Raw genomic sequence first — 110,634 nt, 5'->3', positions numbered from 1 at the left:
ACGTTGTGGTGGTCACGACCTTGGACTGCCTGAGTGCGCAAGAGGTCTTGGCCCTTTATCGGCACCGCTGGCAGGTGGAGTTGGCGTTCAAGCGGATGAAGTCATTGCTAGGGTTATCGCGCTTGAGAAAGAAAAACCCGGAAGGCGCGAAAGCCTGGCTGCAAGGGAAATTATTAGTGGCTTGCCTTATTGAGCGGTTGATCGCCACAGGCGAGCATTTTTCCCCTGTCGAGAGCGAGGGGCATTCAAGAAAACGTGGCTCAGAGGCGTTGTCGCTGGCGTGAAATGGCCTTTATCCATTGGTTGCTTTGTAGCGTGATCAGTCCCCGCTTGTCGTTGTTTACGTGTCTTGAGAAATGGGATTACTTCAGTCGTGCACTGCGCGAATCCCCGCGAAAAAAGCGGGGATACCAGCAAGATGAGCTATGGAGCGAGAGATTTGGTTAGCGCCTATGGGGGCAAGCCCCCTCGCCACAGGGGTGTGCACCTTCCCAAGTCGGGGTCTTTAGTTTTCTGAACCCGCCCTCATCCCGCGTTGTCGACTAGGCTCTAAGCACTGCTTGATTGGCCTTGTGACGTCTTGTCTATTTTTTTGCCCGCGGGGGCGGGTGCTGCATCCTTCCGGTCACTCGTCGACTATTCAAACAGAACCCTGGAGCCTGACCATAAATAGAGAGGTGCCCCATGAGTCTGCTGCTTGAACCCTACACCATTCGTCAATTGACGCTGCTCAACCGCATCGCGGTCTCGCCGATGTGCCAATACTCCAGCGCCGATGGGCTGGCCAATGACTGGCATCTTGTTCATCTTGGCAGCCGTGCCGTAGGCGGTGCCGGGCTGGTCTTTACCGAGGCCACGGCGGTCACCGCCGAGGGGCGGATCACCGCTCAGGATCTCGGCCTGTGGAACGATGAACAGATCGAGCCGCTGCAACGCATTACCCGCTTCATTACCGCCCAGGGCGCCGTCGCCGGGATCCAACTGGCCCACGCCGGACGCAAGGCCAGCACCCATCGCCCCTGGCTGGGCAAACACGGTAGCGTCAAACCGGCCGACGGTGGCTGGACTCCGGTTGGCCCATCGCCGATTGCCTACGACCCTGAACATACCGCTCCTACACAGCTGGATGAAGGGCAGATCGCCGGCGTCATTCAAGCCTTTGTCGAGGCCGCCAAACGCGCGTTGGTCGCCGGTTTCAAAGTGGTCGAAGTGCATGCCGCCCATGGTTACCTTCTCCATCAATTTCTTTCGCCGTTGAGCAATCAACGACGCGATCAATACGGAGGCTCTTTCGAGAATCGCATTCGTCTGGTGCTGCAAGTGACGGAAGCGGTGCGCGCGGTATGGCCTGAAGAATTACCGCTGTTCGTCCGGGTATCGGCGACCGATTGGGTCGAGGACGGCTGGAACCCGGATGAAACCGTCGAGCTGGCGCGACGTCTGCATGCCTTGGGGGTAGACCTGATCGATGTGTCCTCGGGCGGTACCGCCGCGAATGCGGAGATCCCTACGGGGCCGGGTTACCAGACGCGCTTTGCCGAGCGTGTGCGCAAGGAGGCGGGCATTTCCACCGGTACCGTCGGGTTGATCACCGAGCCGGCGCAGGCGGAGCACATCTTGCGTACCTGTCAGGCCGACATCATCCTGCTGGCTCGCGAACTGCTGCGCGATCCGTATTGGCCGCTGCATGCCGATGACGATCTGGGCGGGCACAAAGCCATCTGGCCGGCGCAGTACCAACGGGCAACACACCGTGATCAGCCGATCCATGAGTCGGATTTGCGCGACTAGGTATTGGTTGGGATCTTTGCCGGCCGTACGGTCGTCATCGCGAGCAGGCTCGCTCCCACATTACTGGATCTGTGTCATTTCACCATGATGTGATCGACGCAGAACTGGTGTGGGAGCGAGCCTGCTCGCGATGGGGCCGGTTCAGACCCCGACTATAAGCCTGATCCCATCAAGGGTATTTACGCTTGTCCGGCGCCGGCGGGAAGTACTGATACAACCAGGTCTCGCTCAACGTCCGGTCATGGGTACGGATGAACAGCCGCAACTCCACGGGAGCCACGCTATCGTCGGTGGGGTACCAGTCGAAGATCACGCGGTAACCCTTGATGTCTTCAAGCGGCAGCACGGTGAAGTCCTTTACCTGACCGTTCGACGCCGTGAGGATCGGCTCGATGCTCGTGCCCTCGGCTAGGCGCTCCAGACCGCCGCCGGTAAAGTCCACGGCAAAACGCCGCGCCCAGACCTCGGGGTAATGCTCGCCCGGCGCCCAGCCTTCGATAAAACCGCCCATGCCCGAGCGTGTCGCGTTGACCCGCGCCAGCGGTGTGCTGACCGGTGGCAGGGGGCTCCAGTAGAGTTTGTAGGCGTAGTTCAGGGATTCGCCTGCCGTGACGGGTTTTTTCGGTGTCCAGAAAGCCACGATATTATCGAGGGTTTCGCCCGTGGTCGAGAGTTCCAGCAGGTTGATAGAGCCTTCGCCCCAGGCGGTGGTTGGCTCGACCCAAAGACTCGGGCGGCGGTGGTACCAGTCCACGGTGTCCTGATAAGTGTCGAACTCGTGATCGGTCTGGACCAGGCCAAAGCCTTTTGGATCGGTATCGGCAAAGGCATTGAACTGCAGCGTTGCCGGGTTATTCAGCGGCCGGCAGATCCACTCGCCGTTGCCGCGCCACATGGCCAGACGGTCGGAGTCGTGAATTTCTGGATGAATGGTGTCGCACATGCGCCGTTCGTGGGTGCCGCAGCTGAACATGCTGGTCATCGGCGCGATGCCCAGTTGCTCGATGGCGGTGCGCGCATTGATGTGCGCGTCAATCGCCATCACCACCTGATTGGCCTGGCAGTCGATATCAAAGCGATAGGCTCCGGTGGCGCTGGGCGAGTCGAGCAGGGCGTACACCACAAAGCGCGTGCTGTCCTTGTCCGGCGTTACGAACCAGAACTTGGTGAAGTCGGGAAACTCCTCTTGGCGCTTGGCGTAAGTGTCGATCGCCAGCCCGCGGGCGGACAAACCGTACTGGCCGTCGGGACCCATCGCGCGGAAATAGCTGGCGCCGAGGAAGGACACCTCATCGTGCTTGTCCAGCTCCGGGGCTTTGAACAGCTGGAACCCGGCGAAACCCAGGTCACCCTTGAGCTGGTTAGTGTCGACCGTGGTTTTCGAATAGTTGAACAACGATGGCCGAAAGTGCACTTCACTCGACTGGCGGGTCTTGGGATCGACGCTGAACATGCGCACCGGTTGCTTGAAGCCCATACCGACATGGAAAAACCGCACGTCCAGTTGACCGTTCAGCTTGTTCCACAGCGAATGATTACCATCGTACTTGATCGCGTTGAATTGCAGCGGAGCCATATTGGCGAGGGTGGGCGGCAATACCTGCTTGGTATCCACGTAACGGCTGCCTGCCAGTTCTTTGGCTTGAGCCTTCAAAGCCTCGAAGTCGAATGTCTTTGCCTCGCCATCGGCGGTGTCGGTGCCGGCCCAGGCGTGGGCGGCCAGCAGCCCGCTGGCCGAGAGACCGGTATAGGCGGCAATGGCCATGGAGGCTTTGAGCAGATTCCTGCGGTGCATAAGTACAACCTGTCTTGGATGATCCCGCGCCGTTCCTTGCTGCGTGATGGATCGAAATTGAGGTTCGGACATGCCTTCGGCCAAACGCAACGGACTCTTAAACAGATGCCAAATAGCTTAAACCGTTCGGTTGTAGAGAAAAAATGATTGATGGCACAGCGATTGCGCGGTAACAAAACAAGGCATATCGGTAAAATTTTCCGACAGTACTTTCTGTTTTACAGGGCATTTCTGCTTTTTTTGACTAATTACTCTAAAAACCCCTGTTCACCGCGCAGATACTTCCTATTCTAGTACTCATATCCGGTTTTGGCCCTTCAGGCCGGTGGGTTTCAGCAGAGGGTTGGCGTTACGCCGCTACTGAAAAAAAACGTTAGGGCGATGAGGTGTCTGGAGTTTTCTTTGACGTGCAGGGGACATCGTCCATGTCGAAAATACAGGGTATTGCCGGTTTTTTTGCTCTTGTTTGTGGTTTGAACATCTCGCGAAAGTCGCGTCGACTCAGTTTGGAGGAGGTGAAGCTGGTCGAGCAATATCGCGCATTGTCGGAGAGCGATCGCATTGCCATGCGGTATCTGGTGGATGCGATGAGGAGTGTTTCGCGGTTTTAGGGAGGGGATGGCCTTAAAGGCTGAGGGGGCTGGATCATGCCCCCTGATTTAGGTGATTTTTCCGAATGGCTGAGGTGAAGCGTCTGACGATGAGCGGCGGTTGCGCGCTCGTCAGCTCGGTATTACTTTTGTTTTTGTAGTAATACCCAAGTAGAGATTTATGTCGACCACTATGACCAGTAAGGGCCAGGTAACCATTCCCAAGCCCATTCGTGATGCGTTGCATCTGACTCCCGGCTCGGCGATTGAATTCAGCGTCAATGCCCAGGGAGAAGTGGTTTTGCACCGTGGCGAGCTCAAACCGGGGAAGCCGGCACAGCAGGATAGATTTGAGGCCGTGCGTGGCAAAGCGGATATCAAGTGGCGAACCGACGAGTTGATGGCGTTGTTGCGTGGTGAAGACTGATGCTGTTGGTCGACACAAACGTATTGATCGATGTCCTGGCGGATGACCCGACTTGGGCCGACTGGTCGATTCAACAGCTTCGCGCCCAATCCCAGGTTCATGAGTTGGTCATTAATCCGATTATCTATGCCGAGCTGTCGCAAACGTTTTCTACGTTGGAAGCGTTGGATGCAGTCGTCGCGAAGCTGGGACTGTTGATACACGAGGTACCACGACCTGCCTTGTTTTTGGCGGGCAAAGCCTTCGTTCGCTATCGGAAGGTGGGTGGCAGTAAAAACAATGTGCTGGCTGACTTTTTTATTGGCGCTCATGCAGCGACAGAGGAGCTGACGTTGCTGACCCGTGATGCCAAACGCTATCGCAGCTACTTTCCGAGCGTTGAGTTGATCGTTCCGGCATGAAGAGTTCGCAAGTTCAGTGTGGATCTACCAGTACTCGGCGCGCTCCGTTCGCTGATGCAAGATCCGCAATACCTGTATCTGACCGTGCATCAGACGATAGGGCGCGATAAACGGATAGTGGCTCAGAACGAGTTCACGCACATCCGGCACCACTGAAGGTCGGCCACATCCCGGGAACAGTTCCAGCTGGCGGAACAATTCAAGAATGTCTGCCATGACATCGTTGGCTGCACCAAAGCCAATCAAGCCACAGTAGTACTCATGGATAGCTTCAAGATCGCTTTCAGCTTTCTCGGTCAGTGCGACTCTCGGCACGTTTTGCCCACTTAGCCTTTACGGCGTCCAGATCGGTCAGTTTGCCAGCGTCGGCATCGGCTATGCCTTCGCTGATGGCTTGCAGATGCCAGGACTCGGCTTCCACATAACGAACCAGTGCACGTTTGAGATGGTACTGGCGGTCGCGATCGGTCGCGGCTGCAAGCTGATCCAGTTGCTGGGCAAGGACCTCTTCAACGCGAAAGGACAAAACGGGCGAGGCCATATGGGCGCTCCTGAAAGGGTGTATACGTTGTAGACGATGTAAACACCCTAAGCCTTGCCGAGACACCAGTCAACCGCCGCTGAATGCACTGTCGTCAGTAAACCTTAGCGGGGCGGGAGGGAAGGCGGGGTGGTTGATATGTTGCCAAATGCTTGCCTTCTTGAGTTGTCGAGTCGGGGAACCTGGTGGTGTCGGTTTGCCGGTATCGACCTTGAACCGTGGTGCCGCTATCGCGAGCAAGTCGGATCGCGCCGCTCCCACAGGTTCACCGCAGTCCCTGTGGGCTTGCCCGCGAAGCTTTTAGTGCTTGAACATCACATGCCGCACAGTGGTGTAGTCCTCCAGCCCGTACATGGACATGTCCTTGCCATAACCGGAGAGTTTCTGCCCGCCGTGGGGCATTTCGCTGACCAGCATGAAGTGCGTATTGACCCAGGTGCAGCCGTACTGCAACCGCGCCGCGAGGCGGTGGGCGCGACCGACATCGGCGGTCCAGACCGACGACGCCAGGCCGTAGACCGAATCGTTGGCCCAGGCCAGGACCTGTGCTTCGTCAGCGAATTTGGTCACTGACACTACCGGCCCGAACACTTCGCGACGGACGATCTCGTCGTCCTGTTGCGCGTCTGCCAGCACCGTCGGTTCGAAGAAGAAACCGTCGCCTTCCACCGCCTTGCCGCCGGTGATCAGGCGAATGTGCGGTTGCGCCAAGGCCCGTTCGACAAACCCGGCGACGCGGTCGCGATGCTCAGCGGTGATCAGCGGGCCGAGTTCGGTGGCCGGATCATCCTGCACGCCGTACTTGATGCTGCTGACCGCCGCACCGAGTTTCTCGACGAACTTGTCGTAGATGCCTGCCTGGGCATAGATGCGGCAGGCGGCGGTGCAATCCTGCCCGGCGTTGTAGAACCCAAAGGTGCGAATGCCTTCCACGGCGGCATCGATGTCGGCGTCGTCGAAGATGATCACCGGGGCTTTGCCGCCCAGTTCCATGTGCATGCGTTTGACGCTGTCGGCGGTGCTGGAGATGATGTTCGAACCGGTGGCGATCGAGCCGGTCAAGGACACCATGCGCACTTTCGGGTGAGTCACCAGCGGGTTGCCGACGCTGGGGCCACGGCCGAACACCAGGTTGAGCACCCCGGCCGGGAAGATCTCCGACGCCAGTTCGGCCAGGCGCAACGCGGTCAGCGGGGTCTGTTCCGACGGTTTGAGCACCACGGTATTGCCGGCGGCCAGGGCTGGGGCGATTTTCCAGGCGACCATCATCAGCGGGTAGTTCCACGGTGCGATGGAGGCCACCACGCCCACGGGATCGCGGCGGATCATCGAGGTGTGGCCCGCCAGGTATTCGCCGCTGGCCGTGCCGCTCATGCAGCGGCTGGCGCCGGCGAAGAAGCGGAACACATCGGCAATCGCCGGGATCTCGTCATTGAGCGCCGCGCTGTAGGGTTTGCCGCAGTTATCCGATTCCAGTTTGGCCAGCTCTTCGCCATGGGCCTGGATCGCATCGGCGAGTTTGAGCAGCAGCAACGAGCGCTCTCTGGCCGGGGTCTGCGACCAGCCCTCGAAGGCGGCATCGGCGGCGCAGACGGCGGCGTCGACCTGGGCTTCGCTGGCTTCGTTGATTTCCACCAGCACGCGGCCCAGCGCCGGATTGAACACAGGCTGGCTGGTGCCTTCACCGTCGACTAACTGACCGTTGATCAAGAGTTTGGTTTGCATTTCGATGCCCTCTTCAATGCGGTTCGGGGGTTGGTTATTTACCGCCGCTGCCGGCCACGCTTTCACCTCCACGAGTCAGGTAGTAGGCGCCGAGGATCGGGAACATGGTGACCAGCATGACCAACATCGCGACGACGTTGGTCACCGGTACATCCCGCGGTCGGCTGAGCTGGTTGAGCAGCCATAGCGGCAGGGTGCGTTCATGGCCGGCAGTGAAGGTGGTGACGATGATTTCGTCGAACGACAGGGCAAACGCCAGCATGCCGCCGGCCAACAATGCCGAGCCGAGGTTCGGCAGGATGATGTAGCGGAAGGTCTGCCAGCCATCGGCGCCAAGGTCCATCGAGGCCTCGATCAGGCTGTGGGAGGTGCGACGCAAGCGGGCGATGACGTTGTTGTAGACGATCACCACGCAGAAAGTCGCGTGGCCGACGATGATGGTGAACATCCCCGGTTCGATGCCCAGGGTCTTGAAGGTCGCCAGCAGGGCAATGCCGGTGATGATCCCCGGCAAGGCAATCGGCAGGATCAGCATCAGCGAGATGCCTTGTTTACCGAAAAAATCCCGCCGGTACAGCGCGGCCGACGCCAGGGTGCCGAGGACCATGGCGATCAGCGTCGCAATGGCGGCGATCTGCAGCGACAGCTTGATCGCTTCCAGCACGTCCGGCCGGGAGAAGGCCACGCTCAGCCACTTCAGGGTGAAGCCCTTGGGAGGAAAGCTGAACGCCGCGTCTTCGGTGTTGAAGGCGTAGAGGAAGATGATCAGGATCGGGAAGTGCAAGAACACCAACCCGCCCCAGGCGGCCAGGCGCAGGCCCGGGGAAGCTCGTTCCCCATGCTTTTTTGAATCAGAGCGCATCGAAGGCCCCCAGACGTTTGACAATGGACAGGTAAATGGCGATCAGCACAATCGGCACCAGGGTGAAGGCCGCGGCCATCGGCATATTGCCGATCGCACCTTGCTGGGCGTACACCATGCTGCCGACGAAATAGCCCGGCGGGCCGACCAGTTGCGGCACGATGAAGTCGCCGAGGGTCAGCGAGAAGGTAAAAATCGACCCGGCAGCAATGCCTGGGATCGACAGCGGCAGCGTGACTTGCATGAACGTCTGGCGCGGCTTGGCGCCGAGGTCGGCGGAGGCTTGCAGCAGCGACGGTGGCAGGCGCTCCAGAGCGGCCTGGATCGGCAGGATCATGAAGGGCAGCCAGATGTAGACGAACACCAGGAAACGCCCCAGATGGGAGGTGGACAAGGTACTGCCTCCAACACCCGGAATGCCGAGCACGAACTGCAACACCGGTTCCAGCCCAAGGTGCTGAACGAACCACTGCGCGACGCCGCCCTTGGCCAGCAGCAAGGTCCAGGCATACGCCTTGACGATGTAGCTGGCCCACATCGGCATCATGACCGCGATGTAGAAGAATGCCTTGGTCTTGCCGGTGGTGTAGCGCGCCATGTAGTAGGCAATGGGGAAGGCGATGATGGCGCTGGCAATCGATACCGCGACCGCCATGCCCAGGGTGCGCAGGATGATGTCGAAGTTCGACGGCTGAAACAGCGCCGCGAAGTTCGCCAGGGTCAGGTCGGGAGTGACCGCCATGGTGAAATCGTCGAAGGTGTAGAAACCCTGCCAGAGCAAGATCAGCAACGAGCCGAGATAGATCGCGCCGAACCAGAGCAGCGGCGGCACCAGCAGCATTGACAGATACAGATTGGGCCGGCGGTACAGCAGATTGGAAAACCGTCGCAACGGCGAGCTGCCGGGCGTGGTGTGGGTGATGGCCAGGCTCATGTCAGACCTCGCTCACAACGGTGTCGGTCAGGTGAATCATGGCTTCGCGGGCCCAGCGTGCGCTGATCCGTTGCCCGGGCTGATGCTGGATGCTGCTGTCCAGCCATTGATTGTTCGCCTGGCTGATGTTCAGGGTCTGGCCGTTTTCCAGTTTCAGCTCGTAACGGGTGGCGCTGCCTTGGTATTGAATGTCGTGCAGCAGGCCGCTGACTTCGATTTCGTAGCTGGCCAGCGGACCTTCGGCGAAACGCACGTGCTCCGGGCGAATCGAGAACGGCTGGTCACTGCCGCTCAACTGTCTGGCCAGGTCGCCGCGAATCACGTTGGAGGTGCCGACGAATTCGGCGACGAAAGTGGTGGCCGGTTTCATGTACAGGTGGCGCGGCGAGTCGACTTGTTCGATGCGACCCTTGTTGAATACCGCCACACGATCGGACATCGACAGTGCTTCAGTCTGGTCGTGGGTGACGAAGATAAAGGTGATGCCGAGCTGGCGCTGCAGCTTCTTCAGCTCGCCCTGCATTTGCTCGCGCAGTTTCAGGTCGAGCGCGCCCAGCGGTTCGTCGAGCAGCAACACCCGCGGGCGATTGACCAGCGCGCGAGCCAGGGCCACACGCTGGCGCTGACCACCGGAGAGTTGTGCCGGTTTGCGCTCGCCGTAACCGCCGAGGGCGACCATGCCCAAGGCTTCTTCGGCGCGGTTCAGGCGTTCGGTCTTGCCGACACCCTTGACCTTCAAACCATAGGCCACGTTGTCTTGCACATTCATGTGCGGGAACAGCGCGTAATCCTGGAATACGGTGTTCACGTCGCGTTGATAGGGTGGCAAGCCTGCGGCTTCTTTGCCGTGAATGCGGATCGAGCCGGCGCTCGGTTGTTCGAAACCGGCGATCAGGCGCAAGCAGGTGGTTTTGCCCGAGCCGGAAGGCCCGAGCATGGAAAAGAACTCGCCGTCCTGGATATCGATGGAAACCCGGTCAACGGCTTTCACCTCGCCGAACTGCCGGGAAACGTTAGTGAACTGGACTGCAAGCGTCATGGTGCGGTGCTCCAGAAAGGCGCGGCGGTGTCATCAAAAAGATCGCAGCCTGCGGCAGCTCCTACGGGATTTGCAGAAGACGCCACATTTGCGATGCCTGCGATCGGCGTAGGAGCTGCCGCAGGCTGCGATCTTTTGATCTTAAGAGAGCTTATCTACCTCCCATGATCGCGATGTAGTCCTGGGTCCAGCGGCTGTACGGCACGAATTTGCCGCCCTCGGCCTGCGGGGTTTTCCAGAAGGCCAGGTTGTCGAACTGGTCGTAACCATTGCTCGCACAACCTTCGGCGCCGAGCAGTTCACTGGCTTTGCAGCCTTCGGGCACTGCCGGCAGGGCGCCGAACCAGGCGGCGACATCACCCTGAACCTTGGGCTGCAGTGACCAATCCATCCATTTGTAAGCGCAATTCGGATGCTTGGCTTCAGCGTGCATCATGGTGGTATCTACCCACCCCGTTGCACCTTCCTTGGGAATGACCGAGGCAACGGGCTGCTTGTCGGCTACCAGACCATTGACCATGTAGCCCCATGTACTGGACGCCACCACGCCTTCGTTCTTGACGTCGCTCATCTGCACGGTTGCGTCATGCCAGTAGCGGTGAATCAGTGGTTGTTGTTTACGCAGCAGTTCGAGAGTGGCCTTGTATTGTTCTTCGTTGAGTTCGTACGGGTTCTTGATCCCCAGCTCCGGACGAGTCGACTTCAGATAGAGCGCAGCGTCGGCGATGTAAATCGGGCCGTCATAGGCCTGAACCCTGCCCTTGTTGGATTTTCCGTCTGGCAGGGTCTGCTCTTCAAAGATCACGGCCCAGCTATCAGGTGCCTGTTTGAACACATTGGTGTTGTACATCAAGAGGTTCGGCCCCCATTGATAGGGAGTGCCGTAGACCTGTTTGTTGACGACGTACCAGGGGCCGTCCTTGAGACGAGGATCGATGTTCTTCCAGTTCGGGATCAGCGCCGTATTGATCGGCTGCACACGCTTGCCGACGATCAAGCGCAAGGAAGCGTCGCCGGAAGCGGTGACCAGGTCGTAACCGCCCTTGCTCATCAGGCTGACCATCTCATCGGAGGTGGCCGCAGTTTTGACATTGATCTTGCAGCCGGTCTCTTTTTCGAAACCGGTTACCCAGTCGTAATTCTTGTCACTCTCGCCACGTTCGATATAGCCCGGCCAGGCGACGATATCCAGCTGGCCTTCGCCGGCGCCAACGGCTTTCAGCGGTTCGGCGGCCTGGACCATGAAGCCGCTGGCCAGCAGTAAAGGAGTGATTGCACTGAGCAGTGCGTTCTTATGCACGAACATGGGGTTTCCCTCTTCTTTAATTATGGTCGGGGCAGTTGTGAACGTGGTGAAGCCATGCCTGTACGGCTTGCTATTAGCGTAGTGCTGTTTTTCTACAGATGCTGGTCCTGGCGGGTCATGCGGGTTGCAGCTCTTTTTAATCAATGACCTGGCGTAGAACCACGGGTCTGCACAAGGGCCAGGCAACATCTGGAAGCACTCTTGAAAACCGGGGCAGGGCACTTCGCACTAGGCTGGTGGCCTAAATGGTCCGGTTAACCCCTGTTTCGGAGGTGGCAAATGAACACACGCGGATTGCTCGATCAGTTACTCAAGTCCGGTCAGGACTTATTGCAGAACAAGGCCGGTGGCACTCAGAACAGAACTTCGGGTTCGGACAAGGGCGCACTGGGCGGTTTGCTGGGTGGCGGTGGGTCGGGCGGCTTGGGCGGCTTGCTTTCCGGGGCTGGCGGCGGTGCGCTTGCGGCGGGTGCCATGGGCTTGTTGCTGGGCAACAAGAAAACCCGCAACCTAGGTGGCAAGGCACTGACTTATGGCGGTCTCGCCGCGCTGGGGGTCCTGGCCTACAAGGCTTACGGCAACTGGCAGGCACAGCAGGCCGGAGCGCCACAGGCCGAGCCGCAAACCCTCGATCGCCTGCCACCAGCGCAAGTTGAATTGCACAGCCAGGCGATCCTCAAGGCGCTGGTTGCCGCCGCCAAGGCCGATGGGCATGTCGATGAGCGTGAGCGAGCGTTGATCGAGGGCGAGTTCACCAAGCTGGACAACGATCAGGAACTGCAACACTGGCTGCATGCCGAACTCAACAAACCGCTGGACCCGGCCGACGTTGCCCGCGCTGCCAGCACCCCGGAAATGGCCGCCGAGATGTACATCGCCAGCGTGATGCTGGTGGATGAAGAGAGCTTCATGGAAAAGTCCTACCTGGATGAACTGGCCCGTCAGCTCAAGCTGGAACCAGGCTTGAAGGCCGAACTGGAGAAGCAGGTTCGCCAGGCTTCGCTGTAATCAGAGAAAGCGGGTGAATCGAAAAGATCGCAGCCTGCGTAGGAGCTGCCGCAGGCTGCGATCTATTTGGAACCTGCGCCACTTTCAACCCCTTCAGTAACCAATCCACGGTCCATTTCTACCGAGTCATCACTGGCGGCGTTCCCCGCGTCTGCCCCAAAGTAGCCATCCAGAGCGGCTGCCGACTTTTTCCACTCCAAGTGCGACGTGGTGCGCATCCCGCTGATAGATCAAGGCACTGCCTCGGCTATACTCCCCCGAATTTGAATGGCCCCCCGAGGACTGACTGTGAAGAACTGGACATTGCGCCACCGCATTTTGGCGAGCTTTGCGGTGATTATCGGCATCATGTTGCTGATGGTCGTGGCCTCGTATTCCCGGTTGCTGAAGATCGAGTCCTCGGAGGAGAACATACGGAACGATGCCATGCCTGGTTTGTACTTCAGCGCGATGATTCGCGGTATCTGGGTCGATAATTACATGGAGGTCGAGGAACTGTTTGGACTGCAACATGGAGCGGAGGAGGGGGCAGCGCACATTACGGACTTCAAATCCCTGGAGCAGCAAATCGAGCAGCAACTGGCGAACTATCAGCAGACCATCCATGGTCAAGCGGATCAGGCCGAGTTCGATGCCTTCAAGGCGCTGCATCAGGCTTACACCAAGACACTGGCCACTGTGCTTGAGCTGCACCATCGCGAGCAAAATACTGAAGCCGTGCGGGTTTTCAATGAAGAGTTGACCCCGATCTGGGCCGACGGTCGCAAGAAGCTCAACGAGATCATTTCCCAGAACAAGAGCGTGGCAGATCAGTCCATGGATGCCATTGATGACGCAGTGATTGAAGCCAAAATCAGCATGGGCATCTCTTTACTGATCGCGATACTGGCTGCCGGTCTGTGCGGTCTGCTGCTGATGCGCGCGATCATGGCGCCGATGAACCGCATCGTCGAAATCCTCGATATCATGCGTACCGGCGACTTGAGCGGGCGTTTGAATCTGGAGCGCAAGGACGAGTTCGGCGCGGTCGAAACCGGCTTCAACGACATGATGACCGAGCTCACGTCGCTGGTGTCCCAGGCCCAGCGCTCATCAGTGCAGGTCACCACGTCGGTCACGGAAATCGCCGCCACCTCCAAGCAACAGCAGGCTACAGCGACTGAAACCGCGGCGACCACCACTGAAATCGGCGCCACTTCGCGGGAAATCGCTGCCACCTCCCGGGATCTGGTGCGCACCATGACCGAAGTCTCCACCGCCGCCGATCAGGCCTCGGTGCTGGCCGGTTCCGGCCAGCAAGGCTTGGCACGCATGGAAGACACCATGCACTCGGTGATGGGCGCGGCCGATCTGGTCAATGCCAAGCTGGCGATCCTCAACGAGAAAGCCGGCAACATCAATCAGGTGGTGGTCACCATCGTCAAGGTCGCCGATCAGACCAACCTGCTGTCGCTCAACGCCGCCATCGAAGCCGAGAAGGCCGGTGAGTACGGCCGCGGTTTTGCGGTGGTCGCCACCGAAGTACGACGCCTGGCGGATCAGACCGCCGTGGCCACCTACGACATCGAGCAAATGGTCCGTGAGATCCAGTCGGCGGTGTCGGCCGGGGTCATGGGCATGGACAAGTTCTCCGAAGAAGTGCGCCGTGGCATGTCCGAAGTGCAGCAGGTCGGCGAGCAGCTGTCGCAGATCATTCACCAGGTGCAGGCGTTGGCTCCGCGAGTGCTGATGGTCAATGAAGGCATGCAGGCCCAGGCCACCGGCGCGGAACAGATCAACCATGCGCTGGTGCAGCTGGGTGATGCCAGCGGCCAGACTGTGGAGTCGCTGCGTCAGGCCAGTTTCGCCATCGACGAGCTGAGCCAGGTGGCGGTGGGGCTGCGTAGCGGCGTTTCGCGCTTCAAAGTCTGATGAGTGAACTCGCGGCGAAACGCGGCGTAGCATTGGCGCCTAAACATTCGTTATTTTTGCTGTTCCGCATCGGTAACGACCGCTACGCCCTGCAGGCCATCGAGGTGGCGGAAGTGCTGCCACGCCTGCCACTCAAGCCGATCGCCAAAGCCCCCTCGTGGGTCGCCGGGGTCTTCGCCTATCGGGGTGCGGTGGTGCCGGTGATCGATCTCAGCGCGCTGACTTTCGGCCAGCCGGCCCGGGCGCGCACCAGCACGCGCCTGGTGCTGGTGCACTATCGTGTGGACGCTTCGCTGCCCGGGCAATTGCTCGGGCTGATTCTTGAACAGGCCACCGATACCCTGCGCTGCGACCCGGCGGACTTTCAGCCCTATGGCCTGGACAATCGCCAGGCGCCCTATCTGGGGCCGGTGCGCGAAGATCAGCAGGGCTTGCTGCAATGGATTCGGGTCGCTGATTTGCTCGACGCCGAGGTCCGTGCGCTGCTGTTCCCGTCGCCACCTCTGGATCTCGCTCGGCTTGAGGAGCGCTCATGAGCAGCGACCAGCGCTTTTTCGATTTCCTCAAGGAGCGCATCGGCCTGGACGTGGCGTCCGTGGGGCCGGCGATCATCGAGCGTGCGGTGCGCCAGCGAACCAGTGCCCAACAGGCGCTGACTGCTGATGAGTACTGGCACGCACTGCAAGGTTCAGGTGATGAGCAGCTGGCGCTGATCGAAGCAGTGATTGTCCCGGAAACCTGGTTTTTCCGTTACCCGGAATCTTTCGCGACCCTGGCCAGACTGGCGGTGGCGCGTCTGGCCGAAATCAACAACATGAGGGCCTTGCGGATCCTCAGCCTGCCGTGTTCCACCGGCGAAGAACCCTATTCGATTGCCATGGCCCTGCTCGATGCCGGTCTGGCGCCTCATCAGTTCAAGGTCGAAGGGCTGGATGTCAGCCCTTTGTCGGTGGAGCGGGCCAAACGCGCGATCTACGGCAAGAATTCATTTCGCGGGCTGGACAGCGATTTTCGTGAACGTCACTTCAGCAATGAGGCTGACGGTTATCACCTCAGTCAGCGGGTGCGCGAGCAGGTTCGTCTGCAGGTGGGCAATCTGCTGGATCCGGCCCTGCTGGCCAATGAGCCGGCCTATGACTTTGTGTTCTGCCGCAATCTGCTGATTTACTTTGATCAGCCGACTCAGCGGCAGGTGTTTGAAGTGCTCAAGCGCCTGACCCATGTCGACGGCGTGCTCTTTATCGGCCCGGCCGAGGGCAGTCTGCTGGGACGTCTGGGCATGCGCTCGATCGGTATTGCCCAATCCTTTGCCTTCAGTCGGCACACCGAGCCTGAACCCGAACCGCTGCCGGTCTTTGTTCCGTCGCCGTTACCGGTGCGCCAGCCAATACACAGTGTGGTGCCGCCCCCGCGTCGCCGACCCTTCGCCAGCGTTGCGCCAACGACCAGGCCTGGCCTGACGGGTGCTGCGCCGATTGATGCCGCTACCTTGCTTGCCAACATCGCCGCGCTGGCCAATGCAGGCAAAAGCGCTGAGGCCCGCGCCGCTTGCGAGCAGTACCTGCGCAGCCATGAGCCGGTGGCTCAAGTATTTTACTGGCTGGGTTTGCTCAGCGATGTCGCCGGCAGTGTGCTGGAGGCTCAAGGTTTCTATCGCAAAGCCCTGTATCTGCAGCCGCAACACCCGGAAGCCTTGATGCACCTGGCGATATTGCTGGCGTCCCAGGGGGACGCGGCGGGTGCCCGTCGATTGCAGGAACGCGCTGCTCGTAGCGAGCGCGCCGCTGACAGTGAGCGTAAACGATGAGCCGTTCTGTTTCGTTGCACGTGACCCGGGAGGATGCGCAGGCCATCGATGACTGCTGGAGCCGCATCGGTATCCGCGGTGACAGATCCTGCCCGTTGTTGGCCGAACATATTCACTGTCGCAATTGCGCGGTGTATTCAGCTGCCGCAACCCGCCTGCTCGATCGTTATGCCTTGCAACAGGAAGACCATCAGCAGTCGATCGCTGTCGAGAACGATGTCGTCACTCGCTCGCTGTTGGTATTTCGCCTGGGCGAAGAGTGGCTGGCACTGGTGACTCGCTGCCTGGTCGAGGTGGCGCCGTTGCAGCCGATACACTCCTTGCCGCATCAGCGTTCACGGGCGCTGTTGGGCGTGGCGAATGTGCGCGGAGCCCTGGTCGCCTGCCTGTCACTGGTGGAATTGCTGGGGCTGGAGGCTACCGGCGCGGTTGCCTCCGGGACGCGGGTCATGCCGCGTATGCTGATCATTGCCGCCCAGGGTGGCCCGGTGGTGGTGCCCGTGGATGAAGTTGACGCAATTCACGCTATTGATGAACGCACCTTGAACGCAGCCTCCAGCTCCGGCTCGCAAGCCAGCGGCAAATACACCCGGGGTGTCTTGCAATTCAAAGGGCGCAGCTTGCGCTGGCTGGATGAAGAACAGTTGTTGTCCGCCGTGACCCGGAGCCTCGCATGACCCCCGATCAAATGCGCGACGCCTCGTTGCTGGAGCTGTTCAGCCTGGAAGCCGAAGCGCAAACCCAGGTGCTCAGCGCTGGCCTGCTGGCACTGGAACGCAACCCGACCCAGGCCGATCAACTGGAAGCCTGCATGCGTGCGGCGCATTCGCTGAAGGGCGCCGCACGGATTGTCGGGGTCGACGCCGGGGTCAGCGTGGCGCATGTGATGGAGGATTGCCTGGTCAGCGCCCAGGAAGGTCGCCTGCACCTGCAGCCCGAACATATCGACGCCTTGCTGCAAGGCACCGACTTTTTGCTGCGTATCGCGACGCCGGGCAGCGATAACGTGGGGCCGAGCGATATCGAGCGCTATGTCGCCTTGATGGGCCGGCTGCTCGATCCGGCTGCGATGCATGCCAGAGGGGCCGCGCCCAGCATTGAACCGGTCACGCTGGCGATGGCCGAGCTGCAACTCGAGCTACCCCGTGCCGAGTTGGAGTTGTTGTTGGAACCAGGACCCATGCTTGCCGCGCCCGGCGAAGCGCCGCGCAACAGCCGGCGCGTCACCGAGGGTGGCGAACGAGTGCTGCGGGTGACCGCCGAACGCTTGAACAGTCTGCTCGATCTGTCGAGCAAGTCCCTGGTGGAAACCCAGCGTCTCAAGCCCTGGCTGGCAACCCTGCAACGCCTCAAGCGCATGCAGGGCAACAGCCTGCGCGCCCTGGAAAGCCTCAACGTCCACCTCAAAGAGCACGAACTGAGCCTCGAAGCCCAGGAACATCTGGCCGATGCCCGCCGCCTGCTCGCCGAGTCCCAGCAACTGCTGGCGGAGAAAACCGCGGAACTGGATGAGTTCGGCTGGCACGCCAGCCAGCGCGCTCAAGTCTTGTATGACACGGCGCTGGCCTGCCGCATGCGGCCGTTCGCCGATGTGCTGGCCGGGCAGGAACGAATGGTCCGCGATCTGGGGCGCAGTCTGGGCAAGCAGGTGCGGTTGGAGATCGAGGGTGACAAGACCCAGGTTGACCGCGATGTGCTGGAAAAACTCGAAGCGCCGCTGACCCATTTGTTGCGCAATGCCGTGGATCACGGCATCGAGTCCCCCGAACAACGGCTGCTGGCCGGTAAACCTGCCGAAGGTCTGATTCGTCTGCGCGCGTCTCATCAGGCCGGGCTGCTGGTGCTGGAGCTGAGCGACGACGGCAACGGCGTCGACCTGGAGCAGGTCCGCCACAGCGTTGTGCAGCGCCAATTATCACCGGCCGAGACCGCCGCCCGGTTGAGCGAAGAAGAACTGCTGACCTTCCTGTTCCTGCCGGGCTTCAGTCTGCGTGACAAGGTCACCGAAGTCTCCGGCCGCGGCGTCGGTCTGGATGCGGTGCAGCACATGGTCCGGCAATTACGCGGCGCCGTGGTGCTGGAGCAAACGGCGGGCGAGGGCAGCCGCTTTCATCTTGAAGTGCCACTGACCCTGTCGGTGGTGCGCAGTCTGGTGGTGGAAGTCGCCGACGAGGCCTATGCCTTCCCGCTGGCGCACATCGAACGCATGTGCGACCTGGAGCCGGAGGCGATCGTGCAAGTCGAAGGCCGTCAGCACTTCTGGCACGAAGGCCGGCATGTCGGCCTGGTCGCGGCCAGCCAGTTGTTGCAGCGCCCGGCGGCCCAGGGCAGCGAGCAAACCCTCAAGGTGGTGGTGATTCGCGAGCGCGACGCGGTGTATGGCGTGGCCGTCGAGCGGTTTATCGGCGAGCGCACACTGGTGGTGCTGCCCCTCGATGATCGCCTGGGCAAGATTCAGGACATTTCCGCCGGGGCGCTGCTGGACGATGGCTCCGTGGTGCTGATTATCGACGTCGAAGACATGCTGCGCTCAGTGGATAAACTGCTGAACACCGGCCGACTGGAGCGGATCGCCCGGCACCCGCATCAGGTGGTGGAGATCGCCCGCAAACGCATTCTGGTGGTCGACGACTCGCTGACCGTGCGCGAGTTGCAGCGCAAACTGTTGCTCAACCGCGGCTATGACGTGGCGGTGGCGGTAGACGGCATGGACGGTTGGAACGCCTTGCGCGGCGAAGACTTCGATCTGCTGATCACCGATATCGATATGCCGCGCATGGATGGCATTGAATTGGTCGCCCTGTTGCGTCGCGATACTCGCTTGCAGTCGCTGCCGGTGATGGTGGTTTCCTACAAGGATCGCGAAGAAGACCGCCGTCGTGGGCTGGACGCCGGGGCCGACTATTATCTAGCCAAAGCCAGTTTTCATGACGACGCTTTGCTGGATGCGGTAGTGGAACTCATTGGAGGAGCTCGGGCATGAAGATCGCTATCGTCAACGATATGCCCATGGCCGTGGAAGCCTTGCGCAGAGCCCTGGCGTTCGAGCCGGCGCACGAAGTGGTCTGGGTCGCGAGTAATGGTGCCGAGGCAGTGAAACAGTGCGCCGAACTGACCCCTGACCTGATCCTGATGGATTTGATCATGCCGGTGATGGATGGCGTGGAGGCGACCCGGCGGATCATGGCCGAGAGCCCGTGCGCCATCGTGATCGTGACCGTCGACCGCCAGCAGAACGTCCATCGAGTGTTCGAGGCCATGGGCTTTGGCGCGCTGGATGTGGTCGACACGCCGGTCGTCGGCGCCGGTAATGCGAAAGAAGCCGCGGCGCTACTGCTGCGCAAGATCCTCAATATCGGCTGGCTGATCGGCCAGAGCGACCGCCAGGTACGTTCGGCACCGACACCGTTGTGCAGCATGGTGCAGCGAAAGAGCCTGGTGGCCATCGGCTCTTCCGCTGGCGGGCCGGCGGCGCTGGAAATCCTCCTCAAAGGCCTGCCTCGGGATTTTTCAGCGGCCATTGTGCTGGTTCAGCATGTTGACCAGGTGTTCGCCGCGGGCATGGCCGAATGGTTAAGCAGTGCCTCGGGTTTGACGGTGCGCCTGGCGCAACAGGGGGAACAGCCGCAGGGTGGCACCGTGCTGCTGGCTGGCACCAACCACCATATTCGCTTGTTGAAGAACGGTACGCTGGCTTATACCGCTGAACCGGTCAACGAGATCTATCGACCCTCGATCGACGTGTTCTTCGAGAGCGTGGCCAGTTACTGGAACGGCGATGCGGTTGGCGTATTACTGACCGGCATGGGCCGTGATGGTGCTCAGGGCCTCAAGTTGATGCGCCAGCAGGGTTTCCTGACCATCGCCCAGGACCAGCGCAGCAGTGCGGTGTATGGGATGCCCAAAGCCGCGGCGGCGATCGACGCCGCCGTGGAAATTCGTCCGCTGGACAAGATTGCGCCCCGACTGCTGGAAATATTTGCCAAATGACTGACCACACAGCAGTCCTGGCAAGCCTAGAAACTCAGGTGACCACTGATGAATGATTTACAGCTCGACGATTTCAAAACCGATGAAAATGCCGCGATGGTGCTGTTGGTCGATGACCAGGCAATGATCGGTGAAGCAGTGCGGCGCGGGCTGGCCAGCGAAGAGAACATCGACTTCCACTTTTGCTCCGATCCGCATCAGGCGATCGCCCAGGCTGTGCGCATCAAGCCGACGGTGATCCTCCAGGACCTGGTCATGCCCGGGCTGGACGGCCTGACGCTGGTGCGTGAATACCGCAACCACCCGGCGACCAGGAATATTCCGATCATCGTGCTGTCGACCAAGGAAGACCCCTTGATCAAAAGCGCCGCATTTGCCGCTGGCGCCAACGATTATCTGGTCAAACTGCCGGACAACATCGAACTGGTGGCGCGGATCCGCTATCACTCGCGCTCCTACATGACCCTGTTGCAACGCGATGCCGCCTATCGCGCCTTGCGGGTCAGCCAGCAGCAGTTGCTCGACACCAACCTGGTGTTGCAGCGCCTGATGAACTCCGACGGCCTGACCGGGTTGTCCAATCGCCGGCACTTCGATGAGTACCTCGAGCTGGAATGGCGGCGATGCCTGCGCGATCAGACGCAACTGTCGCTACTGATGATCGATGTCGACTACTTCAAGTTGTACAACGACAGTTTCGGTCATCTGGAGGGCGATGAAGCCCTGCGCAAGGTTGCCACCGCCATTCGTGACGTCAGCGGCCGACCGTCGGACCTGCCGGCCCGTTACGGCGGCGAGGAGTTCGTCCTGGTGCTGCCCAACACTTCACCGGGCGGCGCGCGGATGGTCGCCGAAAAATTGCGCCAGACCGTGGCTGCACTGAAGATTCCACATATCTTCCCGGCTGAAGACGCGAACCTGACCATCAGCATCGGCCTGTCGACCATAACCCCGCAGCAGGGCAGCAATTGTCGGCAACTGATCTCGGCCGCCGACAAAGGTTTGTACCTGGCGAAGAACAATGGGCGCAATCAGGTGGGGATTGAATGAAATAGGGGGGGCATCGGCCAAGCGGGCTGCCGTGGCGGCCTGACTACGGTATACTCGTCGGCTTTCAAAAGTTCGCCAACGAGTGCTGCCCGCCATGGAAATCAACCCGATCCTTAACAGTATCAAGGACCTGTCCGAGCGCTCCGAAACTATTCGGGGGTTTCTTTGACTACGATCAAAAGCATGAGCGTCTGACCGAAGTCAATCGCGAGCTTGAAGATCCGAGTGTCTGGAACAACCCTGAATACGCCCAGAATCTAGGCCGCGAGCGTTCCTTGCTGGCCCAGATCGTCGATACCCTCGATGAAATGTCCAGCGGTCTGGTCGATGCCAAAGACCTGCTGTTGATGTCTGCCGAGGAAGAAGACCAGGCCGCTGTAGACGACGTTGCCGCCGAAGTCGAGCGTCTGCGCGAATCCCTCGAGAAGCTCGAGTTCCGCCGGATGTTCAGCGGCGAGATGGATCCCAACAACGCTTATCTGGACATTCAGTCCGGTTCTGGCGGCACCGAAGCCCAGGACTGGGCCAACATCCTGCTGCGCATGTACCTGCGCTGGGCGGATAAACGCGGTTTCGAAGCGACCATCATGGAGCTGTCCGCCGGTGAAGTCGCCGGGATCAAGGGCGCGACCGTGCATATCAAGGGTGAATACGCCTTTGGCTGGCTGCGCACCGAAATCGGCGTGCACCGTCTGGTACGCAAAAGCCCGTACGACTCCGGCAACCGTCGTCACACCTCGTTCTCGGCGGTTTTCGTTTCGCCGGAAATCGATGACAACATCGAAATCGACATCAACCCGTCCGACCTGCGGATCGATACCTATCGCTCCTCCGGTGCCGGTGGTCAGCACGTAAACACCACCGACTCGGCGGTCCGTATCACCCACGTACCGTCCAACACCGTGGTCTGCTGCCAGAACGAGCGCTCCCAGCACGCGAACAAAGACACCGCGATGAAAATGTTGCGGGCGCGCTTGTACGAACAGGAAGTGCAGAAGCGCAACGCTGCTTCGCAAGCCCTGGAAGACACCAAGTCGGATATCGGCTGGGGCCATCAGATCCGTTCGTACGTGCTCGACCAGTCGCGGATCAAGGATCTGCGCACTAACATCGAGCGCAGCGACTGCGACAAAGTGCTCGACGGCGATATCGACGAATACCTGATCGCCAGCCTCAAGCAAGGGCTGTAATCGGGTAACACCGGAAATCTGCGGAGCCACCGCGCTCCTGCAGGAGCGCGGCGAAGCCCGCGAACCCTCGAAGTCGAGGGCAATGAACCTGTGATGGAATATTTAAAGACATGAGCGACCTACAACTCGATCCGCAAGCCCTGCAACAGGAAGAAAACTCCCTGATCGCCCTGCGCAAGGAAAAGCTTGCTGCCGAGCGCGCCAAGGGCCAGGCCTTCCCCAACGACTTCCGTCGCGATGCCTACTGCGAAGACTTGCAGAAGAAGTACGCGGACAAGACCAAGGAAGAGCTGGCAGAGGCTGCGATCCCGGTCAAGGTTGCCGGTCGTCTCATGCTCAACCGTGGTTCCTTCATGGTGATCCAGGACATGTCCGGGCGCATCCAGGTTTACGTCAACCGTAAAACCCTGTCCGAAGAAACCCTGGCCGCGGTGAAAACCTGGGACCTGGGCGACATCATTGCCGCCGAAGGCACCCTGGCGCGTTCCGGCAAAGGCGACCTGTACGTTGAAATGACCAACGTGCGCCTGCTGACCAAGTCCCTGCGCCCGCTGCCGGACAAGCACCACGGTCTGACCGATACCGAAACCCGCTATCGCCAGCGTTATGTCGACCTGATCGTCAACGAAGAAGTCCGTCAGACGTTCCGCATCCGTTCGCAAGTGATCGCGCACATCCGCAGCTTCCTGATGCAGCGCGACTTCCTTGAAGTCGAAACGCCGATGCTGCAAACCATTCCTGGTGGTGCCGCGGCCAAGCCATTCGAGACTCACCACAACGCCCTGGACCTGGACATGTTCCTGCGCATCGCGCCGGAGCTGTACCTCAAGCGTCTGGTGGTCGGTGGTTTCGAGCGCGTGTTCGAGATCAACCGTAACTTCCGTAACGAAGGCGTTTCGACCCGGCACAACCCCGAGTTCACCATGCTCGAGTTCTACCAGGCCTACGCTGACTACGAAGACAACATGGACCTGACCGAAGAACTGTTCCGCGAACTCGCGCAGCTGGTTCTGGGTTCCACCGATGTGCCGTATCAGGGCAAGGTGTTCCACTTCGGCCAGCCGTTCCAGCGCATCTCGGTATTCGCTTCGATTCTCAAGTACAACCCCGAGATCACCGAAGCCGATCTGCAAGACATCGACAAGGCTCGCGTTATCGCCAAGAAAGCCGGTGCCGACGTCAAAGGCTTCGAAGGTCTGGGCAAGCTGCAAACCATGATTTTCGAAGAGCTGGTCGAGCACAAACTGGAACAGCCGACCTTCATCACCGAATACCCGTTCGAAGTGTCGCCACTGGCACGTCGCAACAACACCAACCCGAATGTCACCGACCGCTTCGAGCTGTTCATTGGTGGCCGTGAAATCGCCAACGCCTACTCCGAGTTGAACGACGCGGAAGACCAGGCCGAGCGCTTCCAGGCCCAGGTGCGTGACAAGGATTCCGGTGACGACGAAGCCATGCATTACGATGCCGACTTTGTCCGCGCCCTGGAGTACGGCATGCCGCCAACCGCGGGTGAAGGGATCGGTATCGACCGTCTGGTGATGCTACTCACCGACGCTCCGTCGATCCGCGACGTGATCCTGTTCCCGCACATGCGGCCGCAAGCGTAAGTGTTTTGAATAAAAAGCCGCCGCTTAGAGGCGGCTTTTTATTGTCTGTGTGGGACTGACGTACTTCTAATTCATTGAGATTCGAGAGGAAAGCCTGTCGTGAACCGTGCAATTGCTCAAGAAGGTGCAGCGGGCATCGCCGCTGCGGTCGCTGAAAGCGTTCAGTACCAGGGCCGCAAGGCCAGCCGACAGGGCAGCGAGCAGCGCCGACAGGTCATTCTCGATGCCGCCATGCGCATCGTCGTCCGCGACGGGGTGCGGGCGGTGCGTCACCGCGCAGTGGCCGCCGAGGCCGGTGTGCCACTGTCGGCGACCACTTATTATTTCAAGGATATCGATGATTTGCTCACCGATACCTTTGCTCAATACGTGGAACGCAGCGCGGCCTTCATGGCCAAATTCTGGGCGAATAGCGAAGGCGTGTTGCGCGAGATGGTTGCCTACGGTGACGGCAGTCCGCAGTCCCGCTCGCAGCTGGCGGATGATATTGCCCGATTGACCGCCGACTACGTTCAGCGCCAATTGCACAACCGTCGCGAGCACCTGATGGCCGAGCAGGCGTTCCGCCAGGAGGCGCTGCTTAATCCGCGTCTGGCGCTGTTGGTGCGCTCGCACCAGCAAATTCTGCTACAGGGCACATGCCTGTTTTTCCAGGTTTTGGGGTCCCGTGAGCCACAACAAGATGCCAAAGTGTTGACGGCGATTATCGGACGGATGGAATATCAAGGCCTGCTCAATGATCCGGAGCCTCAGGCGGAGGAAGAAATGCTCGGTATTCTCAAGCGTTACATGCATTTGGTGCTGGCTTCCGTCTGAGGACCCCGGCACTCCTCGGTGCCGGTATTGGCGTGAGCCACGCGGTCCCTTGTGTAGGAGCTGCCGCAGGCTGCGATCTTTTGATCTTCGATCTGCCACGCAGATCTCACCAGGCTGAAACAGATCGCAGCTTGCGCCAGCGCCTACAGAAGCCGGTCATATGTTCATAGGGAGTGTTGAATGAAGTCCTGGCGTGTCGTGATCGCCTTGTCGTTCCTGCTGCTCAGCGGCTGCCTGGTGTCCTTCAAGGAGCCATTGCCGGCGAGTGAGCCGGCGCCTGCGGGGTTGCTCGGCAAATGGACCAGCAAGAATGCCTGGGGCGAAGCGCTCAACCTTGAGCTGACCCGTGTTGGCACCAACCGCTACCAGGCCGTCAGCTACGCCAAAGCCAAACCCCGGGAGCGTGATGCCTATGGGTTTACGGTCTCCCGTCATGGCAGCCGCTGGTATGTGTCGGCAAAAGTACCGGCCAGCTTGGGCGGTAACTTCACTATCGCCGGTTTCGAGCTGACCGATGACCACGAACTGGTGGTCTACAACCTCGACCTCGAGCAGATCCATCAGGCACTGGGGCAAGAAGCCCTGAGTGGCGAACCGTTTGAAACCGAAGAAGGCGAGGGCGTACTGGTCGGCAATCCGCTGGAGCAGGTGTTCGCCTACCTGGATGATCCGGCCAACTCTGATGTGTTCGTCGAAGCGGCGCGCTTCCAGCGTTCGGGTAAGTAAACGCAGCATAGAACGTTATCAATAGGAGCTTCGGGTGGACGATTACCAGCAGACGATACGCCTTTTGTCCGATCGCATAGTGCTGGCGCAAACGCCGATCCGCGTACTGGATGCGGTCAAGTGGGACGACAGCATCCGCAACGGTTTCCTCAAGGCCAATGGCAAGAAAATGCCTGCGGTAGATCGCGACTACTACCTCAACCGCCCGCTGGCGTTCGATCCCAGTTCGGTGAAACTGGAATTCCAGAACATCGAACGCGACATCACCCGGCAACTCGGCCAGTTCAACCCGGTCGGGCAGATCATGCGCCGCATGTGCAAGGAATACCGCATGGTGGTGCGCATGCTCGAAGCGCGCGGCACCGAGGACTTCGGCCTGATCTCCCAGGAGCTTTACGGCGCCGCTTCCGACGCCTTCCATGCCGGTGACCCGACCCTGGCCGACCTGGGCCTGATGCTCTCCGACTACCTGAACAACATCGACGGCCGCGGCGACCTCAAGGACGAACCGAAGATCCTGACCTCCAAGGAGGCCGTTCATCTGCTGCAAACCCGTCTGAACAAGGTGTTCGGCGAGGCCGAGGAAACCATTCGGGTGTTCGAGTCCGACGGGATCGTTGCCGATGCGGCGGCCGGTGCCGACTACATCAAGATCCGCACCGACGCGATGTTCAACCACCGTGACGTGCGCGCCCTCGAAGTCCATGAAGGGCTGGTGCATGTGGGTACTACCCTCAACGGCCTGAACCAGCCGATCTGCACCTTCCTGTCCAAGGGCCCGCCGTCCTCGACCGTGACCCAGGAAGGCCTGGCGATCCTGATGGAAATCATCACCTTTGCCTCCTATCCAAGCCGCCTGCGCAAACTGACTAACCGCACCCGCGCCATCCATATGGTGGAAGAAGGTGCGGACTTCATGCAGATCTTCGAGTTCTTCCGTGAGCATGGCTTCGATATGGCGCAAAGCTATGGTAACGCCAGCCGGGTGTTCCGCGGCTCGGTGCCTGACGGTTTGCCATTTACCAAAGACTTGTCCTACCTCAAGGGCTTTATCATGGTTTACAACTACATTCAGTTGGCCGTGCGTAAGGGCAAGCTTGAGCAGATTCCCTTGCTGTTCTGTGGCAAGACCACCCTGGAGGACATGCGTACGCTGCGCCAGCTGGTGGACGAAGGACTGGTGGTGCCGCCCAAGTATTTGCCCGAACAAATCCGTGACTTGAACGCCTTGTCGGCCTGGATGTGCTTCTCCAACTTCCTCAATCACCTGAGCCTGGACCGGATCGAAGCGGATTATTCGAATATCTTGTAGCAATGAGGTCTGTCGGCGGACGGGCTTTTTTGTGGCGAGGGGGCTTGCCCCCGCTGGGGCGCGAAGCGGCCCTAAAACCTGCAAGTCGGTTCTGCCAGACAGACCGCATGTGCAGGTTTTACGACTGCTTCGCAGCCGAACGGGGCGATGCGGCGTTCCGACAAGCCCCCTCGCCACAAATGATCACTAACCTGATGCATCACCTTATATGCGAGGTTTCAATCGGATGAGAATCCTCGGCATCATCAGCCTGTTAATCGCACTGAGCGGCTGCAGCGCCTTGTTGTTCTATCCCGAGCCCGGTCAGCCATTCACTCCGGAAAAAGCCAAGCTGCAATTTCGCGACGTCACCCTGATCACCGCCGACGGGCTCAAACTGCACGGTTGGTGGCTGCCAGCCAAGGCCGGTGTAGCGGTCAAGGGCACGGTGCTGCATCTGCACGGCAATGGCGGCAATCTGGCCTGGCACCTGGGCGGTAGCTGGTGGCTGCCCGAGCAGGGCTATCAGGTGTTGCTGGTGGACTATCGCGGTTATGGCCTGTCCGAGGGGGAGCCGCGGTTGCCCGAGATTTACCAGGACATCGATGCGGCGTTCCAGTGGCTGGACCAGGCCCCCGAGGCTCAAGGCAAACCGCTGGTGGTCCTCGGTCAGAGCCTGGGGGGCGCGTTGGCGGTGCATTACCTGGTCGAGCATCCCGAGCGTCAGCGCCAGCTCAAGGCCATTGTGCTCGACGGCGTGCCGGCCAGTTACCGTGATGTCGGGCGTTTTGCCTTGAGTAGCTCCTGGATGACCTGGGCGTTCCAGGTGCCGCTTTCCTGGCTGGTGCCGGATGACGACAGTGCGATCAACGCCATGGCGCAACTCAATGCAGTGCCGAAATTGATTTACCACAGCATCGATGATCCGCTGGTACCTCTTTCCAACGGCGTCCGTCTGTATCAAGCTGCGCCGCCGCCCAGAGTGCTGCAACTGACCCGTGGTGGTCATGTGCAGACCTTTGCCGATCCGGTCTGGCGAAAAGTCATGCTGCGTTACCTTGATGACCCGCAGCATTTCAACGGCCTGCGCCGGCTGGGCGAGATCCCGAATTACCCACTACCCCAGAATTCAGAAGTTGAACCTCCAGAGAGTCCGCAATGAGTGAAGAACGTAACGCCATTCCCCTGATCATCACCGGTATCTGCAGCATCCTCGGCACTGTCGCGGTCCTGTGGTACTACGGCTACCTGCATTTCGCAAAACCTGAGGACGCACTGCTGCTGAGCGAATTCACTATGGTCAAAACCCTGCCGGGTGAGGACTACAAGGTGTCCCTGGAGCCCGCTACCCAGGTCGCTCAGTGCATTGATGGCGTGCTGGTGCTGTTCGACACCGAGCAGAAAGGCTTGACCGGCGTGCTAGTCAACAGCAAGAAGAAGGCTGTGCGCTGCATGGGCGAGGAAACGCCGCAAAAACTGGAGCAATAACCCAATCTCTCGCACCCAATTAACGTAGTGCACAAATACTGTGGGAGCGAGCTTGCTCGCGATGGCGTCATCTGGCGCGACATTGACTGCGCGTCTTACACCGCTATCGCGAGCACGCTCGCTCCCACAGGTTCGGCGTATGGCCTTTAAGCGGTTTTCCAGGTGATCTCTTCTTCACCATCGGCGCTGATCCGCATCCAGCGATCCGCCGACTCCTCACCTTCTTCTTCGACCCAGGAACCCGGCGCGCAACGCACTTCCACGTTCAGCGCGGCAAAAGCGGCGCGGGCGCAGGCAATGTCGTCGTCCCATGGAGTCTGATCGCTGTCCAGGTGCAGGCTGTTCCATTTGCCCACGGCCTTCGGCAGCCAGGTTACTGGGACGTCTCCGGCCTTGCATTTATAGGTCTGGCCCCTCTGAACCCAGTCGGTGCAAGGGCCCAGGGCCGTGCCGAGCCAGGCCGCGATGGCCTTGTAATCGACGTCGGCGTCTTTCAGGTAAATCTCGATATCGGGCTGGCGCATGGATGTCCTCGTTGCGGGTCTGAAAAATCCATTCGCGGATTTAGTCGGCCTCAAGCGACGCTCAAGGCCATGAATTAAGGGTTACTGAAGAACGAAGTAATCGTAGCGCATCGATACGCTGACCTCGAACGGCTCTACCTGTTCGATGACCTTTGCCCGCCGTTCGGCACTGGCGCGCCAGCCGTGGGGTGTCATGGCCAACAGGTTGGCGCGGTCCTGACCTCGGTCCAGAGTCAACTTGAAGTCCAGGGTCTCGCTGTGTTGCAACTGCATGCCTTCGGGCACCAGCGCCAGGTGTTTGTCGTCGGTGTACTCGCGCACCTCATCGTACAGGCGCTCACGCAATTCCATCAGATGGCCGCTGGTCGGCCCGACCTTCATCAAACCGCCGCCGGGGCTGAGCAGGCGCTTGGCCTCAAGCCAGTCGAGGGGGCTGAACACGCTGGCGAGGAACTGGCAGCTGGCATCGGCCAAGGGCACGCGGGCCATGCTGGCGATCAACCAGGTCAGCTGCGGATTGCGCCGGCAGGCGCGTTTCACGGCTTCGCGAGAGATATCCAGGGCGTAACCCTCGGCATTGGGCAGGGCTTGCGCGATTTGCGCGGTGTAGTAACCCTCGCCACAACCGATGTCCAGCCAGCGCTGCGGCGCTACTTGCGCGGCTAGTTCGGCCAGGCGTTTGGCCACCGGCGCGTAATGGCCGGCGTTGAGGAAATCGCGACGGGCTTCGACCATCGCCTGGTTATCCCCAGGGTCACGGCTGTTCTTGTGCTGCACCGGCAACAGGTTCAGGTAACCCTGCCGCGCGCGGTCGAAACGATGCCCGGCGGGGCAGGCCACGCCGTTGTCCACCGCGTTCAGCGGTTCGCTGCAGATCGGGCAGGCGAGCATCAGGCGAGCAACTTGATCAGGGTCTGGTAGTAAATCTCGGTCAGCACGTCGAGGTCGCTGGCCAGCACGCGTTCGTTGACCTGGTGGATCGTCGCGTTGACCGGGCCGAGTTCGACCACTTGGGTGCCCATGGTTGCAATGAAGCGTCCGTCGGAGGTGCCGCCACTGGTGGAAGCCTGGGTTTCACGGCCGGTGATGGCCTTGATGCTCGCCGACACCGAGTCGAGCAACGCGCCCGGTTCAGTGAGAAACGGCAGGCCGGACAGCGCCCACTCCACATGCCAGTCCAGGCCATGCTTGTCGAGGATATCGGCGACGCGCTTTTGCAGGCCTTCGACAGTCGACTCGGTGGAGAAGCGGAAGTTGAATACCGCGACCAGATCACCCGGGATCACGTTGGTCGCGCCAGTGCCGGAATTCAGGTTGGAAATCTGGAAGCTGGTCGGCGGGAAGAAGCTGTTGCCGTGGTCCCAGTGCTCGGCGGCCAGTTCGGCCAGGGCCGGGGCGGCGAGGTGGATCGGGTTTTTCGCCAGGTGCGGGTAGGCCACGTGGCCCTGTACACCGCGTACGGTAAGCCTGGCGCCGAGGGAGCCGCGACGACCATTCTTGACCACGTCACCGACCAGCGTGGTGCTCGACGGCTCGCCGACGATGCACCAGTCCAGACGCTCTTTACGGGCGACCAGACGCTCGATTACCGCTTTGGTGCCGTGATGGGCCGGGCCTTCTTCGTCACTGGTGATCAGGAAGGCCACCGAGCCCTTGTGGTCCGGGTAGTCGGCGACAAAGCGCTCGGCCGCCACCAACAGGGCCGCGAGGCTGCCTTTCATGTCCGCCGCGCCACGGCCGCAGAGCATGCCGTGTTCGTCGATCAGCGCATCGAACGGGTCGGTCTGCCAGGCTTGCACCGGGCCGGTCGGGACCACGTCGGTGTGGCCGGCGAAGCACAGCACCGGGCCATCGTGTTTACCGTGGGTCGCCCAGAAGTTATCCACCTCTTCAATGCGCATTGGCTCCAGCTTGAAGCCGGCATCGCCCAGGCGCTGCATCATCAGCTTCTGGCAATCGGCGTCGATCGGCGTCACCGAGGGACGGCGGATCAGGTCACAGGCGAGTTGGAGGGTCGGCGAAAGGTCGGCGTGGGCCGTCATGAAGAACTCCGGAAACTTGGAATATAGGTGCAGGCTTTTGTGGGAGCGGGCTTGCCCGCGAAGGGGCCATCACCGCCGCTAAAAGCTTCGCGGGCAAACCCGCTCCCACAGTTAGTGTGGTCAGGCCTTAAATCTCGTGGTGCAAGGCGCGTAAAATGGCGGATATCTTAAAGCAAAACGGCGGCCGTTGGCCGCCGTTTAGTGCTTCTGTATTGATTTAGACGGCCGGTGCGTGCTCAGCTTCGGTCGAAGGTTTTGGCAGCGAAGACAGGAAAGCCATGATCAGCGCCGCCAGATACGGCAGCGACTGTACCAGCAGCATGGCGACCCAGAAGCGCATGTCGTAGCTTGGCAGGCCCTGCACCAGGCAGATGCCCAGCGCCGCGCCCCACAACATCAGCATGATGAACATCTCTTCCCGGGCTTCCGAAATCGCTACCCAAAAACCGTGATTGTCGGCATTTTTCGGCGTACGGAAGAACGGAATGCTGCTGGTGAAGAACCCGTACAACACCGCTTTGGCGATGGTGTGAGACAACGCCAGGCCGGCCAGTGCCGCTGCGAAGGCATCTTTCAGGTTGACCCCGACCGCACGACGGTAGAGGAAGATGATCTTGCCGACCTTGAACACGAACAACGCCAGGGGCGGGATCGCGAAGATCAGCAACGGCGGATCGACCCGTTGCGGCACGATGATCATCGCCGCCGACCACAACAGGGCACCGACGGTGAAGAAGATGTTCATGCCGTCGGCGACCCACGGCAACCAGCCCGCGAGGAAGTGATAGCGCTGGCCACGGGTCAGTTCGGTGTCTTTACCGCGAATCAGGCTGGCGGTGTGCCGCTTGATGATCTGAATCGCCCCATAGGCCCAGCGGAAACGCTGTTTCTTGAAGTCGATAAACGTATCGGGCATCAGCCCCTTGCCATAGCTGGTGTGGTAATACGCAGCCGACAAACCTTTTTCGAAGATCCGCAGACCCAGTTCGGCGTCTTCACAGATGCACCAATCGGCCCAGCCCAGTTCTTCGAGCACCGAACGGCGGGTCATGGTCATGGTGCCGTGCTGGATGATCGCGTCACGGTCGTTGCGGGTGACCATGCCGATATGGAAGAAACCCTTGTATTCGGAGTAGCAGAGCTTCTTGAAGGTGCTTTCGTTCTGGTCGCGATAATCCTGCGGTGATTGCACCACGGCGATTTTCGGGTCGGCGAAGTGCGGCACCATGTGCTTGAGCCAGTTCGGATCGACACAGTAGTCGGAGTCGATCACCGCGATGACTTCGGCGTCTGGAGCGGTGTGCGGAATCAGGTAATTCAGCGCACCGCCCTTGAAACCGGCCAGTGGCGCTACGTGGAAGAACTTGAAGCGTGGGCCGAGGGTTTCGCAGTAGGCCTGCACCGGTTCCCAGACCGCCGGGTCTTTGGTGTTGTTATCGATGATCAGGACTTCGAAATCCGGATAATCGAGGTTGGCCAACGCGTTGAGGGTCTGTTTGACCATCTCCGGCGGCTCGTTGTAGCAGGGCACATGGATCGAGACTTTCGGTCGGTAGTCCGAATCACCCACAACGGGCAGAAATTCACGCCGACGTTTGTGGGTCCAGACCGCCTCGGCCAGTTCGTGGGCTTCGGTCAGCAACACGATAAACACCCCGAGCGCACCGAGGGCGAGCAGGAAGCCCACCGTCAGGCTGAACCAGGTGCTGTATTGCTGGCTGTAGTCGTAACCGATCCACACCAGCACCGAACCGCAGAGGAACGCGATAAAGGTCAGGAAGGTCCGGCCACGCTGACGCAGGGCCGAGCCGTCGATCAACAGCAAGGCCAGCGAAAGCATTGCCAGCACCACTGAGCCAACAGCCAGCACCCGCCACTGCGGGATCGCGACCACAGGTCCTTCAAAGTTGAATTTCTGCTGGCGTGCGGCGTTGTACACGCCCCAGTAGGCGCCCACCGAGCCTTCATCGCTGGCCTTCCACGGCTGGTCGAAGGCTTCGATCACGAAGTAGTTGTAGCCCTGGCGGTTGAGCTTGTTCACCAGGGTGCGCAAGTAGATCGCCTGATCGGCCGGGGTCGCGTCGGCACCGCCACGCATGCGGCCATTGCTCGGCCAGCCGACCTCGGACAGCAGCAGGGGTTTTTTCGGGAACATTTTTTTCAGGTCGCGGGCACGATCGAGGACGAACTGGCCGGCCTCTTCCACCGGCACGAACTCCCAGTAGGGCAGGACGTGCGCAGCGATCAGGTCGACGTGCTTGGCCAGGCTCGGGTTCTCTTCCCAGACGTGCCACTGCTCGGAAGTGGTCACGGGCACTTTGACTGCCGCGCGCACGCGATCAAGCATCACGCTCAATTGCTCGGCGGTGATTTCCTTGCGGTAGATCGCCTCGTTACCGACCACCACTCGCACCACACTGCGGGAACTGTTGGCGATCTCGATGGCGCGCTGGATTTCGCGCTCGTTGCGCTCCAGATCCGGACTGATCCAGATCCCCAGGGTCACCCGCAGGCCAAATTCTTCGGCCAGCTTGGGAATATCACCCAGGGTGCCGTCCACCGAATAGGTGCGGATATTGTCCGTCTGCTTGCTCATGATCTCCAGGTCGCGACGCATTTCATCGTCGGACGGGTACTGGTTTCTCTGTGGGTACTGGCCTTGCTGGAAGGGCGAGTAAGAAAAACCGGAGATCTGTTCAGGCCAGTTGGGTGTTGTGACCGGGCGGTTGACCAGCGCCCAGAAACCGGTGAACAGCGCGGCGATTGCCAACACCACCACCAGGTTGAGTCCAAATTTACGCGATGACATAGCTATTTCGGGTTCCAAAGGGTGTGGAACGAAGAACTGCCGGCAGGTGCCAAACGGCGCGCATCCTACACTGGCCCTCGATTGACCGTACAGCGGACAGGAAAAGGTCCGATATTGGGCAATCCAAGTCGATTAAAGTTCTTTGCTTGCGGTGCTGTAGCTTAAATCGCAGTGATGCGTAGTCCATTAGAACAGGCTTGGCTGCCGTTCATAGCGCAAAGATGCTCTTGGCGAGCATCGGGCCTATAATGCGCGCCGGTTTTTGGGGTAATGGTCATGAGTGCAGAAGATCCGCGGTTTGCTGGCGTCGCCCGTTTGTATGGCATCGAAGGCCTTGCGCGTTTGCGCGCGGCCCATGTGGCAATCATCGGGGTGGGTGGAGTCGGCTCCTGGGCGGCGGAAGCCATCGCTCGCTGCGGGGTGGGCGAGATCTCGTTGTTCGATCTGGACGATGTTTGCGTGAGCAACAGCAATCGCCAGTTGCACGCATTAGACAGTACCGTCGGCCGGGCCAAGGTCGAGGTGATGGCTGAACGCCTGCGTGGGATCAACCCGGACTGCAAGGTGCATGCGGTGGCCGACTTCGTCACTCGCGAGACCATGGCCGAGTACATCACCCCGGACATCGATTGCGTGATCGACTGCATCGACAGCGTCAACGCCAAGGCGGCGCTGATCGCCTGGTGCAAGCGTCGCAAGATTCAGATCATCACCACCGGCGGCGCCGGCGGGCAGATCGACCCGACGCTGATTCAGGTCTGTGACCTGAACCGGACCTTTAATGACCCGCTGGCTTCCAAGGTCCGCTCCACCTTGCGCCGCGACTACGGCTTCTCACGCACCGTAACCCGTCATTACAGCGTGCCCTGCGTGTTTTCCACCGAACAACTGCGCTATCCGAAACCGGACGGCAGCATTTGCCTGCAGAAGAGTTTTGTCGGCGACGGGGTGAAGCTCGACTGCGCCGGTGGTTTTGGCGCGGTGATGATGGTGACGGCGACCTTCGGCATGGTCGCGGCGACCAAGGCGGTGGACAAGATTGTTGCCGGTGTGCGGCGGCCGGCGGAACGGGTCAAGCCTCAGGTTTAAATATTGCTGCTGATGGCCTCATCGCGAGCAAGCTCGCTCCCACAGGGTCTGAGTTATTCCACTATTTTTGTGTTCAACATGGATCTAATAATGTGGGAGCGAGCTTGCTCGCGATGAGGCCCTGACCGACACCGCAGATTCAGCGGTCAGCCAGCTCTCGCATCCGCTGCAACACCGCATTCAATCCATTGCTGCGCGATGGCGACAGCTGTCTGGATAATCCCAGCTGGTTGAACCACTCCGGCAAATCCACCTGCTGTAACTCTTGCGCCGACAACCCGTTGACCCGCACCAGCAGTAACGCCACCAATCCACGAATCAATCGCGCATCGCTGCTCGCCGCAAACTGCCAGTGACTGTCCTGCAAGTCACCGATCAACCAGACCTGGCTTTCACAGCCTAGCACCCGGTTGGCGTCGATTTTGTACGCCTCGTTCAAGGCCGGCAGCCGATCGCCCCACTGCATCAGCAGACGTGCCCGCTGTTCCCAGCCGGTGGCGGCCTGGAAGGTTTGCAGTGCGCTCAGCGCTTCGGCTGGGAGGTTCATCGCAGCAGCTCCAGGGCTTGATCCAGAGCGGTAAAGAAGCGCTCCAGGTCGTCGGAATCGTTGTACAGCGCCAAGGAAACCCGAATCGCCCCCGGCAGGCCCAGGCTTTTCAGTAATGGCATCGCACAATGATGGCCGGCACGCACGGCAATGCCCTGCTCGGTCAGCAAGTGCGCCACGTCAGAGTTATGCACACCCTCGACGACAAAACTGGCCAGCGCCACCTGCGGTTTGCCCAGCAGGCGGAGGCCTTTGCGCGCGAGCAGGCCTTGCAGCAAATAGGCATGCAAGGCGGCCTCATGGGCGTTCACCGCGTCCTGATCGAGCCCGCTCAGGTAATCGAGGGTCGCGCCAAGGCCGATAACGCTGGCAATCGGCGGGGTTCCGGCTTCGAAACCGAGCGGGGCGGGGCGGAAGGAGGCGTGCTGATAGTCGGCGTTTTGCACCATTTCACCGCCAAATTGCCAATGACGCAGCTGGCGCAACGCCTCGTTACGGCCAAACAGCACGCCAAGCCCGTCCGGCCCGTAGAGCTTGTGACTGGAACATACATAGAAGTCGCAACCCAGCGCCTGCACATCGTGGCGGCCATGGACCACGCCCTGAGCGCCATCGACCACGGTCAACGCGTCATGGGCCTTGGCCATCGCCAGCAGTGCCGGCAACGGCTGCCAGGCACCCAGTACGTTGGACAACTGGCTGACCGCCAGCAGGCGAGTGCGCGGGCCGATCAGGCTGGCCGCGGCGTCAAGATCGATCAGGCCATCGGCGTCCAATGGCAGGACAATCAGCTCAAGGTCGCGACGCAGGGCCAGCTGTTGCCACGGCAGCAGGTTGGCGTGGTGTTCCAGGGCGCTGATGACGATTTCATCGCCCGGATTGAATTGGTGTTCCAGGCCATAGGCCAGGAGGTTCAGCGCGGAGGTCGCGCCATGGGTAAAAATGATCTGCCCGTCAGCGCCGGCATTCAGCCACTGGGCAACCTTGCCACGACTGTCTTCGAACGCCTGGGTGGCGTGGGCGCCCGGCAGGTGTTGAGCCCGATGTACATTGGCCGCGCCGTTGGCGTAGTAGTGCGTCAGGGCGTCCAGCAGGGCTTGGGGTTTCTGAGTGGTGGCGGCGTTGTCCAGATAGGTCTGGTCTTGCCGTTGCAGAGCGGCGATGGCCGGAAAATCGGCGCGCCAGGGAGAGGAAATCATCATGCTATTGAGCCCTGGTGAACATGGGCGGGTGTACGCCTGACCCTGTAGGAGCGACGCTCCTACAGGTGATCGTTTGACGCTCTGCTTAGTTGTGAGCGTGCAGCGCTTCGTTCAGTTCGATGGCCGATTTGTGGGTTTTGCATTCCACGGCACCGGTCACTGAATTGCGGCGGAACAGCAGGTCAGGTTGACCAGCCAGTTCGCGAGCCTTGACCACTTTGACCAGTTGATTGTTCTCGTCGAGCAGCGCCACTTTGGTCCCGGCAGTCACGTACAGGCCGGATTCGACGGTGTTGCGGTCGCCCAACGGAATGCCGATCCCGGCGTTGGCGCCGATCAGGCAGCCTTCGCCGACCTTGATGATGATGTTGCCACCACCGGACAGGGTGCCCATGGTCGAGCAACCGCCACCCAGGTCCGAACCCTTGCCGACGAATACGCCGGCCGAGACGCGGCCTTCGATCATGCCCGGGCCTTCGGTGCCGGCGTTGAAGTTGACGAAGCCTTCGTGCATCACGGTGGTGCCTTCGCCGACGTAGGCGCCCAGGCGAATCCGTGCAGCGTCAGCGATACGCACGCCAGCCGGTACCACGTAGTCGGTCATTTTCGGAAACTTGTCGACCGAGAATACTTCCAGTAACTCGCCGCGCAGACGGGCTTCGAGTTGGTGCTCGGCCAGTTCGGCAAGGTCGATCGCGCCCTGGCTGGTCCAGGCCACGTTCGGCAGCAGCGGGAAGATCCCGGCGAGGTTCAGGCCATGGGGCTTGACCAGTCGATGGGACAGCAAGTGCAGCTTGAGGTAGGCCTCGGGGGTGGAACTCAGTTGGGCGTCTTCTGCCAGCAAGGTGGCGACCAACGGCTTGTGGCTTTCGGCCAGACGGGTCAGCAACGCGGCTTGAGCGGCATCGACGCTTTTCAGGGCTTCGGCCAGTTGCGCGGCTTGAGCGGTGGTGAAGGCGATGGCCTGATTGCCTTCGGTGTAACCCAGGATCGGAGCAATGGCGGCAACCAGCTCGGCCGATGGATTGAGCAATGGCTGGGCGTAAAACACTTCCAGCCACGCGCCTTGACGATTCTGGGTACCGACACCAAATGCCAGGCTGAACAGGGTAGTGGACATGCAGTTACCTCTTACAATAATGAACGGGCAGGCTTATGCAAAAGCTGCCGCGTAGATATCTGGCTTGAAGCCAATCAGGGTTCTGTCACCGAGATCGAGCACCGGGCGCTTGATCATCGAGGGTTGTGCGAGCATCAGTTCGATGGCTTTCGCTTGATCGAGATCGGCTTTGCGTTCGTCGTCGAGTTTGCGAAAGGTCGTGCCTGCACGGTTCAATACCACTTGCCAGCCGTGCTCGTTGCACCACTGGCTCAGGTGTTCACGGTCGATTCCGGCCGTTTTGTAATCATGGAAGTCATAGTTGACAGCGTTTTCATCGAGCCAGGTGCGCGCCTTTTTCATGGTGTCGCAGGCTTTGATGCCGAAAAGGTGCAACGTTTTGCTTGAGACGGTCAAGGAATTGCCCCCTTTGCAGGTGCTGGAAACGAAAGGTGACGGATTATGCCATGACCGGGCGGTTTCGGCGTCGGCGGCGGCCGACCTTTGTCGCATTGTGTTACTGGAATGGGCCGCAGGTGAAATTGCGGCTACACGCGATTCCGTGGGGGCTGGCGCGGGCGTGCGATCTTTTAGCGTCATTAAGGGCGCTGAAAATCAAAAGATCGCAGCCTGCGCCAGCTCCTACAGAAGGTGTTGTTATCGCCGACGCTGAATGAAGTCGCGAATCCGCGTTGCCGCTTCGACACATTCCGCCAGCGGCGCTACCAGCGCCATCCGCACGCGCCCGGCGCCCGGATTAAAGCCGTCGACTTCACGGGACAGGTACGAGCCTGGCACCACCGTCACATGTTCTTGCGCGAACAGTTCGCGGCAGAATTCGGCGTCATCCCCTTCAACATTCGGCCACAGATAGAAACCACCATCCGGGCGCTGCACGTCCAGTACCGGACTGAGAATCTCCAGTACCGCATCGAACTTTTCCCGATACAGCGTGCGGTTGGCGCGTACATGTTCTTCGTCGTTCCACGCCGCAATGCTGGCGAGCTGGGTCTGAACCGGCATGGCGCAGCCATGGTAAGTGCGGTACAGCAGAAACGCCTTGAGCACCTCGGCATCGCCGGCGACGAAACCGGAACGCAGGCCCGGCAAGTTGGAGCGTTTGGACAGGCTGTGGAACACCACGCAGCGCTTGAAGTCCTTGCGGCCCAATTCGACGCAGGCGCTGAGCAGGCCCGGCGGCGGTGTTTGTTCGTCGAAGTACAGCTCGCTGTAGCACTCGTCGGCAGCGATCACGAAGTCGAATTCATCGGCCAGGGCGATCAGCTTTTTCAAGGTGTCCAGTGGGATCAGCGCGCCGGTGGGGTTACCCGGCGAGCACAGGAACAGGATCTGGCAGCGTTGCCAGATCTCTGCCGGCACCGCGTCGAAGTCCGGATTGAAGCCGTTTTCGTCGAGGCATGGCAGGTAATGTGGCTTGGCCCCGGCGAGGAAGGCTGCACCTTCGTAGATCTGATAGAACGGGTTTGGGCTGATCACCAGCGCTTCATCGCTGCGATTGACCACGGTCTGGGTGAAAGCGAACAGCGCCTCCCGGGTACCGTTGACCGGCAGTACGTTGCGCGCCGGGTCGAGCCAGCCGTCTGGAACGCTGAAACGGCGCTCGCACCAGTGAGCAATCGCTTCGCGCAGGGCCGGTATGCCCAGCGTGGTCGGGTATACCGCCATCTGGTCCAGGTTGCTGGCCAGCGCTTCGGCGACAAAGCCCGGCGAGCGGTGTTTCGGCTCGCCGATGGACAGGGCGATCGGGCGTTTGTCTGCTGTGGGTTGCACGGTGCCGAGCAGGGCGCGGAGTTTCTCGAACGGGTAGGGCTGCAACTGGTTCAGAGCGTTGTTCATTGCTGGCGGATCTCACTCAGGTCATGGCGCGCGGCTAAATGCTGATGCGCGACAGTTCGATATTCGGTTCATGGCTGACGCTCAGCTGTTTGACGATTGCGTCCTGCAAACGGCTGCACAGTTGCGGGTCTGAAAGCGGCTGATTATTCGCGTCGGTGATGAAAAACACGTCTTCCACGCGCTCGCCGAGGGTGGCGATCTTGGCGTTCTGCAGTGACAGGTCGAACTCGAGGAAGATGTTACCGATCCGCGCCAGCAGGCCAGGCCGATCCGGGGCGCTTAGCTCGAGGACCGTCACCGGACGCTGGGCATCGTTGTGGATGGTGACCTGTGGCGGGAATGCAAAGTGCTTGAGCTGGCGCGGCACCCGACGCTGGATAATGGTCGGGTAGTCATCCGGGTTGTGCAGGGCTTCGGTCAGGCCGTCGCGAATCTGCTTGACCCGTGCCGGATTGTCGCCGATCGAGTCGCCGTCGGTGTCGAGCACGATATAGGTGTCGAGGGTGAACTGGCTGCTGGAGGTGATGACCCGAGCGTCATGAATGTTCAGGTTGAGCTGGTCCATCGCGGCCACCGTCACGGCGAAGAAATCGTGCTGATCCGGCGCGTAGATGAAGATCTGGGTGCCACCCTCGAATTCCCGCTGAGTGGTTTCCTTAATCAGCACCAGCGGGCCGCCATCGGCCGGTTGCTGCAGGATCGCATCGCTGTGCCAGGCCACGTCGCCGGCGGTATGACGCAGGAAGTAGTCATCGCCCAATTGCGCCCAGAGCTGTTCGACGTCGTCCGGGTCGGTGCCGCCGCGCACCAGGATGTCCAAGGCGGCACTCTGGGTCTGGCGGATCTGTTCTTCGCGATCCACCGGGTTTTCCAGGCCGCGGCGCAAGGCGCGCTTGGTCTCGGTGTAGAGCTGACGCAACAGGCTGGCCCGCCAGGAATTCCACAGGGTCGGGTTGGTCGCGTTGATGTCGGCGACGGTCAGTACGTACAGGTAGTCGAGGTGGGTTTCATCGCTGACGATCTGTGCGAAGTCGTGGATTACCTGTGGATCGGAAAGATCCTTGCGCTGGGCGGTGGTCGACATCACCAGATGGTTCTGCACCAGCCAGACAATCAGCCGGGTGTCCCACTGCGGCAGTTGATGGCGCGCGCAGAACGCCTCGGCATCCACCGCGCCAATGTCCGAATGATCGCCATGCCGACCCTTGCCGATGTCGTGATACAGGCCGGCCAGGTAGATCAGCTCGGGCTTGGGCAGCTTGCCCATGAGTTTGCTGGCCAGCGGGAATTTCTCGGAAACCTGGGTGTACTGCAGTTTGCGCAGGTGTTTGATCAGATTCAGGGTATGGGCATCGACCGTATAGATGTGGAACAGGTCGTGCTGCATCTGGCCGACAATGAAGCCGAACTCCGGCAAATAGCGCCCGAGGATGCCGTACCTGTTCATCCGTCGAAGATTGCGATGGATGCCGATCTCGCACTTGAACAATTCGATGAACAGGCTGGTATTGCGGATGTCGTTGCGGAAATCATCGTCGATCAAGTGACGGTTTTCCCGTAGCAAGCGTACGGTATCGGCGCGAACCCCTTTGATCTCCGGGTGCTGGGCCATAAGCAGGAACATTTCCAGCATGGCGAATGGCGTGCGCTTGAACACATTGACCCGGGTGACTTCGATGTAGCCGTCGTGCAGCTGGAAGCGCGAATTGAGCGGTTGCGGTGGCGTTTCATCTTCCGGCGCGAGAATGATTTCCTCGAAGTGCTGGATGATCAGGTCACTGAGCTGGGCAATGCTCATGACCACTCGGTAGTACTGCTGCATGAAGCTTTCGATGGTGTGCTTGGCGTCCTCACCCTCGAAGCCCAGCAAGCCGGCGATCGAACGTTGGTGGTCGAACAGCAGGCGGTCTTCGGAGCGGCCGGCCAGCATGTGCAGGGCGTAGCGGACTTTCCAGAGGAATTCCTGGGACGACGCCAGCAGGGCGTTCTCGCTCTCCACCAGAAAACCTTCGCCAGCCAGCGCGCGCAGATTCAGCGTACCGTATTGGCGCCGGGCGACCCACAGCAGGGTCTGGATGTCCCGCAGGCCACCGGGGGAACCTTTGACGTTGGGTTCCAGGTTGTATTCGGTATCGTTGTACTTGTGGTGGCGAGCCTTTTGTTCGGCGCGCTTGGCCAGGAAAAACTCCTTGCTCGGCCACATATGAGCGGTACTGGTGACTTCCAGCATGCGCTGACGCAACCGCTCGGGGCCAGTAATGGTGCGGCTCTCCATGAGGTTGGTGACGACTGTCAGGTCGGCTCGGGCTTCCTCTGCGCATTCGTCCACCGAGCGCACGCTTTGCCCGACTTCCAGGCCGATATCCCACAGCAGCGTCAGAAAACGCTCGATGGAGTCACGGAAGATTTCATGATCGGCGCTGTCCAGCAGGATCAGCAGGTCGATGTCAGAGTAGGGATGCAACTCACCGCGGCCATAGCCGCCGACCGCGACCAGGGCGATGTCGGCGTCTTCGCTCCAGTCGAACTGGTCCCAGGCCTTTTGCAGGATGTTATCGACGAACCAGGCGCGATCCTCGATCAGTCGGCGGATATCCCGGCCGCAGCGAAAGCGTTCATCAAGCACCTCGCGGGCCTGACGAATAGCTTTCTTGAAGGCCGCAATCGGGCTGGCCTTCAAGGCCAGTTCAGCCTGGAACTGACCGCGGTCGAAGAGTTCTGGATCCACCTGCGGCATCGATTGGCTTTCCTTTCTTTCTATAGGGAGCAGCGGGGCAGATCAGGCCGAGACGCGCGCGATAGTGTCATCGCTGCGCAGGGTGAAGATCTCGTACCCGGTAGCGGTGACCAGCAGGGTGTGTTCCCACTGGGCCGACAGCTTGCGGTCCTTGGTGATTGCGGTCCAGCCATCGCCCAGGACCTTGGTGTCGGCCTTGCCCTGGTTGATCATCGGCTCGATGGTGAAGGTCATGCCTTCCTTGAGTTCCATACCGGTGCCGGCGCGCCCGTAGTGCAGGATCTGCGGTTCTTCGTGGAACACCTTGCCGATGCCGTGGCCGCAGAACTCGCGAACCACGGAGAAACCGTTTTTCTCGGCATGCTTCTGGATGACTTCGCCGATATCGCCGAGGCGGCAGCCAGGCTTGACCAGTTCAATGGCCTTGTACATGCATTCCTGGGTCACTTGGGACAGGCGCTCGGCCCACACAGGCACAGTGCCGACGTGAAACATCCGGCTGGTGTCACCGTGATAGCCATCTTTGATGACAGTCACGTCGATGTTCAGGGTGTCGCCATCTTTGAGTGGTTTCTCGTTCGGGATGCCGTGGCAGACCACATGGTTGATCGAGGTGCAGATCGACTTCGGGAAGCCCTTGTAGTTGAGCGGAGCAGGGATGGCTTTCTGCTCGTTGACGATATAGTCGTGGCAGATGCGGTCCAGCTCTTCGGTGGTGACGCCGGGTTTGACGTGTTGGGCGATCATTTCCAGCACATCGGCAGCCAGTTTGCCGGCGACACGCATTTTCGCGATGTCCTCGGGGGTTTTGAGGGTGACGGTCATACAGGCTCTCTAGCGCTCAATGGCGCAAATAAACACGGAAGATGGATTGCGTGACTCAATGTTGCGTCTGCGCAGCCCCAAAAACGCGATTCTAACAGACGGTCGAGGCAAATCATGAACGCCCGACCTTCGCTTCACTCTATAATAGATGGTGCATTCTGACCCGATTCCAAGGTCAGGGCAAAAGCGGACACAGGGAGGTGTGAATCCTGGTTTCGTTTTCGCCTTTCTTATGGTATAAAATGCGCCGCTTTCCGGGGATGCCCCGAAAGGCTTAAACCCACACACGTGTCGACACGATGACCTGGGTGCCTTCAGCTTGACGCTGCTGGTTGGTCATTGGGATACGTGGAGGCCTAACCCGACTTATCAAGGAACTATCATGTCCCAAGTCAACATGCGCGATATGCTGAAGGCTGGTGTCCACTTCGGTCACCAAACCCGTTACTGGAACCCGAAAATGGGTAAGTACATTTTCGGCGCGCGTAACAAGATTCACATCATCAACCTTGAAAAAACCCTGCCAATGTTCAACGAAGCTCTGACTTTCGTAGAGCGTCTGGCCCAGGGCAAAAACAAGATCCTGTTCGTCGGCACCAAGCGTTCCGCTGGCAAGATCGTTGCTGAAGAAGCAGCACGTTGCGGTTCGCCGTACGTCGATCACCGCTGGTTGGGCGGCATGCTGACCAACTTCAAAACCATTCGTGCTTCCATCAAGCGTCTGCGTGACCTTGAAATCCAGGCCGAAGACGGTACTTTCGCCAAGCTGACCAAGAAAGAAGCGCTGATGCGCACTCGTGATCTTGAGAAGCTGGATCGTAGCCTGGGTGGTATCAAGGACATGGGCGGTCTGCCTGACGCACTGTTCGTTATCGACGTTGATCACGAGCGCATCGCGATCACCGAAGCCAACAAGCTGGGCATCCCGGTTATTGGCGTTGTCGATACCAACAGCAGCCCGGACGGCGTTGACTACAGCATCCCAGGCAACGATGACGCAATCCGCGCTATCCAGCTGTACATGGGTTCGATGGCTGACGCGGTAATCCGTGGTCGCAACCACGTTGCTGGCGGCACCGAAGTGTTCGTCGAAGACGCTCCGGCAGCGGTAGTTGAAGGCTGAGTAACTAGCGCTTAGCGTTTACTCAGTACGCAAAAAGGGGGCTTGGCCCCCTTTTTGCCACCTCGAAAATCATCTGTAGGAAATGCCCGTGGCGGTTTTTGTCATGCGGCGGTTGCCAGGTGTTCTCGGGGCAAGAATTTGAACGCCCGTTCGCTCGGGTGGAATGGTTGAAAACCTATCCAAGAGGATTTTGAAAATGGCAGAGATTACTGCAGCGTTGGTCAAAGAACTGCGTGAGCGTACTGGCGAAGGCATGATGGATTGCAAAAAAGCCTTGACCAAGGCTGACGGCGACATCGAAAAAGCCATCGATGACATGCGTGCATCGGGCGCCATCAAGGCTGCCAAGAAAGCAGGCAATATTGCTGCTGAAGGCGCAATCAGCATCAAGGAAGACGGCAAGGCTGCCGTGATCATCGAAGTCAACTCGCAAACCGACTTCCTGGCTCTGCAAGACGACTTCAAGAACTTCGTCGCTGCCAGCGTTGAAAAAGCGTTCGCTGACAAACTGACCGACGCAGCTCCGCTGATCGCCGCTCAAGAGCCGGCTCGTGAAGCACTGGTTGGCAAAGTAGGCGAGAACGTCAACATCCGTCGTCTGGCGCGTATCGAAGCTGACGTTGTAGGTTCTTACCTGCACGGCAACAAGATTGGCGTAGTCGTGGCACTGAAAGGCGGCAACGTTGAGCTGGCCAAAGACATCGCTATGCACGTAGCGGCCAGCAACCCTGAGTTCCTGCTGCCATCGCAGGTTTCCGCTGAAGCCATCGAACGCGAAAAAGGCGTTTTCATGAGCCTCAACGAAGACAAGATCAAAGGCAAGCCTGCTGAAATCGTCGAGAAAATGGTTGCTGGTCGTATCAGCAAGTTCCTCGCCGAAGCCAGCCTGGTCAACCAGGCGTTCGTCAAGAACCCTGAAGTGACCGTTGGCGATCTGGCCAAGAAAGGCGGCGCTGAAATCGTTTCCTTCACCCGCTTCCAGGTAGGCGAAGGCATCGAGAAGCCGGTCGACAACTTCGCTGAAGAAGTTGCTGCCCAGCTGGCTGCCAGCAAGAAGTAAGACGGTTTTCAACTGTCGCCCAGAAGAGGCTGCCCGCTCACGCGCGCAGCCTCTTTTCAAATGGGGTGATCAATTTGATTGGTTTCCCTTCGGAACTGGCTTACAACGCCGTGTTCCGATTGCGCTGTGATAGCGTCAAGCTAGAGTGAACGCTGGCTGAAAACAGCTGGCAAAGAATTTTTAAAAATACGCCGCAGGAGAGATTCGCAATGGCTCAGCAGGGCAGTGGTTATCAGGCTCGCTATAAACGCATTCTACTCAAGCTTAGCGGCGAGGCCCTGATGGGCTCGGAAGAATTCGGGATTGATCCGAAGGTGCTGGACCGCATGGCGCTGGAAGTCGGCCAGTTGGTCGGTATCGGCGTTCAAGTCGGTCTGGTGATCGGTGGTGGCAACCTGTTCCGTGGCGCCGCGCTGAGTGCCGCCGGGATGGATCGGGTGACAGGCGACCACATGGGCATGCTGGCCACTGTGATGAACGCTCTGGCCATGCGTGACGCGCTGGAACGTGCGAATATCTCGGCCATTGTGATGTCGGCTATTTCCATGGTGGGTGTGACCGATCACTATGATCGTCGAAAAGCCATGCGTCACCTGAACGCCAAGGACGTGGTGATCTTCGCGGCCGGTACCGGCAACCCGTTTTTCACCACCGATTCGGCAGCCTGCCTGCGGGGCATCGAGATCAATGCCGACGTGGTGTTGAAGGCAACCAAGGTTGATGGCGTCTATACCGCTGACCCATTCAAAGACCCGCATGCCGAGAAGTTCGATCATCTGACTTACGATGAAGTGCTGGATCGCAAGCTGGGCGTGATGGATCTGACGGCCATTTGCCTGTGCCGTGACCACAAGATGCCGTTGCGCGTATTTAACATGAACAAGCCCGGCGCCCTGCTGAATATCGTGCATGGCGGCGCAGAAGGGACCCTGATCGAGGAAGGCGAAAAATGATCAACGAAATCAAGAAAGACGCGCAAGAGCGCATGCAAAAATCCCTGGAATCGCTGCATCACGCATTCAGCCGGATTCGTACCGGCCAGGCTCACCCAAGCATCCTGGGTGGCGTGATGGTGCCTTACTACGGTTCCGATACCCCGCTGAACCAGGTGGCCAACGTCACCGTCAAGGATTCGCGGACCCTGCAAGTCGTGGCATTCGAGCGCAACATGCTGCAAGCGGTCGACAAGGCGATCCAGAGCGCTGGCCTGGGCTTCAACCCGACCAACCTGGGTGAGTTACTGCTGATCTCGATGCCTGCCCTGACCGAAGAAACCCGCAAGGGCTTCACCAAGCAGGCGCGTGAAGCGGCGGAAGACGGCCGTGTAGCGGTGCGCAACATTCGTCGCGATGCCTTGAGCCAGTTGAAAGACCTGGTCAAGGAGAAAGAAATCAGCGAAGACGAAGAGCGCCGTGCGGCAGACGACATCCAGAAACTGACTGACAAGTTTGTGGCGGAGATCGAGGCGGCCGTGAAGCAAAAAGAAGCGGACCTGATGGCCGTATAAGGGTCGCGTTTACATGGAAAAGACCAAGCAGGCTGTACTGTCTTCGGTGCCACGTCATGTGGCGATCATCATGGATGGTAATAATCGCTGGGCGAAAAAGCGCTTTATGCCGGGTGTTGCCGGGCATAAAGCGGGCGTTGATGCTGTTCGTGCGGTCATTGAAGTGTGTGCCGAGGCCAAGGTCGAAGTATTGACCCTGTTTGCCTTTTCCAGTGAGAACTGGCAACGCCCGGCCGACGAAGTCAGTGCCTTGATGGATCTGTTTTTCAAGGCGTTGCGTCGCGAGGCCAAGCGCCTCAACGACAACAACATCAGTCTGCGCATTATCGGTGACCGCTCGCGCTTCCATCCGGAGTTGCAGGCGGCCATGCGTGAGGCTGAGGCGCTGACGGCGGGCAGCAATCGTTTTGTCCTGCAGATCGCTGCCAACTATGGCGGCCAGTGGGATATTGCCCAGGCTGCCCAACGCCTGGCGCGCGAGGTTCAGGCCGGGCATCTGCGCCCCGAAGACATCACGCCCGAATTATTGCAAACCTGTCTGGCGACGGGCGATCTGCCCCTGCCGGACTTGTGCATCCGTACGGGCGGTGAACACCGCATCAGTAATTTCCTGTTGTGGCAGTTGGCGTACGCCGAACTGTATTTCTCCGACCTGTTCTGGCCGGACTTCAAACACGATGCCATGCGTACTGCGCTGGCCGATTACGCTTCTCGCCAGCGCCGCTTCGGTAAAACGAGCGAACAGGTCGAAGCGGGAGCCCGGGCTTAATGCTTAAACAACGAATCATTACCGCGCTAATCCTGTTGCCGATCGCCTTATGCGGGTTTTTCCTGCTGGAAGGCACCGGTTTTGCGTTGTTTATTGGATTGGTGGTGACCCTGGCTGCCTGGGAATGGGCTCGGCTGGCAGGTTTTACTGCCCAGCCGGTCCGGGTTGCCTACGCGGCCATGGTCGCGCTGCTGCTGTTTTTCATGCATGTGCTGCCCGGGCTCGCGCCGTGGGTGCTGGCTGCAGCGGTGATCTGGTGGTCGCTGGCAACCTTCCTGGTGCTGACTTATCCGCGCACCAGTGAGCGATGGGCCAGTGCGGCGAGCAAGTTGGTGATTGGTCTGTTGATCCTGTTGCCGGCCTGGCAAGGGCTGGTCCTGATCAAGCAGCAGCCCTTGGGCAACTGGCTGATCATGGCGGTGATGGTGCTGGTCTGGGGCGCGGACATCGGTGCCTATTTTTCCGGTAGGGCCTTCGGCAAGCGCAAGCTGGCGCCGAGGGTCAGTCCGGGCAAGAGCTGGGAAGGGGTGTACGGTGGGTTGGCGGCGAGCTTACTGATCACTGCCGTCGTCGGCCTTGCCCGTGACTGGAGCGCTGCGCAGATGCTGATGGGCTTGATCGGCGCGGCGATTGTCGTGCTGATTTCGGTGGTCGGTGACCTGACCGAAAGCATGTTCAAGCGTCAGTCAGGGATCAAGGACAGCAGCAACCTGCTGCCGGGCCATGGCGGTGTGCTGGATCGCATCGATAGCCTGACCGCGGCCATTCCGGTATTTGCCGTCCTGTTGTGGATGGCTGCGCCGTGAATCGCCCACAGCAGATTACCGTGCTGGGCGCGACCGGCTCGATCGGCCTGAGCACCCTCGATGTCATTGCCCGGCATCCCGAGCGTTATCAGGTTTTCGCCTTGAGCGGTTTCAGTCGGCTGATCGAGTTGCTCGCCTTGTGCGTGCGCCATACGCCGCGCTTCGCGGTCGTTCCTGAGGTCGGCGTTGCACGCAGGCTGCAGGACGATCTGCGGGCGGCGGGTCTGCAAACCCGGGTTCTGGTGGGGGAGGAGGGGTTGTGCCAGGTCGCGGCCGATCCTCAAGTCGATGCGGTGATGGCGGCAATCGTCGGGGCGGCGGGTTTGCGTCCGACCCTGGCGGCGGTCGAAGCCGGCAAGAAGATTCTGCTGGCCAACAAGGAGGCGCTGGTGATGTCCGGCGCCTTGTTCATGCAGGCGGTGCGCAAGAGTGGTTCGGTGCTGTTGCCGATCGATAGCGAGCACAACGCGATTTTTCAGTGCATGCCCAACGATTTTGCTCGCGGGCTTGGGGCTGTCGGGGTCCGTCGGATCCTGCTGACCGCCTCGGGTGGCCCGTTTCGGCAAACGCCGCTGGCCGAGCTTGAGCATGTGACTCCCGAGCAGGCCTGCGCCCATCCCAACTGGTCGATGGGTCGCAAGATCTCGGTGGATTCGGCGAGCATGATGAACAAAGGCCTCGAGTTGATCGAGGCTTGCTGGCTGTTCGATGCCAGGCCGGATCAGGTCGAAGTGGTGATTCATCCGCAGAGCGTGATTCATTCGCTGGTGGACTACGTCGACGGTTCGGTACTGGCGCAATTGGGCAATCCGGATATGCGCACGCCGATCGCCAACGCCCTGGCCTGGCCCGAGCGAATCGATTCCGGTGTGGCGCCTCTTGATCTGTTCTCGATCGCGCGCCTGGACTTTCAGGCCCCGGATGAGCAGCGTTTTCCTTGTCTGCGGCTCGCCCGCCAGGCGGCGGAGGCAGGTAACAGCGCGCCGGCCATGTTGAATGCAGCAAATGAAGTGGCGGTCGCAGCCTTTCTCGAACGGCGCATCCGCTACCCGGAGATCGCGAGTATCATCGAGGAAGTATTGAACATCGAGCCTGTGGTCGCCGTCGAAGAACTCGACGCGGTGTTCTCGGCGGACGCCAAAGCCCGCGCCCTGACCGAGCAATGGTTGAGTCGCCACGGGCGATAGACGTTGCAGCGGGTCCGAGCGTATCGGCACTGGATAGGAATGCGGAGTAAGTAGATGAGCGCGCTCTATATGATTGTCGGCACCCTGGTTGCTCTGGGCGTGCTGGTCACCTTCCACGAATTCGGCCACTTTTGGGTGGCGCGCCGTTGCGGCGTCAAGGTTCTGCGCTTCTCTGTGGGTTTTGGTATGCCACTGCTGCGCTGGCATGATCGTCGCGGCACGGAGTTCGTGATTGCTGCCATTCCCTTGGGTGGCTACGTGAAAATGCTCGACGAGCGCGAAGGCGATGTGCCGGTCGATCAACTCGATCAATCCTTCAATCGCAAATCGGTTCGCCAGCGTATCGCTATAGTCGCGGCCGGTCCGATAGCCAACTTCTTGCTGGCCCTGGTGTTTTTCTGGGTCTTGGCCATGCTCGGCAGCGAGCAGGTGCGGCCGGTCATTGGTAACGTTGAAATCGGCAGTATTGCCGCCAAGGCCGGATTGAGTCCGGGCCAGGAAATCGTCGCGATCGATGGTGAACCAACTACGGGTTGGGCCGCGGTGAATCTGCAACTGGTACGCCGGTTGGGCGAAAGTGGTTCCCTGCAGGTGTTGGTGCGTGAAGAAGGTTCGACCGCCGACTCAGCACGCGAGCTGGTGTTGGACAAGTGGCTCAAAGGTGCTGACGAGCCCGATCCGATTCACTCCCTGGGGATTCGTCCGTGGCGTCCGGCCTTGCCGCCGGTGCTGGCTGAGCTGGATCCGAACGGGCCGGCCCAGGCTGCCGGGCTGAAAACCGGTGACCGTCTGTTGGCACTCGATGGCCAGGCGTTGAGCGATTGGCAGCAAGTGGTTGATCAGGTCCGTATACGTCCTGAAACCAAAATTGTGCTGCGGGTCGAGCGTGGCGGTGCTCAAATCGACGTCCCTGTTACTTTGGCTGCCAAGGGCAAGGCGAAAGTCGCCACCGGATATCTCGGCGCAGGGGTAAAAGCTGTCGATTGGCCACCGTCCATGATCCGCGAGGTCAGTTACGGTCCTCTGGAGGCGATTGGCGAGGGGGCTCGACGCACCTGGACCATGAGTGTCCTGACTCTTGATTCACTAAAGAAAATGTTGTTCGGTGAGCTCTCGGTAAAAAACTTGAGTGGACCGATAACCATTGCTAAAGTGGCGGGCGCTTCTGCCCAGTCGGGCGTCGCTGATTTCCTGAATTTCCTGGCTTATCTGAGTATTAGCCTGGGCGTTCTGAATTTGTTGCCCATTCCTGTACTGGATGGGGGGCATTTGTTGTTTTATCTGATTGAGTGGGCGCGTGGTCGTCCCTTGTCGGATCGGGTGCAGGGTTGGGGGATACAGATCGGTATCAGTTTGGTGGTCGGGGTGATGTTGCTTGCTCTGGTCAACGATCTGGGTCGACTGTAACGCTTTCGCTGAATTGCGAATCTGCCGCATTTTGCGGCAGTTTGTTTATTGCCAGTTGGAATAAGAAAGGACTTCATGAAACGTCTGCTGCTAACTGCGGTTCTCTCCGTATTGATGATCGCCGAAGTTCACGCTGAGTCCTTCACTATCTCCGATATTCGGGTCAATGGCCTCCAGCGGGTCTCCGCGGGTAGCGTCTTTGGTGCCTTGCCGCTAAACGTCGGCGAGCAGGCGGACGATCGTCGCCTGGTGGAATCCACTCGTGCGTTGTTCAAAACCGGTTTCTTTCAAGATATCCAGCTGGGCCGCGAAGGCAATGTCCTGGTCATCACAGTAGTCGAGCGACCCTCTGTCGCCAGTATCGAGATCGATGGTAACAAGGCGATCTCCACTGAAGACCTGATGAAGGGCCTCAAACAATCCGGTCTGTCCGAAGGCGAAATCTTCCAGCGTGCGACCCTTGAAGGGGTGCGTAACGAGCTGCAGCGTCAATATGTCGCTCAAGGTCGCTACTCGGCGACGGTCGACACTGAAGTGATACCGCAGCCGCGCAACCGTGTTGGCTTGAAGGTCAACATCAACGAAGGCACGGTCGCTGCCATCCAGCACATCAACGTGGTGGGTAACACGGTCTTCCCCGATGAAGACCTGATCGACCTGTTCGAGCTCAAGACCAGCAACTGGCTGTCGTTCTTCAAGAATGATGACAAATATGCCCGTGAAAAACTCTCCGGTGACCTGGAGCGCTTGCGTTCCTATTACCTGGATCGCGGCTATATCAACATGGATATCGCTTCGACCCAGGTCTCGATCACCCCGGACAAGAAGCACGTCTACATCACGGTCAACGTCAACGAAGGCGACAAGTACAGCGTTCGTGACGTCAAGCTGAGCGGTGACTTGAAAGTGCCTGAAGACCAGGTCAAGTCGTTGCTGCTGGTGCAGAAGGGCCAGGTGTTCTCGCGCAAGCTGATGACCACTACCTCTGAGCTGATCACCCGTCGTCTGGGTAACGAAGGCTACACCTTCGCCAACGTCAACGGCGTGCCGCAGCCCCATGAGGAAGACCACACGGTCGATATCACTTTCGTGGTTGACCCGGGCAAGCGTGCCTACGTGAACCGTATCAACTTCCGTGGCAACACCAAGTCGGAAGACGAAGTGCTGCGTCGGGAAATGCGTCAGATGGAAGGCGGTTGGGCTTCGACCTACCTGATCGACCAGTCGAAAACCCGTCTGGAACGTCTGGGCTTCTTCAAGGAAGTCAACGTCGAGACACCGGCAGTGCCAGGCACCGACGACCAGGTCGACGTCAACTACAGCGTCGAAGAACAGGCTTCCGGTTCGATTACCGCCAGCGTCGGTTTCGCCCAGAGCGCCGGCTTGATCCTCGGTGGTTCGATCACCCAGAACAACTTCCTGGGTACCGGTAACAAGGTCAGCGTCGGCTTGACTCGCAGCGAATACCAGACCCGCTATAACTTCGGTTATGTCGACCCGTACTGGACGGCGGATGGTGTCAGCCTGGGTTACAACGCCTTCTATCGCACCACTGACTACGAGGAACTCGATGTCGATGTTGCTACCTATGCGGTAGACAGCCTGGGTGCGGGCGTCAGCGTCGGTTACCCGATCAGCGAGACCTCGCGCCTGACCTTCGGCCTGTCGGCGCAACAAGATGAGATCAAGACCGGTCGCTACACCGTTGACGAAATTTTCGACTTCGTCAGCCAGGAAGGCGACAAGTATTTGAACTTCAAGGCTTCGGCCGGTTGGTCCGAGTCGACCCTGAACAAGGGCGTGCTGCCCACCCGTGGTCACTCGCAGAGCCTGGTGCTGGAAAGCACGACGCCTGGCAGCGATCTGTCGTTCTTCAAGCTCGACTACCGCGGTCAGGTATTCCAGCCGTTGACTGACAACTACACCATGCGCCTGCACACACAGCTGGGTTATGGTGATGGTTATGGTTCGACCGATGGTCTGCCGTTCTACGAGAACTATTACGCCGGTGGTTTCAACTCGGTTCGTGGCTTCAAGGACAACACCCTGGGTCCGCGTAGTACGCCTAGTCTGGGTACGAACCCAGGTACCCTCAGAGACCCGGATCAGGACCCGCTGCCGTTCGGTGGTAACGTATTGATTCAAGGTGGCGTTGAACTCCTGTTCCCTCTGCCATTCGTGAAAGATCAACGCTCATTGCGGACCTCCCTGTTCTGGGACGTGGGTAACGTGTTCGACAGCAATTGCAGTTCGAGCAAGGTATCTGCTTCCGGTAAGAAGGTTGAATGCAATGACATCGGTCTTGACGGTCTGGCCAGCTCCGTCGGTGTCGGGGTGACCTGGATTACCGCGCTGGGCCCGTTAAGCTTTGCTTTGGCGATGCCGATCAAGGAACCGGATGACGCTGAGACCCAAGTGTTCCAATTTTCCCTCGGCCAGACTTTCTAATAGTCTGACCCAAGATAACGACAATGGATTTTGTAGGAGTGCATCGTGCGTAAGTTGACTCAATTGGTTCTCCTGGCGACTGTCCTGGTAGCGACCCCGGTATTTGCCGACATGAAAATCGCAGTGCTGAACTATCAAATGGCACTGCTGGAATCCAATGCGGCGAAAAAATACGCCGTGGATGCCGAGAAGAAATTCGGCCCGCAGCTGAGCAAGCTGAAAAGCCTGGAAAGCAGCGCCAAAGGCATCCAGGATCGTCTGGTCAGTGGTGGCGACAAGATGGCTCAGGGCGAGCGTGAGCGCCTTGAGCTTGAGTTCAAGCAAAAGGCTCGTGACTTCCAGTTCCAGTCCAAGGAACTGAACGAAGCCAAAGCTGTTGCCGACCGTGAAATGCTGAAGCAGCTCAAGCCGAAACTGGACAGCGCTGTGGAAGAAGTCATCAAGAAAGGTGCATTTGACCTGGTCTTCGAGCGTGGCGCAGTGATTGATGTCAAGCCTCAGTACGACATCACGCGCCAGGTTATCGAGCGCATGAATCAGCTGAAGTAAACCATGGCCGCGACTATGAAGCTCGGCCAGTTGGCCGAGTTCCTCGGCGCCACGTTACGTGGCGACCCGGAGAAGGAAATTACTGGGCTAGCCACTTTGCAGGAGGCTGGCCCAGCTCAGTTGAGTTTTCTGGCAAACCCCCAATACCGCAAATACCTGACCGGCAGCCGGGCCGCAGCCGTGATGCTGAAGGCCGCTGACGCTGAAGATTTTGTCGGTGATGCACTGGTGGTGGCCGACCCGTACCTTGCCTACGCGCGGATTTCCCACCTGTTCGACCCCAAGCCCAAGGCCAGTGCCGGCATTCATCCGACGGCAGTCGTGGCCGAGGACGCGGTGATCGATCCGGCGGCGAGCATCGGTGCCTTTGCGGTGATTGAAAGCGCTGCACGGATTGGCGCTGGCGTTGCGGTCGGAGCCCACTGTTTTGTCGGAGCCCGTTGTGAAATCGGCGAAGACGGCTGGCTGGCTCCGCGGGTAACGCTGTACCACGACGTGCGAATCGGCAAACGAGTGGTCATTCAGTCCGGCGCGGTGCTCGGCGGTGAAGGCTTCGGCTTTGCCAACGAGAAAGGCGTCTGGCAGAAAATTGCCCAGATCGGTGGTGTATTGATCGGTGACGATGTGGAGATTGGCGTGAATACCGCCATCGACCGCGGTGCGTTGGCCGATACCGTGATTGGCAATGGGGTGAAACTCGATAACCAGATTCAGATCGCTCACAACGTTCAGGTCGGTGATCACACCGCCATGGCGGCGTGCGTGGGGATTTCCGGCAGCACCAAAATCGGCAAGCACTGCATGCTCGCCGGTGGCGTAGGGCTGGTTGGGCACATCGAAATTTGCGACAACGTGTTCCTGACCGGGATGACCATGGTCACCCACTCGATCACCGAGCCGGGCTCCTATTCATCCGGTACAGCAATGCAACCGGCTGCCGAATGGCGCAAAAGCGCGGCACGCATCCGTCAGCTCGACGACATCGCGCGACGTCTGCGACAACTGGAAAAGCGTGTAGGGGACGTGACCCCTGGCGGTAATGCTTCATCAGATGGCTGATACCATTTCCATATCAAGTGTGCACAGCCGCTAGACTGCCTCCTTGATTTGCTAGAGGAGTGCGCGTCAAACGCGCACTCCCAATCTTTACTACAGGCTTCCCCCCGAAATGATGGACATCAACGAGATTCGCGAATACCTGCCCCACCGTTATCCGTTCCTGCTGGTGGATCGTGTAGCGGAGCTGAATGTTGAGGCCAAGTACATTCGTGCCTACAAGAATGTCAGCATCAACGAACCTTTCTTCAATGGTCACTTCCCGGCGCATCCGATCATGCCGGGCGTGCTGATCATCGAAGCGATGGCTCAGGCTGCCGGAATCCTTGGTTTCAAGATGCTGGATGTGAAGCCTGCCGATGGCACCCTTTACTACTTCGTCGGTTCCGACAAGCTGCGCTTCCGCCAGCCGGTAACGCCAGGTGACCAGCTCATACTCGAAGCCACATTCTTGAGCTGCAAGCGTCAGATCTGGAAGTTCGAATGCCGGGCTTCGGTCGACGGCAAGCCAGTCTGCTCTGCTGAAATCATCTGCGCGGAACGCAAACTATGAGTTTGATTGACCCTCGCGCAATCATCGATCCGACGGCCGTTCTGGCCGACGACGTCGAGGTCGGCCCTTGGTCGATCGTCGGCGCTGGTGTGGAAATCGGCGAGGGTACAGTGATCGGGCCGCATGTGATTCTCAAGGGCCCGACCCGAATCGGTAAGCACAACCGCATCTACCAGTTTTCCTCGGTAGGTGAGGACACGCCCGATCTGAAATACAAAGGCGAAGAAACCCGTCTGGTGATTGGTGACCATAACGTCATTCGCGAAGGCGTGACGATTCACCGTGGGACCATCCAGGATCGTGCCGAAACGACCCTGGGCGATCACAATCTGATCATGGCCTATGCCCACATCGGTCACGACAGCGTCATCGGCAACCACTGCATTCTGGTCAACAACACTGCGTTGGCTGGCCATGTGCACGTTCAAGACTGGGCAATCCTCTCCGGTTTTACCCTGGTTCACCAATACTGCCATATCGGCGCCCACAGCTTTTCCGGCATGGGTACCGCCATCGGCAAGGATGTCCCGGCTTACGTCACAGTATTCGGCAACCCTGCCGAGGCCCGCAGCATGAACTTCGAAGGCATGCGCCGGCGTGGTTTCAGCGAAGACGCTATCCATGCCCTGCGTCGTGCCTACAAGGTGGTTTACCGCCAGGGGCTGACTGTCGATCAGGCGTTGGCTGAGCTGGCTGAGTCGTCTGTACAGTTTCCCGAAGTCGCAGTGTTCCGTGATTCGATCCAGTCTTCGACTCGCGGCATTACTCGTTAGTCATGGCCACTTTGCGTGTTGCACTGGTGGCTGGCGAGGCTTCCGGCGATATTCTCGGCGCGGGGTTGATGCGCTCGCTCAAAGCCCGGCATCCCTCTGTTGAATTCATTGGAGTCGGCGGCCCGCTGATGCAAGCCGAAGGCTTGACCTCCTATTTTCCGATGGAGCGCCTGGCCGTCATGGGGCTGGTCGAGGTTCTGGGGCGTTTACGCGAGCTGCTGGCTCGGCGCAAAAAGCTGATCAAGACACTGATCGCCGAAAAGCCGGATGTATTCATCGGTATCGATGCACCGGACTTCACCCTCAATATTGAACTCAAACTGCGTCAGGCCGGGATCAAGACCGTACATTACGTCAGCCCGTCAGTCTGGGCCTGGCGTCAGAAACGCGTGCTGAAGATCCGCGAAGGCTGCGATCTGATGCTGACGCTGTTTCCGTTCGAGGCGAAATTCTACGAAGAGCAGGGCGTGCCGGTGCGTTTTGTCGGGCACTCCCTGGCCGATGCGATCCCGCTGCAAGCGGATCGTGCCGCGGCTCGTGCCGAACTCGGATTACCCGCCGGCCCACTGGTGGCATTGATGCCAGGGAGTCGTGGTGGGGAAGTCGGCCGGCTCGGTGGGCTGTTTCTCGATGCCGCCGAGCGCCTGCGAGCCTTGCGTCCGGGCGTGCGGTTTGTCATGCCCTGCGCCAGTCCCGAGCGCCGCGCGCAGCTCGAAGAGTTGCTGGCCGGCCGCGACTTGCCGCTGACCCTGCTCGACGGCCGCTCCCACCAGGCACTTGCCGCCTGCGACGCAGTTCTGATTGCCTCTGGCACCGCGACCCTGGAAGCCCTGCTGTACAAGCGGCCGATGGTGGTTGCTTATCGCCTCGCGCCGCTGACGTTCTGGATTCTCAAACGCATGGTCAAAAGCCCCTACATCTCATTGCCCAACTTGCTGGCACAGCGTCTGCTGGTGCCCGAGTTGTTGCAGGACGATGCAACTGCCGAGGCCCTGGCGCTGACGTTATCGCCGTTGATCGAAGACGGAGAAGAGCAAACCAGAGGCTTCGACCAGATCCACCGGACATTGCGTCGCGATGCCTCGAATCAGGCCGCTGAGGCGGTACTGAAGCTGGTCGGCACACTACAATGAGTAAGATAAAGATGCAGATGGGGTTGGATTTTACCTTGGTCGCCGACGCTGAAGATCTGGTTGCAGGTGTCGATGAGGTCGGTCGCGGCCCGTTGTGCGGTGCCGTGGTGACAGCAGCGGTAATTCTTGATCCGCGCCGGCCGATTCTCGGCCTCAACGACTCGAAGAAGCTCACTGAAGCCCGCCGCGAGAAGCTTTACGACGAAATCTGCGAAAAAGCCCTGAGCTGGTGTATCGCTCGCGCCGAAGTCGAGGAAATCGACGAGCTGAACATTCTGCATGCCACCATGCTGGCCATGCAGCGCGCTGTGGAAGGGCTGAGCATCACGCCGAAACTGGCGATGATCGATGGCAATCGTTGCCCGAAGCTGGCGATGCGTGCTGAAGCGGTCATTCAGGGTGATGGCAAGGTGCCGGCAATCGCCGCGGCTTCGATCCTGGCCAAAGTCAGCCGTGACCGTGAAATGGCGGCTTTCGAATTGATTTACCCGGGTTACGGTATCGGCGGGCACAAGGGCTATCCGACTCCGGTACACCTGGAGGCCTTGGCCCGCCTGGGCCCGACGCCGATTCATCGACGCTCTTTCGCTCCGGTGCGGTTGGCTTATGAGGCCCTCGAAGGTTTGATCAAGGTTTAGTCAACAGGCTGATGTTTTGCTCAGGGCCCGGTACAATCCGGCTGCTTTAAAGCGTAACGAGCGCAGGTAAGACAAGGCGAACAGAGGCGAGAAAGCGGAGTTGACAGCTGTCAATGAGCATTTCGAGCCTCTGTTCAACGCAGTATTACCAAGCGGAGTAGCTTTAAAGTGCCGGATTTCCGGGCCTTGTCGTTTTCGAATTCACACAGGATCACTATGCCGGCTTCATTCGTTCATCTACGCCTGCACACTGAATACTCCCTGGTCGACGGTCTGGTGCGGATCAAACCGCTGGTCAAGACCCTGGTCGGCATGAACATGCCTGCCGTGGCGGTCACTGACCAGAACAACATGTGTTCGCTGGTCAAGTTCTACAAGGCGGCCATGGGTGCCGGGATCAAGCCGATCTGTGGTGCCGACCTGTGGTTGTCGAACAAGGATCCTGAAAACTCGCTGAGCCGTATCAGCCTGCTGGCCATGAACGGGGTCGGCTATCGCAACCTCACCGAATTGATCTCCCGCGGCTTTATCGACGGTCAGCGCAATGGCTCGATCATCATTGAGCGCGAGTGGGTGGCCGAGGCCAGCGAAGGCTTGATCATGCTGTCGGCGGCGAAGGAGGGCGAAATCGGTATCGCCCTGCTTGGCGGCAATCCGCAGGAAGCCGAAACCCTGGCGCGTGACTGGATGGCGGTATTCCCGGATCGTTTCTATCTGGAGGTGCAGCGCACCAACCGCCCGAACGACGAAGAGCATCTGCACGCGGCCGTGGCCCTGGCCGAAAAGCTCGGCGCACCATTGGTCGCGACCAACGACGTGCGCTTCATCAAGCAGCAAGATTTCGAAGCCCACGAAACCCGCGTCTGCATCGGCGAAGGTCGCGCCCTCGACGATCCGCGGCGATCGAAGAACTACAGCGATCAGCAGTACCTCAAAAGCGCAGAGGAAATGGCCGAGTTGTTCAGCGACTTGCCCGAGGCGCTGGAAAACTCCGTCGAGATTGCCAAGCGCTGCAACATCGAAGTGAAGCTCGGCAAGCACTTTCTGCCCAACTTCCCGATTCCCGATGGCATGACCATCGATGAATACTTTCGCAAAGTGTCATTCGATGGCCTCGAGGATCGCCTGAGCGTCCTGCTGCCCAAGGACACTACCGAGGACTACGAAGCCAAGCGTCAGGTCTATGTCGACCGGCTGAATTTCGAGCTGGATATCATCATCCAGATGGGCTTCCCCGGTTACTTCCTGATCGTTATGGACTTTATCCAGTGGGCCAAGAACAACGGCGTGCCGGTAGGTCCTGGCCGTGGGTCGGGTGCCGGGTCGCTGGTCGCCTACGTCCAGAAGATCACCGACCTCGATCCGTTGGAATACGATCTGCTGTTCGAACGTTTCCTTAACCCGGAACGGGTCTCCATGCCCGACTTCGACGTCGACTTCTGCATGGACGGTCGCGATCGAGTGATCGATTACGTGGCCGATAAATACGGTCGCAACGCCGTGAGTCAGATCATCACCTTCGGGTCGATGGCGGCGAAAGCGGTGATCCGTGACGTTGCGCGGGTGCAAGGCAAGTCCTACGGCCTGGCGGATCGACTGTCGAAGATGATTCCCTTCGAAGTCGGCATGACCCTGGAAAAAGCCTACGAGCAGGAAGAGATCCTGCGGGACTTCATCAAGGTCGATGAAGAAGCCGCGGAAATCTGGGAGATGGCCCGCAAGCTTGAAGGCGTTGTGCGTAACGTCGGTAAGCATGCCGGTGGCGTGGTTATCGCACCGACCAAGCTCACCGATTTCTCGCCGATCTATTGCGATGAAGCAGGCGACGGTCTGGTAACCCAGTTCGACAAGGACGACGTCGAGGCTGCCGGTCTGGTGAAGTTCGACTTCCTCGGCCTGCGGACCCTGACGGTCATCGACTGGGCGTTGAAGACCATCAACCGCGACCGTGCCAAGGTCGACCAACCGCCGCTGGACATCGCTTTTATCCCGCTGGACGATAAACCGACTTACCAATTGCTGCAGAAAGCCGAAACCACGGCGGTGTTCCAGCTCGAGTCCCGGGGCATGAAGGAGCTGATCAAGAAGCTCAAGCCCGACTGCCTGGAAGACTTGATCGCACTGGTGGCGCTGTTCCGTCCGGGCCCGCTGCAATCGGGCATGGTGGACGACTTCATCAACCGCAAGCACGGTCGCGCCGAGCTTGCGTACCCGCACATCGACTATCAGTACGACGGCTTGAAGCCGGTATTGGCGCCTACCTACGGCATCATCCTGTATCAGGAACAGGTGATGCAGATCGCCCAGGTCATGGCCGGTTACACCCTCGGCGGCGCGGACATGTTGCGCCGAGCCATGGGTAAGAAAAAACCCGAAGAAATGGCCAAGCAGCGCGGCGGTTTCATTGAAGGTTGCGCCACCAACAATATCGACGCCGACCTGGCCGGTAACATTTTCGACCTGGTAGAGAAATTCGCCGGTTACGGCTTCAACAAATCCCACTCCGCCGCTTATGGCCTGGTTTCTTACCAAACCGCGTGGCTGAAAACGCACTACCCGGCGCCATTCATGGCGGCGGTGCTGTCGGCGGATATGCACAACACCGACAAGGTCGTGACCTTGATCGAAGAAATTCGCACCATGAAGCTGCGCCTCGACGCGCCGGATGTGAATACTTCGGAGTTCAAGTTCACGGTGAATGACGAAGGCCGAATTATTTACGGCCTCGGCGCGATCAAAGGTGTGGGCGAAGGTCCGGTGGAAGCCATCACCGAGGCGCGTCAGGAAGGTCCGTTCAAGGATCTGTTCGATTTCTGCGCCCGTGTCGATCTCAAGCGTATCAACAAGCGCACCCTGGACGGTTTGATCCGCAGCGGTGCGCTGGATCGTCTGGGGCCTTACTTCCATGACGAGCAGAAAGCCTATCAGGCCAATATCGACCGCAACCGGGCGGTCTTGCTGAACGCCATGGAAGGGGCGATCAAGGCGGCCGAACAAACCGCGCGTACCCACGACAGCGGTCATGTCGACCTGTTTGGCGGTCTGTTCGTCGAAGAAGACGCCGATGTCTACGCCAATCACCGCAAGGCCAAGGAGCTGACCCTCAAGGAGCGTCTGAAAGGGGAGAAAGATACCCTCGGTCTGTACTTGACCGGTCACCCGATCGACGAATATGAAGGAGAAATTCGCCGCTTCGCCCGTCAGCGCATCATCGACCTTAAACCGGCCCGGGATACCCAGACGGTCGCGGGGATGATCATCGCCCTGCGGGTGATGAAGAATAAAAAGGGCGACAAGATGGGCTTCATTACCCTCGATGACCGCTCGGCGCGGATCGAGGCGTCGCTGTTTGCCGAAGCGTTTCACTCGGCACAGTCGCTGTTGCAGACCGATGCGATGGTGGTGGTCGAAGGTGAAGTCAGCAATGACGACTTCTCCGGTGGCCTGCGCCTGCGGGTCAAGCGGGTGATGAGCATGGAAGACGCTCGCACCAATCTGGCCGAGAGCCTGCGCCTGAAGGTCCATTCCGAGGCCTTGAAAGGTGATCGGCTGCGTTGGCTGGGTGAGTTGTTCAAGCGTCATCGCGGAGCCTGCCCGATTACCATGGAGTACACCGGCCAGGACGCCAAGGCCTTGCTGCAGTTTGGCGAGACCTGGCGAATTGACCCGGCAGACAGCTTGATTCAAGCCCTGCGTGACCAGTTCGGGCGAGACAACGTCTTCCTCCAATACCGTTGACGGTCAGGTGTCATTTCTCTCTATATAAATGCGTGCCTGATCTCGACCTGAATTTTTAATCTCGACCTGAACGCGCCTGTCCCTTAAGGTAGGGCGCGAATAGACAACCGGCCGGCCCAAGCTCCCTTGGACGTCGACCCAAGACGGACGCCTATGAACCCGAATTTTCTTGATTTCGAACAGCCGATCGCCGACCTGCAAGCCAAGATCGAAGAGTTGCGCTTGGTCGGTAATGACAATTCGCTGAATATCGGCGATGAAATCTCTCGTCTGCAAGACAAGAGCAGCACGCTCACCGAGGACATCTTCGGCAAGTTGACCAGCTGGCAGATCGCGCGCCTGGCGCGTCACCCGCGACGCCCGTACACCCTGGATTACATCGAGCATATCTTCACCGAGTTCGATGAGCTGCACGGCGATCGGCACTTTTCCGACGATGCCGCCATTGTGGGTGGCGTTGCTCGTCTGGACGACCAGCCGGTAATGATTATCGGTCACCAGAAAGGCCGCGAAGTGCGCGAGAAGGTTCGCCGCAACTTCGGCATGCCCCGTCCGGAAGGCTATCGCAAGGCTTGCCGCCTGATGGAAATGGCCGAGCGTTTCAAGATGCCGATCCTGACCTTCATCGACACGCCGGGCGCATACCCGGGTATTGACGCCGAAGAGCGCAACCAGAGCGAAGCGATTGCCTGGAACCTGCGGGTCATGGCCCGTCTGAAAACCCCAATCATCGCTACCGTGATCGGTGAGGGTGGTTCCGGCGGCGCACTGGCGATCGGTGTCTGCGATCAACTGAACATGCTGCAATACTCGACCTACGCGGTGATCTCGCCTGAAGGTTGCGCCTCGATTCTGTGGAAAACCGCCGAAAAGGCCCCGGATGCCGCCGAAGCCATGGGCATCACTGCCGAGCGCTTGAAAGGCCTGGGCATCGTCGACAAGGTCATCAGCGAGCCACTGGGCGGCGCGCACCGTAATCCGGCCGCTGCGGCGGCATCGATCCGTGCCGAGCTCAGCTCGCAGCTGGCGATGCTGAAGAACTTCGACAACGAAGCGCTGCTGGCCCGTCGTTACGAGCGCCTGATGAGCTACGGTCTCTGATCTACTGTGGGAGCGAGCTTGCTCGCGATGGCCATCTGACAGACAGCATTGGTGTTGAATGTAAGGCCGCTATCGCGAGCAAGCTCGCTCCCACAGGTATTGTGATTTTGCTCCAGATTTGTGGCGGTACTCTGCAATGAGTCAATTCAAGTCCGGCGGCACCGATCTTTCTACCAGTCTGCTTCAAAGACTGGCCCTCTGGCGCAACGCCCCGACCTGGCGCATCGCCTTCTCCGGCGGCCTCGACTCCACCGTTCTGCTGCACCTTCTCGCGCAACTCGCGAAAACCGAATCACTTCCGATGCTGACCGCTATCCATGTCCACCACGGCCTTCAGGCTGTGGCCGATGCGTGGCCGGAGCATTGTCAGTCGGTCTGTGATGCCTTGGGCGTGCCGCTGCAGGTGGTTCGTGTTCAGGTCCGGCCTGGTGCCAGCCTTGAGCGTGCCGCCCGGGATGCGCGTTATGACGCGTTCAAAGCGACCACCGGACCCAGTGAAGTGCTGCTGACGGCCCAGCACCGTGACGATCAGGCGGAAACCCTGTTGTTTCGGTTAATGCGCGGGGCCGGGGTGAGGGGCTTGTCGGGGATGCCGAGTGTGCGTCCATTGGGTCGGGGGCGTCTGCTGCGGCCGTTGCTTGATGTCACGCGCGCCGAGCTTGAGGCCTACGCGACCGAACATCAGTTGAGCTGGATTGAAGATCCTTCAAACCAGGACCGGCAATTCTCGCGCAATTACCTGCGGCATCAGGTGTTTCCGGTATTGACCGAGCGCTGGCCGCAAGCGGTGGCGACGATGGCCCGCAGTGCCTCGCACTTGAGCGAAGCACAGGCGTTGCTCGATGAATTGGCACAAATCGATCTGGCCCAGGCGGGCGCAATCAGTGATTTCGATTGGCTGGGGGTTCCGTCTCTGGAGCTGGCGTCCCTTGCAAAACTCTCCACCGCTCGCCAGCGCAATGCGCTGAGTCACTGGCTTACGGCGCGGACGCGGCTACCGGACAGCGATCATTGGGCGAGTTGGGAGGATTTGCGCGACGCAGCCGACGATGCACGACCGATCTGGCGTCTGGCCGACGGCGAGTTGCACCGGGCCGGCGGGCGAGTCTGGTGGCTGTCCGGCGGTTGGCTGCAGGCGGTAGAGCCGGTGCCGGGCTGGCCAGACCCGGCGACCCCTCTGCCATTGCCCGGTAACGGCCAGCTGCGCCTCAGTGGCACAATCCCTGAAGGTCCCTTGCAGGTACGCTATCGCCAGGGCGGCGAAGTCATGCAGTTGCCTGGCCGTGGTCATCGGGACCTGAAGCGCTTGCTCAACGAAAGCGGCCTGCCATTGTTCGCCCGCGGCAGATTGCCGCTGCTGTACCGCGGCGAGCAATTACTGGCCGTGGCGAACCTCCCGGGACTGGATACAAGTGCCGATGAATGCTGGCGATTGCATTGGCAGTTACCGACGAGCGATCAAGGTTTGAGCTGAAAGGGGCTTTCCGGTAGACTACGCTCCCTTCTTGATACAACTTCTGTGGATTCACCAGAATTGCAGCAGTTGCCGATTACCAAGCAGTCTTTGCTGGGCGATTCTCAAAAAATGTGTAGCGCGTACCGTATCGGTTTTCTGTACCGATCTGTTCCAACGCAGCAGTTTTTCGAAAGATGCACTGTAATTAATGCAGGTGATCGGGGGCTTCGGCCTTCCTTCGCTTTCCCCGGCGGCTCTGACCGCTTTAACGCAGACTTCTAGGGTTTTTCATGACGCGCTACATCTTCGTCACGGGCGGTGTTGTTTCTTCATTGGGGAAAGGCATTGCCTCGGCTTCATTGGCGGCCATCCTGGAGGCGCGGGGACTTAAGGTCACCATGCTCAAGCTGGACCCCTACATCAACGTCGATCCGGGCACCATGAGTCCGTTCCAGCACGGTGAAGTGTTCGTCACCCACGACGGCGCCGAAACCGACCTGGACCTGGGCCACTACGAGCGGTTCATCCGCACGACCATGACCCAGAACAACAACTTCACCACCGGCCGTGTCTACGAACACGTCCTGCGCAAGGAGCGCCGTGGTGATTATCTGGGCGCAACCATCCAGGTGATTCCGCACATCACCGACGAGATCAAGCGCCGGATCATCAAGGGCGCCGGCGATGCCGACGTGGCCATGGTCGAGATCGGTGGCACCGTGGGTGACATCGAGTCGCAGCCGTTCCTCGAAGCGATTCGTCAATTGCGTTTCGAAGTCGGCGCCAAGCGCGCGATGCTGATGCACCTGACGCTGGTGCCGTACATCGCCACTGCCGGCGAAACCAAAACCAAGCCGACTCAGCACTCGGTCAAGGAACTGCGTTCCATCGGCCTGCAGCCAGACGTGCTGGTCTGCCGTTCCGACCACCCGATCGACATCGCGTCGCGTCGCAAGATCGCGCAGTTCACCAACGTTGAAGAACGTGCGGTCATCGCGCTGGAAGACGCTGACACCATCTACAAGATTCCGGGAATCCTGCATTCCCAGGGCCTGGATGATTTCGTCGTCGAGCGTTTCGGCCTGGAATGCAACGGTGCCGATCTGTCCGAGTGGGAAGCCGTGGTCGATGCCAAGCTCAATCCAGAGCACGAAGTCACCATCGCCATGGTCGGCAAGTACATGGAGCTGCTGGACGCCTACAAGTCGCTGATCGAAGCGATGAGTCACGCCGGCATCAGCAACCGCACGAAGGTCAACCTGCGTTACATCGATTCCGAAGACATCGAGAACCAGGGCACCGCGCTGCTCGAAGGCGTCGATGCGATCCTGGTTCCGGGTGGCTTCGGTCTGCGTGGCGTGGAAGGCAAGATCACCGCCGTTCAGTTCGCTCGCGAAAACAAGATTCCTTACCTGGGCATCTGCCTGGGCATGCAAGTGGCCGTGATCGAGTTCGCGCGTAACGTGCTGGGCTGGAAAGACGCCAACTCCACCGAATTCGATCGCAACAGTGGTCATCCGGTGGTCGGTCTGATCACCGAGTGGGAAGACGCCACCGGCGCAGTCGAAACCCGTACCGAAACCTCCGACCTGGGCGGCACCATGCGTCTGGGCGCGCAGGATTGTCTGCTCGAAACCGGGTCTCTGGTTCACGATTGCTATGCCAAGGACGTCATCGTCGAGCGTCATCGTCATCGTTACGAAGTGAACAACAAGCTGCTGCCGACCCTGATCGAGGCCGGTCTGAAAATTTCCGGTCGTTCCGGTGATGGCGCGTTGGTCGAAGTGGTGGAAGCACCGGATCATCCATGGTTCGTCGCTTGCCAGTTCCACCCTGAGTTCACCTCGACTCCGCGCGATGGCCATCCGTTGTTCACCGGTTTCGTCAAGGCGGCTTTGACTCAACATCAGAAGAAGGCTTGATTCAATGGCACAGAAAATCATCCGCGTAGGCAACATCGAAATCGCCAACGATAAGCCGATGGTGCTGTTCGGTGGCATGAATGTGCTGGAAAGCCGCGACATGGCCATGCAGGTCTGTGAAGAGTACGTGAAGGTCACCGAGAAACTCGGTATCCCTTACGTATTCAAGGCCAGCTTCGACAAGGCCAACCGTTCGTCGGTGACCTCTTACCGTGGCCCCGGCCTGGAAGAGGGCATGCGGATTTTCCAGGACATCAAGCAGGCGTTCGGCGTGCCGATCATTACCGACGTCCACGAGCCTGAACAGGCTGCCGTGGTCGCCGAGGTCTGCGACATCATCCAGTTGCCGGCCTTCCTGTCGCGTCAGACTGATCTGGTAGTGGCCATGGCCAAGACCGGCGCGGTGATCAACATCAAGAAAGCCCAGTTCCTCGCTCCTCATGAAATGAAACACATCCTGAGCAAGTGCGTGGAAGCGGGTAACGATCAGTTGATCCTCTGCGAGCGCGGTTCGAGCTTCGGCTACAACAACCTGGTTGTGGACATGCTTGGCTTCGGCATCATGAAGCAGTTCGAATACCCGGTATTCTTCGACGTGACCCACGCGCTGCAAATGCCCGGTGGTCGCTCCGATTCCGCCGGCGGTCGTCGCGCCCAGGTCACTGACCTGGCCAAGGCCGGCATCAGCCAATCGCTGGCCGGGCTGTTCCTCGAAGCGCATCCGGATCCTGACAATGCCAAATGCGACGGCCCTTGCGCCTTGCGTCTGGACAAACTGGAGCCATTCCTGGCCCAGCTCAAGGCTCTGGATGAACTGGTGAAGAGTTTTCCGACGGTAGAAACCGCGTAACTCTGATTTCTCCGGTAAAGTACCCCACGATTATTATTGCTCAGGCCTTCGGGTCTGAGCCTTGTCGTCCGCAAGTATGCCTGCTGTCCAACACTTGCCGACGATAAAAGGTTTTCCTTCAGCTGCGTCGTTTTCGTCAACTTTGGAGTGTTTACAACAATGGCAAAAATCGTCGACATCAAAGGTCGTGAAGTTCTCGACTCCCGTGGCAATCCCACCGTCGAAGCGGACGTGCTTCTCGATAACGGCATCATCGGCAGCGCCTGCGCGCCGTCCGGTGCTTCCACTGGCTCGCGTGAAGCACTCGAGCTGCGTGATGGCGACAAGAGCCGTTATCTGGGCAAGGGCGTACTCAAGGCTGTAGCCAACATCAACGGTCCGATCCGCGACCTGTTGCTGGGGAAAGACCCGGTAGACCAGCAGGCACTGGACCGCGCGATGATCGCGCTGGACGGTACCGAAAACAAGGCAACCCTGGGCGCCAACGCGATCCTCGCCGTTTCCCTGGCCGCGGCCAAGGCAGCAGCTCACGACCAGGACCTGCCGCTGTACGCACACATCGCCAACCTCAACGGTACTCCGGGTGTCTACTCGATGCCGGTGCCAATGATGAACATCATCAACGGTGGCGAGCATGCCGATAACAACGTCGACATCCAGGAATTCATGGTTCAGCCGGTTGGCGCCAAGACGTTCTCGGAAGGTCTGCGCATGGGCACCGAGATTTTCCATCACCTCAAAGCCGTGCTGAAGGCTCGTGGCCTGAGCACCGCTGTGGGTGACGAAGGTGGTTTCGCGCCAAACCTGGCTTCCAACGAAGACGCGTTGAAAGTGATCTCCGAAGCCGTGGCCAACGCCGGTTACAAGCTGGGCACTGACGTGACCCTGGCTCTGGATTGCGCCGCCAGCGAATTCTATGAAGATGGCAAGTACAACCTGTCCGGCGAAGGCCAGGTGTTCACCGCTGAAGGTTTTGCCGACTACCTCAAAGGCCTGACCGAGCGTTACCCGATCATCTCCATCGAAGATGGCCTGGACGAGTCCGACTGGGCAGGCTGGAAAATCCTCACCGACAAGATCGGCGAGAAGGTCCAGCTGGTAGGCGATGACCTGTTCGTGACCAACACCAAGATCCTGAAAGAAGGCATCGATAAAAAGATCGCCAACTCGATCCTGATCAAGTTCAACCAGATCGGCACCCTGACCGAAACGCTGGAAGCCATCCAGATGGCCAAGGCCGCAGGTTACACCGCGGTGATCTCGCACCGTTCCGGCGAAACCGAAGATTCGACCATTGCCGACCTGGCCGTGGGTACTGCGGCGGGCCAGATCAAAACCGGTTCGCTGTGCCGTTCCGACCGCGTTTCCAAGTACAACCAACTGCTGCGTATCGAAGAGCAGTTGAATGGCAAAGCCAAGTACAACGGCCGCAGCGAGTTCCGCGGTTAATAAGGTGCCCTGCCTCACCAACACTGCTCCTTTTTGACGGTGCCTGTTGCCGTCAAAAGAGGAGCGCATTGGTGAGGCAGGGCACCACATGGTAAAAAGACACCGGATTGTGTCGGGAAAATCGCTACAGCGATGAATTTGCCACTAATCTGATGCCTTATAAGCACAAGCCTGGTTTTCCAGGCTTCGTGCTATCAGTCGTTTCAAAGTGGTTGGCATGGCTGTCTTTTTTCACTGGAATCCCGATATTCGATGCGCAGTCCCAATTGGTTGTTTCTCATCCTGCTCTTGCTGCTGGCTGGCCTGCAGTACCGCCTGTGGGTGGGAAATGGCAGTCTGGCGCAGGTGGCTGATCTGACTCAGCAAATTGCCGATCAACATGCCGAAAACGAGGGCTTGCTGGAGCGCAATCGCGTGCTCGACGCTGAGGTAGCGGAGCTGAAAAAAGGCATGGAGACCGTTGAAGAGCGGGCTCGCCATGAGTTGGGTATGGTCAAGGAGGGTGAAACCCTCTACCAGTTGGCCCAATGATCCAGTCGTTACCGGCCTTCTGGGCCGTTATTCCTGCCGCGGGCGTCGGTGCCCGTATGGCCGCGGACCGTCCCAAGCAATACTTGCAACTGGGCGGGCGCACTATTCTCGAACACAGCCTGGGCTGTTTCCTCGATCATCCGACCCTGAAAGGTTTGGTGGTCAGTCTTGCTGTCGATGATCCTTATTGGTCAAACCTGGTCTGCGCCAGTGACCCGCGCATTCAGCGGGTGGAAGGTGGCCAGGAACGCTCGGGTTCGGTGCTCAATGCGTTGCTGCATCTGCACGCCCAGGGCGCTGCCGATGAGGATTGGGTGCTGGTCCACGATGCCGCGCGGCCGAATCTGGCGCGCGACGATCTGGACAAGTTGTTGATCGAACTGGCGGACGACCCCGTCGGCGGGTTACTGGCGGTTCCTGCCCGCGACACTCTGAAACGCGTCGACAAACACGGCCGAGTGCTGGAAACCGTTGATCGCAGTCTGATCTGGCAAGCCTATACACCGCAGATGTTTCGTCTCGGCGCATTGCATCGAGCCCTGGCCGACAGTCTGGTGGCGGATGTGACCATCACCGATGAGGCTTCGGCCATGGAGTGGGCCGGCCTGGCACCGCGCCTGATCGAAGGCCGCGCTGACAACATCAAAGTCACCCGGCCTGAAGACCTTGAGTGGCTGCGCCTGCGTTGGGCGAATCGCCGCTGAGTTGCTCGTTTTCTTTTCTACCGTAATCGCGAGCAGGCTCGCTCCCACACTTTTTAGCGTTGCCCACTTTTTCAGTGTTCGCCATTGATCCACTGTGGGAGCGAGCTTGCTCGCGATTGCGGTGGATCAGGCAACCAAATCTGTCCTGAACAAGCAGATCTAAGTTCGATATTCCGGCCTTTCGGCCAACCCCTCCTTCAGATAATCCACCAACTTGCGCACCTTCGGCGACAGATGCCGCTGCTGTGGATAAAGCGCCCACACGGCGGTGTTCGGCGGTTGGTGGGCTTCCAGCAGTGAAATCAATTCGCCGTTTTTCAGGTGTTCAAGCACGTAGTAATCCGGCAACTGACACAACCCAACCCCTTGCAGCGCCGCATCCAGCACCGCCTGGCCACTGTTGCAGCGCCAGTTTCCCTGTACCCGTTGGGAAAATTCCCGGCCGTTCTGTTCCAGTTGCCACATGTCCGAGCTGCCGATAAGGCAGTTGTGTCGGCTCAGTTCCGACAGGCTGTGTGGGCGGCCATAACGTTCCAGGTAGGACGGCGAGGCGCACAGGTACATGCGCCGTGGTGCCAGGCGTGTTGCCACCAGTCTTGAATCCTGCAAGCGGCCGAGGCGGATCGCCAGGTCCAGGCCTTCGTGCACCAAATCGAGTTGGCGGTTGCTCAGTTCAATGTCGATTCGCAGTTGCGGATAGAGCCCCATGAAGCGGGTCACCAATGGCACGATGAAGCGTTCGCCGTAAGCCACGGCGCAAGTCATGCGCAACATGCCTTTGGGTTCGCTGGTCAAGTCGCCGACCGCCCGCAGCGCTTCTTCGCGTCCGTCCTGCAAGCGTTGGCAATGTTGAAGGAAGGTTTGCCCGGCCTCGGTCAGTGTTACCCGGCGGGTGCTTCGGTAAAGCAGTCGGGTTTGCAGGCGCTCTTCAAGGCGTACTATTTGTCGACTGATGTGGGAGGAAGAAACCCCCAGGCGTTCCGCGGCAGCCGTGAACTGGCTGCATTCGGCGACTGCGACAAATTCGTCGATACCTTCCCAGCGGTTTTCGGACATCAAGGATTATCCCTGTATGGCAATAATGTTTTGCTTTTATCCGGATTATTCACCGTAAGGCACTGTATTACACTTCCTGTCTCGTTTTTATTCGCTGGAGAACCCACATGATCAAGTCGCGCGCTGCCGTTGCCTTCGAGGCCAAGAAACCCCTCGAGATCGTTGAAGTCGATGTTGCCATGCCCAAGGCTGGTGAAGTCCTGCTGCGCGTGGTGGCCTCCGGTGTCTGTCATACCGATGCTTACACCCTGTCGGGCGCTGACCCGGAAGGCATCTTCCCGTCGATCCTCGGTCATGAAGGTGGCGCGGTGGTTGAAGCGATCGGCGAAGGCGTGACCTCGGTCGCCGTCGGTGATCATGTGATCCCGCTGTACACCCCGGAATGCCGCCAGTGCAAATTCTGTCTGTCGGGCAAAACCAACCTCTGCCAGGCCATTCGCGCAACCCAGGGCAAAGGCCTGATGCCGGATGGCACTTCGCGTTTTTCCTACAAGGGTGAACCGATTTTCCACTACATGGGAACCTCGACTTTCTCCGAGTACACCGTGCTGCCGGAAATCTCCGTCGCCAAGATTCCTAAAGAAGCACCCCTGGAAAAAGTCTGCCTGCTGGGCTGCGGTGTCACTACCGGCATCGGCGCGGTTCTCAATACGGCCAAGGTAAAACCCGGTGATACGGTCGCCATTTTCGGTCTTGGCGGTATCGGTTTGTCGGCCGTGATCGGCGCGGTCAAAGCCAAGGCAGGGCGGATCATTGCCATCGATATCAACCCGGCCAAGTTCGAGATCGCCAAGCAGCTGGGTGCAACCGATTGTGTGAACCCGAAAGATTTCGACCGTCCGATTCAAGAAGTCATCGTCGACATGACCGATGGCGGCGTCGACTTTTCCTTCGAGTGCATCGGCAACGTCCAATTGATGCGCGCTGCACTTGAGTGCTGCCACAAGGGCTGGGGCGAGTCGGTCATCATCGGTGTCGCTGGTGCCGGCCAGGAGATCTCCACCCGTCCCTTCCAGCTGGTCACCGGTCGCGTCTGGCGCGGTTCGGCGTTCGGCGGCGTGCGTGGTCGTACCGAGTTGCCGAGCTATGTCGAAATGGCCGAGACCGGCGAAATTCCGCTGGATACCTTCATCACCCACACCATGGGTCTGGAAGATATCAACAAGGCGTTCGACCTGATGCATGAAGGCAAAAGCATCCGTAGCGTCATTCATTTCTGAGGAGCAGCTGCAAGCTTCAAGCTTCAAGCGGCAAGCCGATCGCATCGGCTGGCGTTTGAGGTTTGGGCTTGCAGCGGGGAGCTTGCTATGAGTTTGGAAAACATCTCCTGCCAGAAAAGCTTCGGCGGCTGGCACAAACGCTACAGGCACCGCTCCGACGTGCTCGGCTGTGACATGGTGTTTGCCGTGTACCTGCCGCCGCAAGCGGAGCAGGGGGGCAAACTGCCGGTGCTGTACTGGTTGTCCGGCCTGACCTGCACCGACGAGAACTTCATGCACAAGGCCGGTGCCATGCGCATGGCCGCGGAACTGGGGCTGATCATCGTCGCACCGGACACCAGCCCTCGCGGTGCCGATGTGCCGGGTGATCCGGATGGCGCTTGGGACTTCGGCCTCGGCGCCGGTTTTTATCTGAATGCCACCCAGGAACCCTGGTCCCGGCACTATCGGATGCACGACTATGTAGTGCAGGAATTGCCGGCATTGGTTGAAGCGCATTTCCCTGCGTCGGACAAGCGCGGCATCAGCGGTCATTCCATGGGCGGCCACGGTGCGCTGGTCTGCGCCTTGCGCAATCCGGGGCGTTATCAGTCGGTGTCGGCGTTCTCGCCGATCAACAATCCGATGGATTGCCCTTGGGGTCAGAAGGCCTTTTCCCGCTACCTGGGAGAAGATCGATCGAAGTGGCGCGAGTGGGATGCCTGCGCGTTGATTGCCGAGGCTGACGAGAAACTGCCGCTGCTGGTCGACCAAGGCGATCGCGACGATTTCCTGGCCATCCAACTCAAGCCTGAAGCTTTGCAACAGGCTGCCAAACTGGCTGGTCATCCGCTGACGTTGCGCCTGCAACCCGGCTACGACCACAGCTATTTCTTCATCGCCAGCTTCATCGACGATCACTTGCAGCATCACGGCCAAGCTCTAGGCGGCTAATGTCCGACAAAGCAGGTAGAATCACGCCCTGAATAAAATCGGGGCGTTTTTTTATGCGTATTGGCCACGGCTATGATGTGCACCGTTTCGCTGAAGGCGATTTCATTACTCTGGGCGGTGTGCGGATTGCCCACGGCTTCGGGCTGCTCGCCCACTCCGACGGTGACGTCTTGCTGCACGCCCTCAGCGATGCGTTGCTGGGCGCAGCTGCGCTAGGCGATATCGGCAAGCACTTTCCGGACACCGATCCGCAGTTCAAGGGCGCGGACAGCCGTGCGCTGCTGCGCCACGTCGTCGCACTGATCCACGCCAAGGGCTGGAAAGTCGGTAATGTCGATAACACCATCGTCGCCCAGGCGCCGAAAATGGCCCCGCATATCGAATCGATGCGCGCGCTGATTGCCGCGGATCTTCAAGTTGAGTTGGATCAAGTGAACGTGAAAGCTACCACCACCGAAAAGCTCGGCTTTGTCGGTCGCGAAGAAGGCATTGCCGTGCATTCCGTTGCCTTGTTGCTGCGCGCATGAACGAACTGCAATTGCTCGGTCCGCGGGCCTATGGCCAAGCCCTCGGCACCGCGGTACTGAAAGCCACGGCGGAAGATTTCCAGGTCGACGAAGTTCTCGATATTCCCCTGAGCGGCGACGGCGAACACCTGTGGATCTGGGTGGAAAAACGTGGCCTGAATACCGAAGAAGCGGCACGGCGGATTGCCAAGGCTGCGGGCGTGTCATTGCGCACCGTCAGTTACGCGGGCCTCAAGGACCGACAGGCACTGACTCGCCAGTGGTTCAGCGTGCAGTTGCCGGGCAAGGCCGACCCTGATCTGTCGGCGGCGGAAAACGACACGCTGAAAATCCTCAAGACCGGCCGGCATAAACGCAAATTGCAACGCGGTGCCCACTCGGCCAACGGGTTCACTTTGCGCCTGACCCGGTTTACCGGCGACAAGGCCGCGATTGAAGAACGTCTGCAATTGATTGCCAAACAAGGCATCCCCAACTATTTCGGCGCCCAGCGCTTCGGGCATAACGGCGGTAATCTGGTTGATGCTCGTGATTGGGCCGCGCGCAAGGCTCTGCCGGAGCAGCGCAACGTGCGTTCCCGGTTGCTCTCCACTGCCCGCAGTTTTCTGTTCAACCAGGTGTTGGCGGCGCGCGTCGCTGATGGCACCTGGCAGCGTGCCCAGGTCGGCGATCTGCTGGCCTTTACCGACAGCCGCAGTTTCTTTCCGGCGGGTGAAGCCGAGTGCAGCGATCCACGTCTGGCGATTCTCGACCTGCATCCGACCGGCCCGCAGTGGGGCGAAGGTGACTCGCCGGCGGCCGGCGCTGTCCATGTACTGGAACAGGAAATTGCCGCTCGCGAAGCCGATCTGCGCGATTGGTTGATCAATGCCGGAATGAGCCACGAGCGTCGCATCCTGCGGCTGCCCATTGGTGGGTTGACGTGGCATTATCCCGAGCCCGACATTCTGCAACTGGAATTCGTCCTGCCGGCCGGATGCTTCGCCACTGTATTGGTGCGCGAACTTGTCGATCTGGTGCCGGTGGGGCAGACGGACAGCCCATGCGTATTCTGATTTCTAACGACGATGGGGTAACAGCACCCGGTCTCGCCGCGCTTTATGCTGCGCTGGCGGATTACACCGAGTGCGTGGTTATCGCCCCGGAGCAAGACAAAAGTGGCGCCAGCAGTTCGCTGACGCTCGACCGTCCGTTGCATCCGCAAACCCTGGCCAACGGTTTTATCAGCATCAACGGAACACCGACCGACTGCGTGCACCTGGGCCTCAATGGCTTGTTGGAGCAGCAACCGGACATGGTGGTTTCCGGGATCAACCTGGGTGCCAACCTGGGCGACGACGTGCTGTATTCCGGTACCGTCGCCGCCGCACTGGAAGGGCGTTTCCTTGAGCTGCCATCGTTCGCTTTTTCATTGGTGTCGCGCCAGGTAGAGAACCTGTCGACCGCCGCCTACTTCGCGCGCAAACTGGTGGCGGCTCATGCCCAGCTGGAATTGCCGCCGCGTACGGTACTGAATGTGAATATCCCCAACCTGCCTCTCGATCACATTCGTGGCATCCAGCTGACCCGTCTGGGCCATCGTGCCCGTGCTGCGGCACCGATGAAAATGGTCGATCCGCGGGGCAAGGCCGGCTACTGGATCGCAGCGGCAGGCGACGCCGAAGACGGCGGCCCGGGCACTGACTTTCATGCGGTGATGCAAGGTTATGTTTCGATCACCCCGTTACAGCTCGATCGCACCTTCAACGATGCCTTCAGTAGTCTCGATGGCTGGCTGGAGGGGCTGAACTGATGCGGCGTGAACCAGACGACCTGATGCGCCGAGGTATCGGTATGACGTCTCAACGAACCCGCGAGCGCTTGATTCAGCGGCTGTACGAGGAAGGTATTACCAACCCCCACGTGCTGGAGGTGATCCGTCGTACTCCGCGTCATATGTTCGTCGATGAGGCACTGGCGCACCGCGCCTATGAAGACACCGCGTTGCCCATTGGCCATAACCAGACGATTTCCCAGCCGTACATGGTGGCTCGCATGAGCGAGCTGCTGCTGGAGGCCGGTCCCCTGGACAAAGTGCTGGAGATTGGTACCGGATCGGGTTATCAGACGGCGGTGCTGGCACAACTGGTTGAGCGGGTATTTTCGGTCGAGCGGATCAAGGTGCTGCAGGATCGCGCCAAGGAACGCCTGGTGGAATTGAAACTGCGCAACGTGGTGTTTCGTTGGGGCGATGGCTGGGAAGGTTGGCCGGCGCTGGCACCCTACAACGGCATCATTGTCACCGCGGTCGCCACCGATGTCCCTCAAGCCTTGCTTGATCAACTGGCTCCCGGAGGGCGGCTGGTGATCCCGGTCGGCGCTGGTGAAGTGCAACAATTGATGTTGATCATCCGTGAAGAACAGGGCTTCTCTCGGCATGTACTGGGCGCCGTGCGCTTCGTGCCCCTGCTTAACGGGCCATTGGCCTGAGTATTTGTTTAATAGCGATGAATTCTGTTTGGTCGCGTTTGTCTTACAGCGGGACTGTTCGGATAAACGCGATTGAACGTCAGTCAACGGCGGTATGCTCCGGATTCGCTTTGTCAGCGGTAAACCCGAAGCGGATGGTTATACTGGCGACACTCCAGGCCTGAACAGGCAAACTTTATTATCAGCCACCACATAGGGAGCGGCGGGTGAGTCTCACAGTCATTGCGCAGCGTATGGATATAACAAGCTTTCAGCGACTGGTGATTGGCCTTGTCTTGAGTACCATGCTGGTTGCGTGCTCCAGCAAACCTTCAAGTAGCGTGGGGGTGGTCGACCGCAATAACGCGGCGGCCCAGCGGCCAGCCGTGACCACTGGCCAGTATGTAGTTCGCCGCGGCGATACGTTGTTCTCGATCGCCTTTCGTTATGGCTGGGACTACAAGGCCCTGGCGGCACGTAACAATATTCCGGTGCCTTACACCATTCACCCGGGTCAGACGATTCGCTTCGACGGCCGTTCAGGTTCAACGCCGACAGCGGTGGTTACCAAGGTCGATTCAACACCGTCCTCTTCCAGTAAAACCACGGTATTTCGCCGCCCGGCCGGTGCCGCCGCCGGCACTGCAGTCGGCACTACAACCAGTGTCGCGAGCAAGCCGGTCGCACCGCCACTCGCGCCTGCGGGGCCTGCGCCCACTGGCTGGGGCTGGCCTTCCAACGGTATTTTGATCGGTAAATTCTCTTCAAACGGGAGTTTGAATAAAGGCATTGATATCGCCGGAGATTTGGGACAGCCTGTTTTAGCTGCGTCTGATGGCACGGTTGTATACGCCGGGAGTGGCTTGCGGGGCTACGGCGAATTAGTCATTATCAAACACAGCGATACCTACGTAAGTGCTTACGGCCACAACCGTAGGCTGTTGGTTCGGGAGGGTCAGCAGGTCAAGGTCGGACAGGCTATTGCCGAAATGGGGTCAACTGGTACAGACCGGGTGAAACTGCACTTTGAGATTCGCCGTCAGGGTAAACCTGTAGATCCGCTGCAATTCCTGCCGCGTCGTTGATCGGTTACCAGCCTGTTCCCTCACGTAGGAGGAACAGGCTCCAGCGTTGCCAAGGATAAAGGCGTCGCTCGAGCTTGAGGTCGAACTCACCAAAGGACTATAACAATGGCTCTCAGTAAAGAAGTGCCGGAGTTTGACATCGACGATGAGGTTCTCCTGATGGAGGCCGGCGTCGCTACGGATACGATGCCGAATGAGGGGGCTGTTACACCCTCGGTTCGCGCAAAATCCAAACACTCCGCTTCACTAAAGCAACACAAGTACATCGATTACACCCGGGCGCTCGATGCGACCCAGTTGTATCTCAATGAAATCGGCTTTTCCCCATTGCTCTCCCCGGAAGAAGAAGTTCATTTTGCACGCTTGTCGCAAAGTGGTGATCCGGCCGGGCGCAAACGCATGATTGAGAGCAACCTGCGGCTGGTGGTGAAAATCGCTCGGCGCTACGTCAATCGTGGGCTGTCACTGCTCGACCTGATCGAAGAGGGCAACCTCGGTTTGATCCGTGCAGTGGAAAAATTCGATCCGGAACGCGGCTTCCGCTTTTCGACCTACGCAACCTGGTGGATTCGTCAAACCATCGAGCGCGCGATCATGAATCAGACCCGAACCATTCGGTTGCCGATTCATGTGGTCAAAGAGCTCAACGTCTACCTGCGGGCAGCACGTGAGCTGACACAAAAGCTCGATCATGAACCTTCCCCTGAAGAGATCGCCAACCTGCTGGAAAAACCGGTGGGAGAGGTCAAGCGCATGCTGGGCCTCAATGAACGGGTTTCTTCGGTTGACGTTTCGCTGGGTCCGGATTCGGATAAAACCCTGCTCGACACTTTGACCGATGATCGTCCAACAGACCCTTGCGAGTTGCTGCAGGACGATGATCTGTCACAAAGCATTGATCAGTGGCTCTCGGAACTGACGGACAAGCAGCGTGAGGTGGTGATTCGCCGCTTCGGGTTGCGCGGTCACGAGAGCAGCACACTGGAAGACGTAGGCCTGGAGATTGGTCTGACCCGCGAGCGGGTGAGGCAGATTCAGGTTGAAGGCCTCAAACGCCTTCGAGAGATTCTGGAGAAGAACGGCCTGTCGAGTGAGTCGCTGTTCCAGTAATGGGAGCGCGTTACTCGACAATAAAAAGCCCCGACTGGTTCGGGGCTTTTTATTGCGCTCAAGATCACTGAATGACAGGGCGCTGGCCTTTCGGTCTTTCAGGTTTAGCCTTCAGTTGTTGTAGGCCTTTGCCTACTCTCTCGTAAGTGTTCGGTTTCCTTGCCTGAAGGTAGGCGTCCATTAGTGTTGGTGATTTTTCTTAGTGGTTTGATTCTGAAGCGTTTTTCCAAGTGCCGCGATGAACGCTCGAGCATTGTCGGGCCCCGGCGCAGTGATTGCTCTTGGCGGGGAACCTTCTACTATCAGTGCTGTGTCAACGGATAGGCACAGCCATCAAGGACGATGGTTAAAGGACATCGCAGGAAGCGATTCATCAGGACGATGAAAAGGAATACAGGGACTAAGGAAAAATGTGGGCGGGTCAAACCGCCCCTTTTTTTTGTCTGTCCTACAAAGCAAAAAGGCCCACAAGGGGGCCTTTTCCAGCACGCGGCATCTATCAGCGTTCGAGGTCTTTGATCTTGCCCTTCACGCCATCCCACTCTTCTGCATCCGGCAGCGATTCTTTCTTCTCGGTGATGTTGGGCCAGATTTCGGCCAGCTCAACATTCAACTGAATGAATTGTTGCATATCTTCCGGGACTTCATCTTCGGAGAAAATGGCCACTGCAGGGCATTCTGGCTCGCAAAGCGCGCAGTCGATGCACTCATCCGGGTGAATCACCAGGAAGTTCGGTCCTTCGTAAAAGCAGTCCACCGGACAGACTTCTACGCAGTCGGTGTACTTGCACTTGATGCAGTTGTCGGTGACGACGAAGGTCATTTCTAATTCTCTCCTCAGGCGGCGGCAGCGGAGCCCCTACAGGACGGGGTTCGCCAGGTTCGGGAGCGATAGTCTGCAGACCAGGCTAATAACCTGCAGCATCCCAAACCGCGCGAGATTCTAACAGCTTGTACAGCTATGCGTTAGATCCGTGTCTTCAATGTATAGAGCATTTCCAGCGCTCTGCGTGGAGTCAAGTCATCCAGATCAAGTTTGGCCAGCTCATCCAGTACCGGATGCGGCAGGCTGGCGAACATATCGCTTTGCTGTGGGACGGACGCCTTGCTCTTTGTAGGGCTTGGCACTTCATGCGGCAGACTGGTGGTTTCCAGGCGGCTCAGATGCTCGCGAGCCCGCACGATGACCTCCGTGGGCACGCCGGCCAACTGTGCAACCGCCAGGCCGTAGCTCTGGCTGGCAGGGCCGGGCAGAACGTGGTGCAGGAAGACAATCCGTTCGTTGTGCTCGGTGGCATTGAGGTGGACGTTGGCCACCAGTGGCTCGTTTTCCGGCAGCACCGTCAATTCGAAGTAGTGGGTGGCGAACAGGGTGTAGGCGCGTAAATGGGCGAGGCGTTCGGCCGCAGCCCAAGCCAGCGACAGGCCGTCGAAAGTGCTGGTGCCGCGACCGACTTCGTCCATCAGCACCAGGCTGCGTTCGGTGGCGTTGTGGAGGATGTTCGCGGTTTCGCTCATTTCGACCATGAAGGTCGAACGTCCACCGGCCAGGTCATCGCTGGAGCCGATCCGGGTAAAGATCCGGTCCACCAGGGACAACTCACAGCTGGCGGCCGGCACGAAGCTGCCGATGTGCGCCAGCAACACGATCAATGCGGTCTGTCGCATGTAAGTGGATTTACCACCCATGTTAGGACCGGTGATCACCAGCATCCGGGTGTTGTCATCCAGGTTCAGGTCGTTGGCCACGAATGGCGTGGTCAGCACTTGCTCGACCACCGGGTGACGGCCCTGAGTGATACGCATGCACGGTTCGCTGACGAAGCGCGGGCAGTTCAGGTCCAGGTTCAGTGCCCGTTCGGCCAGGTTGCTCAGCACGTCCAGTTCGGCCAGTGCCGCGGCGGTGTCCTGCAACGGCGGCAATTGCGCAATCAGGTCTTCGAGAAGTGCTTCGTAGAGCATCTTCTCGCGAGCCAGGGCGCGGCTCTTGGCCGATAGCGCCTTGTCTTCGAAAGCCTTCAGTTCCGGCGTAATGAAACGCTCGGCACCTTTGAGGGTCTGGCGGCGTATGTAGTCCGCGGGTGCCTGTTCGGCCTGTTTGCTCGGTAACTCGATGAAGTAACCGTGAACTCGGTTGTAGCCGACCTTGAGGTTCGCCAGGCCGGTGCGGGCTTTCTCGCGCACTTCAAGATCGATGAGGAACTGCCCGGCGTTTTCGCTCAGCGATTGCAGGTCATCCAGCTCGGCGTCGTAACCGGTTTTCAGTACGCCGCCGTCACGGATCACCGCTGGCGGGTTGTCGATGATGGCTTTTGCCAGCAGAGCCGCAAGCTCGGGGTAAGTACTGGTGGTCACCGCCAGTTGATTGAGGTGAGGGGCCTCAAGTTCGGTCATCGCCACTTGCAGTTCCGGCAAGGCCGCCAGCGCATCGCGCAGACGTGCCAGGTCCCGTGGGCGGGCATTACGCAGGCCGATCCGGGCGAGGATCCGTTCGATATCGCCGATTTCCTTGAGCTGCGGTTGCAGCTTTTCAAAGCGATAGCTATCCAGCAGGCAGGTGATCGAGGTCTGGCGGGCCTGCAGGATCTGCAAGTCACGCAGCGGACGATTCAACCAGCGGGTCAATAAACGGCTGCCCATGGCGGTCTGGCAACGATCCACCACCGATTGCAGGGTATTGTCGCGGCCACCGGCAAGGTTGGTGTCCAGCTCCAGGTTGCGCCGGCTGGCGCCATCCAGCACCACGGTGTCGTCGAGGCGTTCATGGCGCAGGCGGCGCAAGTGCGGCAGGGCCGTGCGCTGGGTTTCCTTGGCGTAGCTGAGCAGGCAACCGGCAGCGCCGATGGCCAGGGTCAGGTTCTCGCAGCCGAAGCCTTTCAGGTCTTGGGTCGAGAACTGTTGGCAAAGGCTTTTGAGCGCCGAATCCCGTTCGAAGTCCCATGGCGCACGACGGCGAACACCGCGGCGCTTCTCGGCCGGCAGGTCCTTTGGCCAGTCATCCGGGATCATCAGCTCGACCGGATTGACCCGCTCCAGCTCCGCCAGCAGGTTTTCCCAGCCTTTGATTTCCAGAACCGTGAAGTTACCGCTGGTGATGTCCAGTACAGCCAGGCCGAACAGACGTTCGTCACCCAGCACGGCGGCAATCAGGTTGTCCCGGCGTTCGTCGAGCAGCGCTTCATCGCTGACCGTGCCCGGCGTAATGATACGTACCACCTGGCGGTCCACCGGACCTTTGCTGGTCGCCGGATCGCCGACTTGCTCACAGATCACCACTGACTCACCGAGCTTCACCAGCTTGGCCAGATAGCCTTCAGCTGCGTGGTAAGGAATTCCGCACATCGGAATTGCCTGCCCGGCCGACTGCCCACGCGCCGTCAGGGTGATGTCCAGCAGCTTGGCGGCTTTCTTCGCGTCTTCGTAGAAGATCTCGTAGAAGTCACCCATGCGGTAGAACATTAACTGATCAGGGTGTTGGTTCTTCAGGCGCCAGTACTGTTGCATCATTGGCGTGTGGCTGGATAAGTCTGAAAGTGCTTTATTCATCAGTGATTTAGGGCGATTCGTCAAAAGTGGGGGGCAAAAACGGGACCCTTTTGGCCCGGCTTTTTCGCGATGGGCGCAAGGTTACCACGGGCAGTCCGCCCTTCGCAGGCATGAAGGTTCAGCTCGCCCAGGGTGGGTCTATGCATGATTTATGCGAATCAGCATTTGTCATCGGCACGAAGAACCTTCACTATGTTAATTATGCATAAACGCAACGTTTCTACCGTCTTGAGAGAGCTGCTCGATCGCCACGGGATCTCCCCCACGGAGCTTCACCGTCGAACCGGCGTGCCGCAATCAACCCTCTCGCGCATTCTCAGCGGCAAGATTGCCGATCCTTCGGATAAGCACATCTCGCGGATCGCCGAGTACTTTCGTGTGAGCACCGATCAATTGCGCGGGCGCGGGGATGCCGCGCCGGGCAAAGGCGCGGTGCGCGAGGGGCCCCACTCGGAGCTCAAGGACATAAGCCTGTGGGACGATGACACCCCCATCGATGATGATGAGGTGTCGATCCCCTTTCTGCGCGAGGTTGAATTGGCTGCTGGATCAGGAAGATTCGTTATTGAGGAAAGCGAGAAGGCCAGCCTGCGCTTTGGCAAGCGCAGCCTGCGGCACAACGGCGTGCAGTTCGATCAGGCCAAATGCGTGACCGTTCGCGGCAACAGCATGCTGCCGGTGCTGCGGGACGGCGCCACGGTCGGGGTCAATGCCGGCAAGTGCGGGATTGGCGATATCGTCGATGGCGACCTTTATGCGATCAACCATAACGGCCAGTTGCGGGTGAAGCAGCTTTACCGCCTGCCTTCCGGGATCCGGCTGCGCAGCTTCAACCGCGACGAACATCCGGACGAGGACTACAGCTTCCAGGAAATCCAGGAAGAACAGATCATCATCCTCGGTCATGTCTTCTGGTGGGGCATGTACGCCCGATAACCACGGTTAGTGTGATCAGGCCCGCCACTGAGCGGGCTTTTTTTCGTCTGTAGAAAACGGCCTGGGGCCCGCGGCCTAGAGCTATGCGTCAGTGCATTTTCTTTGCGGTGAATAAATGCATATATGCATTGACTGTATATGCATGCATGCATATTCTGGGTGTCAACCGCTCGACAACGACTCGAAACGGTTAAATGCCAACGGCCAGGCATGAAGTGCTGGACGGATGCGCAAGCAGGCCGGCACTCAGCCAATTCGTTGATGGTTCTCTATTCAGGAGGCGCGACATGACATATGAGCAGGCGTTGTTGGACATGCCGATCTGGCTGGTCACGATCCTCGCCCTTATCGGCGGAGTGTCTGGCGAAATGTGGCGCGCGGACAAGGAGGGCGCTCGTGGCTGGTCGCTGGTCCGGCGCCTGATCTTGCGCTCCGGCGCCTGCATGATCTGCGGGGTATCGGCGATCATGCTGTTGTATGCCGCCGGTCTGTCGATCTGGGCCGCCGGTGCCTTCGGTTGCCTCACCGCGATGGCGGGAGCCGATGTCGCCATAGGGCTCTACGAGCGATGGGCGACCAGGAAACTGGGTGTGTGCGACGTGCCGCCCCGTGACTCCACGCAGGATCGCTAGACAATTTCAGGAGGTGGCCGGCCCCCCCTCCTGGTAGCTCGATGCGCGAGCCGGGGGAGGGTAGAGCCTACGCTTGCAGTCGTTCTCATTTGGATCGAGCCTGAGCCTTGCAAGCGCTATCCGCTCGTGTACGGTAGGCCTCATGCCAGCCTGATCAGGAGAGATCCGTGAACGAAATCACTCAGCTTGCCGCTGAACTTGGCAGGCGCTTGCAGGTTCTCAATGCCCACGTCACCACGGCCGAGTCCTGCACCGGCGGTGGAATCGCCGAAGCGATCACCCGTATTCCGGGCAGTTCGGCATGGTTCGAGGCCGGTTACGTCACCTATTCCAATCGCCAGAAAACCCAGCAACTGGAAGTACCCACCGCGCTGTTCGATCAGGTCGGGGCAGTCAGTCGCGAGGTGGTCGAGGCCATGGTCCGGGGCGCCCAGGCCAAGAGCCGGGCGCGGTTTGCCGTGGCGGTCAGCGGCGTGGCCGGACCCGACGGTGGTACGCCGAACAAGCCAGTGGGCACGGTATGGCTGGCCTGGGGGGTGGGCGAGAGGATGATTACCGAGTGCCGACACTTCCCCGGCAGTCGCGACGAAGTCCGCCGACAAACGGTGAAGGCCGCGCTAGAGGGGCTGCTGCAACATGCTGCGGGAGAAATCTCAAATCAGGGGTAGGCGATCCTCAACCGCTGTGGAATAATACTGGCTACTTATACAGGTGTTGGCCGTCAGGCCTTATTGATTACGTGAGGACTTTAATGGACGACAACAAGAAGAAAGCCTTGGCTGCGGCCCTGGGTCAGATCGAACGTCAATTCGGCAAGGGTGCCGTGATGCGTATGGGCGATCATGACCGTCAGGCGATCCCGGCTATCTCGACTGGCTCTCTGGGTCTGGACATCGCTCTGGGCATCGGCGGCCTGCCAAAAGGCCGTATCGTTGAAATCTACGGTCCGGAATCTTCGGGTAAAACCACCCTGACCCTCTCCGTGATTGCTCAGGCACAGAAGATGGGCGCCACCTGCGCCTTCGTCGACGCCGAGCACGCACTGGATCCGGAATATGCCGGAAAACTGGGGGTCAACGTCGACGACCTGCTGGTTTCCCAGCCGGATACCGGCGAGCAGGCGCTGGAAATCACCGACATGCTGGTGCGCTCCAACGCCATCGACGTGATCGTCATCGACTCCGTGGCGGCCCTGGTACCAAAAGCCGAGATCGAAGGCGAGATGGGCGACATGCACGTGGGCCTGCAAGCCCGACTGATGTCCCAGGCACTGCGCAAGATCACCGGTAACATCAAGAACGCCAACTGCCTGGTGATCTTCATCAACCAGATCCGGATGAAAATCGGCGTGATGTTCGGCAGCCCGGAAACCACCACCGGTGGTAACGCACTGAAGTTCTACGCTTCGGTTCGTCTGGACATCCGCCGTACCGGCGCGGTGAAAGAAGGTGACGAAGTCGTTGGTAGCGAAACCCGCGTCAAAGTCGTCAAGAACAAGGTGGCTCCACCGTTCCGTCAGGCCGAGTTCCAGATTCTCTACGGCAAGGGCATTTACCTGAACGGCGAAATGATCGATCTCGGCGTACTGCATGGTTTCGTGGAAAAATCCGGTGCCTGGTATGCCTACAACGGCAGCAAGATCGGTCAGGGCAAAGCCAACTCGGCCAAGTTCCTGCAGGAAAACCCGGATATCGCGGCGACCCTTGAGAAGCAGATCCGCGACAAACTGCTGACTCCTGCGCCAGACGTGAAAGCCAATGCGACCCGCGAGACTGTCGACGATCTGGCCGACGCTGATATCTGATTGATCCGATGACCGTCGTACTCGATACACTCGTCGCGGTGCGACGAACCGCAATGGACCTGCTCGCGCGACGCGAGCACGGTCGAGTCGAGCTGACGCGTAAACTGCGTCAGCGCGGCGCCCCCTCAGAAATGATCGACACGGCACTTGACCGTCTGACGGAAGAAGGCCTGCTGTCCGAATCCCGTTACCTCGAAAGCTTCGTCTCCTACCGTGCCCGAGCCGGTTATGGCCCTTTGCGTATTCGCGAAGAGTTGAGCCAGCGTGGCCTGCAACGTGCCGATATTGAACTCGCCTTGCGCGAGTGTGGCATCAGTTGGCAAGAGCAACTGGAAGACACCTGGCGCCGCAAGTTTGCCGGGCATTTGCCAATAGATGCCCGTGAGCGGGCCAAACAGGGCCGCTTTCTGAGTTATCGGGGTTATTCAATGGAAATGATCGGCCGCTTGTTGAGCGGCCGCGGGCTGGATGACTGACAGGTGTGGCTCGTGAACGCGGTGTCTGAGCGTGCGAGCCACTGAGTTGCTTGTCGATCAAGTGACCTTGATCGGTTCTCGCGCGCGTTGTTGCGTCTTGGACTGAGTCTTGGCCCAGTTTTCCGGCAGGTTGATGAAGTCGACCAGTTCACGCAGGCGACCATGATCGCGGGCGTTGAAGGTGAACGAAAGTCGCACCAGGTGACTGAACTGTGCGTCGTCGTGTTCCTCTCCACTGTAGGCATGTTGGTGAAAGTGATCGCTCAGGCACAGGTCGGCAAAGGCCGTTTGCATGTGTTCGAGCGCCTGCTCGCTGAGTTTGTGGTTCATGCGGATTACAAACTGATGCTTGAGCCAGCGACTGGAGTGGAAGTTGCTGTAGAACTGGTTGATTTGCTCAACCGCGTCTTCGGCGCTGTGCACCAGGCAGATCAGCTTCATGTCGCTGGGCAGAATGTAGCGGTTGTCCTCCAGTTGATTGCGAATGAAGTCCAGGGCGCCTTGCCAGAAATTGCCGCCCGGAGCGTCCAGTAGCACCACGGGTACCAGCGGGCTTTTACCGGTCTGGATCAGTGTCAGTACTTCCAGTGCTTCATCCAGCGTGCCAAAGCCGCCAGGGCAAAGAACCAGAGCATCGGCTTCCTTGACGAAAAATAGTTTACGAGTGAAGAAAAAGTGGAAAGGCAGCAGGTTGGATGTGCCTTCGACGGTTGGATTCGCATGCTGCTCGAATGGCAGGGTGATATTGAATCCAAGGCTATGTTCGAGGCCGGCGCCTTCATGGGCGGCAGCCATGATGCCTCCCCCGGCACCGGTGATGACCATCAGGTTCGAGCGCGCCAGTGCCGCACCGAGTTCCCGGGCCAGGCCGTAGAGAGGGTGTTCGATCGGCGTTCGGGCCGAACCAAAGACAGTGACCTTGCGTCGACCTTTGAACTGCTCCAGCACCCGGAAGGCGTGCTCCAGTTCGCGCAGGGCTTGCAGTGTGATCTTGGCATTCCAGCGATTGTGGTCTTCCTGGGCCATGCGCAAGACAGTCAATATCATGTCGCGATAAATCGGAATATTCGGGCTATTGGGTGAAACCAGGTTGAGTTGCTCTTCGACCTTGCTGGTGAGGTCGATACCGTTGCTTTGAAAATGACGACTTAGGAGGTCATTCGGTTCGTAAGGCATTCAACTTCTCCTTCTGCACAGAACCTTTGGCCCGAGCGAATATTCGCCAGCGCCACGACACTGCATGTGTCGGTGTCAGACCAGGCTAACGCCTGAGCACTACAACTGACTCGATAGAGCCTGAAGCATTGATGTGGCAATCGCGTCATCCATACAGGTTCTGCTTTCTTGGATGAAAGAAACATTCGCACTGCAAGACGCGAGTGGGCATCCCCCTTTCCTGCCCCGAAAAAATTAGCGTCAACACACTGAATCTAGACCCTCTCGGCGATTTTTGCTGACTTGATCATGTGCCTGGAAAGTCTTGGCTGGCAATAGCTTATTGCCGATTCGAGATGCAGTTTCACCACTCGTCAGAACCTGCACCAGGTGGCCGGGGCTCTGATTTACTAAGTGGCAACCACGGCAGGACATTCTGGCTTCAAGGAGCGGGCGCAAGGCTTCAGGGCTGAAGGTTTGATCGCGTTTGCGTTAGGGAGTCAGAGGGAGCAAGGCTGGTAATGGGAACTCGATACGCAGCGGTATCGACTGTTGCAAGGGGCGGCGCAGGCCACTCCTTCGGGCTTTGTAGATGAGTGTCGTCAACGCCCTGTGGCGCTTGCATGAGCTGCAAGCGCTTGTGGCGTGCTCGCGCTGTAATCTTTACTTTTTCTTCTTCTGCTGCGGGCAGTCGGATTCCTTGAAGCGTTCGGTGGCCACCGGGCGGTTGGTTTTAACTTCGGTGAACTCGTAACGCATGATCGCGCCCTTGGCCATCAGCTTGCGAAAGCCCGGGTTGTTGCAGACGGTAGAACCCAGCTGAAAGTAGACCGCCTTGGGGTCGGCGCGCATCTTGTCGGCATGGCTGCTTTGCACGCTCAGGTGGTTGATCAGCTCTTTGCCTTCAACGGTATAGCCCTGATCGAGAATGTCTTCGTTGATCGCCCGCGGCGTGCCGACGCTGCTCTGGGTGGCCACGTTTTGCAGCATTTTGCTCAGCTCCATGTCTTTCAAGGATGCAGCCTGAGCATTGAAGGACGACGCCAGCAAAACGGCAGCGGTGGGAACGATAAGGCGCAGCATGAAACTCTCCTGGTTCAGTGACTGTTGCTTCGACCAGCCACAGGACTGTGCGTTCAGTGACGGGGAATTATAGGGGAGCCGGTGTGGACGGTACAGGCTTGCGCGGTTGCTCTGGTAAACTGCGACGACCTTTCACCCAGCCGAGTTCTTTCGTGTCGATTCTTTCCCCTTGCCAGCCATGCCTGCCATGAGCCACGCCGTTTCCAGGTTGCGCGCCCAGCGCCTGGCCCGTGCCCTCAACCCCTTCGTCGCGCGGGGGTCGCGAGCGGAGCGCTGCCCGGGGTGTCGGGTTATTCCCAGTCATTGCATGTGTGCCTGGCGCCCGCACGTTTCGGCAAAATCGGCGATGTGCCTGGTCATGCATGATGTCGAGCCGTTGAAACCGAGCAATACCGGTTGGCTGATTGCCGATGTGATTGCTGACACCAGCGCCTTCCCCTGGTCGCGCACGGAAGTCGAACCGGGGTTACTGGCGCTGATCGCCGACCCGCAGTGGCAACCCTACATCGTATTTCCGGGTGAGTTTGTCGCGCCGGAGCGTGTGGTCACCGAGGTCAAGCTCGAGGAGGGTAAGCGTGCGCTGTTCATCTTGCTGGACGCCACCTGGAGTGAGGCGCGCAAAATGTTTCGCAAGAGTCCTTATCTGGAGCACTTGCCAGTGCTCAGCCTGGAGCCCGAGCAGCTTTCGCGCTACAAGCTAAGGCGCTCCAAGCGCGACGATCACTTCTGTACCGCGGAAGTGGCCGCTTTATGCCTGGAACTGGCCGAGGATCAACCGGCCAGTGAGGTGCTGGACGCCTATCTGGATGTGTTCAGCACCCATTATCTGGCGGCGAAATTCCAGCAGCCGATTGATCCGGACGACCAGCCTCATAGCCGCCTGAAGCCTTTTCTCTAGGTCAGGCGCTTACCAACTGCAGCTTCTTCGGCCAGAGCTGCGCCACCAGCATGCCCGTGAGCATCAGTGCGCAGCCGAAATAGCCGCGCAGCTGCAAGGACTCATCGAGCAGCCAGGCGCCGGCGATGGCGGCGAAGACCGCTTCCAGCGAGAAGATGATCGCTGCATGGGAGGCGATCGCATCCTTTTGTGCGATCACTTGCAGTGTGTAGCCGATGCCCACCGCAACCATACCTCCATACACAATGGCCGGTCCGGCGGCGATAATGGCGTCCCACTGGAAGGTCTCGAAGACCAGCGCCAGCGCCAGGCTGACCACCGAGCAGGTGGCGAATTGCAGGAAGGCCAGGCGAATCGGGTCATGCCGACTGGCGAAAACCCCGACCAGCACCACATGTGCGCCCCAGACAAAGGCTCCGATCAGTTGCAGCCAGTCTCCTGAGGCGACCTGAAAATTCTCGCCGACACTGAGCAGAAACATCCCCACTACGGCCAACAGTGCACCGAGCCAGGTACCCATTCCGGTTTTATGCCCAATCACCAAACCCAATAGTGGCACTACAATGACATACAGGCCGGTAATGAAGCCGGCATTGGTCACGCTGGTGAACAGCAAGCCGACCTGCTGGAGGTTGATTCCGAGAGCCAGTGCCAGTCCCATCAGCCCCCCGCCGACGAGCAGGCCTTTGGTGAGGAAGGGTTCGCTGTGGGTGTTCTGGCGATTGCCCCGCAACACCAGCGGTAGCAGGCAGAGCGAGCCAAGCGTAAAGCGCAGGCCGGAATAGAGGAACGGGCCGATATGATCCATTCCGGAGGTTTGTGCGACAAATCCGGAGCCCCAGATCATGGCAGTCACAAGCATCAGGACATCGGCACGCAAGGCTTGGCTTCGCATGATGGCACTCTGTATTAGTCAGCCGATGACTTTGCCGCAAAGTATCCCGCTTGACCACCCCGGTTTCGCTGGGCATGCTTGGCGCCGATTAGGGCGCAACCGAGGTTTTGAACGCTGGCTTTCCGGGCTCTTGGCGTTGAACGTGCCCTGTGGGTACGGCCTTTTTGGCTGTTTACCCAGTATTGCGTTGGCGAGGACTGAATTCTTCAGACCTCCCATAAAAAAACGGGATCATTTGAAAAATGGCCACATACGAAATCCTGATTGCCGATGACCACCCTTTATTTCGTAGCGCGCTGCATCAGGCGGTGACCCTGGGCCTTGGTCCTGAAGTTCGCCTGGTGGAAGTTGCGAGCATTGCCGAGCTGGAAACCCGCCTGACTGAAAAAGCTGACTGGGATCTGGTGCTGCTGGATCTGAACATGCCGGGTGCTTACGGTTTTTCCGGGCTGGTGCTGTTACGCGGCCAATATCCGCAGATCCCGGTGGTGATGGTGTCGGCGCAGGAAGAGGCATCGATCATGGTGCGCTCCCGTGAGTTCGGCGCCAGCGGTTTCATCCCCAAGTCGAGTTCGCTGGAAGTCATTCAGAAAGCGGTACGCAGTGTGTTGGACGGCGACGTCTGGTGGCCGCCGCAAGCCTTCGAAGAGATCAGCGTTTCAGCCGAGGCCAAGGCCGCCAGCGCTGGTCTGGCGAGTCTGACTCCGCAGCAGTTCCGCGTGTTGACTATGGTGTGTGAAGGGCTGCTGAATAAGCAGATTGCCTACGAGTTGAGTGTTTCGGAAGCCACGATCAAGGCCCATGTTACGGCGATCTTCCGTAAGCTGGGGGTGCGGACCCGGACTCAGGCTGCCTTGCTTTTGCAACAACTTGAGTCAATTTCAAGTAACCAGTGACCTGTTCCTTCACGCTATTTTGACTTTCGTTAAACTAGCTTCCCCACTCCTTTTTGCTCAGTTGCCTACCTTATGTCGCCTTTCAAGGGTCAAACCGGTCTTAAACGTATCCTCAACGCCTCCGGCTACTCTCTCGACGGTCTGCGCGCGGCTTTCACGGGTGAGGCGGCGTTTCGTCAATTGGTGTTGCTCAACGTTGTCCTGATTCCGTTGAGCTTTCTGTTCAGCGTCAGTCGGGTTGAGCGGGCTGTGCTGATTGCCGTGTGCCTGCTGGCATTGATTGTCGAGCTGCTCAATTCGGCAGTGGAAGCAGCGATCGACCGGATTTCCCTGGACCTGCACCCGCTGTCGAAAAATGCCAAGGACATGGGCAGCGCTGCCCAGCTTGTCGCCTTGAGCATGATTGCCGTGGTCTGGGCGGTGATTCTGCTTTAACGACTGTTCACGCGATCGTCGGCAGGACTATCTCGTCGCTGCGCCGCACCCCGGCAGTGAAGGCGCGGCATAAATCGAGAAATTCGCGTATGGCCGATGTCTGGTACTTCTGTTTGTGCCAGATGAAATAGAACTGTCGCGCCAGATCCAGGTCCGGCGTTTCTACCGGCACCAGGCTGCCGCGACGGAACGCATCGCGTAGCGCCAGGCGCGAAATGCAGCCAATCCCCAAACCGGATTCCACCGCGCGTTTGATCGCCTCGGTGTGTTCGAGCTCGAGGCGGATGTTCAGCGTGCTGCGGTGATGACGCATGGCCTGGTCGAAGGTCAGCCGGGTTCCCGAGCCTTGTTCGCGCAGTATCCAGGCTTCGTGGGTCAGCTCTTCCATGCTTGCCTGACCGCGCTTTGCCAGGGGATGCAGCGGTGCGCAAAACACCACCAGCTCATCTTCGACCCAGCTTTGCACCTCGATATCGGGGTGGCTGCAGTCGCCTTCGATTAGACCCAGATCAATTTCATAGTGGGCAACCTGTTGCACAATGTTGGCGGTGTTTTGCACATGGAGCTTCACTTGGCTTTCCGGGTGCAGCTGCATGAACCTGCCGATCAGCAAGGTTGCCAGGTAATTGCCGATGGTCAGCGTCGCGCCGACCGCCAGTGAGCCAAAGCCTGACTTGCCGTTGAGCAGGTCCTCGATTTCCTTGGCCTGGTCCAGCAGCGCGACGGCCTGCGGTAGCAGTTGGCGACCCAGGGCATTGAGGCTCAGGCGTTTGCCGGCGCGATCGAATAGCTGGCAGCTGGATTGGCGCTCAAGCTCGGTGATCGAGGTGCTGGCGGCCGATTGAGAAAGCGCGAGCAGACCCGCAGCACGGGACACGCTTTCCTGCTGGGCGACAGCGACGAATACTTGAAGTTGACGGAGAGTAAATCGCATATCTATATAACCGATAACCCTTATCTTAATAATCCATTTAACAGATATTGTCGCCGCCATTAGAATGCGATGCAATTGCGCACATTGTCGGCGCAGGCAATTTCTAGGAGCCCCCGTACATGAGCAACATGAACCACGAGCGTGTCCTCAGTGTTCATCACTGGAACGACACCCTGTTCAGCTTCAAGTGCACCCGCGACCCGGGCCTGCGCTTCGAGAACGGTCAGTTCGTGATGATCGGCCTGCAACAGCCCAACGGCCGGCCGCTTATGCGCGCTTACTCGATTGCCAGTCCCAACTGGGAAGAGCATCTCGAGTTCTTCAGCATCAAGGTTCAGGATGGTCCGCTGACTTCCCAGTTGCAGCATTTGAAGGAAGGCGATGAGATCATCATCAGCAAAAAACCGACCGGCACCCTGGTGCTGGACGATTTGAAGCCGGGCAAACATCTGTACCTGCTCAGCACCGGTACCGGTCTGGCGCCGTTCATGAGCGTCATCCAGGATCCGGAAACCTACGAGCGTTTCGAAAAAGTGATCCTGTGCCATGGCGTGCGTTACGTCAACGAAGTCGCTTACCGCGAGTTCATCACCGAGCATTTGCCGCAGAACGAGTTTTTTGGCGAAGCGCTGCGTGACAAGTTGATCTACTACCCAACCGTGACCCGCGAGCCGTTCGAGAACGAAGGGCGTCTGACCGACCTGATGCGTACCGGCAAGCTGTTCAGCGATATTGGTCTGCCACCGATCAATCCGCAGGACGACCGCGCCATGTTGTGCGGCAGCCCGAGCATGCTCGATGAAACCAGCGAAGTGCTCAACAGCTTCGGCCTGAAGGTTTCTCCGCGGATGCGTGAGCCTGGCGACTACCTGATCGAGCGCGCCTTCGTCGAGAAGTAAGCGAACCCGATCAATGAAAAGCCCGCGTTGTCTGAGAAGGCAGCGCGGGCTTTTTCGTTTCCGTGGGTTACTCGGCGGGAATGACTTCCAATACGCGGATCAGGCCGGGCTCCGGGTAATGCCAGCGCACATCCAGATCCCAGAACTGTGCGCCGTATTCTCGCTCGGCTGCAGGCACCTGGTAGGCCGGACGCGGATCCTGGGCCAGACACTGCTCGATCAGCTCCAGCAATGGCTCTTGCAGGCGCTGAGCGTGCGTGTGGGCCTGTTGCAGTGCTATGTCCGTCCACTGCACAGGAATCAGCTCGGGAGCGGCGCTAGCGATGCTGTTGGATGCCGTATCGACGATGTCGGCATAGGGTACGTAGGGCTTGATGTCGAGAATCGGCGTGCCATCCAGCAAATCGATACCGGAGATCCACAGACGATTGGCTTCGACCTTGTCGAGCTTGACCACCGACTGGCCGATGCCATTCGGGCGGTGGGTAGCGCGGGTGGCAAACACCCCCATGGATTTGTTACCGCCCAGGCGAGGCGGACGGACCTTGAGTCGTGGTTTGTCTTCCAGGGCCTGATGGAACAGGAACAGCAACCAGACATGACTCACGTGCTCAAGCCCTTGCACGGCATCGCCCTGATCGAACGGCGCCACCAGTTCCAGAACGCCACGGGCGGCCGGTGCCAGTTGCGGCTGGCGGGGAATGGCGAATTTCTCCTTGAAGCAGGAGCGCACGAAGCCGATCGGGGAAACGCTGTAGGTCATGGTCTGGGGTCGGAGCGGGGGAGATGCGGGCATCATAGTCGATGTGAAGATTTAAAGGCTGAACCCGCCATCCAGCGGGATGATATTCCCGGTCATGTAAGCCCCGGCGGTACTCGCCAGGCTGATGGCCAGTGCGGCCATTTCTTCCTCGCGGCCCCAGCGTTTCATCGGGATCAGGGCAGTATCTTCGGCCAGTGCCTGTTCGTCGTTGCCGATGTGCTGGGTCATTTTGCTCGGGAAGCGTCCGGGGGCAATGACGTTGACGTTGATGTGCTGACTGACCAGCTCGCGGGCGAGTATCCGCGACAGCTGGTGCAGGGCGGCCTTGCTCGGGCCATAGGCGTAGGCCTGTTCGCCAAACGAGGAAATCCCGGCCACCGAGCCGATGTTGATGATCCGTGCCGGATTCGCCGCCGAACCAGCCTTGCGCAGTAATGGCAGGAACTGCTGGATGCAGTTGAATACCGAGGTCACGTTCAGTTGCATGACCTTTTCCCAGCCCTTGACCGGATAACTCTCCAAAGGCGCGCCCCAGGTCGTTCCAGCGTTGTTCACGAGAATGTCGAGCTGGCTGATTTGCTCCCCCAGACGGCTGGCCAATAGCTGCACACCTTCTTCATTGGCGAGATTGGCGCAGATGGCATGACAGACGCCCAAGGCACTCAATTCGTCGGCAGTCTGCTGACAGGCTTCGGCATCGCGAGCACAGACATACACCGTCGCCCCGGCTTCGACGAAGGCCTTGGCGATCATTTTGCCGATACCACGGGTGCCGCCGGTCACCAGGGCGGTGCGGCCTTGCAGGGAGAAGTAAGGGTGCATGGCGAATCCTGAGCTCGATAGGGAGTGCATACCCTAGTCGTCAGGCGCGAAAAGCGGAGCCATTATTGTGCAGCGGAATGAGCAGGCATGCCGTTTCAGGTGGCTGGGTCCAGCCACCTGAAACCAGGGCAATCAGCCGCGAACGCGCAGGGTCAGGCCCTTGAGGAAGTTGCGCAGCAGTTGATCACCGCAGGTGCGGTAGTTGGTGTGGCCGAACTTGCGGAACAGCGCGCTCAGCTCTGGCTTGGACACCGGGAAATCGGAGGCCTTGAGGATCGCGTGCATATCGTCTTCCTTCAGTTCGAAGGCCACTCGCAGTTTCTTCAGGATGACGTTGTTGGTCACCGGCAGCTCGACCGGCAGCGGCGGACGGCTTTCGTCCTTGCCGCGCTTGAAGAACACCAGTCCGTCTAGAAAATGCGCCATGACCTCGTCCGGGCAATGGACGAAACCTTCTTCCTCATCCTTTTTCAGGTAAGTGAGGACGTCTTCCTTGGTAACTTCCAGACCGCCGAGCTTGATCAGCTCGACGACTTTGTTGTCACTGATGTCGAGCATGTAGCGCACGCTGCGCAGTACATCGTTATGAATCATGTTGGCAATCCTGATCAATCAGCTGTGAACACCGCAGACAAGCGTGCGGCGTCGAAATGTATGGCAACGCAAGAAGCTGTTAGAACTTCTCTTTGCTGGACAGGTAGCGCCATTGGCCGACCGGTACTTTGCCGATGGAGACGCCACCGATGCGAATACGACGAACGGCAACGACCTTGAGGCCGACGGCTTCGCAGAACAGCTTGATAACACCCGGCTGTGGGTTTTTCATCGCAAAGCGCAGGCGGTTTTCGTTCTGCCAGCTGGCCTTGACCGCCGGCAGTTCCTTACCCTTGTAGGTCAGGCCGTGGTTCAGGCGATTGAGGCCGTGGGCGACCATGTCTCCCTCGACCTCGACCACATACTCCTGCTCGATCTTGCTGGCGTCGGCGGTGAGCTTGCGCAGAATCTTCCAGTCCTGGGTGAACACCAGCAGGCCACTGGCGTTGGCTTGCAGGTCCGAGCTGGCGGTCAGGCGCAGGAAGTGCCCTTTGAGCGGGCGCTTGCTGTAACGGTGTTCTTCGCTCAGGGTTTCAGGGCCGATCAACTGCATGGCACTTTCCGCATCCATGCCCGCCGGCGCGTGAAACAGGATGGTCACCGGCTCCGGCGCAGTGGCCTTGGCCTCGGGATCGAGCTCGATTTTCTGGGTGTCGACCTTGAACTGCGGCTCATCGATGACTTCGCCGTCCACCGTGACCCAGCCGCCCTCGATGAACAGCTCAGCCTCCCGACGGGAACAGCCGACGAGTTCGATGAGGCGTTTGGAGAGACGAATCGGGTCATTCATGACAGGGGCCGTAACAAAAGAGGGCGCCCATTGTACCTGCCTGGCGCCGGTTAATCGCGGGTCCATTTGAAGACTGTGGCTTTTAGCCGCTTTGTGCCCGCTGATTGGCCTGTTTCAGACGCATATGCAGCAACGGATAGGGTTGGCCCATGCCGTCGTGCTCCGAACGGCCGATTACTTCGAACCCCAGCTTGTAGTAGAAGCCCAAGGCCTGCGGGTTCTGTTCATTGACGTCCAGTTCATCGGCATTCAAGTGTTCGATGGCGTACTTGAGCAATTGTTTGCCCAGTCCCTGACCGCGGTGGTCGGGGTCGATAAAGAGCATTTCGATCTTGCCCGCCGCGATGCCGGCAAAACCGGTGATGCGTTGGCGATGATCCTTGGTGCAGATCAGCATCACGGCATCCAGGTAACGGGTCAGCACCAGGTTCTTCAACAGGTCGATATAGCTGTCTGGGAGGAAATCATGGGTGGCGCGCACCGAGGCCTCCCAGATCCGGGTGAGTTCCTCATAGTCGCTGTGTTTCGGCGTATGGATGACCGCGTGATGACGCATGTCGCCGGTTCCTTATGCAGGTGGTGGCGGATGTCCTTTTATTTCACAAAACGATAGACGTAAAAAAGCCCCGCATCTCGTCAGGAGCAGGGCTTTTCAATTTTCTACGCTTTAGCGCTTCTCAGCCCACAGGTCGTACTCGTCGGCGTCGGTCACCCGGCACCAGACCTTGTCGCCTGGTTTCAGGTCGCTGGCGTCGTCGATAAAGACGTTGCCGTCGATTTCCGGGGCATCGAAGAAGCAGCGGCCAACCGCACCTTGCTCGTCGACTTCGTCGATCAGTACTTCGATTTCCTTGCCGATGCGCAGCTGCAGGCGAGCCGAGCTGATGGCTTGTTGATGGGCCATGAAGCGATCCCAGCGGTCCTGCTTGATCTCGTCCGGTACCACTTCCAGGTCCAGGTCATTGGCCGGTGCGCCTTCGACTGGCGAGTACTGGAAGCAGCCGACGCGGTCGAGCTGGGCTTCGGTCAGCCAGTCGAGCAGGTACTGGAAGTCTTCCTCGGTTTCGCCGGGGAAACCGACGATGAAGGTCGAACGGATAATCAGGTCGGGGCAGATGACACGCCAGTTCTTGATCCGGGCCAGGGTCTTGTCTTCGAAGGCCGGGCGTTTCATGGACTTGAGGACTTTCGGGCTGGCGTGCTGGAACGGGATGTCCAGGTACGGCAGGATTTTTCCGGCGGCCATCAGCGGGATCAGCTCATCGACGTGCGGGTACGGGTAGACATAGTGCAGACGTACCCAGACGCCGAGGCTGCTCAACGCTTCGCAGAGTTCGGTCATGCGGGTTTTTACCGGCGCGCCGTTCCAGAAACCGGTGCGGTACTTGACGTCGACGCCATAGGCGCTGGTGTCCTGGGAAATCACCAGCAGCTCTTTGACACCGGACTTGACCAGGCGCTGGGCCTCGTCGAGCACGTCACCGACCGGACGGCTGACCAGCTTGCCGCGCATCGACGGGATGATGCAGAAGCTGCAGCTGTGGTTGCAGCCTTCGGAAATCTTCAGGTAGGCGTAGTGGCGCGGGGTCAGCTTGATGCCTTGTGGTGGCACCAGGTCGATCAGCGGGTTGTGATCCTGACGCGGCGGGACCACGTCGTGCACGGCGTTGACCACTTGCTCGTATTGCTGCGGGCCGGTCACTGCGAGCACGCTCGGGTGGATCTTGCGGATGTTGCCTTCTTCGACACCCATGCAGCCGGTGACGATGACCTTGCCGTTTTCCTTGATGGCTTCACCGATCACTTCCAGGGACTCGGCCTTGGCGCTGTCGATAAAACCGCAAGTGTTGACCACCACGACATCGGCGTCCTGATAGGTGGACACGACTTCATAGCCTTCCATACGCAGTTGCGTAAGGATGCGCTCGGAGTCGACCAGTGCTTTCGGGCAACCCAGAGATACAAAGCCGACCTTGGGGGCGGCCGGCGTGGTGACGGTGGACATAGCTAACCTCGGTTTTGTGACGCCTCAAGCCGCGGGTGGCAAGGCGACGGATGGGCGCTTGACGCGCCTCTGATCAAAAAGTGCGCAATTCTAGCGATGGGCAGCGCACTTGACCAGCTTTATGCGGGGAATTGCGACGAGTGCTGCGCTATGCTTCGCGCCGTTGCGTTGAAATGAATTGTTACGAACCTGTAACCGCAAGAAAAACAGCGCATGCTGCACGACAAAGCATCGTGCTTCTTACAAAGAAGCTGAGTAACAGGAGTGGTTGATGGGTCAGGCAAGTAGTCAGGCTGCGGGCGGCGAGCATTCTGCGGCGAAACCCTTGAGCATGCTGGTGGCGGCAGTCGGGGTGGTTTATGGCGATATCGGCACCAGCCCCTTGTACACCCTCAAAGAAGTGTTTTCCGGCGACTATGGTGTGCCCGTCAACCATGATGGGGTGCTGGGCATTCTGGCGCTGATTTTCTGGTCGTTGATCTGGGTCGTTTCGATCAAGTACATGCTGTTCGTGCTACGCGCCGACAACCAGGGCGAGGGCGGCATCATGGCGTTGACGGCGCTGGCCCGGCGGGCTGCGACGAACCACCCGCGTCTGCGCACCCTGCTGGTGGTCTGTGGTTTGTGCGGTGCGGCGCTGTTCTATGGCGACAGCATGATCACCCCGGCAATCTCGGTCCTTTCAGCGATTGAAGGGTTGGGGCTGGCATTCGAAGGCATTGATCACTGGGTCGTGCCGTTGTCACTAATCGTACTGGTGGCGCTGTTCCTGATTCAGCGCCATGGCACGGCGCGCATCGGCATTCTGTTCGGGCCGGTGATGGTCACCTGGTTTCTGGTGCTGGGTGCGCTGGGGGTCTATGGCATCGTCCAGCACCCGGAAGTGCTCAAGGCGATGAACCCGGTCTGGGGTGTGCGCTTCTTTATTGTGCATCCGGGCATGGGCGTGGCGATTCTCGGCGCGGTGGTACTGGCATTGACCGGTGCCGAGGCGCTGTATGCCGACATGGGCCACTTCGGTCGCAAACCAATTGCCCGCGCCTGGTTCATCCTGGTGCTGCCAGCGCTGGTGCTCAATTATTTCGGCCAGGGCGCTTTGCTGTTGGGCGACCCGGAAGCGGCGCGCAACCCCTTCTACCTGCTGGCGCCAAGCTGGGCGTTGATCCCGCTGGTGGGTTTGTCGACCCTGGCGACGGTGATTGCTTCCCAGGCGGTGATCTCCGGGGCATTTTCCCTGACCCGCCAAGCGATCCAGCTCGGTTACATTCCGCGGATGCGCATTCAGCACACCTCCAGTGCCGAACAGGGCCAGATCTACATTGGTGCGGTGAACTGGGCGCTGATGGTCGGGGTGATTCTGCTGGTCCTGGGCTTCGAGTCCTCGGGCGCGCTGGCGTCGGCCTATGGCGTGGCGGTGACCGGCACCATGCTGATGACTACGATCCTGGTTTCGGCGGTGATGTTGCTGTTGTGGAAATGGCCGCCAGTGCTGGCGGTCCCGGTGTTGCTGGGTTTCCTGTTTGTGGATGGCTTGTTCTTCGCCGCCAACGTGCCGAAAATATTTCAGGGCGGGGCCTTTCCGGTGTTGGCGGGGATTGTCCTGTTCGTGCTCATGACCACCTGGAAGCGCGGCAAGCAACTGCTGGTCGAGCGTATCGACGAAGGCGGGTTGCCACTGCCGATTTTCATCAGCAGTATTGGAGTGCAGCCACCCCATCGGGTCCAGGGCACGGCGGTGTTCCTCACCGCGCGACCGGATGCCGTACCCCACGCCTTGTTGCACAACCTGTTGCATAACCAGGTGCTGCACGAACAAGTGGTGTTGCTGACGGTGGTCTACGAGGATATCCCGCGGGTTCCAGCGCAGCGGCGCTTTGAAGTGGCGTCCCATGGTGAAGGCTTCTACCGGGTGATCCTGCACTTCGGTTTTACCGATGAGCCGGATGTGCCGCAGGCATTGAAGCTCTGCCATCTCGATGAGCTGGATTTCAGTCCGATGCGCACCACCTACTTCCTCAGCCGCGAGACAGTGATCACCTCCAGACTGGTGGGCATGGCGCGCTGGCGCGCAGCGCTGTTCGCCTTTATGTTGCAGAACGCCAACGGTAACCTGCGGTTCTTCAACCTGCCGCTCAACCGAGTGATCGAACTGGGTACTCAGGTAGAAATATAAGCACCCTGCGCCCTCAAAAGATCGCAGCCTGCGGCAGCTCCTACAGATTTTGCATACACCTGATGATTTGTGGGTGTAGGGAGCTGGTGCAGGAGCTGCCGCAGGCTGCGATCTTGGCGATCCCGCACCTGCTGAAGGTTCCCACTTTACGCCGAAGTGCTGTGCATTTCTTAACTGACCGGCATTGGGACAAGCCCGCGAGCTACTCCAGGTCGGGTGTTTATTCATGTTGCTTTGTGTTCCAAGTAGCGTAATATTTTACGCATTAAGATGCGTACAAAGATATGCGTATGTATGCGCTGAGAGGTGGGACATGACTGCATTATTAGAGCGTGCCGATCAGGCAGTATCGGTCACTGCCATGGTCAGGAGCTTCAGTGCGAAGCTCAAAGAGGTATCCAGCCGGTCGACTGAGCGCCTGGTGATTTTCAAGGACAATGAGCCAGCAGCGGTCATTATCAACGTGGATGCCTTTCAGGAAATGCTGGATGAGCTTGAAAATCTTCGGGTTGAAGCAACCGCCCGAGAGCGCCTGATTGGTTTTGATCAAGCTCAGGCAATCTCCCACGATGATATGCGGGCAAGGTACGCCAATAACGATTGAAGGGAAGTCGGATGGTTTGGGGAGTTTTATATCATCCGGAAGTCCGCGATGATCTGGATCAGCTTGGAGCTGCAGCGGCGAACCGAATCCTCGATGTAATCGAGGAGCGAATCATCAACGGTGAGCCTGACAAAAGTGGCAAGCCTTTGCGCGCCAGTCTGGCGGGATGTCGCAGGATTCGAACGGGTGATACGCGGATCGTTTATCGTGTCGACGGGAAGGCCATTCAGGTATTGATTGTGGCCGTCGGCGCCAGACGTGACAAAGAGGTTTACGACGCGGCCGAGCGTCGACTCTAAACAAAGAAAGCCCCCGTTGCCTTGCGGCAGCGGGGGCTTTTTCGTGGGCGGTGCTCAGATCACTCTTCGGCGACCCGGGTCTTGCCCTGGCGCTTCTCGATCGCATCGACCAGGCGCTGAGCCAGGGCCGGGTAGTTCTCGTCGAAGTGGTGGCCGCCAGGCAGTTTCATGGCTTCACCAACGGCGGTCTTTTCGGTGCAGCCGCTTTCGTCGACTTCTTCTTCGCCATAGATGCACAGCACTTTGTCCGCTGGCAGTTTGGCCATTTCCGGGCCGGTGGCGGCTTCCTTGCCGGCGTTGCCTAGCCAGCCTTCGACTTCGATTTCGAAGCTGCCGGTGCGGGCGAACGCCAGCAGGATAATGGCGTCGACCCGCTGCTGTTCGGCTTCAGGCAGGCGGTTGTAGATGGCTGGCAGCACGTCGGCACCGAAGGAGTAGCCCGTCAGCACGAAGCGTTTGGTGCCCCATTTCTGCCGGTAGTGCTGCATCAGTTCGCTGAGGTCGGTGGCGCTTTGTTCCGGGCTCTTGTGCTGCCAGTAGTAGCGCAGGGTGTCGATGCCGACCACCGGGTAGCCGATCTTGGCCATTTCGCCGGCTACGTTGCGGTCCAGGTCGCGCCAGCCGCCGTCACCGGAGAGGAACAGGGTCACGGTGTCCTTGGCCTGGCCGGCCGGTACTTCGACCACCGGGATGTTCAGGCCGCCATTGCCCTTGTCCGAGCCCATGAGGATTTTGCGCAGCTCATTGTTCAGCACTTGCGGCAGATTGATGTCGTAGTCGCTGATGCTGGTTTCGGCGTTGGCTTGATCCCGCACGAAGCCGGCACTGGTGTCGTCGGGGTTGTCGTTCCAGGCCACCAGCCAGTGACCGTGGGCCGCGGTTTTTGGCAGCAGATGAGTGCAACCGGGTTTTTCCAGGGCCAGATCCACCGAGATGGCCCGGGCCTTGTCATCTTTTTGCTCGGCCAGCCAGCGCCAAGCCAGGACAGCCCCGGGACCGATGCCGCTGACCAGGGTGGCCGGACCTTTGAGTTGTTTCAGGGCCGATTGCAATGCGCGACCTTGCAGCACGCAATCCTTGGGCAGGATCACTTGAACGATCTGCGCTGCACCGCCACGGCTCAGGGTCAGCAGTTGTTGGTTGTTGAGCTTTTGCTCATCGGTCACGGCTACCACCACTTGGGCGCGGGCTGCGCTGCCAGGGGTGACGCGGGTCATGGTCGAACCATCGGCCGGTGTCAGGTGTTCAAGCGTCGGTTCCGGTGCCGGGCGGTTCCAGAACCAATAGCCACCACCGAGAATCAGGGCAAGCACCACCAGAGTGGCCAGTAAATACCGCCAGGAGCGTTGAATCATCAGCGTTTCACCAATCCAGTCAAGCCGCCCGCAATCAGGGCGGCGGTATCGGCCAGTGCCACCAGCGGATCGAGTCCGGCGGGCACGGCCATGTAACGGGGTTCCCAGTCAGGCTGGAACTTGTCTTTGAAGCGGCGCAATCCCTGGAAGTTGTAGAGTTGCTCGCCACGACGGAACACCATCGAGCCGAGGCGCTGGGTCAGTGGCGCGCCGCGACGGGGTTGTAACCCCGACAACGGCACCATGCCCAGGCTGAAACGTGCATATCCGTGTTTTTTATAATGTTGAATCAGGCCGACCATCATGAATTCCATGGTCAGCTTGGGCGCTTCAGGATGGGCGCGCATCAAGTCGAGGCTGGCCAGGTCATGGCTGTAGGTCTCGAGCAGGTTGGCAAAGGCCACCGGACGCCCTTCAAAACGGATGATCGCGACGCGAAAGTGCTTCATGTAATCATCGCTGAAGCGGCCGAGGGAGAAGCCTTTCTCGCGCACATTCTTGCCGGTCAGCCAGGCATCGGAGATGACTTTCAGTTCATCCATCGGCGCTTGACCCGGATCAAGGATCTCCAGCGCCAGGCCGTCGCGGGTGCCGCGATTCCAGGTGTAGCGCAGGTCTTTCATCTCTTTGCCTTTGGCCTCGAGATCAAAGCGCAGCAGATCGACCCGGGCTTCTTCGCCGAGTTTGATCGCCGTCAGGCCGATGTCCATGTAGTACGGCAGGTTCTCGGCACGCACCTGATAGAACACCGGTCGGGCGTGGTGGATGTCGCACAGGTCGCGGAACTGCCAGATCATCTCTGCGCGCTGCCGGGGCGGGCCGATCGGGTCGTACAGCGCTACCAGGCTGCGGCCGCGGCGAGCGTACATCAGGAACGCATCGTCGTTGGGATGAAACAGCAACGCCTTGTCACCGGTCAGGGCCAGGCCGCCGTCCGGCTGGGCCGAGGCCATGAGGATTTTTACTGCCTTGTCCATTTCTTCAGCGGTGGGCAGGTGGATCACCGGGCGCGCGGTACGTAGCAGCCAGGTCAGCGACACTACCACCAGCAATACCGCGGCGCCGAGTAGCGAGCGCAATCCGCGCGGCGCATCGGCGTCGAGGGTGAACTGCCACCAGAGCTCCCGGCTGTAGGGCACATCCTGGTAAGCGAACAGCAGCAACCAGATCGAAGCCCCCAGTACGCAGACGCTGGCCACCAGATACAGCGGCGAGAACGGCAGTTCGGTCAGTCGACTGGGTCGATAGAACGAGTCCCGGAATACTGCCAACAGGCAGGCAGTCAGGGTCAACAGGCTGGCTTCTTCCCAGTCGAAACCCTTGAGCAGGGAGAGCAGGGCGCCCATCAGCAGCAGAATGGTGGTCAGCATCCAGGCCGCCGAAAGCCGCCGGCGCAATCCCTGGGCGAGCAACAGGCAGAGCACGCCAATCAGGCTGGCCCCAAAGTGCGAGGCGTCGACCAGGCGGTGGGGGATTAGAAAACCGATGTGCTCCAGGCGGGTGTCAATTTCTGGAGTGGCGCCGGAAAACAACAGCACCACGCCGGACAGGAACACCAGCACCGCGAGGATCGGGGCGGCCAGGCCCGAGGCTGCCCGTAGCGATTGGCGAGACTGGAACAGGCGTCGGGCTTCGCTGATCAGTAGTAGCAGGCAGGCCACCAGCAACGGCAGGACCACGTAGATCAGCCGATACAGCAGCAAGGCCGCGGCCAGTGGGGCCGCGCCCAGTGTGTCAGCGAAGGCTGCCAGCAGAACGGCCTCGAACACCCCGACGCCGCCAGGTACATGGCTCAGTACGCCAGCGGCCAGCGCCAGCAGGTACACCAGCAGAAAAGCGCCGAAGGGCGGGGCCTCGGGTAGCAATAGATAGAGCACGGTAGCCGCGGCGGCCACATCCAGCGCGGTGATAATCAGTTGCAGGAAGGTCAAGCGGCGCCCGGGCAGGCGCAGGGTCCGGCGGCCGATACGAATCAGCAGGTTGTCCGCCAGTGGTTGATCGGGCAGGCGACGGCGGTAGATGCCGATCGCCAACACCGCGCCAAGGAGCAGCACCGCAATGGCGATCGCGCCTAGCAGAGGTTCGGGCAGGCGCAGCGCGGCAGAGGCGGCTGGCAGCTCGCTGAGTGTGGCCAGGGCGGCCAGCGGTGGCAGTGCGCAACCCAGCGACAGGCTGGCAAACAGGGTCATGTAGGCGACTTCAGAGGCCCCCACACCAAAGCGCGCATATAAGCGGTAACGCACCGAGCCGCCGGACAGCAACGAAAGGCCGACGGCATTGCCGATCGCAAAGGCGCTGAATCCTCCGAGGGCCAGGATGCGCGGCGACAACTTCACCCCGGCATAGCGGCTGGCCGACCATTCGTAGCCCAACATGATGATGAAGCCGACCACGGTTGCCATCACTGCCCCAAGCAAGGCCGGTTTTGGCACTTCAAGGATGGAGTCGTGCAGGGCATTCAGATCGAGATCGCTCAGCAGGTGGCGACAGGCAATCAGTGCAATAACGAATAACAACAGAGTGACCGCCAACCCCATGGGCTGGCGATATTTGCTCAACAGATCGAGCCAGCGCAGGCGAGTGGCCGGGATCGGTTGGGTCGCTGTGACGGTGTCTTGTGGATCAGACGAGTTGGTGCGCATCAATCACCTCTTGGATTGTGCGCGACAGGATGGGGGTATCCAGCCAAGTTACCAATCCCCAAGGAAAAATAATTTCAAAATGTTAACGCGTCCTGTTGCACAGGGTTTTTCGACAGACACAAAAAAGGCCACTCTTTCGAGTAGCCTTTTTTGATGTTTGGTTGCGGGAGCCGGATTTGAACCGACGACCTTCGGGTTATGAGCCCGACGAGCTACCAGACTGCTCCATCCCGCGTCTGTGTGGCGGCATTCTACAGGCGATCGCTTGAGTGTCAACCGTTAATGGTCATCAGGGTAATAAGCCAATCCGGGTCCGGGTTAAGTGCCAGAGGTCCGGAATCCTGCGGTTTTTGGCAGAGCAGCGCGGGAGGGGTAAAAAGACACGCGCACAAAAAAGGCCACTCTTTCGAGTAGCCTTTTTTGATGTTTGGTTGCGGGAGCCGGATTTGAACCGACGACCTTCGGGTTATGAGCCCGACGAGCTACCAGACTGCTCCATCCCGCGTCTGTGTGTCGGCATTCTACAGAGGATCGCCGGCCTGTCAATCTAAATCTGCTAAAAACCTGTTCATGTTCAATCGCTTAGCGTGTCACAAGGACAGAGCGACATGCCCCTGAGGCTTGCTGCGCAAGGCTTCCAGCTCTATTGGACCGCCTGTCCTGATTGATAAAACGAATCCATTTGGATTTTTTCCTACGTAGACAGGCGAAGATTCAAAGTACTGGTGCTATATACAGGTGCCGGTGAGATACTGCCGATCAGTTTCATCTTGATCTCTTTTGTCCTCAACGAACACCGCCTTTATATGACGCAGCGCAAAATCATCCACGTCGACTGTGACTGTTTCTATGCCGCTATCGAGATGCGTGACGACCCGAATCTGGCCGGTAAACCACTGGCGGTTGGCGGGTCGGCGGAGCGGCGTGGAGTGATCGCCACCTGTAACTATGAGGCGCGGGCCTATGGGGTGCGTTCGGCCATGTCTTCGCGGCATGCCTTGAAGTTGTGTCCGGACCTGGTAATCGTCAAACCGCGCATGGATGCCTACAAGGAAGCCTCGAAAGAGATCCAGACGATTTTTCGCGATTACACCGACCTGATTGAGCCGTTGTCGCTGGATGAGGCCTATCTCGATGTGTCCGATAGCCCGCATTTTGCCGGCAGTGGCACGCGCATCGCTCAAGACATCCGCAGGCGAGTGTCCAATCAGTTGCATATCACAGTCTCGGCCGGCGTGGCGCCGAACAAGTTTCTGGCGAAAATTGCCAGTGACTGGAAAAAACCCAATGGCCTGTTCGTGATTACCCCGGATCAGGTCGAGGATTTTGTCTCCGCGCTGCCGGTCAGCAAGCTGCACGGGGTGGGGAAGGTCACAGCGGACAAATTGGGCCGACTGGGTATCGTCAGTTGCCTGGACCTGCGGGACTGGAGCAAGTTGGCGCTGGTGAAGGAATTCGGCAGCTTCGGCGAACGGCTTTGGGGTCTGGCGCGTGGGATCGATGACCGGCTGGTGCAGAACGACAACCGGCGGCAGTCGGTCAGTGTCGAGAATACTTACGATGTGGACCTGCCGGATCTGGCCAGTTGCCTGGAAAAGTTACCCGAATTGCTGGAAACCCTGAGCGGCCGCATGGCGAGGATCGACAGCAGTTATCGGCCGGGCAAGCCATTCGTCAAGGTGAAGTTCCACGACTTTACCCAGACCACGCTGGAGCAGGCCGGGGCCGGACGGGATCTGGAGGGGTATCAACAACTGCTGACCCAGGCATTTAACCGAGGTGGCAAACCGGTGCGGTTATTGGGGATTGGCGTGCGTTTGCTGGATCTAAGTGGCGGGCATGAGCAGTTGGAGTTGTTTAGCCGTTAATGCGTGGCGTAGCAGCCTTCGGCAGCTGCTACGGACCGCGTCGTAGCCTTAATCAATCAAGCCCCGGGATCAGCCACCAGTCGCCCGGCATCCTTGGTCAGTGACTTGAGAAATTCTTGCTGCAACTCGGGATCGTTGCGGGTCAATTCGATCAGGCTCTGTTCCAGTTCGCTGGCTTCTTCTTCCAGGCCCAGTTCCGACAGGCGTTTTACCCGGTGCACCCACTGGCTGACTTCGTCATCCTCAAGGTCGTCGTAGATCAGGCCGTGAGCCTCGAGCATCTTGCCGCGCAAGGCGCTGCTGATGGCCAGGGTCGAATCGGAATGCACCTCATCCTGCGCATCTTCGACACTGATCTGCAGCTTGCCGAGGTGGTTCAGGTCCTGTTCGGCAAACGGGCTGTCCAGCAGGTTCAGGCGCAGAACGCCGTTGCGGTCGGTGCTCAGGTTGAAGGTATATTTGCCGGTCTTGACCTCTACCGGGCGCTCGCTCCACGGCAGGCTCGAATACTCCCGACGTTTGTCGCGCTGGATTTCGTCGATGCCGGCGAGGTTCTGCTGCGCACGACCATGGGACTGCACGTTCATGAATGGGTTGAGCCCCGCAACGCCGTAGCTGATCCAGTCCATGGTGACGCTGTCCGGCAAGTTGCCGAGGGCGAACACATTGACAACGTTCGCGCCGACGCCAGCCACCACCGCCACTGCGCCCAACGGGATCTCGTAGACCTCCCGCCAGGGTTGGTAAGGCGTGTAGCGATCATAGCGCCGGGTGACTTCGAATTCGGTGACCTCGAAGGTCTTCTGTTCGTGGATCCGCACACGACGTTGCGGCAGCTCAAGCACCTTAGGCTCGCCCACATCGATCTGCAGGCTGTGCTCGAGCAATTTGCGCTCGATGCGCTCCTCGTGCTCGCTGCGTTGAGACATCTGGTTGGCACAGCCGCTGAGCAGCAGGGTGCCGCACAGGGCGGCACCACCGAGGCTTAAGGTGTTTCGCTTGAGCATGACTTCTCTTGATCTGGTTTCAGCGACGGATACGGGCCTGGAGGAACGACAGTACGTCAGCGACCGGCAGCGCGTGCGCTTCGGCTTCGGTACGGCTCTTGTATTCCAGGTTGCCTTCGGCGAGACCGCGGTCACTGACCACGATCCGGTGTGGAATGCCGATCAGCTCCATGTCTGCGAACTTGATGCCCGGGCTGGTTTTCTTGTCACGGTCGTCCAGCAGCACTTCAAAGCCGGCTGCAGTCAGTTCTGCATACAGCTTGTCGGTGGCTTCGCGAACCTGTTCGGTTTCGTAGCGCAATGGCACCAGGGCAACTTGGAACGGGGCCAGGGTGTCGCTCCAGATGATCCCGTTGGCGTCGTTGTTCTGCTCGATGGCCGCAGCCACTACGCGGGAAACGCCGATGCCGTAGCAGCCCATTTCCAGGGTGACCGGCTTGCCATTCTCGCCCAGCACTTCGCACTTCATCGCTTTGCTGTACTTGTTGCCCAGCTGGAAGATGTGCCCGACTTCGATGCCGCGCTTGATTTCCAGGGTGCCCTTGCCGTCCGGGCTTGGGTCGCCGGCCACGACGTTACGCAGGTCGGCCACTGTCGGAACCGGCAGATCGCGCTCCCAGTTCACGCCGAAGTAATGCTTGTCGTCGATGTTTGCACCGATGCCGAAGTCGCTCATCAGCTCGACGGAACGGTCGATGATGATTGGCAGCGGCAGGTTCAACGGGCCGAGGGAACCGGCGCCGGCGCCAATGGCGTCGCGCAGATCGGCTTCGGAAGCCATGACCAGCGGGCTGGCTACGCCTGGCTGGTTGGCGGCCTTGATTTCGTTCAGCTCGTGGTCGCCACGGATGATCAGGGCAATCAGCTTGCCTTTCTCTTCAGCGTGAACCACCAGAGTCTTGATGGTCTTCTCGATCGGCAGGTTGAAGCCTTCGACCAGTTGCGCGATGGTCTTGGCGTTCGGCGTGTCGACCAGACGCAGATCTTCGGCCGGTGCGGCGCGGGAAGTTTCGCGCGGCACGGCTTCGGCTTTCTCGATGTTCGCGGCGTATTCAGAACCGTTGCTGAAGACGATATCGTCTTCGCCGGATTCGGCCAGTACGTGGAACTCGTGGGAGCCGGCACCGCCGATCGAGCCGTTGTCGGCTTCAACAGCGCGGAACTTCAAGCCCAGACGGGTGAATACGTTGCAATACGCCTGGTACATGCGGTCGTAGGTGACCTGCAGCGAAGGCTGATCAGCGTGGAACGAATAGGCGTCCTTCATGATGAACTCGCGGCCGCGCATCAAACCGAAGCGTGGGCGGATCTCGTCACGGAATTTGGTCTGGATCTGGTACAGGTTGATCGGCAGCTGTTTGTAGCTGCTCAACTCGTTGCGCATCAGGTCCGTGATCACTTCTTCGTGAGTCGGGCCGGCGCAGAAATCGCGACCGTGGCGATCCTTGAAGCGCAGCAATTCAGGGCCGTACTCTTCCCAACGACCGGATTCCTGCCACAGCTCAGCCGGTTGCGTGCTCGGCATCAACACTTCAAGAGAGCCGGCGGCGTTCATTTCTTCACGAACGATGGCTTCGACCTTGCGCATCACTCGCAAGCCCATCGGCAGCCAGGTGTACAGGCCCGAGGCGAGTTTGCGGATCATGCCGGCGCGCAGCATCAGCTGATGGCTGATCACGACCGCATCGGAAGGCGTTTCTTTCTGTGTGGCGAGCAAATATTGACTGGTGCGCATGGTTGGCCGTTGTCGGTTGCTAATGACTAGAAATGACGGAGCATTGTACGGGCGAGATCCGTTGGCGTACAGGATCTCGGCCGGACGAACCGGGAAGGGCGACGAAAGCCGGTGTTAGTCAGGACTCTTCGGTGACCGCAGCGTCATTGGCCACGCGAGCGCGGCGGTTTTCCTGATGCCACTGCAAACCAATCAAGAGCAAGGTTGGCACGCCGAGCAGGGCGGTGATCAGGAAAAAGTCGTGATAGCCGTATTTCTCCACCATCACCCCGGAGTAACCGCCGATCAGCCGTGGCAGCAACAGCATGATCGAGCTGAGCAGGGCGTATTGTGTTGCGGAGAACTTCAGGTTGGTCAGGCTCGACAGGTAAGCGACAAACGCCGAAGTGGCAAGGCCCGAGCTGAAGTTATCCAGCGAGATAGTGGCGATCAGCATGTTCAGGTTGGCGCCCATGTCGGCGAGCATCAGGAACAGCAGGTTGGTGCCGGCCGAGGCGATCCCACCGATCAGCAGAATCGGCAGGATGCCGAAGCGCACGATCAGCAAGCCACCCATCCCGGCGCCGACCAGGGTCATGATCAAGCCGAAAATCTTGCTGACACTGGCGATCTGATCCTTGGTGAAGCCCTGGTCGATGTAGAACACGTTGGCCATCACGCCCATGACCGTGTCGGACATCCGATAGGTGGCGATCAGGCCCAGCAGCAGGAAGGCTTGCCAGCGATAACGCAGGATGAAGTCGTTGACCGGTGTCAGCACCGGTGCCAGGCCGCGACGTCCTATGCTCGAGAGGCACAGGCTGGTGAGCGTGACGTAGAGGATGGCCCGCAGGAAAGCTCGGTCCTCCAGTACCAGGTCGAGCGGGCTGATGCCGTCGAACAAGACGCTGGCGAAATCGGTGTTGTAGAGCTGGGTAAACATCGCCGGCACGGAAACCAGCAGCACGATCAGGACGAACACCGAGGCCAGTTGATGCACGAAGCTGTAGCGGCCCGCCGACAGTTGAGTGCGCAGCGGTACGGGCGGCTCACGCATAAAGAGGGTAGTGAGCAGCGCCGGGATCATCAGTGCACCGAACAGGATGTAGGTGCCGGCCCAGGCTGAGTGTTTATAGTTGAACCCGGTGGAGCCGAAACCTTCGGCGAAGAACAGCGCTCCGGCCGTGGCCAGCAATGCCGCAATTCGATAGCCGGACATATAGGCCGCAGCCAGGGCA

Annotated in this window: 102 protein-coding genes and 2 tRNA genes (1 of these 104 running past the window's edge); 65 read left to right on the top strand and 39 right to left on the bottom strand. The window is 59.3% G+C overall.

Going from position 1 to position 110,634, the window contains the following annotated elements; all coding sequences use genetic code 11:
- Together F8N85_RS11500 and F8N85_RS11495 are read left to right on the top strand one after the other, a co-directional pair.
- A partial coding sequence (locus tag F8N85_RS11500) for a transposase (RefSeq protein ID WP_150803739.1) occupies positions 1-284 on the top strand: 284 nt, incomplete at its 5' end.
- A 400-nt stretch (positions 285-684) separates the two neighbouring features.
- A complete protein-coding gene (locus F8N85_RS11495) occupies positions 685-1,791 on the top strand; it encodes an NADH:flavin oxidoreductase/NADH oxidase (protein WP_150803738.1) in 1,107 nt (368 codons plus the stop codon).
- A gap of 169 nt (positions 1,792-1,960) precedes the next feature.
- Here the strand turns inward: F8N85_RS11495 and F8N85_RS11490 are convergent, their stop codons facing one another.
- Complete coding sequence (locus F8N85_RS11490) at positions 1,961-3,586, bottom strand: glucan biosynthesis protein D (RefSeq protein ID WP_150803737.1); 1,626 nt, start codon at positions 3,584-3,586, stop codon at positions 1,961-1,963.
- A 425-nt stretch (positions 3,587-4,011) separates the two neighbouring features.
- On the opposite strand from F8N85_RS11490, the gene F8N85_RS34920 reads away from it, so the two are divergent.
- The 3 genes from F8N85_RS34920 (at position 4,012) to F8N85_RS11475 (ending at position 5,004) form a co-directional block, all read left to right on the top strand.
- Positions 4,012-4,197 (top strand): hypothetical protein, encoded by a 186-nt coding sequence (locus F8N85_RS34920; protein ID WP_150803736.1) that lies wholly within the window; start codon positions 4,012-4,014, stop codon positions 4,195-4,197.
- A 160-nt stretch (positions 4,198-4,357) separates the two neighbouring features.
- Positions 4,358-4,603, top strand: a complete 246-nt coding sequence (locus tag F8N85_RS11480) for an AbrB/MazE/SpoVT family DNA-binding domain-containing protein (RefSeq protein ID WP_150803735.1) — start codon at positions 4,358-4,360, stop codon at positions 4,601-4,603.
- Positions 4,603-5,004, top strand: coding sequence for a type II toxin-antitoxin system VapC family toxin (locus tag F8N85_RS11475; protein ID WP_150803734.1), 402 nt, complete (start codon positions 4,603-4,605; stop codon positions 5,002-5,004). Before F8N85_RS11480 ends, F8N85_RS11475 begins: the two co-directional genes overlap by 1 nt.
- A gap of 24 nt (positions 5,005-5,028) precedes the next feature.
- Here the strand turns inward: F8N85_RS11475 and F8N85_RS11470 are convergent, their stop codons facing one another.
- The 7 genes from F8N85_RS11470 to ydcS all read right to left on the bottom strand — a co-directional run bounded on the left by F8N85_RS11470 (position 5,029) and on the right by ydcS (position 11,411).
- Entirely contained in the window at positions 5,029-5,319 is a 291-nt protein-coding gene (locus F8N85_RS11470; protein WP_150803733.1) for a type II toxin-antitoxin system RelE/ParE family toxin, read from the bottom strand.
- Complete coding sequence (locus tag F8N85_RS11465; RefSeq protein ID WP_150803732.1) at positions 5,288-5,545, bottom strand: CopG family ribbon-helix-helix protein; 258 nt, start codon at positions 5,543-5,545, stop codon at positions 5,288-5,290. Before F8N85_RS11465 ends, F8N85_RS11470 begins: the two co-directional genes overlap by 32 nt.
- A 300-nt stretch (positions 5,546-5,845) precedes the next feature.
- Positions 5,846-7,270 carry a gamma-aminobutyraldehyde dehydrogenase gene (locus F8N85_RS11460; RefSeq protein ID WP_150803731.1) on the bottom strand — a complete coding sequence of 475 codons (1,425 nt, stop codon included), beginning with the start codon at positions 7,268-7,270 and terminating at the stop codon, positions 5,846-5,848.
- A 34-nt stretch (positions 7,271-7,304) separates the two neighbouring features.
- Positions 7,305-8,132 carry an ABC transporter permease gene (locus F8N85_RS11455; RefSeq protein ID WP_150803730.1) on the bottom strand — a complete coding sequence of 276 codons (828 nt, stop codon included), beginning with the start codon at positions 8,130-8,132 and terminating at the stop codon, positions 7,305-7,307.
- Positions 8,122-9,066, bottom strand: coding sequence for an ABC transporter permease (locus F8N85_RS11450; protein ID WP_150803729.1), 945 nt, complete (start codon positions 9,064-9,066; stop codon positions 8,122-8,124). The genes F8N85_RS11455 and F8N85_RS11450 overlap by 11 nt, the downstream gene beginning before the upstream one ends.
- A gap of 1 nt (position 9,067) precedes the next feature.
- Complete coding sequence (locus tag F8N85_RS11445) at positions 9,068-10,105, bottom strand: ABC transporter ATP-binding protein (protein WP_150803728.1); 1,038 nt, start codon at positions 10,103-10,105, stop codon at positions 9,068-9,070.
- Between the two features lie 151 nt (positions 10,106-10,256).
- Positions 10,257-11,411 (bottom strand): putative ABC transporter substrate-binding protein YdcS, encoded by a 1,155-nt coding sequence (ydcS, locus tag F8N85_RS11440; protein ID WP_150803727.1) that lies wholly within the window; start codon positions 11,409-11,411, stop codon positions 10,257-10,259.
- Between the two features lie 279 nt (positions 11,412-11,690).
- On the opposite strand from ydcS, the gene F8N85_RS11435 reads away from it, so the two are divergent.
- The 15 genes from F8N85_RS11435 to F8N85_RS11365 all read left to right on the top strand — a co-directional run bounded on the left by F8N85_RS11435 (position 11,691) and on the right by F8N85_RS11365 (position 28,301).
- Positions 11,691-12,419 carry a tellurite resistance TerB family protein gene (locus F8N85_RS11435; RefSeq protein WP_150803726.1) on the top strand — a complete coding sequence of 243 codons (729 nt, stop codon included), beginning with the start codon at positions 11,691-11,693 and terminating at the stop codon, positions 12,417-12,419.
- Positions 12,420-12,707: 288 nt separating this feature from the next.
- Positions 12,708-14,330 (top strand): methyl-accepting chemotaxis protein, encoded by a 1,623-nt coding sequence (locus F8N85_RS11430; protein WP_150803725.1) that lies wholly within the window; start codon positions 12,708-12,710, stop codon positions 14,328-14,330.
- Positions 14,330-14,866 (top strand): chemotaxis protein CheW, encoded by a 537-nt coding sequence (locus F8N85_RS11425; RefSeq protein WP_150803724.1) that lies wholly within the window; start codon positions 14,330-14,332, stop codon positions 14,864-14,866. Before F8N85_RS11430 ends, F8N85_RS11425 begins: the two co-directional genes overlap by 1 nt.
- On the top strand, positions 14,863-16,137 hold the full coding sequence (locus F8N85_RS11420; protein ID WP_150803723.1) for a CheR family methyltransferase: 1,275 nt from the start codon (positions 14,863-14,865) through the stop codon (positions 16,135-16,137). The genes F8N85_RS11425 and F8N85_RS11420 overlap by 4 nt, the downstream gene beginning before the upstream one ends.
- Positions 16,134-16,814, top strand: a complete 681-nt coding sequence (locus F8N85_RS11415; protein ID WP_150803722.1) for a chemotaxis protein CheW — start codon at positions 16,134-16,136, stop codon at positions 16,812-16,814. The genes F8N85_RS11420 and F8N85_RS11415 overlap by 4 nt, the downstream gene beginning before the upstream one ends.
- Positions 16,811-19,120 (top strand): hybrid sensor histidine kinase/response regulator, encoded by a 2,310-nt coding sequence (locus tag F8N85_RS11410; RefSeq protein WP_150803721.1) that lies wholly within the window; start codon positions 16,811-16,813, stop codon positions 19,118-19,120. The genes F8N85_RS11415 and F8N85_RS11410 overlap by 4 nt, the downstream gene beginning before the upstream one ends.
- A complete protein-coding gene (locus tag F8N85_RS11405) occupies positions 19,117-20,127 on the top strand; it encodes a chemotaxis response regulator protein-glutamate methylesterase (protein WP_150803720.1) in 1,011 nt (336 codons plus the stop codon). The genes F8N85_RS11410 and F8N85_RS11405 overlap by 4 nt, the downstream gene beginning before the upstream one ends.
- Positions 20,128-20,175: 48 nt before the next feature.
- Positions 20,176-21,177 carry a response regulator gene (locus F8N85_RS11400; protein WP_150803719.1) on the top strand — a complete coding sequence of 334 codons (1,002 nt, stop codon included), beginning with the start codon at positions 20,176-20,178 and terminating at the stop codon, positions 21,175-21,177.
- Between the two features lie 94 nt (positions 21,178-21,271).
- A protein-coding gene (gene prfB, locus F8N85_RS11395) for a peptide chain release factor 2 (RefSeq protein WP_150803718.1) occupies positions 21,272-22,367 on the top strand; the annotation gives its coding sequence in 2 pieces (ribosomal slippage) (positions 21,272-21,343 and positions 21,345-22,367; 1,095 coding nt in all).
- Between the two features lie 110 nt (positions 22,368-22,477).
- Complete coding sequence (gene lysS, locus F8N85_RS11390; protein WP_150803717.1) at positions 22,478-23,980, top strand: lysine--tRNA ligase; 1,503 nt, start codon at positions 22,478-22,480, stop codon at positions 23,978-23,980.
- A gap of 99 nt (positions 23,981-24,079) precedes the next feature.
- Positions 24,080-24,796 (top strand): TetR/AcrR family transcriptional regulator, encoded by a 717-nt coding sequence (locus F8N85_RS11385; protein ID WP_150803716.1) that lies wholly within the window; start codon positions 24,080-24,082, stop codon positions 24,794-24,796.
- A gap of 180 nt (positions 24,797-24,976) precedes the next feature.
- Positions 24,977-25,522 (top strand): DUF4262 domain-containing protein, encoded by a 546-nt coding sequence (locus F8N85_RS11380; RefSeq protein WP_150803715.1) that lies wholly within the window; start codon positions 24,977-24,979, stop codon positions 25,520-25,522.
- A gap of 34 nt (positions 25,523-25,556) precedes the next feature.
- On the top strand, positions 25,557-26,834 hold the full coding sequence (locus tag F8N85_RS11375) for a flavohemoglobin expression-modulating QEGLA motif protein (RefSeq protein ID WP_150803714.1): 1,278 nt from the start codon (positions 25,557-25,559) through the stop codon (positions 26,832-26,834).
- A 226-nt stretch (positions 26,835-27,060) separates the two neighbouring features.
- A complete protein-coding gene (locus F8N85_RS11370; protein ID WP_150803713.1) occupies positions 27,061-27,975 on the top strand; it encodes an alpha/beta hydrolase in 915 nt (304 codons plus the stop codon).
- Positions 27,972-28,301, top strand: a complete 330-nt coding sequence (locus F8N85_RS11365; protein WP_150803712.1) for a hypothetical protein — start codon at positions 27,972-27,974, stop codon at positions 28,299-28,301. Before F8N85_RS11370 ends, F8N85_RS11365 begins: the two co-directional genes overlap by 4 nt.
- A gap of 146 nt (positions 28,302-28,447) precedes the next feature.
- Here the strand turns inward: F8N85_RS11365 and F8N85_RS11360 are convergent, their stop codons facing one another.
- The 4 genes from F8N85_RS11360 to F8N85_RS11345 form a co-directional block, all read right to left on the bottom strand.
- Positions 28,448-28,825 carry a hypothetical protein gene (locus tag F8N85_RS11360; protein WP_150803711.1) on the bottom strand — a complete coding sequence of 126 codons (378 nt, stop codon included), beginning with the start codon at positions 28,823-28,825 and terminating at the stop codon, positions 28,448-28,450.
- Between the two features lie 81 nt (positions 28,826-28,906).
- Complete coding sequence (locus tag F8N85_RS11355) at positions 28,907-29,716, bottom strand: putative RNA methyltransferase (RefSeq protein ID WP_150803710.1); 810 nt, start codon at positions 29,714-29,716, stop codon at positions 28,907-28,909.
- The gene (dapE, locus tag F8N85_RS11350) at positions 29,716-30,867 is read right to left on the bottom strand and encodes a succinyl-diaminopimelate desuccinylase (protein ID WP_150803709.1); all 1,152 of its coding nucleotides are present in this window, start codon (positions 30,865-30,867) and stop codon (positions 29,716-29,718) included. The genes F8N85_RS11355 and dapE overlap by 1 nt, the downstream gene beginning before the upstream one ends.
- A gap of 217 nt (positions 30,868-31,084) precedes the next feature.
- Positions 31,085-33,676 (bottom strand): glycosyltransferase, encoded by a 2,592-nt coding sequence (locus F8N85_RS11345; RefSeq protein ID WP_150803708.1) that lies wholly within the window; start codon positions 33,674-33,676, stop codon positions 31,085-31,087.
- 276 nt (positions 33,677-33,952) lie between these two features.
- On the opposite strand from F8N85_RS11345, the gene tcdA reads away from it, so the two are divergent.
- A complete protein-coding gene (gene tcdA / locus F8N85_RS11340) occupies positions 33,953-34,765 on the top strand; it encodes a tRNA cyclic N6-threonylcarbamoyladenosine(37) synthase TcdA (protein ID WP_412072486.1) in 813 nt (270 codons plus the stop codon).
- 139 nt (positions 34,766-34,904) lie between these two features.
- Here the strand turns inward: tcdA and F8N85_RS11335 are convergent, their stop codons facing one another.
- The 7 genes from F8N85_RS11335 to map all read right to left on the bottom strand — a co-directional run bounded on the left by F8N85_RS11335 (position 34,905) and on the right by map (position 43,032).
- On the bottom strand, positions 34,905-35,312 hold the full coding sequence (locus tag F8N85_RS11335; protein ID WP_150803706.1) for a SufE family protein: 408 nt from the start codon (positions 35,310-35,312) through the stop codon (positions 34,905-34,907).
- Entirely contained in the window at positions 35,309-36,514 is a 1,206-nt protein-coding gene (locus F8N85_RS11330) for an aminotransferase class V-fold PLP-dependent enzyme (RefSeq protein WP_150803705.1), read from the bottom strand. Before F8N85_RS11330 ends, F8N85_RS11335 begins: the two co-directional genes overlap by 4 nt.
- Positions 36,515-36,599: 85 nt before the next feature.
- Positions 36,600-37,634 carry a 2,3,4,5-tetrahydropyridine-2,6-dicarboxylate N-succinyltransferase gene (gene dapD, locus F8N85_RS11325; protein ID WP_150803704.1) on the bottom strand — a complete coding sequence of 345 codons (1,035 nt, stop codon included), beginning with the start codon at positions 37,632-37,634 and terminating at the stop codon, positions 36,600-36,602.
- Between the two features lie 33 nt (positions 37,635-37,667).
- Entirely contained in the window at positions 37,668-38,030 is a 363-nt protein-coding gene (locus F8N85_RS11320) for an ArsC family reductase (RefSeq protein ID WP_224795671.1), read from the bottom strand.
- A 240-nt stretch (positions 38,031-38,270) separates the two neighbouring features.
- Complete coding sequence (gene dapC / locus F8N85_RS11315) at positions 38,271-39,470, bottom strand: succinyldiaminopimelate transaminase (protein WP_150803703.1); 1,200 nt, start codon at positions 39,468-39,470, stop codon at positions 38,271-38,273.
- A gap of 34 nt (positions 39,471-39,504) precedes the next feature.
- Positions 39,505-42,207: a [protein-PII] uridylyltransferase gene (locus F8N85_RS11310; protein ID WP_150803702.1), complete on the bottom strand. Its 2,703-nt coding sequence runs from the start codon at positions 42,205-42,207 to the stop codon at positions 39,505-39,507.
- A 42-nt stretch (positions 42,208-42,249) separates the two neighbouring features.
- Positions 42,250-43,032, bottom strand: coding sequence for a type I methionyl aminopeptidase (gene map / locus F8N85_RS11305; protein WP_150803701.1), 783 nt, complete (start codon positions 43,030-43,032; stop codon positions 42,250-42,252).
- Between the two features lie 382 nt (positions 43,033-43,414).
- On the opposite strand from map, the gene rpsB reads away from it, so the two are divergent.
- The 23 genes from rpsB to ispD all read left to right on the top strand — a co-directional run bounded on the left by rpsB (position 43,415) and on the right by ispD (position 69,792).
- Positions 43,415-44,155 (top strand): 30S ribosomal protein S2, encoded by a 741-nt coding sequence (gene rpsB, locus F8N85_RS11300; RefSeq protein WP_150803700.1) that lies wholly within the window; start codon positions 43,415-43,417, stop codon positions 44,153-44,155.
- Between the two features lie 196 nt (positions 44,156-44,351).
- Positions 44,352-45,215: a translation elongation factor Ts gene (gene tsf, locus F8N85_RS11295; RefSeq protein WP_150644509.1), complete on the top strand. Its 864-nt coding sequence runs from the start codon at positions 44,352-44,354 to the stop codon at positions 45,213-45,215.
- A gap of 209 nt (positions 45,216-45,424) precedes the next feature.
- Positions 45,425-46,168 carry a UMP kinase gene (gene pyrH, locus F8N85_RS11290; protein WP_150803699.1) on the top strand — a complete coding sequence of 248 codons (744 nt, stop codon included), beginning with the start codon at positions 45,425-45,427 and terminating at the stop codon, positions 46,166-46,168.
- Complete coding sequence (frr, locus tag F8N85_RS11285) at positions 46,165-46,722, top strand: ribosome recycling factor (RefSeq protein ID WP_150803698.1); 558 nt, start codon at positions 46,165-46,167, stop codon at positions 46,720-46,722. Before pyrH ends, frr begins: the two co-directional genes overlap by 4 nt.
- Positions 46,723-46,735: 13 nt before the next feature.
- On the top strand, positions 46,736-47,491 hold the full coding sequence (gene uppS / locus F8N85_RS11280) for a polyprenyl diphosphate synthase (RefSeq protein WP_150803697.1): 756 nt from the start codon (positions 46,736-46,738) through the stop codon (positions 47,489-47,491).
- Positions 47,491-48,297, top strand: coding sequence for a phosphatidate cytidylyltransferase (locus F8N85_RS11275; protein ID WP_150803696.1), 807 nt, complete (start codon positions 47,491-47,493; stop codon positions 48,295-48,297). Before uppS ends, F8N85_RS11275 begins: the two co-directional genes overlap by 1 nt.
- A complete protein-coding gene (gene ispC / locus F8N85_RS11270) occupies positions 48,294-49,484 on the top strand; it encodes a 1-deoxy-D-xylulose-5-phosphate reductoisomerase (RefSeq protein WP_150803695.1) in 1,191 nt (396 codons plus the stop codon). Before F8N85_RS11275 ends, ispC begins: the two co-directional genes overlap by 4 nt.
- Positions 49,485-49,538: 54 nt before the next feature.
- On the top strand, positions 49,539-50,891 hold the full coding sequence (gene rseP / locus F8N85_RS11265; RefSeq protein WP_150803694.1) for a sigma E protease regulator RseP: 1,353 nt from the start codon (positions 49,539-49,541) through the stop codon (positions 50,889-50,891).
- A gap of 75 nt (positions 50,892-50,966) precedes the next feature.
- Positions 50,967-53,339 (top strand): outer membrane protein assembly factor BamA, encoded by a 2,373-nt coding sequence (gene bamA, locus F8N85_RS11260; RefSeq protein ID WP_150803693.1) that lies wholly within the window; start codon positions 50,967-50,969, stop codon positions 53,337-53,339.
- Between the two features lie 45 nt (positions 53,340-53,384).
- Positions 53,385-53,888, top strand: a complete 504-nt coding sequence (locus F8N85_RS11255; RefSeq protein ID WP_150803692.1) for an OmpH family outer membrane protein — start codon at positions 53,385-53,387, stop codon at positions 53,886-53,888.
- A 3-nt stretch (positions 53,889-53,891) separates the two neighbouring features.
- Positions 53,892-54,947: a UDP-3-O-(3-hydroxymyristoyl)glucosamine N-acyltransferase gene (gene lpxD, locus F8N85_RS11250; protein ID WP_150803691.1), complete on the top strand. Its 1,056-nt coding sequence runs from the start codon at positions 53,892-53,894 to the stop codon at positions 54,945-54,947.
- 109 nt (positions 54,948-55,056) lie between these two features.
- A complete protein-coding gene (gene fabZ, locus F8N85_RS11245) occupies positions 55,057-55,497 on the top strand; it encodes a 3-hydroxyacyl-ACP dehydratase FabZ (RefSeq protein ID WP_150803690.1) in 441 nt (146 codons plus the stop codon).
- Complete coding sequence (gene lpxA, locus F8N85_RS11240) at positions 55,494-56,270, top strand: acyl-ACP--UDP-N-acetylglucosamine O-acyltransferase (RefSeq protein WP_150803689.1); 777 nt, start codon at positions 55,494-55,496, stop codon at positions 56,268-56,270. The genes fabZ and lpxA overlap by 4 nt, the downstream gene beginning before the upstream one ends.
- 2 nt (positions 56,271-56,272) lie before the next feature.
- A complete protein-coding gene (gene lpxB / locus F8N85_RS11235; RefSeq protein WP_150803688.1) occupies positions 56,273-57,403 on the top strand; it encodes a lipid-A-disaccharide synthase in 1,131 nt (376 codons plus the stop codon).
- Between the two features lie 11 nt (positions 57,404-57,414).
- On the top strand, positions 57,415-58,041 hold the full coding sequence (gene rnhB / locus F8N85_RS11230; RefSeq protein WP_150803742.1) for a ribonuclease HII: 627 nt from the start codon (positions 57,415-57,417) through the stop codon (positions 58,039-58,041).
- 216 nt (positions 58,042-58,257) lie between these two features.
- On the top strand, positions 58,258-61,779 hold the full coding sequence (gene dnaE / locus F8N85_RS11220; protein WP_150803686.1) for a DNA polymerase III subunit alpha: 3,522 nt from the start codon (positions 58,258-58,260) through the stop codon (positions 61,777-61,779).
- Between the two features lie 153 nt (positions 61,780-61,932).
- Positions 61,933-62,880 (top strand): acetyl-CoA carboxylase carboxyltransferase subunit alpha, encoded by a 948-nt coding sequence (locus F8N85_RS11215; RefSeq protein WP_150803685.1) that lies wholly within the window; start codon positions 61,933-61,935, stop codon positions 62,878-62,880.
- A gap of 136 nt (positions 62,881-63,016) precedes the next feature.
- Entirely contained in the window at positions 63,017-64,354 is a 1,338-nt protein-coding gene (gene tilS, locus F8N85_RS11210; RefSeq protein ID WP_150803684.1) for a tRNA lysidine(34) synthetase TilS, read from the top strand.
- A gap of 272 nt (positions 64,355-64,626) precedes the next feature.
- Complete coding sequence (locus F8N85_RS11200; RefSeq protein ID WP_150803682.1) at positions 64,627-66,258, top strand: CTP synthase; 1,632 nt, start codon at positions 64,627-64,629, stop codon at positions 66,256-66,258.
- Positions 66,259-66,262: 4 nt separating this feature from the next.
- Positions 66,263-67,108 (top strand): 3-deoxy-8-phosphooctulonate synthase, encoded by an 846-nt coding sequence (kdsA, locus tag F8N85_RS11195; protein ID WP_150645060.1) that lies wholly within the window; start codon positions 66,263-66,265, stop codon positions 67,106-67,108.
- A gap of 159 nt (positions 67,109-67,267) precedes the next feature.
- Entirely contained in the window at positions 67,268-68,557 is a 1,290-nt protein-coding gene (gene eno, locus F8N85_RS11190; RefSeq protein WP_150803681.1) for a phosphopyruvate hydratase, read from the top strand.
- A 252-nt stretch (positions 68,558-68,809) separates the two neighbouring features.
- Positions 68,810-69,088 carry a cell division protein FtsB gene (ftsB, locus tag F8N85_RS11185; RefSeq protein ID WP_150803680.1) on the top strand — a complete coding sequence of 93 codons (279 nt, stop codon included), beginning with the start codon at positions 68,810-68,812 and terminating at the stop codon, positions 69,086-69,088.
- A complete protein-coding gene (gene ispD, locus F8N85_RS11180) occupies positions 69,085-69,792 on the top strand; it encodes a 2-C-methyl-D-erythritol 4-phosphate cytidylyltransferase (protein WP_150803679.1) in 708 nt (235 codons plus the stop codon). The genes ftsB and ispD overlap by 4 nt, the downstream gene beginning before the upstream one ends.
- A gap of 159 nt (positions 69,793-69,951) precedes the next feature.
- Here the strand turns inward: ispD and F8N85_RS11175 are convergent, their stop codons facing one another.
- The gene (locus tag F8N85_RS11175; RefSeq protein WP_150803678.1) at positions 69,952-70,848 is read right to left on the bottom strand and encodes a LysR substrate-binding domain-containing protein; all 897 of its coding nucleotides are present in this window, start codon (positions 70,846-70,848) and stop codon (positions 69,952-69,954) included.
- Positions 70,849-70,955: 107 nt separating this feature from the next.
- Between F8N85_RS11175 and F8N85_RS11170 the strand changes: the two genes are divergently transcribed.
- From F8N85_RS11170 to rpoS, 8 genes are all read left to right on the top strand, one after another.
- Positions 70,956-72,068, top strand: coding sequence for an S-(hydroxymethyl)glutathione dehydrogenase/class III alcohol dehydrogenase (locus tag F8N85_RS11170; RefSeq protein ID WP_150803677.1), 1,113 nt, complete (start codon positions 70,956-70,958; stop codon positions 72,066-72,068).
- Positions 72,069-72,155: 87 nt separating this feature from the next.
- Complete coding sequence (gene fghA, locus F8N85_RS11165) at positions 72,156-73,001, top strand: S-formylglutathione hydrolase (RefSeq protein ID WP_150803676.1); 846 nt, start codon at positions 72,156-72,158, stop codon at positions 72,999-73,001.
- 53 nt (positions 73,002-73,054) lie between these two features.
- Complete coding sequence (gene ispF / locus F8N85_RS11160) at positions 73,055-73,528, top strand: 2-C-methyl-D-erythritol 2,4-cyclodiphosphate synthase (protein ID WP_020795989.1); 474 nt, start codon at positions 73,055-73,057, stop codon at positions 73,526-73,528.
- Positions 73,525-74,583 carry a tRNA pseudouridine(13) synthase TruD gene (gene truD / locus F8N85_RS11155; protein WP_150803675.1) on the top strand — a complete coding sequence of 353 codons (1,059 nt, stop codon included), beginning with the start codon at positions 73,525-73,527 and terminating at the stop codon, positions 74,581-74,583. Before ispF ends, truD begins: the two co-directional genes overlap by 4 nt.
- A complete protein-coding gene (surE, locus tag F8N85_RS11150) occupies positions 74,571-75,320 on the top strand; it encodes a 5'/3'-nucleotidase SurE (RefSeq protein WP_150803674.1) in 750 nt (249 codons plus the stop codon). Before truD ends, surE begins: the two co-directional genes overlap by 13 nt.
- Positions 75,321-75,361: 41 nt before the next feature.
- Positions 75,362-75,997: a protein-L-isoaspartate(D-aspartate) O-methyltransferase gene (locus F8N85_RS11145; RefSeq protein WP_191636158.1), complete on the top strand. Its 636-nt coding sequence runs from the start codon at positions 75,362-75,364 to the stop codon at positions 75,995-75,997.
- A gap of 206 nt (positions 75,998-76,203) precedes the next feature.
- Entirely contained in the window at positions 76,204-77,061 is an 858-nt protein-coding gene (locus F8N85_RS11140) for a peptidoglycan DD-metalloendopeptidase family protein (RefSeq protein ID WP_150803672.1), read from the top strand.
- Between the two features lie 105 nt (positions 77,062-77,166).
- Positions 77,167-78,171 (top strand): RNA polymerase sigma factor RpoS, encoded by a 1,005-nt coding sequence (gene rpoS, locus F8N85_RS11135; protein ID WP_150803671.1) that lies wholly within the window; start codon positions 77,167-77,169, stop codon positions 78,169-78,171.
- 499 nt (positions 78,172-78,670) lie between these two features.
- On the opposite strand, the gene fdxA is transcribed toward rpoS, so the two are convergent.
- Positions 78,671-78,994, bottom strand: coding sequence for a ferredoxin FdxA (gene fdxA, locus F8N85_RS11130; protein ID WP_008154011.1), 324 nt, complete (start codon positions 78,992-78,994; stop codon positions 78,671-78,673).
- A gap of 143 nt (positions 78,995-79,137) precedes the next feature.
- On the bottom strand, positions 79,138-81,717 hold the full coding sequence (mutS, locus tag F8N85_RS11125; RefSeq protein ID WP_150803670.1) for a DNA mismatch repair protein MutS: 2,580 nt from the start codon (positions 81,715-81,717) through the stop codon (positions 79,138-79,140).
- Positions 81,718-81,909: 192 nt separating this feature from the next.
- Between mutS and F8N85_RS11120 the strand changes: the two genes are divergently transcribed.
- The 5 genes from F8N85_RS11120 (at position 81,910) to recX (ending at position 85,565) form a co-directional block, all read left to right on the top strand.
- Complete coding sequence (locus F8N85_RS11120; protein WP_191636157.1) at positions 81,910-82,653, top strand: helix-turn-helix transcriptional regulator; 744 nt, start codon at positions 81,910-81,912, stop codon at positions 82,651-82,653.
- Between the two features lie 287 nt (positions 82,654-82,940).
- Entirely contained in the window at positions 82,941-83,285 is a 345-nt protein-coding gene (locus F8N85_RS11115) for a phage holin family protein (RefSeq protein ID WP_150803669.1), read from the top strand.
- A gap of 167 nt (positions 83,286-83,452) precedes the next feature.
- A complete protein-coding gene (locus F8N85_RS11110) occupies positions 83,453-83,953 on the top strand; it encodes a CinA family protein (protein WP_150803668.1) in 501 nt (166 codons plus the stop codon).
- A gap of 83 nt (positions 83,954-84,036) precedes the next feature.
- Entirely contained in the window at positions 84,037-85,089 is a 1,053-nt protein-coding gene (recA, locus tag F8N85_RS11105; protein WP_150641674.1) for a recombinase RecA, read from the top strand.
- Positions 85,090-85,097: 8 nt separating this feature from the next.
- On the top strand, positions 85,098-85,565 hold the full coding sequence (recX, locus tag F8N85_RS11100) for a recombination regulator RecX (RefSeq protein ID WP_150803667.1): 468 nt from the start codon (positions 85,098-85,100) through the stop codon (positions 85,563-85,565).
- Positions 85,566-85,622: 57 nt separating this feature from the next.
- Here the strand turns inward: recX and F8N85_RS11095 are convergent, their stop codons facing one another.
- Both F8N85_RS11095 and F8N85_RS11090 read right to left on the bottom strand, forming a co-directional pair.
- Positions 85,623-86,741, bottom strand: a complete 1,119-nt coding sequence (locus tag F8N85_RS11095) for a TIGR00730 family Rossman fold protein (protein WP_150803666.1) — start codon at positions 86,739-86,741, stop codon at positions 85,623-85,625.
- Positions 86,742-87,383: 642 nt separating this feature from the next.
- Positions 87,384-87,803 carry a quorum-sensing-regulated virulence factor family protein gene (locus F8N85_RS11090; protein WP_150803665.1) on the bottom strand — a complete coding sequence of 140 codons (420 nt, stop codon included), beginning with the start codon at positions 87,801-87,803 and terminating at the stop codon, positions 87,384-87,386.
- Between the two features lie 187 nt (positions 87,804-87,990).
- On the opposite strand from F8N85_RS11090, the gene F8N85_RS11085 reads away from it, so the two are divergent.
- On the top strand, positions 87,991-88,701 hold the full coding sequence (locus tag F8N85_RS11085; protein WP_150803664.1) for a tRNA-uridine aminocarboxypropyltransferase: 711 nt from the start codon (positions 87,991-87,993) through the stop codon (positions 88,699-88,701).
- A 1-nt stretch (position 88,702) separates the two neighbouring features.
- Here F8N85_RS11085 and F8N85_RS11080 read toward each other — a convergent pair whose 3' ends face one another.
- The gene (locus F8N85_RS11080) at positions 88,703-89,596 is read right to left on the bottom strand and encodes a DMT family transporter (RefSeq protein ID WP_150803663.1); all 894 of its coding nucleotides are present in this window, start codon (positions 89,594-89,596) and stop codon (positions 88,703-88,705) included.
- A gap of 242 nt (positions 89,597-89,838) precedes the next feature.
- On the opposite strand from F8N85_RS11080, the gene erdR reads away from it, so the two are divergent.
- Together erdR and F8N85_RS11070 are read left to right on the top strand one after the other, a co-directional pair.
- Entirely contained in the window at positions 89,839-90,492 is a 654-nt protein-coding gene (gene erdR, locus F8N85_RS11075) for a response regulator transcription factor ErdR (protein ID WP_150803662.1), read from the top strand.
- A 72-nt stretch (positions 90,493-90,564) separates the two neighbouring features.
- Positions 90,565-90,927 (top strand): diacylglycerol kinase, encoded by a 363-nt coding sequence (locus tag F8N85_RS11070; protein ID WP_150803661.1) that lies wholly within the window; start codon positions 90,565-90,567, stop codon positions 90,925-90,927.
- 7 nt (positions 90,928-90,934) lie between these two features.
- On the opposite strand, the gene F8N85_RS11065 is transcribed toward F8N85_RS11070, so the two are convergent.
- The gene (locus tag F8N85_RS11065; RefSeq protein WP_150803660.1) at positions 90,935-91,861 is read right to left on the bottom strand and encodes a LysR family transcriptional regulator; all 927 of its coding nucleotides are present in this window, start codon (positions 91,859-91,861) and stop codon (positions 90,935-90,937) included.
- 119 nt (positions 91,862-91,980) lie between these two features.
- Between F8N85_RS11065 and F8N85_RS11060 the strand changes: the two genes are divergently transcribed.
- The gene (locus F8N85_RS11060) at positions 91,981-92,760 is read left to right on the top strand and encodes a ferredoxin--NADP reductase (RefSeq protein ID WP_150803659.1); all 780 of its coding nucleotides are present in this window, start codon (positions 91,981-91,983) and stop codon (positions 92,758-92,760) included.
- 67 nt (positions 92,761-92,827) lie between these two features.
- Here F8N85_RS11060 and tsaA read toward each other — a convergent pair whose 3' ends face one another.
- The 6 genes from tsaA to rimO all read right to left on the bottom strand — a co-directional run bounded on the left by tsaA (position 92,828) and on the right by rimO (position 97,734).
- Complete coding sequence (tsaA, locus tag F8N85_RS11055) at positions 92,828-93,523, bottom strand: tRNA (N6-threonylcarbamoyladenosine(37)-N6)-methyltransferase TrmO (RefSeq protein WP_150803658.1); 696 nt, start codon at positions 93,521-93,523, stop codon at positions 92,828-92,830.
- A 51-nt stretch (positions 93,524-93,574) separates the two neighbouring features.
- Positions 93,575-94,345, bottom strand: coding sequence for an SDR family oxidoreductase (locus F8N85_RS11050; RefSeq protein WP_150803657.1), 771 nt, complete (start codon positions 94,343-94,345; stop codon positions 93,575-93,577).
- 132 nt (positions 94,346-94,477) lie between these two features.
- Positions 94,478-94,939, bottom strand: a complete 462-nt coding sequence (locus F8N85_RS11045; RefSeq protein ID WP_150803656.1) for a DUF1456 family protein — start codon at positions 94,937-94,939, stop codon at positions 94,478-94,480.
- A gap of 79 nt (positions 94,940-95,018) precedes the next feature.
- Entirely contained in the window at positions 95,019-95,729 is a 711-nt protein-coding gene (locus F8N85_RS11040; RefSeq protein WP_150803655.1) for an rRNA pseudouridine synthase, read from the bottom strand.
- 82 nt (positions 95,730-95,811) lie between these two features.
- On the bottom strand, positions 95,812-96,285 hold the full coding sequence (locus F8N85_RS11035; RefSeq protein ID WP_150803654.1) for an acetyltransferase: 474 nt from the start codon (positions 96,283-96,285) through the stop codon (positions 95,812-95,814).
- Positions 96,286-96,396: 111 nt separating this feature from the next.
- Positions 96,397-97,734 (bottom strand): 30S ribosomal protein S12 methylthiotransferase RimO, encoded by a 1,338-nt coding sequence (gene rimO / locus F8N85_RS11030; protein WP_150803653.1) that lies wholly within the window; start codon positions 97,732-97,734, stop codon positions 96,397-96,399.
- A 331-nt stretch (positions 97,735-98,065) separates the two neighbouring features.
- Between rimO and F8N85_RS11025 the strand changes: the two genes are divergently transcribed.
- The 3 genes from F8N85_RS11025 to F8N85_RS11015 all read left to right on the top strand — a co-directional run bounded on the left by F8N85_RS11025 (position 98,066) and on the right by F8N85_RS11015 (position 100,810).
- Entirely contained in the window at positions 98,066-99,907 is a 1,842-nt protein-coding gene (locus tag F8N85_RS11025; protein ID WP_412072488.1) for a potassium transporter Kup, read from the top strand.
- Between the two features lie 313 nt (positions 99,908-100,220).
- Positions 100,221-100,511 (top strand): type II toxin-antitoxin system Phd/YefM family antitoxin, encoded by a 291-nt coding sequence (locus tag F8N85_RS11020; RefSeq protein WP_150803651.1) that lies wholly within the window; start codon positions 100,221-100,223, stop codon positions 100,509-100,511.
- A gap of 11 nt (positions 100,512-100,522) precedes the next feature.
- Positions 100,523-100,810, top strand: coding sequence for a type II toxin-antitoxin system RelE family toxin (locus tag F8N85_RS11015; RefSeq protein WP_150803650.1), 288 nt, complete (start codon positions 100,523-100,525; stop codon positions 100,808-100,810).
- A 59-nt stretch (positions 100,811-100,869) separates the two neighbouring features.
- Here the strand turns inward: F8N85_RS11015 and F8N85_RS11010 are convergent, their stop codons facing one another.
- From F8N85_RS11010 to F8N85_RS10995, 4 genes are all read right to left on the bottom strand, one after another.
- Positions 100,870-102,165: a virulence factor family protein gene (locus F8N85_RS11010; protein ID WP_150803649.1), complete on the bottom strand. Its 1,296-nt coding sequence runs from the start codon at positions 102,163-102,165 to the stop codon at positions 100,870-100,872.
- Complete coding sequence (mprF, locus tag F8N85_RS11005; RefSeq protein ID WP_412072487.1) at positions 102,165-104,702, bottom strand: bifunctional lysylphosphatidylglycerol flippase/synthetase MprF; 2,538 nt, start codon at positions 104,700-104,702, stop codon at positions 102,165-102,167. The genes F8N85_RS11010 and mprF overlap by 1 nt, the downstream gene beginning before the upstream one ends.
- A 263-nt stretch (positions 104,703-104,965) precedes the next feature.
- Positions 104,966-105,042: transfer RNA gene (locus tag F8N85_RS11000), tRNA-Met, on the bottom strand.
- A gap of 193 nt (positions 105,043-105,235) precedes the next feature.
- Positions 105,236-105,312 (bottom strand) — tRNA-Met (locus F8N85_RS10995).
- A gap of 301 nt (positions 105,313-105,613) precedes the next feature.
- Here F8N85_RS10995 and dinB point away from each other — a divergent pair.
- Entirely contained in the window at positions 105,614-106,675 is a 1,062-nt protein-coding gene (gene dinB, locus F8N85_RS10990; protein WP_150803647.1) for a DNA polymerase IV, read from the top strand.
- A gap of 56 nt (positions 106,676-106,731) precedes the next feature.
- On the opposite strand, the gene F8N85_RS10985 is transcribed toward dinB, so the two are convergent.
- From F8N85_RS10985 to F8N85_RS10975, 3 genes are all read right to left on the bottom strand, one after another.
- The gene (locus F8N85_RS10985; protein WP_150803646.1) at positions 106,732-107,682 is read right to left on the bottom strand and encodes a hypothetical protein; all 951 of its coding nucleotides are present in this window, start codon (positions 107,680-107,682) and stop codon (positions 106,732-106,734) included.
- 19 nt (positions 107,683-107,701) lie between these two features.
- Positions 107,702-109,417 (bottom strand): proline--tRNA ligase, encoded by a 1,716-nt coding sequence (locus F8N85_RS10980; RefSeq protein ID WP_150803645.1) that lies wholly within the window; start codon positions 109,415-109,417, stop codon positions 107,702-107,704.
- 118 nt (positions 109,418-109,535) lie between these two features.
- Positions 109,536-110,634, bottom strand: partial view of an AmpG family muropeptide MFS transporter gene (locus F8N85_RS10975; protein WP_150803644.1) — the 3' portion only. The gene runs 446 nt beyond the window's last position; 1,099 of the gene's 1,545 nt are visible here — the last part of the coding sequence; its start codon lies beyond the right edge, outside the window — the gene reads right to left on this strand; its stop codon occupies positions 109,536-109,538.

The organism is Pseudomonas fluorescens, assembly GCF_902497875.1.
Taxonomy (GTDB): Bacteria; Pseudomonadota; Gammaproteobacteria; order Pseudomonadales; family Pseudomonadaceae; genus Aquipseudomonas; species Aquipseudomonas fluorescens_BR.
Note: the sequence above shows the minus strand (reverse complement) of the source record. Positions and strands in the feature narration are given on the sequence as shown.

Coding starts and splice junctions, on each gene's coding strand:
- F8N85_RS34920 (WP_150803736.1), top strand. CDS start 4,012: ATGTCGAAAATACAGGGTATTGCCGGTTTTTTTGCTCTTGTTTGTGGT.
- lpxA (WP_150803689.1), top strand. CDS start 55,494: ATGAGTTTGATTGACCCTCGCGCAATCATCGATCCGACGGCCGTTCTG.
- F8N85_RS11400 (WP_150803719.1), top strand. CDS start 20,176: ATGAATGATTTACAGCTCGACGATTTCAAAACCGATGAAAATGCCGCG.
- F8N85_RS11145 (WP_191636158.1), top strand. CDS start 75,362: ATGACGTCTCAACGAACCCGCGAGCGCTTGATTCAGCGGCTGTACGAG.
- F8N85_RS11200 (WP_150803682.1), top strand. CDS start 64,627: ATGACGCGCTACATCTTCGTCACGGGCGGTGTTGTTTCTTCATTGGGG.
- F8N85_RS11405 (WP_150803720.1), top strand. CDS start 19,117: ATGAAGATCGCTATCGTCAACGATATGCCCATGGCCGTGGAAGCCTTG.
- F8N85_RS11455 (WP_150803730.1), bottom strand. CDS start 8,132: ATGCGCTCTGATTCAAAAAAGCATGGGGAACGAGCTTCCCCGGGCCTG.
- ftsB (WP_150803680.1), top strand. CDS start 68,810: ATGCGCAGTCCCAATTGGTTGTTTCTCATCCTGCTCTTGCTGCTGGCT.
- F8N85_RS11480 (WP_150803735.1), top strand. CDS start 4,358: ATGTCGACCACTATGACCAGTAAGGGCCAGGTAACCATTCCCAAGCCC.
- F8N85_RS11330 (WP_150803705.1), bottom strand. CDS start 36,514: ATGATGATTTCCTCTCCCTGGCGCGCCGATTTTCCGGCCATCGCCGCT.
- F8N85_RS11060 (WP_150803659.1), top strand. CDS start 91,981: ATGAGCAACATGAACCACGAGCGTGTCCTCAGTGTTCATCACTGGAAC.
- fdxA (WP_008154011.1), bottom strand. CDS start 78,994: ATGACCTTCGTCGTCACCGACAACTGCATCAAGTGCAAGTACACCGAC.
- fabZ (WP_150803690.1), top strand. CDS start 55,057: ATGATGGACATCAACGAGATTCGCGAATACCTGCCCCACCGTTATCCG.
- fghA (WP_150803676.1), top strand. CDS start 72,156: ATGAGTTTGGAAAACATCTCCTGCCAGAAAAGCTTCGGCGGCTGGCAC.
- F8N85_RS11085 (WP_150803664.1), top strand. CDS start 87,991: ATGAGCCACGCCGTTTCCAGGTTGCGCGCCCAGCGCCTGGCCCGTGCC.
- F8N85_RS11010 (WP_150803649.1), bottom strand. CDS start 102,165: ATGATTCAACGCTCCTGGCGGTATTTACTGGCCACTCTGGTGGTGCTT.
- F8N85_RS11355 (WP_150803710.1), bottom strand. CDS start 29,716: ATGCTCGCCTGCCCGATCTGCAGCGAACCGCTGAACGCGGTGGACAAC.
- kdsA (WP_150645060.1), top strand. CDS start 66,263: ATGGCACAGAAAATCATCCGCGTAGGCAACATCGAAATCGCCAACGAT.
- F8N85_RS11215 (WP_150803685.1), top strand. CDS start 61,933: ATGAACCCGAATTTTCTTGATTTCGAACAGCCGATCGCCGACCTGCAA.
- bamA (WP_150803693.1), top strand. CDS start 50,967: ATGAAACGTCTGCTGCTAACTGCGGTTCTCTCCGTATTGATGATCGCC.
- mprF (WP_412072487.1), bottom strand. CDS start 104,702: ATGGGGTTGGCGGTCACTCTGTTGTTATTCGTTATTGCACTGATTGCC.
- lpxB (WP_150803688.1), top strand. CDS start 56,273: ATGGCCACTTTGCGTGTTGCACTGGTGGCTGGCGAGGCTTCCGGCGAT.
- recX (WP_150803667.1), top strand. CDS start 85,098: ATGACCGTCGTACTCGATACACTCGTCGCGGTGCGACGAACCGCAATG.
- F8N85_RS11435 (WP_150803726.1), top strand. CDS start 11,691: ATGAACACACGCGGATTGCTCGATCAGTTACTCAAGTCCGGTCAGGAC.
- F8N85_RS11095 (WP_150803666.1), bottom strand. CDS start 86,741: ATGCCTTACGAACCGAATGACCTCCTAAGTCGTCATTTTCAAAGCAAC.
- F8N85_RS10985 (WP_150803646.1), bottom strand. CDS start 107,682: ATGCTCAAGCGAAACACCTTAAGCCTCGGTGGTGCCGCCCTGTGCGGC.
- tsf (WP_150644509.1), top strand. CDS start 44,352: ATGGCAGAGATTACTGCAGCGTTGGTCAAAGAACTGCGTGAGCGTACT.
- map (WP_150803701.1), bottom strand. CDS start 43,032: ATGACCGTCACCCTCAAAACCCCCGAGGACATCGCGAAAATGCGTGTC.
- rnhB (WP_150803742.1), top strand. CDS start 57,415: ATGCAGATGGGGTTGGATTTTACCTTGGTCGCCGACGCTGAAGATCTG.
- F8N85_RS11310 (WP_150803702.1), bottom strand. CDS start 42,207: ATGCCGCAGGTGGATCCAGAACTCTTCGACCGCGGTCAGTTCCAGGCT.
- F8N85_RS11425 (WP_150803724.1), top strand. CDS start 14,330: ATGAGTGAACTCGCGGCGAAACGCGGCGTAGCATTGGCGCCTAAACAT.
- frr (WP_150803698.1), top strand. CDS start 46,165: ATGATCAACGAAATCAAGAAAGACGCGCAAGAGCGCATGCAAAAATCC.
- F8N85_RS11065 (WP_150803660.1), bottom strand. CDS start 91,861: ATGCGATTTACTCTCCGTCAACTTCAAGTATTCGTCGCTGTCGCCCAG.
- F8N85_RS11490 (WP_150803737.1), bottom strand. CDS start 3,586: ATGCACCGCAGGAATCTGCTCAAAGCCTCCATGGCCATTGCCGCCTAT.
- rpoS (WP_150803671.1), top strand. CDS start 77,167: ATGGCTCTCAGTAAAGAAGTGCCGGAGTTTGACATCGACGATGAGGTT.
- erdR (WP_150803662.1), top strand. CDS start 89,839: ATGGCCACATACGAAATCCTGATTGCCGATGACCACCCTTTATTTCGT.
- F8N85_RS11025 (WP_412072488.1), top strand. CDS start 98,066: ATGCTGGTGGCGGCAGTCGGGGTGGTTTATGGCGATATCGGCACCAGC.
- F8N85_RS11120 (WP_191636157.1), top strand. CDS start 81,910: ATGTTAATTATGCATAAACGCAACGTTTCTACCGTCTTGAGAGAGCTG.
- F8N85_RS11040 (WP_150803655.1), bottom strand. CDS start 95,729: ATGAATGACCCGATTCGTCTCTCCAAACGCCTCATCGAACTCGTCGGC.
- F8N85_RS11275 (WP_150803696.1), top strand. CDS start 47,491: ATGCTTAAACAACGAATCATTACCGCGCTAATCCTGTTGCCGATCGCC.
- F8N85_RS11345 (WP_150803708.1), bottom strand. CDS start 33,676: ATGTCATCGCGTAAATTTGGACTCAACCTGGTGGTGGTGTTGGCAATC.
- pyrH (WP_150803699.1), top strand. CDS start 45,425: ATGGCTCAGCAGGGCAGTGGTTATCAGGCTCGCTATAAACGCATTCTA.
- ispD (WP_150803679.1), top strand. CDS start 69,085: ATGATCCAGTCGTTACCGGCCTTCTGGGCCGTTATTCCTGCCGCGGGC.
- rseP (WP_150803694.1), top strand. CDS start 49,539: ATGAGCGCGCTCTATATGATTGTCGGCACCCTGGTTGCTCTGGGCGTG.
- surE (WP_150803674.1), top strand. CDS start 74,571: ATGCGTATTCTGATTTCTAACGACGATGGGGTAACAGCACCCGGTCTC.
- F8N85_RS11080 (WP_150803663.1), bottom strand. CDS start 89,596: ATGCGAAGCCAAGCCTTGCGTGCCGATGTCCTGATGCTTGTGACTGCC.
- eno (WP_150803681.1), top strand. CDS start 67,268: ATGGCAAAAATCGTCGACATCAAAGGTCGTGAAGTTCTCGACTCCCGT.
- rimO (WP_150803653.1), bottom strand. CDS start 97,734: ATGTCCACCGTCACCACGCCGGCCGCCCCCAAGGTCGGCTTTGTATCT.
- F8N85_RS11170 (WP_150803677.1), top strand. CDS start 70,956: ATGATCAAGTCGCGCGCTGCCGTTGCCTTCGAGGCCAAGAAACCCCTC.
- dapC (WP_150803703.1), bottom strand. CDS start 39,470: ATGAACAACGCTCTGAACCAGTTGCAGCCCTACCCGTTCGAGAAACTC.
- F8N85_RS11475 (WP_150803734.1), top strand. CDS start 4,603: ATGCTGTTGGTCGACACAAACGTATTGATCGATGTCCTGGCGGATGAC.
- F8N85_RS11015 (WP_150803650.1), top strand. CDS start 100,523: ATGGTTTGGGGAGTTTTATATCATCCGGAAGTCCGCGATGATCTGGAT.
- F8N85_RS11115 (WP_150803669.1), top strand. CDS start 82,941: ATGACATATGAGCAGGCGTTGTTGGACATGCCGATCTGGCTGGTCACG.
- dapE (WP_150803709.1), bottom strand. CDS start 30,867: ATGACGGCCCACGCCGACCTTTCGCCGACCCTCCAACTCGCCTGTGAC.
- F8N85_RS11360 (WP_150803711.1), bottom strand. CDS start 28,825: ATGCGCCAGCCCGATATCGAGATTTACCTGAAAGACGCCGACGTCGAT.
- ydcS (WP_150803727.1), bottom strand. CDS start 11,411: ATGTTCGTGCATAAGAACGCACTGCTCAGTGCAATCACTCCTTTACTG.
- F8N85_RS11380 (WP_150803715.1), top strand. CDS start 24,977: ATGAAGTCCTGGCGTGTCGTGATCGCCTTGTCGTTCCTGCTGCTCAGC.
- uppS (WP_150803697.1), top strand. CDS start 46,736: ATGGAAAAGACCAAGCAGGCTGTACTGTCTTCGGTGCCACGTCATGTG.
- F8N85_RS11045 (WP_150803656.1), bottom strand. CDS start 94,939: ATGATTCATAACGATGTACTGCGCAGCGTGCGCTACATGCTCGACATC.
- F8N85_RS11410 (WP_150803721.1), top strand. CDS start 16,811: ATGACCCCCGATCAAATGCGCGACGCCTCGTTGCTGGAGCTGTTCAGC.
- truD (WP_150803675.1), top strand. CDS start 73,525: ATGAACGAACTGCAATTGCTCGGTCCGCGGGCCTATGGCCAAGCCCTC.
- F8N85_RS11070 (WP_150803661.1), top strand. CDS start 90,565: ATGTCGCCTTTCAAGGGTCAAACCGGTCTTAAACGTATCCTCAACGCC.
- F8N85_RS10980 (WP_150803645.1), bottom strand. CDS start 109,417: ATGCGCACCAGTCAATATTTGCTCGCCACACAGAAAGAAACGCCTTCC.
- tsaA (WP_150803658.1), bottom strand. CDS start 93,523: ATGACCTACAGCGTTTCCCCGATCGGCTTCGTGCGCTCCTGCTTCAAG.
- mutS (WP_150803670.1), bottom strand. CDS start 81,717: ATGAATAAAGCACTTTCAGACTTATCCAGCCACACGCCAATGATGCAA.
- dnaE (WP_150803686.1), top strand. CDS start 58,258: ATGCCGGCTTCATTCGTTCATCTACGCCTGCACACTGAATACTCCCTG.
- F8N85_RS11495 (WP_150803738.1), top strand. CDS start 685: ATGAGTCTGCTGCTTGAACCCTACACCATTCGTCAATTGACGCTGCTC.
- F8N85_RS11420 (WP_150803723.1), top strand. CDS start 14,863: ATGAGCAGCGACCAGCGCTTTTTCGATTTCCTCAAGGAGCGCATCGGC.
- F8N85_RS11335 (WP_150803706.1), bottom strand. CDS start 35,312: ATGAACCTCCCAGCCGAAGCGCTGAGCGCACTGCAAACCTTCCAGGCC.
- F8N85_RS11450 (WP_150803729.1), bottom strand. CDS start 9,066: ATGAGCCTGGCCATCACCCACACCACGCCCGGCAGCTCGCCGTTGCGA.
- F8N85_RS11415 (WP_150803722.1), top strand. CDS start 16,134: ATGAGCCGTTCTGTTTCGTTGCACGTGACCCGGGAGGATGCGCAGGCC.
- F8N85_RS11370 (WP_150803713.1), top strand. CDS start 27,061: ATGAGAATCCTCGGCATCATCAGCCTGTTAATCGCACTGAGCGGCTGC.
- F8N85_RS11175 (WP_150803678.1), bottom strand. CDS start 70,848: ATGTCCGAAAACCGCTGGGAAGGTATCGACGAATTTGTCGCAGTCGCC.
- F8N85_RS11465 (WP_150803732.1), bottom strand. CDS start 5,545: ATGGCCTCGCCCGTTTTGTCCTTTCGCGTTGAAGAGGTCCTTGCCCAG.
- F8N85_RS11020 (WP_150803651.1), top strand. CDS start 100,221: ATGACTGCATTATTAGAGCGTGCCGATCAGGCAGTATCGGTCACTGCC.
- F8N85_RS11050 (WP_150803657.1), bottom strand. CDS start 94,345: ATGCACCCTTACTTCTCCCTGCAAGGCCGCACCGCCCTGGTGACCGGC.
- tilS (WP_150803684.1), top strand. CDS start 63,017: ATGAGTCAATTCAAGTCCGGCGGCACCGATCTTTCTACCAGTCTGCTT.
- tcdA (WP_412072486.1), top strand. CDS start 33,953: ATGAGTGCAGAAGATCCGCGGTTTGCTGGCGTCGCCCGTTTGTATGGC.
- F8N85_RS11090 (WP_150803665.1), bottom strand. CDS start 87,803: ATGCTGCGCCTTATCGTTCCCACCGCTGCCGTTTTGCTGGCGTCGTCC.
- ispF (WP_020795989.1), top strand. CDS start 73,055: ATGCGTATTGGCCACGGCTATGATGTGCACCGTTTCGCTGAAGGCGAT.
- F8N85_RS11035 (WP_150803654.1), bottom strand. CDS start 96,285: ATGCGTCATCACGCGGTCATCCATACGCCGAAACACAGCGACTATGAG.
- recA (WP_150641674.1), top strand. CDS start 84,037: ATGGACGACAACAAGAAGAAAGCCTTGGCTGCGGCCCTGGGTCAGATC.
- dinB (WP_150803647.1), top strand. CDS start 105,614: ATGACGCAGCGCAAAATCATCCACGTCGACTGTGACTGTTTCTATGCC.
- F8N85_RS11460 (WP_150803731.1), bottom strand. CDS start 7,270: ATGCAAACCAAACTCTTGATCAACGGTCAGTTAGTCGACGGTGAAGGC.
- lpxD (WP_150803691.1), top strand. CDS start 53,892: ATGGCCGCGACTATGAAGCTCGGCCAGTTGGCCGAGTTCCTCGGCGCC.
- F8N85_RS11365 (WP_150803712.1), top strand. CDS start 27,972: ATGAGTGAAGAACGTAACGCCATTCCCCTGATCATCACCGGTATCTGC.
- dapD (WP_150803704.1), bottom strand. CDS start 37,634: ATGTCCACTACCCTGTTCAGCCTGGCATTTGGTGTCGGTACCCAGAAT.
- lysS (WP_150803717.1), top strand. CDS start 22,478: ATGAGCGACCTACAACTCGATCCGCAAGCCCTGCAACAGGAAGAAAAC.
- rpsB (WP_150803700.1), top strand. CDS start 43,415: ATGTCCCAAGTCAACATGCGCGATATGCTGAAGGCTGGTGTCCACTTC.
- F8N85_RS11445 (WP_150803728.1), bottom strand. CDS start 10,105: ATGACGCTTGCAGTCCAGTTCACTAACGTTTCCCGGCAGTTCGGCGAG.